Source organism: Natrinema zhouii (assembly GCF_013456555.2).
GTDB lineage: Archaea > Halobacteriota > Halobacteria > Halobacteriales > Natrialbaceae > Natrinema > Natrinema zhouii.
On the sequence record NZ_CP059154.1, the window covers coordinates 1074484 to 1184867 of the forward strand.

General features: G+C 63.5%; 119 protein-coding genes, 2 tRNA genes and 1 pseudogene (2 of these 122 only partly in view). 74 read left to right on the forward strand and 48 right to left on the reverse strand.

The window, feature by feature from the left end:
- The 10 genes from HYG81_RS23980 to HYG81_RS24025 all read right to left on the reverse strand — a co-directional run.
- Positions 1-16, reverse strand: partial view of a DUF8009 family protein gene (locus HYG81_RS23980; RefSeq protein ID WP_180842183.1) — the 5' portion only. Its footprint begins 464 nt before the window's first position; the window shows 16 of its 480 coding nt (coding positions 1-16); its start codon is at positions 14-16; its stop codon lies off the left edge, out of view.
- Positions 17-384: 368 nt separating this feature from the next.
- Positions 385-1188 (reverse strand): adenosylcobinamide amidohydrolase, encoded by an 804-nt coding sequence (locus HYG81_RS23985; RefSeq protein ID WP_180842184.1) that lies wholly within the window; start codon positions 1186-1188, stop codon positions 385-387.
- Positions 1188-2243, reverse strand: a complete 1056-nt coding sequence (cobD, locus tag HYG81_RS23990) for a threonine-phosphate decarboxylase CobD (RefSeq protein WP_180842185.1) — start codon at positions 2241-2243, stop codon at positions 1188-1190. Before cobD ends, HYG81_RS23985 begins: the two co-directional genes overlap by 1 nt.
- Positions 2233-3291 (reverse strand): nicotinate mononucleotide-dependent phosphoribosyltransferase CobT, encoded by a 1059-nt coding sequence (gene cobT / locus HYG81_RS23995; protein ID WP_180842186.1) that lies wholly within the window; start codon positions 3289-3291, stop codon positions 2233-2235. Before cobT ends, cobD begins: the two co-directional genes overlap by 11 nt.
- Positions 3292-3293: 2 nt before the next feature.
- A complete protein-coding gene (locus HYG81_RS24000) occupies positions 3294-3881 on the reverse strand; it encodes an NTP transferase domain-containing protein (RefSeq protein ID WP_180842187.1) in 588 nt (195 codons plus the stop codon).
- On the reverse strand, positions 3881-4645 hold the full coding sequence (gene cobS, locus HYG81_RS24005) for an adenosylcobinamide-GDP ribazoletransferase (RefSeq protein WP_180842188.1): 765 nt from the start codon (positions 4643-4645) through the stop codon (positions 3881-3883). Before cobS ends, HYG81_RS24000 begins: the two co-directional genes overlap by 1 nt.
- On the reverse strand, positions 4636-5673 hold the full coding sequence (gene cbiB, locus HYG81_RS24010) for an adenosylcobinamide-phosphate synthase CbiB (protein WP_180842189.1): 1038 nt from the start codon (positions 5671-5673) through the stop codon (positions 4636-4638). The genes cobS and cbiB overlap by 10 nt, the downstream gene beginning before the upstream one ends.
- 36 nt (positions 5674-5709) lie before the next feature.
- Positions 5710-6351: an HAD family hydrolase gene (locus tag HYG81_RS24015; RefSeq protein WP_180842190.1), complete on the reverse strand. Its 642-nt coding sequence runs from the start codon at positions 6349-6351 to the stop codon at positions 5710-5712.
- Positions 6352-6459: 108 nt separating this feature from the next.
- Entirely contained in the window at positions 6460-7071 is a 612-nt protein-coding gene (locus HYG81_RS24020) for a translation initiation factor IF-2 subunit beta (RefSeq protein WP_180842191.1), read from the reverse strand.
- Positions 7072-7207: 136 nt separating this feature from the next.
- Entirely contained in the window at positions 7208-7594 is a 387-nt protein-coding gene (locus HYG81_RS24025) for a DUF5789 family protein (protein ID WP_180842192.1), read from the reverse strand.
- Between the two features lie 234 nt (positions 7595-7828).
- Between HYG81_RS24025 and HYG81_RS24030 the strand changes: the two genes are divergently transcribed.
- From HYG81_RS24030 to HYG81_RS24050, 5 genes are all read left to right on the forward strand, one after another.
- A complete protein-coding gene (locus HYG81_RS24030) occupies positions 7829-8023 on the forward strand; it encodes a hypothetical protein (protein WP_180842193.1) in 195 nt (64 codons plus the stop codon).
- A 239-nt stretch (positions 8024-8262) separates the two neighbouring features.
- Complete coding sequence (locus tag HYG81_RS24035) at positions 8263-9222, forward strand: PGF-CTERM sorting domain-containing protein (protein WP_180842194.1); 960 nt, start codon at positions 8263-8265, stop codon at positions 9220-9222.
- 449 nt (positions 9223-9671) lie between these two features.
- Positions 9672-9899 carry a DUF8149 family protein gene (locus HYG81_RS24040; RefSeq protein WP_180842195.1) on the forward strand — a complete coding sequence of 76 codons (228 nt, stop codon included), beginning with the start codon at positions 9672-9674 and terminating at the stop codon, positions 9897-9899.
- Between the two features lie 98 nt (positions 9900-9997).
- Positions 9998-10426, forward strand: a complete 429-nt coding sequence (locus tag HYG81_RS24045) for a hypothetical protein (RefSeq protein WP_180842196.1) — start codon at positions 9998-10000, stop codon at positions 10424-10426.
- Between the two features lie 158 nt (positions 10427-10584).
- Positions 10585-10977: a hypothetical protein gene (locus HYG81_RS24050; protein ID WP_180842197.1), complete on the forward strand. Its 393-nt coding sequence runs from the start codon at positions 10585-10587 to the stop codon at positions 10975-10977.
- 63 nt (positions 10978-11040) lie between these two features.
- On the opposite strand, the gene HYG81_RS24055 is transcribed toward HYG81_RS24050, so the two are convergent.
- The 3 genes from HYG81_RS24055 to HYG81_RS24065 form a co-directional block, all read right to left on the reverse strand.
- Positions 11041-13617: a DEAD/DEAH box helicase gene (locus tag HYG81_RS24055; protein WP_180842198.1), complete on the reverse strand. Its 2577-nt coding sequence runs from the start codon at positions 13615-13617 to the stop codon at positions 11041-11043.
- 2 nt (positions 13618-13619) lie between these two features.
- Complete coding sequence (locus tag HYG81_RS24060; protein WP_180842199.1) at positions 13620-15143, reverse strand: ribonuclease H-like domain-containing protein; 1524 nt, start codon at positions 15141-15143, stop codon at positions 13620-13622.
- Between the two features lie 97 nt (positions 15144-15240).
- A complete protein-coding gene (locus HYG81_RS24065; RefSeq protein ID WP_180842200.1) occupies positions 15241-15591 on the reverse strand; it encodes a thioredoxin family protein in 351 nt (116 codons plus the stop codon).
- Positions 15592-15800: 209 nt separating this feature from the next.
- Here HYG81_RS24065 and HYG81_RS24070 point away from each other — a divergent pair, with 209 nt between their 5' ends.
- Together HYG81_RS24070 and glnA are read left to right on the forward strand one after the other, a co-directional pair.
- Positions 15801-16181, forward strand: a complete 381-nt coding sequence (locus HYG81_RS24070; RefSeq protein ID WP_180842201.1) for a DUF8106 domain-containing protein — start codon at positions 15801-15803, stop codon at positions 16179-16181.
- Positions 16182-16405: 224 nt separating this feature from the next.
- On the forward strand, positions 16406-17758 hold the full coding sequence (glnA, locus tag HYG81_RS24075; protein WP_180842202.1) for a type I glutamate--ammonia ligase: 1353 nt from the start codon (positions 16406-16408) through the stop codon (positions 17756-17758).
- 131 nt (positions 17759-17889) lie between these two features.
- Here glnA and HYG81_RS24080 read toward each other — a convergent pair whose 3' ends face one another.
- Positions 17890-18123: a helix-turn-helix domain-containing protein gene (locus tag HYG81_RS24080; protein WP_180842972.1), complete on the reverse strand. Its 234-nt coding sequence runs from the start codon at positions 18121-18123 to the stop codon at positions 17890-17892.
- A 168-nt stretch (positions 18124-18291) separates the two neighbouring features.
- Here HYG81_RS24080 and HYG81_RS24085 point away from each other — a divergent pair, with 168 nt between their 5' ends.
- Both HYG81_RS24085 and HYG81_RS24090 read left to right on the forward strand, forming a co-directional pair.
- Positions 18292-18603, forward strand: a complete 312-nt coding sequence (locus HYG81_RS24085) for a hypothetical protein (protein WP_180842203.1) — start codon at positions 18292-18294, stop codon at positions 18601-18603.
- Between the two features lie 105 nt (positions 18604-18708).
- Positions 18709-19794, forward strand: a complete 1086-nt coding sequence (locus HYG81_RS24090; RefSeq protein ID WP_180842204.1) for a YihY/virulence factor BrkB family protein — start codon at positions 18709-18711, stop codon at positions 19792-19794.
- Between the two features lie 41 nt (positions 19795-19835).
- Here the strand turns inward: HYG81_RS24090 and HYG81_RS24095 are convergent, their stop codons facing one another.
- The 5 genes from HYG81_RS24095 to HYG81_RS24115 all read right to left on the reverse strand — a co-directional run bounded on the left by HYG81_RS24095 (position 19836) and on the right by HYG81_RS24115 (position 26000).
- The gene (locus HYG81_RS24095) at positions 19836-20657 is read right to left on the reverse strand and encodes a hypothetical protein (RefSeq protein ID WP_180842205.1); all 822 of its coding nucleotides are present in this window, start codon (positions 20655-20657) and stop codon (positions 19836-19838) included.
- Positions 20658-20777: 120 nt separating this feature from the next.
- Positions 20778-21617 carry a metallophosphoesterase gene (locus tag HYG81_RS24100; protein ID WP_180842206.1) on the reverse strand — a complete coding sequence of 280 codons (840 nt, stop codon included), beginning with the start codon at positions 21615-21617 and terminating at the stop codon, positions 20778-20780.
- A 9-nt stretch (positions 21618-21626) separates the two neighbouring features.
- The gene (locus HYG81_RS24105; RefSeq protein WP_180842207.1) at positions 21627-23399 is read right to left on the reverse strand and encodes a hypothetical protein; all 1773 of its coding nucleotides are present in this window, start codon (positions 23397-23399) and stop codon (positions 21627-21629) included.
- Positions 23396-24670, reverse strand: a complete 1275-nt coding sequence (locus HYG81_RS24110; protein WP_180842208.1) for a Single-stranded DNA binding protein — start codon at positions 24668-24670, stop codon at positions 23396-23398. Before HYG81_RS24110 ends, HYG81_RS24105 begins: the two co-directional genes overlap by 4 nt.
- A gap of 334 nt (positions 24671-25004) precedes the next feature.
- Complete coding sequence (locus HYG81_RS24115) at positions 25005-26000, reverse strand: phosphate signaling complex PhoU family protein (RefSeq protein ID WP_180842209.1); 996 nt, start codon at positions 25998-26000, stop codon at positions 25005-25007.
- A 276-nt stretch (positions 26001-26276) separates the two neighbouring features.
- Here HYG81_RS24115 and HYG81_RS24120 point away from each other — a divergent pair, with 276 nt between their 5' ends.
- A complete protein-coding gene (locus HYG81_RS24120; RefSeq protein WP_180842210.1) occupies positions 26277-26639 on the forward strand; it encodes a hypothetical protein in 363 nt (120 codons plus the stop codon).
- A 165-nt stretch (positions 26640-26804) separates the two neighbouring features.
- Entirely contained in the window at positions 26805-27887 is a 1083-nt protein-coding gene (locus tag HYG81_RS24125; RefSeq protein ID WP_180842211.1) for a hypothetical protein, read from the forward strand.
- 32 nt (positions 27888-27919) lie between these two features.
- On the opposite strand, the gene HYG81_RS24130 is transcribed toward HYG81_RS24125, so the two are convergent.
- The gene (locus tag HYG81_RS24130; RefSeq protein WP_180842212.1) at positions 27920-28603 is read right to left on the reverse strand and encodes an HAD-IIB family hydrolase; all 684 of its coding nucleotides are present in this window, start codon (positions 28601-28603) and stop codon (positions 27920-27922) included.
- A gap of 277 nt (positions 28604-28880) precedes the next feature.
- Between HYG81_RS24130 and HYG81_RS24135 the strand changes: the two genes are divergently transcribed.
- Complete coding sequence (locus HYG81_RS24135) at positions 28881-29321, forward strand: response regulator (protein ID WP_180842213.1); 441 nt, start codon at positions 28881-28883, stop codon at positions 29319-29321.
- Between the two features lie 145 nt (positions 29322-29466).
- Here HYG81_RS24135 and HYG81_RS24140 read toward each other — a convergent pair whose 3' ends face one another.
- Complete coding sequence (locus HYG81_RS24140; RefSeq protein ID WP_180842214.1) at positions 29467-30540, reverse strand: DUF7973 family transport facilitator; 1074 nt, start codon at positions 30538-30540, stop codon at positions 29467-29469.
- Between the two features lie 3 nt (positions 30541-30543).
- Positions 30544-32085 carry a glycerol kinase GlpK gene (glpK, locus tag HYG81_RS24145; protein WP_180842215.1) on the reverse strand — a complete coding sequence of 514 codons (1542 nt, stop codon included), beginning with the start codon at positions 32083-32085 and terminating at the stop codon, positions 30544-30546.
- Positions 32086-32392: 307 nt separating this feature from the next.
- On the opposite strand from glpK, the gene glpA reads away from it, so the two are divergent.
- From glpA to HYG81_RS24175, 6 genes and pseudogenes are all read left to right on the forward strand, one after another.
- Positions 32393-34075: an anaerobic glycerol-3-phosphate dehydrogenase subunit GlpA gene (glpA, locus tag HYG81_RS24150; protein WP_180842973.1), complete on the forward strand. Its 1683-nt coding sequence runs from the start codon at positions 32393-32395 to the stop codon at positions 34073-34075.
- Entirely contained in the window at positions 34076-35383 is a 1308-nt protein-coding gene (glpB, locus tag HYG81_RS24155; protein WP_180842216.1) for a glycerol-3-phosphate dehydrogenase subunit GlpB, read from the forward strand.
- Positions 35383-35538: a hypothetical protein gene (locus HYG81_RS24160; protein ID WP_180842217.1), complete on the forward strand. Its 156-nt coding sequence runs from the start codon at positions 35383-35385 to the stop codon at positions 35536-35538. The genes glpB and HYG81_RS24160 overlap by 1 nt, the downstream gene beginning before the upstream one ends.
- Positions 35535-36923, forward strand: a complete 1389-nt coding sequence (locus HYG81_RS24165) for an anaerobic glycerol-3-phosphate dehydrogenase subunit C (protein ID WP_180842218.1) — start codon at positions 35535-35537, stop codon at positions 36921-36923. The genes HYG81_RS24160 and HYG81_RS24165 overlap by 4 nt, the downstream gene beginning before the upstream one ends.
- Complete coding sequence (locus HYG81_RS24170) at positions 36923-38092, forward strand: Cdc6/Cdc18 family protein (protein ID WP_180842219.1); 1170 nt, start codon at positions 36923-36925, stop codon at positions 38090-38092. Before HYG81_RS24165 ends, HYG81_RS24170 begins: the two co-directional genes overlap by 1 nt.
- Positions 38093-38154: 62 nt before the next feature.
- Positions 38155-40229 (forward strand): annotated as a pseudogene (locus HYG81_RS24175) (hypothetical protein).
- Between the two features lie 98 nt (positions 40230-40327).
- Here HYG81_RS24175 and HYG81_RS45360 read toward each other — a convergent pair.
- Together HYG81_RS45360 and HYG81_RS24180 are read right to left on the reverse strand one after the other, a co-directional pair.
- Positions 40328-40462: a DUF7503 family protein gene (locus HYG81_RS45360; RefSeq protein WP_255647673.1), complete on the reverse strand. Its 135-nt coding sequence runs from the start codon at positions 40460-40462 to the stop codon at positions 40328-40330.
- A gap of 476 nt (positions 40463-40938) precedes the next feature.
- Positions 40939-43869, reverse strand: coding sequence for an oligosaccharyl transferase, archaeosortase A system-associated (locus HYG81_RS24180; protein WP_180842220.1), 2931 nt, complete (start codon positions 43867-43869; stop codon positions 40939-40941).
- A gap of 112 nt (positions 43870-43981) precedes the next feature.
- Between HYG81_RS24180 and aglG the strand changes: the two genes are divergently transcribed.
- The 8 genes from aglG to aglF all read left to right on the forward strand — a co-directional run bounded on the left by aglG (position 43982) and on the right by aglF (position 53979).
- Complete coding sequence (aglG, locus tag HYG81_RS24185) at positions 43982-44902, forward strand: glucosyl-dolichyl phosphate glucuronosyltransferase (RefSeq protein WP_180842221.1); 921 nt, start codon at positions 43982-43984, stop codon at positions 44900-44902.
- Positions 44899-45891, forward strand: coding sequence for a glycosyltransferase (locus HYG81_RS24190; protein WP_180842222.1), 993 nt, complete (start codon positions 44899-44901; stop codon positions 45889-45891). The genes aglG and HYG81_RS24190 overlap by 4 nt, the downstream gene beginning before the upstream one ends.
- A gap of 21 nt (positions 45892-45912) precedes the next feature.
- Positions 45913-47271, forward strand: a complete 1359-nt coding sequence (locus tag HYG81_RS24195; RefSeq protein WP_180842223.1) for a sulfatase family protein — start codon at positions 45913-45915, stop codon at positions 47269-47271.
- 1 nt (position 47272) lies between these two features.
- Positions 47273-48229 carry a glycosyltransferase family 2 protein gene (locus tag HYG81_RS24200; protein WP_180842224.1) on the forward strand — a complete coding sequence of 319 codons (957 nt, stop codon included), beginning with the start codon at positions 47273-47275 and terminating at the stop codon, positions 48227-48229.
- Between the two features lie 278 nt (positions 48230-48507).
- Entirely contained in the window at positions 48508-49572 is a 1065-nt protein-coding gene (locus tag HYG81_RS24205; protein WP_180842225.1) for a PLP-dependent cysteine synthase family protein, read from the forward strand.
- A gap of 92 nt (positions 49573-49664) precedes the next feature.
- Complete coding sequence (locus tag HYG81_RS24210) at positions 49665-51530, forward strand: asparagine synthase-related protein (protein ID WP_226376036.1); 1866 nt, start codon at positions 49665-49667, stop codon at positions 51528-51530.
- 160 nt (positions 51531-51690) lie between these two features.
- Positions 51691-53106, forward strand: a complete 1416-nt coding sequence (locus tag HYG81_RS24215) for an oligosaccharide flippase family protein (protein WP_180842227.1) — start codon at positions 51691-51693, stop codon at positions 53104-53106.
- Positions 53107-53247: 141 nt separating this feature from the next.
- Entirely contained in the window at positions 53248-53979 is a 732-nt protein-coding gene (aglF, locus tag HYG81_RS24220) for a UTP--glucose-1-phosphate uridylyltransferase AglF (protein WP_180842228.1), read from the forward strand.
- 64 nt (positions 53980-54043) lie between these two features.
- Here the strand turns inward: aglF and HYG81_RS24225 are convergent, their stop codons facing one another.
- The 4 genes from HYG81_RS24225 to HYG81_RS24240 form a co-directional block, all read right to left on the reverse strand.
- Positions 54044-54901, reverse strand: a complete 858-nt coding sequence (locus tag HYG81_RS24225) for a TrmB family transcriptional regulator (protein WP_180842229.1) — start codon at positions 54899-54901, stop codon at positions 54044-54046.
- A gap of 129 nt (positions 54902-55030) precedes the next feature.
- The gene (locus HYG81_RS24230; protein WP_180842230.1) at positions 55031-56020 is read right to left on the reverse strand and encodes an NAD-dependent epimerase/dehydratase family protein; all 990 of its coding nucleotides are present in this window, start codon (positions 56018-56020) and stop codon (positions 55031-55033) included.
- A complete protein-coding gene (locus HYG81_RS24235; protein WP_180842974.1) occupies positions 56017-56970 on the reverse strand; it encodes an NAD-dependent epimerase/dehydratase family protein in 954 nt (317 codons plus the stop codon). Before HYG81_RS24235 ends, HYG81_RS24230 begins: the two co-directional genes overlap by 4 nt.
- A 1-nt stretch (position 56971) precedes the next feature.
- A complete protein-coding gene (locus tag HYG81_RS24240; protein WP_180842231.1) occupies positions 56972-58225 on the reverse strand; it encodes an NAD-dependent epimerase/dehydratase family protein in 1254 nt (417 codons plus the stop codon).
- A 349-nt stretch (positions 58226-58574) separates the two neighbouring features.
- Between HYG81_RS24240 and HYG81_RS45365 the strand changes: the two genes are divergently transcribed.
- Positions 58575-58703: a hypothetical protein gene (locus HYG81_RS45365; RefSeq protein WP_255647674.1), complete on the forward strand. Its 129-nt coding sequence runs from the start codon at positions 58575-58577 to the stop codon at positions 58701-58703.
- A 10-nt stretch (positions 58704-58713) separates the two neighbouring features.
- Here the strand turns inward: HYG81_RS45365 and glmS are convergent, their stop codons facing one another.
- A complete protein-coding gene (gene glmS / locus HYG81_RS24245; RefSeq protein WP_180842232.1) occupies positions 58714-60519 on the reverse strand; it encodes a glutamine--fructose-6-phosphate transaminase (isomerizing) in 1806 nt (601 codons plus the stop codon).
- A gap of 1 nt (position 60520) precedes the next feature.
- Complete coding sequence (locus tag HYG81_RS24250) at positions 60521-61687, reverse strand: sugar phosphate nucleotidyltransferase (protein ID WP_180842233.1); 1167 nt, start codon at positions 61685-61687, stop codon at positions 60521-60523.
- Between the two features lie 307 nt (positions 61688-61994).
- Between HYG81_RS24250 and HYG81_RS24255 the strand changes: the two genes are divergently transcribed.
- Positions 61995-64007, forward strand: coding sequence for a hypothetical protein (locus tag HYG81_RS24255; RefSeq protein WP_180842234.1), 2013 nt, complete (start codon positions 61995-61997; stop codon positions 64005-64007).
- A gap of 48 nt (positions 64008-64055) precedes the next feature.
- Here HYG81_RS24255 and HYG81_RS24260 read toward each other — a convergent pair whose 3' ends face one another.
- Positions 64056-64589 (reverse strand): metal-dependent hydrolase, encoded by a 534-nt coding sequence (locus tag HYG81_RS24260; protein ID WP_180842975.1) that lies wholly within the window; start codon positions 64587-64589, stop codon positions 64056-64058.
- On the reverse strand, positions 64573-65136 hold the full coding sequence (locus tag HYG81_RS24265) for an OB-like fold-containing membrane protein (protein WP_180842235.1): 564 nt from the start codon (positions 65134-65136) through the stop codon (positions 64573-64575). Before HYG81_RS24265 ends, HYG81_RS24260 begins: the two co-directional genes overlap by 17 nt.
- 187 nt (positions 65137-65323) lie before the next feature.
- On the opposite strand from HYG81_RS24265, the gene aglM reads away from it, so the two are divergent.
- Both aglM and aglJ read left to right on the forward strand, forming a co-directional pair.
- On the forward strand, positions 65324-66613 hold the full coding sequence (gene aglM, locus HYG81_RS24270; RefSeq protein ID WP_180842236.1) for a UDP-glucose 6-dehydrogenase AglM: 1290 nt from the start codon (positions 65324-65326) through the stop codon (positions 66611-66613).
- A 93-nt stretch (positions 66614-66706) separates the two neighbouring features.
- The gene (aglJ, locus tag HYG81_RS24275) at positions 66707-67714 is read left to right on the forward strand and encodes an S-layer glycoprotein N-glycosyltransferase AglJ (RefSeq protein WP_180842237.1); all 1008 of its coding nucleotides are present in this window, start codon (positions 66707-66709) and stop codon (positions 67712-67714) included.
- Between the two features lie 298 nt (positions 67715-68012).
- On the opposite strand, the gene HYG81_RS24280 is transcribed toward aglJ, so the two are convergent.
- A complete protein-coding gene (locus HYG81_RS24280) occupies positions 68013-68342 on the reverse strand; it encodes a DUF5789 family protein (protein WP_180842238.1) in 330 nt (109 codons plus the stop codon).
- Between the two features lie 238 nt (positions 68343-68580).
- Here HYG81_RS24280 and HYG81_RS24285 point away from each other — a divergent pair, with 238 nt between their 5' ends.
- Both HYG81_RS24285 and HYG81_RS45370 read left to right on the forward strand, forming a co-directional pair.
- Positions 68581-68790: a ribbon-helix-helix domain-containing protein gene (locus tag HYG81_RS24285; protein ID WP_006179895.1), complete on the forward strand. Its 210-nt coding sequence runs from the start codon at positions 68581-68583 to the stop codon at positions 68788-68790.
- A gap of 158 nt (positions 68791-68948) precedes the next feature.
- Positions 68949-69071 carry a hypothetical protein gene (locus HYG81_RS45370; RefSeq protein WP_255647675.1) on the forward strand — a complete coding sequence of 41 codons (123 nt, stop codon included), beginning with the start codon at positions 68949-68951 and terminating at the stop codon, positions 69069-69071.
- A gap of 121 nt (positions 69072-69192) precedes the next feature.
- On the opposite strand, the gene HYG81_RS24290 is transcribed toward HYG81_RS45370, so the two are convergent.
- Entirely contained in the window at positions 69193-69615 is a 423-nt protein-coding gene (locus HYG81_RS24290; RefSeq protein ID WP_180842239.1) for a JAB/MPN domain protein-containing protein, read from the reverse strand.
- A 75-nt stretch (positions 69616-69690) separates the two neighbouring features.
- On the reverse strand, positions 69691-70374 hold the full coding sequence (locus HYG81_RS24295; RefSeq protein ID WP_180842240.1) for a hypothetical protein: 684 nt from the start codon (positions 70372-70374) through the stop codon (positions 69691-69693).
- Positions 70375-70574: 200 nt separating this feature from the next.
- Between HYG81_RS24295 and HYG81_RS24300 the strand changes: the two genes are divergently transcribed.
- From HYG81_RS24300 to HYG81_RS24315, 4 genes are all read left to right on the forward strand, one after another.
- The gene (locus HYG81_RS24300; RefSeq protein ID WP_180842241.1) at positions 70575-71261 is read left to right on the forward strand and encodes a VOC family protein; all 687 of its coding nucleotides are present in this window, start codon (positions 70575-70577) and stop codon (positions 71259-71261) included.
- Positions 71262-71630: 369 nt separating this feature from the next.
- Positions 71631-72383 carry a pyrroline-5-carboxylate reductase gene (proC, locus tag HYG81_RS24305; protein ID WP_233289917.1) on the forward strand — a complete coding sequence of 251 codons (753 nt, stop codon included), beginning with the start codon at positions 71631-71633 and terminating at the stop codon, positions 72381-72383.
- Positions 72376-73209, forward strand: a complete 834-nt coding sequence (proB, locus tag HYG81_RS24310; RefSeq protein ID WP_180842243.1) for a glutamate 5-kinase — start codon at positions 72376-72378, stop codon at positions 73207-73209. Before proC ends, proB begins: the two co-directional genes overlap by 8 nt.
- Positions 73202-74539 (forward strand): glutamate-5-semialdehyde dehydrogenase, encoded by a 1338-nt coding sequence (locus HYG81_RS24315; protein WP_180842244.1) that lies wholly within the window; start codon positions 73202-73204, stop codon positions 74537-74539. Before proB ends, HYG81_RS24315 begins: the two co-directional genes overlap by 8 nt.
- Positions 74540-74573: 34 nt before the next feature.
- On the opposite strand, the gene HYG81_RS24320 is transcribed toward HYG81_RS24315, so the two are convergent.
- The 4 genes from HYG81_RS24320 to HYG81_RS24335 form a co-directional block, all read right to left on the reverse strand.
- Positions 74574-75113, reverse strand: a complete 540-nt coding sequence (locus HYG81_RS24320) for a double winged helix-containing putative transcriptional regulator (RefSeq protein ID WP_180842245.1) — start codon at positions 75111-75113, stop codon at positions 74574-74576.
- Positions 75114-75115: 2 nt separating this feature from the next.
- Positions 75116-76048 carry a methenyltetrahydromethanopterin cyclohydrolase gene (gene mch / locus HYG81_RS24325; RefSeq protein WP_180842246.1) on the reverse strand — a complete coding sequence of 311 codons (933 nt, stop codon included), beginning with the start codon at positions 76046-76048 and terminating at the stop codon, positions 75116-75118.
- A 114-nt stretch (positions 76049-76162) separates the two neighbouring features.
- On the reverse strand, positions 76163-76477 hold the full coding sequence (locus HYG81_RS24330) for an MTH1187 family thiamine-binding protein (RefSeq protein WP_180842247.1): 315 nt from the start codon (positions 76475-76477) through the stop codon (positions 76163-76165).
- A gap of 173 nt (positions 76478-76650) precedes the next feature.
- Complete coding sequence (locus tag HYG81_RS24335) at positions 76651-77004, reverse strand: HalOD1 output domain-containing protein (RefSeq protein WP_180842248.1); 354 nt, start codon at positions 77002-77004, stop codon at positions 76651-76653.
- 417 nt (positions 77005-77421) lie between these two features.
- Here HYG81_RS24335 and HYG81_RS24340 point away from each other — a divergent pair, with 417 nt between their 5' ends.
- Positions 77422-77868: a DUF4112 domain-containing protein gene (locus tag HYG81_RS24340; protein ID WP_180842249.1), complete on the forward strand. Its 447-nt coding sequence runs from the start codon at positions 77422-77424 to the stop codon at positions 77866-77868.
- 293 nt (positions 77869-78161) lie between these two features.
- Here the strand turns inward: HYG81_RS24340 and HYG81_RS24345 are convergent.
- Positions 78162-78232, reverse strand: a tRNA-Gly gene (locus tag HYG81_RS24345).
- A 304-nt stretch (positions 78233-78536) separates the two neighbouring features.
- Between HYG81_RS24345 and HYG81_RS24350 the strand changes: the two genes are divergently transcribed.
- The 26 genes from HYG81_RS24350 (at position 78537) to HYG81_RS24475 (ending at position 93688) form a co-directional block, all read left to right on the forward strand.
- A complete protein-coding gene (locus HYG81_RS24350; protein ID WP_180842250.1) occupies positions 78537-79412 on the forward strand; it encodes a putative RNA uridine N3 methyltransferase in 876 nt (291 codons plus the stop codon).
- 4 nt (positions 79413-79416) lie between these two features.
- Complete coding sequence (locus tag HYG81_RS24355) at positions 79417-80436, forward strand: 50S ribosomal protein L3 (RefSeq protein WP_180842251.1); 1020 nt, start codon at positions 79417-79419, stop codon at positions 80434-80436.
- A gap of 3 nt (positions 80437-80439) precedes the next feature.
- A complete protein-coding gene (rpl4p, locus tag HYG81_RS24360) occupies positions 80440-81192 on the forward strand; it encodes a 50S ribosomal protein L4 (protein ID WP_180842252.1) in 753 nt (250 codons plus the stop codon).
- Positions 81189-81443 (forward strand): 50S ribosomal protein L23, encoded by a 255-nt coding sequence (locus HYG81_RS24365; RefSeq protein WP_180842253.1) that lies wholly within the window; start codon positions 81189-81191, stop codon positions 81441-81443. The genes rpl4p and HYG81_RS24365 overlap by 4 nt, the downstream gene beginning before the upstream one ends.
- A 2-nt stretch (positions 81444-81445) precedes the next feature.
- A complete protein-coding gene (locus tag HYG81_RS24370) occupies positions 81446-82168 on the forward strand; it encodes a 50S ribosomal protein L2 (RefSeq protein WP_180842254.1) in 723 nt (240 codons plus the stop codon).
- Positions 82165-82587, forward strand: coding sequence for a 30S ribosomal protein S19 (locus HYG81_RS24375; RefSeq protein ID WP_180842255.1), 423 nt, complete (start codon positions 82165-82167; stop codon positions 82585-82587). Before HYG81_RS24370 ends, HYG81_RS24375 begins: the two co-directional genes overlap by 4 nt.
- A 7-nt stretch (positions 82588-82594) precedes the next feature.
- Positions 82595-83071, forward strand: a complete 477-nt coding sequence (locus HYG81_RS24380; protein WP_180842256.1) for a 50S ribosomal protein L22 — start codon at positions 82595-82597, stop codon at positions 83069-83071.
- A complete protein-coding gene (locus tag HYG81_RS24385; protein ID WP_180842257.1) occupies positions 83071-84033 on the forward strand; it encodes a 30S ribosomal protein S3 in 963 nt (320 codons plus the stop codon). Before HYG81_RS24380 ends, HYG81_RS24385 begins: the two co-directional genes overlap by 1 nt.
- Positions 84033-84263: a 50S ribosomal protein L29 gene (gene rpmC, locus HYG81_RS24390; RefSeq protein ID WP_180842258.1), complete on the forward strand. Its 231-nt coding sequence runs from the start codon at positions 84033-84035 to the stop codon at positions 84261-84263. The genes HYG81_RS24385 and rpmC overlap by 1 nt, the downstream gene beginning before the upstream one ends.
- Positions 84264-84273: 10 nt before the next feature.
- Positions 84274-84687, forward strand: a complete 414-nt coding sequence (locus HYG81_RS24395; RefSeq protein WP_180842259.1) for a ribonuclease P protein component 1 — start codon at positions 84274-84276, stop codon at positions 84685-84687.
- On the forward strand, positions 84678-85115 hold the full coding sequence (locus HYG81_RS24400; RefSeq protein WP_180842260.1) for a 30S ribosomal protein S17: 438 nt from the start codon (positions 84678-84680) through the stop codon (positions 85113-85115). The genes HYG81_RS24395 and HYG81_RS24400 overlap by 10 nt, the downstream gene beginning before the upstream one ends.
- Entirely contained in the window at positions 85115-85513 is a 399-nt protein-coding gene (locus HYG81_RS24405; RefSeq protein WP_006180012.1) for a 50S ribosomal protein L14, read from the forward strand. Before HYG81_RS24400 ends, HYG81_RS24405 begins: the two co-directional genes overlap by 1 nt.
- A 2-nt stretch (positions 85514-85515) precedes the next feature.
- Positions 85516-85872 carry a 50S ribosomal protein L24 gene (gene rplX / locus HYG81_RS24410; RefSeq protein WP_180842261.1) on the forward strand — a complete coding sequence of 119 codons (357 nt, stop codon included), beginning with the start codon at positions 85516-85518 and terminating at the stop codon, positions 85870-85872.
- Complete coding sequence (locus HYG81_RS24415) at positions 85869-86597, forward strand: 30S ribosomal protein S4e (protein ID WP_180842262.1); 729 nt, start codon at positions 85869-85871, stop codon at positions 86595-86597. The genes rplX and HYG81_RS24415 overlap by 4 nt, the downstream gene beginning before the upstream one ends.
- Positions 86594-87133, forward strand: a complete 540-nt coding sequence (locus tag HYG81_RS24420; protein ID WP_180842263.1) for a 50S ribosomal protein L5 — start codon at positions 86594-86596, stop codon at positions 87131-87133. The genes HYG81_RS24415 and HYG81_RS24420 overlap by 4 nt, the downstream gene beginning before the upstream one ends.
- Positions 87126-87308: a 30S ribosomal protein S14 gene (locus HYG81_RS24425; protein ID WP_098725837.1), complete on the forward strand. Its 183-nt coding sequence runs from the start codon at positions 87126-87128 to the stop codon at positions 87306-87308. Before HYG81_RS24420 ends, HYG81_RS24425 begins: the two co-directional genes overlap by 8 nt.
- A gap of 1 nt (position 87309) precedes the next feature.
- Entirely contained in the window at positions 87310-87702 is a 393-nt protein-coding gene (locus tag HYG81_RS24430) for a 30S ribosomal protein S8 (RefSeq protein WP_180842264.1), read from the forward strand.
- Positions 87703-87704: 2 nt separating this feature from the next.
- Positions 87705-88238 (forward strand): 50S ribosomal protein L6, encoded by a 534-nt coding sequence (locus tag HYG81_RS24435; protein WP_180842265.1) that lies wholly within the window; start codon positions 87705-87707, stop codon positions 88236-88238.
- Between the two features lie 3 nt (positions 88239-88241).
- Complete coding sequence (locus HYG81_RS24440; RefSeq protein WP_180842266.1) at positions 88242-88979, forward strand: 50S ribosomal protein L32e; 738 nt, start codon at positions 88242-88244, stop codon at positions 88977-88979.
- Positions 88972-89421 carry a 50S ribosomal protein L19e gene (locus tag HYG81_RS24445; protein WP_180842267.1) on the forward strand — a complete coding sequence of 150 codons (450 nt, stop codon included), beginning with the start codon at positions 88972-88974 and terminating at the stop codon, positions 89419-89421. The genes HYG81_RS24440 and HYG81_RS24445 overlap by 8 nt, the downstream gene beginning before the upstream one ends.
- Positions 89421-89969, forward strand: a complete 549-nt coding sequence (locus tag HYG81_RS24450; protein ID WP_180842268.1) for a 50S ribosomal protein L18 — start codon at positions 89421-89423, stop codon at positions 89967-89969. Before HYG81_RS24445 ends, HYG81_RS24450 begins: the two co-directional genes overlap by 1 nt.
- Positions 89966-90619 carry a 30S ribosomal protein S5 gene (locus HYG81_RS24455; protein ID WP_180842269.1) on the forward strand — a complete coding sequence of 218 codons (654 nt, stop codon included), beginning with the start codon at positions 89966-89968 and terminating at the stop codon, positions 90617-90619. Before HYG81_RS24450 ends, HYG81_RS24455 begins: the two co-directional genes overlap by 4 nt.
- The gene (locus HYG81_RS24460) at positions 90616-91083 is read left to right on the forward strand and encodes a 50S ribosomal protein L30 (protein WP_180842270.1); all 468 of its coding nucleotides are present in this window, start codon (positions 90616-90618) and stop codon (positions 91081-91083) included. The genes HYG81_RS24455 and HYG81_RS24460 overlap by 4 nt, the downstream gene beginning before the upstream one ends.
- A gap of 2 nt (positions 91084-91085) precedes the next feature.
- Positions 91086-91586, forward strand: a complete 501-nt coding sequence (locus tag HYG81_RS24465) for an uL15m family ribosomal protein (protein ID WP_180842271.1) — start codon at positions 91086-91088, stop codon at positions 91584-91586.
- Between the two features lie 2 nt (positions 91587-91588).
- Complete coding sequence (gene secY / locus HYG81_RS24470) at positions 91589-93049, forward strand: preprotein translocase subunit SecY (protein WP_180842272.1); 1461 nt, start codon at positions 91589-91591, stop codon at positions 93047-93049.
- Between the two features lie 123 nt (positions 93050-93172).
- Positions 93173-93688, forward strand: coding sequence for a hypothetical protein (locus HYG81_RS24475; protein WP_180842273.1), 516 nt, complete (start codon positions 93173-93175; stop codon positions 93686-93688).
- Positions 93689-93810: 122 nt separating this feature from the next.
- On the opposite strand, the gene HYG81_RS24480 is transcribed toward HYG81_RS24475, so the two are convergent.
- On the reverse strand, positions 93811-93972 hold the full coding sequence (locus tag HYG81_RS24480; protein ID WP_180842274.1) for a hypothetical protein: 162 nt from the start codon (positions 93970-93972) through the stop codon (positions 93811-93813).
- 99 nt (positions 93973-94071) lie between these two features.
- Between HYG81_RS24480 and HYG81_RS24485 the strand changes: the two genes are divergently transcribed.
- The 3 genes from HYG81_RS24485 (at position 94072) to HYG81_RS24495 (ending at position 95233) form a co-directional block, all read left to right on the forward strand.
- Positions 94072-94227, forward strand: coding sequence for a hypothetical protein (locus tag HYG81_RS24485; RefSeq protein WP_226777524.1), 156 nt, complete (start codon positions 94072-94074; stop codon positions 94225-94227).
- A gap of 48 nt (positions 94228-94275) precedes the next feature.
- On the forward strand, positions 94276-94836 hold the full coding sequence (locus HYG81_RS24490; RefSeq protein ID WP_180842275.1) for a uracil-DNA glycosylase: 561 nt from the start codon (positions 94276-94278) through the stop codon (positions 94834-94836).
- 67 nt (positions 94837-94903) lie between these two features.
- The gene (locus HYG81_RS24495) at positions 94904-95233 is read left to right on the forward strand and encodes a hypothetical protein (RefSeq protein WP_180842276.1); all 330 of its coding nucleotides are present in this window, start codon (positions 94904-94906) and stop codon (positions 95231-95233) included.
- A gap of 339 nt (positions 95234-95572) precedes the next feature.
- Here HYG81_RS24495 and HYG81_RS24500 read toward each other — a convergent pair whose 3' ends face one another.
- Positions 95573-95839: a cytochrome C oxidase subunit IV family protein gene (locus tag HYG81_RS24500; protein ID WP_098725852.1), complete on the reverse strand. Its 267-nt coding sequence runs from the start codon at positions 95837-95839 to the stop codon at positions 95573-95575.
- A gap of 171 nt (positions 95840-96010) precedes the next feature.
- Here HYG81_RS24500 and HYG81_RS24505 point away from each other — a divergent pair, with 171 nt between their 5' ends.
- Together HYG81_RS24505 and HYG81_RS24510 are read left to right on the forward strand one after the other, a co-directional pair.
- The gene (locus HYG81_RS24505) at positions 96011-97414 is read left to right on the forward strand and encodes a hypothetical protein (protein WP_180842277.1); all 1404 of its coding nucleotides are present in this window, start codon (positions 96011-96013) and stop codon (positions 97412-97414) included.
- Positions 97415-97549: 135 nt separating this feature from the next.
- Positions 97550-97837: a DUF7410 domain-containing protein gene (locus HYG81_RS24510; RefSeq protein ID WP_180842278.1), complete on the forward strand. Its 288-nt coding sequence runs from the start codon at positions 97550-97552 to the stop codon at positions 97835-97837.
- A gap of 342 nt (positions 97838-98179) precedes the next feature.
- Here the strand turns inward: HYG81_RS24510 and HYG81_RS24515 are convergent, their stop codons facing one another.
- From HYG81_RS24515 to HYG81_RS24530, 4 genes are all read right to left on the reverse strand, one after another.
- Complete coding sequence (locus tag HYG81_RS24515) at positions 98180-100675, reverse strand: cbb3-type cytochrome c oxidase subunit I (protein ID WP_180842279.1); 2496 nt, start codon at positions 100673-100675, stop codon at positions 98180-98182.
- On the reverse strand, positions 100675-101706 hold the full coding sequence (gene coxB, locus HYG81_RS24520) for a cytochrome c oxidase subunit II (RefSeq protein ID WP_180842280.1): 1032 nt from the start codon (positions 101704-101706) through the stop codon (positions 100675-100677). Before coxB ends, HYG81_RS24515 begins: the two co-directional genes overlap by 1 nt.
- Positions 101707-102013: 307 nt before the next feature.
- Entirely contained in the window at positions 102014-103057 is a 1044-nt protein-coding gene (locus tag HYG81_RS24525; protein WP_180842281.1) for a universal stress protein, read from the reverse strand.
- 223 nt (positions 103058-103280) lie between these two features.
- Positions 103281-103745 carry a DUF7975 family protein gene (locus HYG81_RS24530; RefSeq protein ID WP_180842282.1) on the reverse strand — a complete coding sequence of 155 codons (465 nt, stop codon included), beginning with the start codon at positions 103743-103745 and terminating at the stop codon, positions 103281-103283.
- 59 nt (positions 103746-103804) lie between these two features.
- On the opposite strand from HYG81_RS24530, the gene HYG81_RS24535 reads away from it, so the two are divergent.
- Positions 103805-104440, forward strand: a complete 636-nt coding sequence (locus HYG81_RS24535; protein ID WP_180842283.1) for an adenylate kinase — start codon at positions 103805-103807, stop codon at positions 104438-104440.
- Between the two features lie 57 nt (positions 104441-104497).
- Here the strand turns inward: HYG81_RS24535 and HYG81_RS24540 are convergent, their stop codons facing one another.
- Positions 104498-106012, reverse strand: coding sequence for a DUF7289 family protein (locus tag HYG81_RS24540; RefSeq protein WP_180842284.1), 1515 nt, complete (start codon positions 106010-106012; stop codon positions 104498-104500).
- Positions 106013-106281: 269 nt separating this feature from the next.
- On the opposite strand from HYG81_RS24540, the gene HYG81_RS24545 reads away from it, so the two are divergent.
- The 4 genes from HYG81_RS24545 (at position 106282) to HYG81_RS24560 (ending at position 108988) form a co-directional block, all read left to right on the forward strand.
- Complete coding sequence (locus tag HYG81_RS24545; RefSeq protein ID WP_180842285.1) at positions 106282-107238, forward strand: DUF106 domain-containing protein; 957 nt, start codon at positions 106282-106284, stop codon at positions 107236-107238.
- 107 nt (positions 107239-107345) lie between these two features.
- Positions 107346-107921, forward strand: coding sequence for a (d)CMP kinase (gene cmk / locus HYG81_RS24550; RefSeq protein WP_180842286.1), 576 nt, complete (start codon positions 107346-107348; stop codon positions 107919-107921).
- The gene (locus HYG81_RS24555) at positions 107921-108829 is read left to right on the forward strand and encodes an RNA-guided pseudouridylation complex pseudouridine synthase subunit Cbf5 (RefSeq protein ID WP_180842287.1); all 909 of its coding nucleotides are present in this window, start codon (positions 107921-107923) and stop codon (positions 108827-108829) included. Before cmk ends, HYG81_RS24555 begins: the two co-directional genes overlap by 1 nt.
- Positions 108830-108917: 88 nt before the next feature.
- Positions 108918-108988: transfer RNA gene (locus HYG81_RS24560), tRNA-Pro, on the forward strand.
- An 853-nt stretch (positions 108989-109841) separates the two neighbouring features.
- Here the strand turns inward: HYG81_RS24560 and HYG81_RS24565 are convergent.
- Positions 109842-110228, reverse strand: a complete 387-nt coding sequence (locus HYG81_RS24565) for a PD-(D/E)XK family putative nuclease (RefSeq protein ID WP_180842976.1) — start codon at positions 110226-110228, stop codon at positions 109842-109844.
- A 132-nt stretch (positions 110229-110360) separates the two neighbouring features.
- Between HYG81_RS24565 and ddfA the strand changes: the two genes are divergently transcribed.
- Positions 110361-110384, forward strand: the start of a protein-coding gene (gene ddfA, locus HYG81_RS24570; protein ID WP_180842288.1) for a DdfA family disk-determining factor. It continues 222 nt past the right edge of the window; 24 of the gene's 246 nt are visible here — the first part of the coding sequence; the start codon lies at positions 110361-110363; its stop codon lies off the right edge, out of view.

Sequence of the window (110384 nt, forward strand, 5' to 3'; positions counted from 1 at the left end):
CGTCATCCTCCACCATTGGCCGAGGATTGCACGCGCGGCCGGTTAACTGCCGGGATTCGAACGTGTTCGACGTCCGTGAATGGAACAGTGGGTTACTGATGGGATCGTGGGAGACGAGGCGTCCTGCTATCGTGGTAACAGGGAATCACCACGCCCTCCCCAGCCGATTCGTTCGCGCCTCGCGGCGCTCACTCATCCCTCGCGCAATGTCATCGACCGTCCTCACTCTCGTTCGGCCGGCCGACAGCGCGCGCCACCGCACGCCGGTTGGCTGGTCTGGAGTGATACAGAGGACCCCGCTCTCGATCATTGGATCTCGAGCATCCGTGGTGACTCGTACGGAACTCGTTCGATGGAAGCCGTCAGTTCGAGGCGGGCCTCGAGTCACTCCGTCGCAACGCGATCGTCGTCGGCTCCCGGCTCGAGTTCCGGTCGAAAGACCTCGGCGCGATCGTCCGTGGAAACGCCGTACGCCGCGTCCGCGAGCGATTCCGGGAGGGTGACGTCGCTGTCCGTGTAGTGGACGCGCAGCGATGCTTGAATCGCGTCGCGGACGCATGCACGGGTCGCCGCGCCGACCTCGGTGCCGCTGCCCGAAAACGCCGCCGGCGACCCCGACGGATCGTGGCCGACGATGATCGCGTCCGTCGTCGTGCCCGGAAACCCGGTTTCGGCGAGCAGCGTCGCCGCCTTCGCCTCCGCGGCGACCGCGATCAGATTCGCCAACGCGCCCGGCGCGAGGGCCCGCGTCGTCCCGACGATGACGTTGACGGTCCCTCGGCCCTGCTCGAGCGCCGATTCGTCCGCCGCTGGCCCGTCGAAATCAGCCGCTTCGGCGGGCTCGGGATCCATCGGCAGCGCGGCAGGATTCGAAATCCCCGCGGTCGCGTAGGCCGTCACCGGACCCAGACGAGCGCCGCGAGCGTCCGCGATGTCGACGCCGGTTAGCAGGGCCGGTCCGGCCGTGTCCGCGGCAGTCGGCTCGAACCCCGCCCGCTCGAGGCGTTCGTCGACGTACGTCCCGAGATCGGTCCGCTCCCAGCCCTCGGGAACCGAGACGTTGTACGCGCAGTCTGCCGTACAGCGGCCACCGCTCCAGCCGGTCGAGAGCCACTCGGTCTCCGGTCGAGTGACTCGGAGGACGCCGTCCCGTCGGATCGCATCGTAGTCCATGTTCGGTTCAGTCATCAGTCGATTTCGCGGTCGTCGGCCTCACGATTGTCAACGCCGAGCGCCGCGAGCAGCCGGTCGTTCGCCGCGCGGTCCTTGACCGCAACCCGGATATGAGAATCGAGTCCGCGGAACGTCGTCGCGTCACGAATCGCGACACCGTCCGCTCGTGCGTCGTCGATCACAGTGGAGACGTCGCGATCACCGACGTCACATAGGAGATAGGGGGCGTCCGATTCGTGGACGTCGAATCGCCGCTCGAGCGCCTCGCGCATCCGTTCGCGCTCGCTGGCGACGCGTTCGCGCGTGTCGCGAACGAACTCGTCTCGCCGCAGGCAGTGCGCCCCGACTCGAGCGGCCGGCGTCCCGAGCGACCACGTCCGACGGGCGGTCGCGAGCGCGTCCCGCTGCTCGCCGCTCGCGACGGCGAAGCCGGCGCGCAGCCCCGGCAGGCCGAACAGTTTGGTGAGCGAGCGGGCGACAATAACGTTCTCCCGCTCGAGTTCGGCCGCCGACGAGCGGTCGGTGAAACCGAGGAAGGCCTCGTCGACGAAGAGCGTCGTGCCGGCGTCCGCACAGCGGGCCGCAAACGCCGCGAGCGCGTCCGAATCGATCGCGTCCCCCGTCGGATTGTTCGGCGTACAGATCACCGCGAGCGCGGACGCCTCGAGCACGGTCGGTCCGATCTCGCATAGCTCGTCGTAGCGAACGAACCGCGGTGTCGCTCCCTGCAGCTCGATTTCGCGGGCGTACTCGCCGAAGCTCGGATAGGGGAGTAGCGCCTCGTCGCCCGGCTTGAGCGTGACTTCCATCGCCAACCGAATCGCGGCGAGTCCGCCCGGAGTGGGGATCACCCGGGCCGGTTCACAGCCGACGAACGCCGCCGCGGCGGCCCGGTAGTCCGGGTAGTCGTCGTCCGGATAGCGGCGGGACTCCTCGAGTGCGTTAGCGTACACGTCTGCGACGCCCTCGGGAGTGCGCGGGTTGGTGTTGGCCGAGAAGTCCAGCAGGTCGCGATCGGTCTCGCCGCCGTGGGGGACCCGCTCTGCGGTCCGGATCGAATCAGGGTCCACGGCTCCCCTCTGCAGGCTCGCTCCCGGTTTCGTCGTTTTCGGCACCCGGTTCACCGGCGTCCTCGCTCTCGATACCCAGTCGGGCACAGACCGCCTCGAGACGATCCCTCACCTCGCCCATCCGCCCCTCGGGGACCAGTGAGAGCGCGCCGCCCATCGCGACGCCCTCCTTGGCCTCGCCGGCGCAGTAGCGCGCCATCGCGACGTGATCGCGCTCGTCGAAGCCGGGATCGGTGACGGTGAGCTCGCAGTCGAAGCGCTCGCAGGCGTCCGCGAGTTGACTCCCCTGCTCGTCGGCTACGAAGGAGGTGGTCGCGATCGACAGCGGCGCGTCGATCCCGGCGTGACGTAACAGGGCCGCGACGGCGATCATCTGGGTCCCACCAGCCAGCGTTACCTCGGTCCCCGACTCGAGCGCGCCGGCCGCGATCCCGGTCACCGTCGGCTGGACGGGATCGCCGACGGCTTCGATCGCCTCGAGCGGCGCGTTCTCGCAGTCGCCCGGCTCAAGGTCGCTCGCGGCGAGCGCCTCGTCGACCACTCGGCGCTTGCGCTCGATCGGGTTCTCGGGCAGCGAGGAGGAGACGCCGGCGGGCTCGCCGAGCGCGGTGAGGACCCCGAGTGCGGTCGTCGTCCCGCCGGGGACCGTCTCGCCGATCACGAGCCGGTCGTCCGGCAGGCTCGCGCCGTAGTCGTACGCGCGGTCGAAGGTCGCTTTCGCGTCCGGCACGGCCACCGATTCGCGGATGTCGCCGCCGGGCCCCGCGTCGAGGTCGACCGTCGGCGCGGCCGTCGACTGGGTGAGTCCCGCGTCGATCACCGACGCGTCGAAGCCGACGACCTCCCGAACCGCACGGGTCACGGCGGCGGGCGTCGGACAGCCGTTCGGACTCACTGGCGTCACCGGCGACATAACTGGTTCCCCGTACTCGAGGATCTCAACGTCCGCCGAGGGCGTGTGTTCCATCAGCTCCGGGGCGGCCCCGGCAGCGCTGATACCGTCGATCAGCGCCGTCTCGGTCGTTCCAGCGGGGAGGAGGAGCCGCATCGTTACCGTCCCTCCGCGGATCGGCGCTGCAGTCGGTCGGCCGCGACGCGGGCGCCTTCGAGTCGGTTCACGTTCACCGCGAGTCGTGGATCGTAGCGTACGTCTGTCATGGTCGTAGAATCGTCCGTTTTGCCGACGACGTTGACCCCGGTCGGCGCGAGGTGGTCTGCGGGCTCGAGTCGCGCGTCGATGCTAACGCCGAGGCGCCGTTTGAGGGCCGCGGGAACGCAGACGGTCCGCGATGCGGCGCTGTCGCCGTGAGCCGCGAGTATTCGGTCGACGACCGGCCCCTCGAGCAGCGGCAGGTCCGCGGCGACGGTCAGAATCGGCGGCGCGAGTTCGGGCCGCTCGAGGAGGGCCATCAGATCGGCCACGTAGCCGTCGCCGGTCGTCTCGATCGTCGTCGCAGCATCGGCTCGCTCGAGATGCGCCTGCGTCGCCGGCGCGTTCGGCGAGACGGCGGCGTAGATCGTCTCGATTTCGCTCTCCCGGAGTCCGGCCAGCACGCGATCGACCATCGCCGTCCCCTCGATCGGGTGCAGCGGCTTTTCGTGGGGACTCTCGAGGCGGGTGCCTTCCCCACCACACATCACAACAGCGTCCACGCGATCACCCCCAGATGAACGCCGGCGACGCGGCCGATCTCGTTGACCGCGCCGAAGATATCGCCGTTGATCCCCCCGAGGTAGCGGTTCGCCCAGTACCAGGGGAGTCCGATTCCGGAAACGGCACCACAGAGGGCCACCGCGCCGGGGTGTGGCCAGACGACCGCGGCTGCGGCGAGGGCGAGAGCTGCGGGAACGAGAAACGAGCCTGCAGTGGCCCCGTCGGTGAACCGTTTGCCCATCCCGTCGGACGCGGCGCGGCCGAAGCAGGCCATCGCGGCCATCCCGAGTTTCGTTCCGACTTCGGCGCCGATCGCGACGCCGACCGCCGCGCGGACGGGAAGGCTCGCTAGTCCGAGCCCACCGAGCGCCAGTGCGGCGACGGTGATCGCGACCGCCAGTAGCGCACCGACGCCGGTCGTCGTGTCCTTCAGTACTTCGCGTCGTCGCTCCGCGTCGCCGTGGACGACCAGCGCGTCGCCCAGGTCGGCGATGCCGTCGAGGTGGTGGATCCCCGTCACGGCGTACACCGACAGCAGGTATCCCAGCGCGACGGTCGGCGCTGCGAGCGTCCCCGCGGCGAGTAGCGGGATCGCCGCCAGCGCACCCGCCACGAGTCCGACGATCGGAAACGCCGCCGGCGTCGCTCGGAAGGCGTCCCAGTCCCCGTCGCGGTGGCCGATCGGGAGCCGCGTCAGGAACCCGAGCGCGCCGCGAACGGCACCGATCCAGCGATCGGTCACCGCCATTTCGCGCTCACCTCCGCGGTCCGTCGCAGGACCGAGACGCTCTCCGACCCGCCGATCACCGCGAGTACGAGCTCGCCGACTGCTCCGCGGGCGGACTCGAGCCCGGGGAATTCCGAAACGATCACCGCGAGCACGACCGCGGCGACGACCGAGACGACGGCCGCCCGCCCGACGACTGAGACGGCTCGCTCGCCGTCCGCCAGCGTCGGGAGGGCAGCGTCGGGATTGAGCACGTAGACGCCCGGCTTCTCGAGCCGAACCGAGAGCGCGCAAGCGAGCGTCGCCATCGGCCAGCCGGAGTTGGGCGACGGTGGAACGCGCGCCCACTGTCGGGCGCGACCGAGCGCGAGCGGGTCGGCCGCGGCGACGGCGATCGCACCGGCCGCGATCCGAGCGGGCAGGTACATGACGAGATCATCGAGCCGCGCGCTCCCGGTACCGACCGCCTTCGAGGGGTAGCCGAGCATCGAGTCCATCGTGTTGACGCCCTTGACCCATGCGGCGACCGCCGCGGCGGCCGGCAACGATACCGGTGCGAGTACCGCGAACGGAAGTAAGGTCGCGACGAGTCCGTCAGCGAGGTTCTCGGCCGCGCTCTCGACGGCCGCACTGCGAAGTTCGCCGGCCGAGAGTGTCGACGTGTCCCGGCCGACCAGTCCGCGGACCCGTTCGCGAGCCGTCTCGAGGTCGGTATCGGTGGCTGCGACGACGTCCGCGGTGAGCTCGAGCAACGAGCGCAGGCTGGTCGTCAGGAAGAGTATCAGCGCGGCGGCGATCCCGCCAGCTAGCGGATGAGCCGTCGTCGCTGCGAGGACGGCACCGCCGGCGATACCGGCGGGAACGAGGGGGGCGAAAACGGCGAGCGCGACGCCGGCTACCCGCTGGCCGCGCTCGGTCCCGCTCCACTTCCGGTCGAGGGCGTCGACGAGCCGGCCGAACCACGCCACCGGATGGGCGGCGGTCGGCGGTTCGCCAATCAGGAGGTCGAGGCTGACCGCGAGCCCGATGACCGAAAGCGTCGTCAGCACCGCGTCGCCTCCATGCCGTCGGCAGAAATTCGCTGCTCAGTCATGACTGCGGCGTTCGGCCAGCGCGGCCAGCCGTTTCGGGACGTCCCCGAGTGACAGGTCCTCGAGCACCAGCGCCGTTCCGCCCACGGCTTCGATTCCGCCGTCGGCCTGCGGATCGTCGCCGACGTGGACTAGATCCTCGGTGGTGACCCCGAGTTCCTCGGCCGTCAGTTCGAAGATTTCAGGAGCGGGCTTGCGCCAGCCACAGCCGACGCTCGTCACGATCACGTCGAAATCGGCGCGCTCGAAGTCGGATCTGACGAGCGTTCGACCGACCAGCTCCGGGACGCTGCAGTTCGAACAGATCGCGACCGGGCCGCGTTCTCGAGCGGCGTCGACCGCCTCGAGCGCGCCGGCTCTCGTCTCGACGGCCGGATCGAACGCCGCGACAACGGCCCGTCGGGCGGCGTTGTGCTCGTAGTCGACGCCGCGACTCGCCAGTGCACGGGAGACGTGGGCCGGCAGCGGAACCTCCGCACCGTCGGGCGCATCGACGTGTGGCTCCGCGTAGGCGTCGCCCCAGTCGTCGGGTACCGTCACGTCCCGCTCGGCGAGTTCGGTCGCCACGGCCGCGGCCGGATCGTCCGGCCGGTCGGCGGTCACGAGCGTTCCGAAAAGATCGAACGATACGGCCATGGAACTGTGATTAGAACAAGCTGACTTTAATTCCTCGGTCCGACAGTGTGGGTCGGTACGTCGCGCAGTAGACCGCTCGAGCGAAACGAGCGCGGACTCGAATCCGTCTCAGTCGAGTCGGGCGAACGCGAGGTTCCCCGAGATGTTCTTGATATAGATCTCCACGACGTCGCCCTCCTCGGCACCGGGGACGAAGATCGTGTAGCTGCCTTTCTCCGCGACACCGTCGCCCTTGCGGCCGGTGCCGGTGATTTCGACCGTGTAGGTCTGGCCTTCCTCGACGGCGTCTTGCTGTTGTTGCTGCTGGCTGCTGGTCGAGCGCTTGGTGACGGGCCGGAACGCACCGCAGGCGTCACAGCGCAACATCGGCGTTCGGTCCTCGCGGACGAGGCGGGTGTCCGGCAGGCCACACTCCGAACAGAGGACGTACTCGTCGACGTAGGCGTCGATTGCCGCGCTGAGGTCCGTCTGGGAGAAGGTCCCGTTGTACCGGCCGCGGCCGTTCTCGAGTTTGCCGCTGGTCCCCAGTTCGCGCTGGATGAACCGGTGGAGGTGCTCCGTGTCTCGGGAGAGCACGTCGGCGATCTCGTCGAGGTTCGTTACGCGCGTAAACGCGCCGTCCTTCTGGGGCTGTGGGTCGGGAATCTGTAACCGCTCTTCGTCGCCCCCGATATCGGGGACGTCCTCCATCGCTCGGTCGAGACTCGCTTCGTAATCCATACGCGAGAACAGGTGATGAGCACGTAAATCCGTTCTGCTATCACAATATACCCGGCGGCGAAGCGATAGCGGGGCAGCGAGCGATTCGGTGACGGCGATACTGGGGAAGCGGTCGATACCGCGATATCCCGCCGACTCAGTACGTGCTTCCCCCGCTCTCGCCGAGCGATCCCTGTTTCTCCTCGTCCAGTTCGTCGAGATCGCGTTCGGCGTTCGCCTCGTTGGGGCTCCCGGCCTCGCCGGTAATCTCACCGTAGGCGGCCTCGCGGACTGCCTCCGGGGAGTCGTACTCCTCGTCCGCCAGCCGATCGAAGACGCTGCCCAGCGACTCCGTCTCGTTGGGCATGTCGATCGGCTGATCGGCGTACTCCGAGGCGAGTTCCTCGCTGGTCACCGGGTACTCCATCTCGCCGAGGTGGCGTTCGATGTCCTCGAGGATCGATTCGGTGCGATCGGCCCGCTCGGATTTGCGCTGTTCGGCGCGATCCTGCACGCGGTCGTGGTCGGGGCCATCGTTGCTCATAGATGGTGGTATCGCGACCCGGCGGAAAAGCGGCTGGCCGGCGCTCGCGGGGGCCCGTGGCGAACGGCTGTCAATTGCGGCTGCTCCCGACGCGATTCGATGCCACCAACTCCGGGACGACCATCCCGATCGAGCTCGCTGGCGGTGTTGTTTCGATCGAAGTGACACCGACGATGTCACTCGATTCCTCACAGCGGATACTTGTGATCCGTTTTCCGAGGTAACAGTGACAAGATGGACGAAAGTGACGAGAATCGACGAACGATCGCCGCGTGCGAAGAGTGCGGGTCGCTCTACGCGGCGCTCGAGCTGTCCGAAGACAAGCTTCGCCCGATCGGTCGCAGGGACGGGTGTCGGTGTGGTGGAACGGATTTCTCGGCAGTCGATGGATCGCTCTCGGATCCGTCCCTCGACGAGACAGACGAATAACCGCTTCGAACGAGACGATCCACGGCTGCCCAGTAGCAGGCGTTCGGTGACCGATTCAAGGCCCAAACGGCTGCCTACTATACGTAGCAACTCGTTACTCCAGGAGTACGCGGCTCATATATAGAACGGGGAACCCGGTATCCACGTTCGATGACCAGTACACTTCGACGACAGTCATCGTCGTGGAACAGTCGAACGATCGGTATCTCGGCAGTCGAACTCGGGGACGTGAAGTAACCATGTCGGGACAACAAGGGCCGCAAGGGCCGTTCCCGGGTGGACGTCGCGGTCTCCTCACCATCGGGCTGGGCCTGGTCGTGATCGCCAGTCTCGTCGCGACGGGTGCAGCGGGCACGTCCGCAGGCGTTGTCGGCCCGGATTCGAACGAGAACGTCTCGGAGGAAGCGTACGTCGAACCCGCACCGGAGCCGGGCGATCCCTACTTCGAGGCGGCGGCGAACGACGGTAGCTGGGTCAGTTACGAGAACCCGCGTGACGAGTACCGCAGTCCGTACCTCGGAGACGGCTCCGGGAAAGTCTGTGTCACGCTGGTCAACGAAAACGGCGACCCGGTCGTCGGCGAGTCGGTTCCGAACACGTCCGTAACGATCCCCACGAACGACGTGACGCGCTGGCACTCCGATGCCGACCCGATGACCGTCGACTTCCCCATGACGGACAACTACGAACGGCCGCTCGACGCCGACCAGTTCGGAACCAACCCGGACATCGCGCAGGGTGACGGCTACATGGACTCCCACTGCATCGAGCTGCACGGCCTCCCGGAAGACGCGACCGTCGAATACGGCGAAGCGAAGCTCTCCGGCGAGCACGCCGACCGGATCGACGTGGCCGGCTACATTCAACAGGTACCCGAAGGGAACGGCTGGGACACGGACATCGACCCGGTCGCGGCCGCGGAGCCGTACGCGGACGCCGGCGGCGGCTGGACCTACGAAACCGAAGCCTCCCACGGACAGGTCGTCGTCGTCCTGCAACTCGACGCACCGGCCGACGAGCGACTCGAGCCCGGCGGATCGAACGTGACCGAGCCGGCGAAGAACGACTCGAACGACTCCCAGCAGGGAGCCGACACGCAGTCCGACGGGGACGGAGGAGACGACGAGATGCCCGGGTTCGGCGTACTCGCGGCCGTCGTCGCGCTGTCAGTCGCCGCCCTCGCTCGACACTGGGGGTGAGGCTGTATCGACGCCACGTCTGAATCAGTCAGAGTCCACTCCCGACACGTTCACCGCGGAGAGTGACCGCGGATAGCCCTCCTTCTCACTCACAGAAACGATGGCTCGGAGAAAGACAGGGAACGGCTACGGGTGTAGCCGGGAACCATGGAGTTCCTCGCACGTCGTGACGGGGTGACCAAATCGAGCGGAATGACCCACTGACAGACTGTCGTACCCCCGTCTATCAGAGCGTTCGACCCAACCACTATAATACTGCTGGCCGACGGCACCGGGAAGCGACGAAAACGAACCGATAGACCGGGTCAGCCGTGATGTTTGTGTTGGTATACCATACCAGAAGAGCTCCTGTCGACGAGCTATCAACGCCGGATGAGCCGATACACGACTGCGTCGGACGGGAGTCCAAACCAATTAGGTTTTGACGATCGCCGCGAGATACACGACAAATGACGAACACAAACGAGTCGGACGAGGGCGCCCCACGCGTCCCGGTCGTCTGTCCTGACTGTGAAACGACCTCTCGCGTCCCCCTGTCGGAGCTCGCCGACGCCATCGACCGACATAACGAACAGCTCCACGACGGCGACGACGTCGCTGCGGTCGATCCCGACATCGCCGACCGAATCGCGGACCTCGCCGCTACCGATCTCGGACTCCTCGAGGGCGATCAGTAAATTCCGTCGAAATCCGACCTGTGAGCTTATATTTCACCGGTTCTTACCGTTAGTTCAGTGAGAAGGTTTATACTGGTATACTCGACTCTGTCCACCATATGGAACGTGAGAACGCAACGGGAGACGCCGACGATAGCCGTGTCGGCGCGGAATCCCCAGACCAGGACAGCACAGCGATTCCCATCGAAACGCCGGCGACAGCGACGATCGCGGCGACGGGACCGATGTCGAACGCTGCCGATGCGAACGGCGACCGGCCGAACGCGCTGACGATAATTGGACAGGGAACGCCCTCGAGTTTCGAACTCACCGTCGACGGTGAGATCGAACTGGCCGACGAAGATGGGGAAGCGAACGTGACCATTCTCTCGGGGACTACTGTCGAGGGGACGATCGAGACCGGAACGGTGACGTTCCGATTTACCGGCGATCTGACCGACGTCACGTTCGTCGATCGCGGAATCACGGGCCATAAACCGGCGACGACCCCGAACGTTCACGTCGATTACGCCGCGCCGGAACGATAACAGTCGACACCGGGCCCCGCCGGTCACTCTCGATCTCGTCCTGTGGCCGCTCGAAAGGACGGTATGGGGTTTCGGCTCGAAGACAAGGGGCCCATCGGATTGACGCGGCCTCGAGCGATTGGGAAACACATTCCTCCGAGGAGGCAGTTCCTTTCAGTATGGACGATTCGACGACCGACGATCCGGCGGAGCCAGCGGCCGGAACCGACGACCCCGAAACCGGTGCCGACGAATCCGAGAGCGAAACGGACGCGGATGCGGAAACGGACGCAGACGCGACCGAGGAAACGGAAGCGGAAACGGACGCCGAGTGGATGGAACCCGCGGATAAGCCGATCCTCGAGTTCCTCCAGTCCGAAGACGCCTTCGAGCCGACCCAGATCGACGACGAGGGACTCGCTCCGGCCAAGTACGCGGCCTATCGATGCCGCGAACTGACCAAGTACGGGCTCCTGACCAAACACATGCCCGGCGTCTACGAGGTGTCCGATTTGGGGGAACGCTACCTCGCGGACGAGCTCGATCCGAGCGAGCTCGAGGCCGACAAGTAGGAGTAGGATCGACGCGCCCGTATCGAATCCGTTCTCGGTCGCATTTTCCGCCGCCCGTCACGGCTACGAAATCGATGCGGGTGGCCGACGCTCGGTGCCGTCGTCGGGATCGGTTTCCGACTTTGAGAGCAACGCGGCCGGATCGCACTCGCCGAGCAGCGCGTCGATCACGTCCGTCGCCGCGGGCGCGTACAGCGGCCGGTTGTCGTTGCCACAGCGGTCGTCCATGAGACAGGCGGGACAGCCCTCGTCGCGCCCGCACGGGCAGTCGGTCATCAGATCCCGCGCCCGGCGGGCAACTGCCTCGTACTCCTCGTAGATGCGCCGAGAGAAGCCCAGTCCGCCCTCGACCCCGTCGTAGATGAACCAGCCGCTCGCGTCGGTCCCGTCGGGGAGCCGGTTGGTCGCGAGTCCGCCGAGATCCGCAGCGTCCACCGTCAGCTCGAGGGGCGCGACGGCGATCATCGCGTGCTCGATGGCGTGGATGCCGCCGAGGTAGCCGTGGAGTCGCGGCGGCAGCTCCTCGCACTCGTCGTTGTGATAGTCGCTGTGGGCGGACGTCACCGCCCGTTCGACATCGTCGGGCACTTCGGCCCAGCAGAGCTGGGTCCGCATCTCCAGGGGCGGGACGCCCGTCTCGAGCCCTACTGCGAGAACGTCGCCGGTCCCGATCTCCCGTTTCATGAAGGTGTCGTGGTGGACCGTGACGGTGCCGTACCCCCAGTTGAGCCGGAACGGGCCGACGTCGCGGGACTCGCGGACCTCGGTGTCGTAGATCGTCGTCCGGCGCTGGGACTGGGTGTAGTAGTCGACATCGACCGGCTCGAGCGTGACGAACGGCTGGGGGCGGTCCTCCCGCAGTTCGACGATCTCGTACTGATCGCCCTGATACAGGACCGTCGCGCCCTCGTGGTAGTCCCGGTACGCACGCGCTTTGCCGATGGGCTGGTGGCCGATGGTCTCTTCGCCAGCCAGTCGGACCTCGAAGGCGTTCCCGCCGGAGGCGTAGAGATTGAGCTCGCTCTGTGGTCGGTCGCGGTGGGCGTACGTGACACCGCCCTCGAGCGAGCCCTCGAAATCCCCCGTCCGTCGGCCGTACTCGACGGCTTGTTCCAGTCTCTCGATCCCGCCGAACCGGTCCGCGTCCTCGCGGCGCAACGGCAGTTCCTGGGCGGCACAGCGCAGGTGCTGGAGGTAGACCGGGTTGTTCGCGAGGTCGACGACCGCGCTTTCGGGCTCCTCCTCGAGGAGGTACTCCGGATGGCGCAGGATATACTGATCCAGCGTCGAGTGACTGGGAACGAACACCGAGAGCGCCTCGCGCTCGTCGCGTCCCGAGCGGCCGAGGCGCTGCCAGAACGACTGCCGGGAGCCGGGATACCCCATGAGGATCGTGCCGTCGATCCCGCCGACGTCGATGCCGACCTCGAGCGCGCTGGTCGTCGCGACGCCGTCGAGCCCTCCGTTCTTGAGCCGGTTCTCGGTACTCCGCCGCGATCGCTTCCCGTGGCCCGCGTTGTACGCCGCGAGGTCGGCGGTTCCCCGGTAGGGTAAGGTGGGGTTCTCGAGGTGCTCCCGTGCGCGCCCGACGGCCAGTTCCGTTTGCTTGCGCGAATCACAGAACAGCAGCGAGGGAACGCCGTGATAGCAGCAGTGTGCCCAGACCTCGGGAGCCTCGACGGTGGCGGGGCGTTTGCTCGGCGACCACCCAGTATCACTATCACCGCTGTCACCGTTACCGTCGCTGTCTCCCTCACCGTCACCGCCATCACTCCCACCTTCGTACTCGCCCCCACCGCCGTCCGTCGGCGGATCCCAGAACGCGAGGTGTCGACGACCGCTGGGCGAGCCGTCCTCGTCGATCACCGTCGCCGGCTCGCCGGTCAGCGCTCGAGCGTGTTCGGCCGGATTGCCGATCGTTGCCGTGGTCAGCACGTACTGCGGGTTACCGCCGTACCAGTCGATCAGCCGCCGGGCGCGCCGGAGGATCCGAGCGGCGTGCATCCCGCTGATTCCCGTCCACGAGTGCGCCTCGTCGATCACGATCAGTTCGCAGTTCGCGTGGAACCCGGCCCAGCGGTGGTGGCCCTCGAGGTACTGGTTCAGTCCAGCAAAGTTCGTGATGACGACGTTCGCTTCCTCGCGGATGCGGGACTTCTCCTCGCGTTTCGTGTCGCCGTCGTAGACGCCGACGGCGACGTCCACCCCGAGCGAATCGAAGAGGTCGTTGAGTTCCCGCTCCTGATCGCGGCTGAGCGCCTTCGTCGGATAGACGAGCAACGCGCGCACGTCTAAATTCTCCTGAAAGCGTCGCGCGATCTGCAGTCCGTACACGTAGGTCTTCCCGGAGGACGTCGAGGTCGCGACGCAGACGTTCTCGCCGTCGGACAGCGCCTCGAGCGCTTCGGCCTGGTGGCTCCAGAGGTCGACCTCGATTGTCGCCGCGAGGTCGGCGGGCAACACCTCGCGGGCCGGAACGTGGCTGGCCGGCTCGGCCGGCAGCGTGAACTGTTCGTGGAGCTGTCCGTGGTAGCGACGCGACGGATACGTATCGCGTAGCTCCGCGCCGGTCAGCGCGAGGCCGTCCGCTCCGGTGCTGTCCTCCCCGTCGGTCAGCGTCTCGATATCGTCAGTTGGCATAGTCAAAAGTCGGCGATCCCGGTCTGCGTCGTCGAGTCGTCGGTCGATCGCTCCTGTCCTTCCGCCGTCTGCGCTCCGCCCGTCTCGAGCGGGGCTGCCGCGATCGCGTCGGCGACCGCGGCCAGTTCCCTGACGTCCGCCTCGCAGTACTGCCGGGCGGCCGCCCAGTCGATATCCGGTCCCGTCGCGGCCCGAGTCGGGGCTGCGCCGTCGTCAGATCCAGAAACCGATGGACGCTCGCTCTCGAGCAACCGCCGGATCCGCTCCGCGAGGCTCTTCCCGTCGAGGGCCGCCGCGGCTCCCGAACGGTCACAGCCCAGCGCCTCGGCCACGTCCTCGAGCCGGTTCGTTCGACCCGGCAGCACGGCGTGTTCGCGCCGCACCGCCCAGTCGTAGAGGTCGTACGTGAAGACGTTCTCCTGCCAGTAGTCGCGGAACTCGGGCACGTCGCGGGCGATGAAGCGCTCGAGGTGTTTGTAGTCGAACGCGTGGCCGTTCCACGCGACGAGCGACGGTGCGTCGTACTCGGCGGCCAGCCACGAGACGAACTCGCGGGTTACCGCGCCCGGGTCGTCGCGGGACGGATCGGTGTCGACGAAGTCGACGTACGCGTCGCGTTCGGGATCGTAGACCCCGATCAGCCAGATAATTGTCGGCTGTAGCCCGTCGGTTTCGATGTCGACGAACAGCGGCGTCGCGGTCTCGGCCGCCGGCGGAACCGGCTCGTCGGTGCGACGGACGACATGTGACTCCGCGAGCGAGCGTGCGCTGTGGCGAATTGCTCGAGCCGTCGACGCGCCGACGCCGTCGATCGCGCGGAGGTCCGTCTCGGTGGCCTCGGCGACGGCCGCGCGCGTCTCGTACCCGTTCGTTCGGAGCCGCGCTGCCGTGGTCGGCCCGACGCTGGACAGCGCCAGAAGTCCGAACCGGTCAGCCGGGGCCGACGAGACCGCCACCGAACCGCGTCGGTCACAGGTGAGACAGGCGAGTTCGGCCGCGCCGGAGCGGCGCAACGGTGCGACTCCCCGAACCGGTATCTCGATCCGCTCGCCGTCGACGGTCGGCTCCCAGACGTGATCGTAACTCGCCTCGAGCGCGCCGGTCAGCACGCTCGCGGTCCCGCTCGCTCGCGACTGGTAGCGGGCGATCGACTCGCGGCCGGCGAGGGTCGCCTCCAGCATGACGGCGTCGGTCGTCGGCTCGATATCGTCGCAGACGACGTACTCCGCGGTCGGCGTCTCCTCGTCTTCGGGAAGGTCCTCGAGCAGTGCCACTGAACCCGCGAAGACGAACGTGATACCGGCGACCGTCTCCGTCCGAACGTCGGCGGGGCCACCGGCGGAGACGACCGGCCCGTCGAACGCGCGCCGGAGACGGCTCACGACGCGGACGTCCGACGACTCGCGAACGACGTAGACGAGATCTGGATCGAAGTAGCTGAGTGCGTCACGCAGCGCTGTGTCATCCAGATCGGCGACGGCGTCACAGCGGAGTGCCAGCAGGTCGGCACCGTCCTCGGCGGACATAGAAAGGGAATACGAGCGAGCGATGATAAGCGTTCGCGGACTCGAGCGAGGGCGATCGCGAAATGGGGCGGCGTGCTACAGTAGCGCACCGGCTGCGTCAATTCGCGTCGACGGCGCTCGGAACGTGCTCGGCCAGGAACTCGGTGACGGCGTCGCCGCCCTGGAACCCCTCCGCCAGCCGCGCGGTTTCCTGCCCGTCCTCGAAGAGGATCAGCGTCGGCACCGACCGGATATCGAACCGGTCGACGAGTTCGATGTCGTCGCCGGGGTTGACCATCCCGATCGTGATGTCCGTGGCGCGGGCGACGTTTCCCAGCACCGGTTCCATGGCCTGGCACAGCGCACAGCCGCTGGTGTAGAACTCCACGAGCGCCACGTCGTGGGCGTCCACGAAGTCGTCGAGTTCGTCGCCGGTCTCGAGTCGGCTCGGTTTGCTGGTCGTGGCCATGATCACGCTACGGGTCGTCCGCGGAAACCCCTGACGGACGCTGAGATGCATCGGGGCTGCCAGTCGCAGACGGAGTGGGTCGTGACACGTGGACGGACGCCATTGCTCGGATCGGTTGACGGTCTCGCAGGAAAGATTCATCGGGCAGTTTCTTTGTGTGAATTGCTACCGGAGTGTGACTTTATAGCTGGGGACCGTAGCGATGCTCGATGACCCAGCCCGCATCCACTCACGAGAACGGTGCGCCGACACAGCGGAAAGCGACGCTGTTCTGCTGGGAGTGTGACCACACGAGCCCGGCCGAGGGCGACTGGTTGCTGGAGTCGGAGGACCAGTACGTCGCGTACGTCTGCCCCGACTGCGAGACCACGCTCACGAAACGGCCGCGGTCGAACGAACCGGCTCGCGAACGAACGGTAGCCGGCCCGCTCACGCTGTGGCAGCGAGCCGTCCGCACCTCGATGACCGTCTGGCGGGCGAGCCTCGACATGGGGTTCTCGAGCCTCAACGCAGTGATCGGCGTCCGACCGCTGGCGTCCGAGAGCTCAGACGCGCATACGACGAACCAAGTCACCCGTCACTCGGGGTGACGATCGGTCGTCACGAGAGCGACGGTAATTGACCAGTGAATCGGCTGCTCGAGCCATCCCTAAACGAATATCCAATTTCCCGTCCTGTTTTCGGCCGATCTCATCCCTTCTCCGAATATGCCATATTATAAACTACAAACGGTCAATTTCTAACCTATTTGCGTATATTCGCCCACAACAGTAGAATTTTAATAGTAGAATCCATTTGCTTAGGCGAGCAGAAGATGACGAACGGAAACCTGACCGCTGCGGAAGAAGACGTACTGGACGAAATCGAGGAGGAAGACATCGACTTCCTTCGGCTACAGTTTACTGACATTCTGGGGACGGTCAAGAACGTCTCCGTGCCGGCCCGACAGGCCGAGAAGGCGTTCACCGAGGGAATCTACTTCGACGGCTCCTCGATCGAAGGGTTCGTGCGCATTCAGGAATCGGACATGCGACTGAAGCCCGATCCCGACACGTTCGCGGTCCTCCCGTGGCAAAACCGTGAGGACGGCGCATCGGCCCGGATGATCTGCGACGTCATCGATACGTCCACCGGCGAACCGTTCGAGGGCGACCCGCGCCGCGTTCTCAAGAACGCCCTCGAGCGCGCCGACGACCTCGGATACACGGTCAACGCCGCGCCCGAACCCGAGTTCTTCCTCTTCGAGGAGGACGAAGAGGGTCGCGCAACGACGAAGACGGGCGACCACGGCGGCTACTTCGACCTCGCGCCGAAAGACCTCGCGAGCGACGTCCGCCGCGACATCATCTACGGTCTCGAGGACATGGGCTTCGAGGTGGAAGCGAGCCACCACGAGGTCGCCAAGGGACAACACGAGATCAACTTCGAGTACGACGACGCCCTGACGACGGCCGACAACGTCGGCACTTTCCGCACCGTCGTCCGCGCGATCGCCGCACAGCACGACCTGCACGCGACGTTCATGCCCAAACCGATCCCACGCATCAACGGGTCGGGGATGCACACGCACCTCTCGCTGTTCGAGGACGGTGAGAACGCGTTCCACGACGGCGACGACGAGTTCGACCTCTCGGAGACCGCTCACTCCTTCATCGCGGGCATCCTCGAGCACGCGCCGGCGATCACGGCGATCTCGAACCCCACGGTCAACAGCTACAAGCGACTGGTGCCCGGCTACGAGGCACCCGTCTACGTCGCCTGGTCCGATCGCAACCGCTCGGCGCTGATCCGCAAACCGGCGGCCCGCGTCCCGGCCGCCTCGCGCGTCGAGGCCCGCTTCCCCGACCCCTCGTGTAATCCCTACCTCGCGCTGGCCGCGCTCATCCACGCGGGGCTCGACGGGATCAAACGCGATCTCGACTGCCCCGACCCGGTTCGCGAGAACATCTACGAGTTCGACGAAGCGAAGCGCGAGGAGTACGGTATCGAGACGCTGCCGACGAACCTCGGCGAGGCCGTCGAGGCCCTCGAGGAGGACGAGGTCATCTACAGCGCGCTCGGCGAGCACGTCGGACCGAAGTTCGTCGAGGCCAAAGAACAGGAGTTCGAGGACTACCTCGTCGATGTCTCCGAGTGGGAACTCGATCGCTACCTCGAGACGTTCTAACCGACTGACGACGGCTCTCTCGACGACCACCATACCGTGCGAACGGCGATTCGTCTCATCGAGACACGATTTTTACCGTACTTTCGCGGGAACAACAACTCGGCTGTCGGCTCCGACGCTCCGTTCGACGATCAGTTCGCGACGACGTACGCCGACCCAGCCTGTTCGACGTAGCCGGCGCTCGAAAGCGAGTTCAGCACGCTCAGGACGTTGATTTTCTTCATCGACAGGCTCTCCCCCAGCTCGTCGGTCGTCGCGCCACCGGTCGCCTCGAGATAGACGTAGACGAGTTTCGCCTGTGCCGACTCGAGATCGTCGGGAACCGGATCGATACGCGCTTCGTGGAGGGGTTCTTGTGCTTGCATTGTCATCAAAACGGACCTCGTTCTGGTATATAAATCTACACGTGGATGGAGTACTGATGGATACTAGGACTCAATACAAGCCGCGTCAGCACGTCACAAAGCGCAATTGGCGAGCCGATCTCGAGCGGAAAACGACGTTTTACGGTCGCCCCGTCCCCATCGACGGATATGACCGCGGACGAACGGCCGACGGCGCCGCCGGAGCTGAATCGGATGGAGCGCGACGCGCTCCGCGAACTCGCCGACCGAGACGCGGCGACGCTCCGTGCGGTGAGCGCCTATCTCGAGGAGCTGGCAGCGTGGAAAACACAGCAGGGCGACAGTGAGAAGGGGGGAACATCGGGCGACGATTCCGACACGTATCCCGACGGCGTCCCGGCGGACGCGAGCGTCTCGGTGACGGAAATCGACGGAGCCGAGTACTACTACTACCAGTGGCGCGACGGTGACGAAATCAGGTCGGAAACCGTACAGCGGTAGGAGACGGCGGAAACTGCTGTGTCCGATCGGCCGAGATCGAATCGTCGGACCTGAAAGCGGCGGGAAGTCCGATCCTTTTTCGGACTGAGTGAATTTCAGTAACTAATGAGCCAGCGCACGGACCGAACAGTGACGGTTCTCCGGGCGATTCTCCACGAGATCCGGGTCGAGCGGATCACGTTCATGGCGGGCAGTATCGCCTACCACGCGTTCGTCTCGCTGCTCCCGCTGTTGTTAGTCTTGCTGGCCGCAGTCTCGGCAGTGGGCGGCCAGCAACTCGAGGAGGCGTTGCTGTCAGTGACGCAGGCAGCCTTCACCCCGGGCGCAGCCGAGGTACTCGTGAGCGAACTCGACAACGCCTCGGTCGAGGCGTCGGCGCTCGGAATCGCCGTCCTCGTCTGGGGCGCGTTGCGGATCTTCCGGAGCCTCGATGCGGCCTTCTCTGACATCTACGAAACGGAGTCCGAGAACACGGTTACGAACCAGTTCGTCGACGCCATCCTCGTCTTCGTCTCTATCGCGGCCGTTGTGGTCGCCGTCATCGCGATCGAATCGGTGCTGTCGCCGTCGACTGCAACGACGTTCGGATGGATCGCCCAGCGCATCGGACTCGTCGTCGCTATCGCGGCCGCGTTGGCTCCGATGTACTATCTCTTCCCGGACGAGCCGGATATGACGGTTCGGGAGGTAGTCCCCGGTGTGGCCGTGACCGCCGTCGGCCTCGTCGTCTTCGAGTCGCTGTTCCGGTTCTACCTCGAGTACAGCAGCACGGCCGCCGAGGGACAGTTCCTCTCGAGTATCCTCGTCTTCCTGACGTGGCTGTACTTCAGCAGCCTCCTGCTCCTCGTCGGCGTCGCGGTCAACGCCGTCCTCTCGAACCGGAGCCGCGACGTAAACATCGAGCCGGTTATCGGCGGCGTCCCGCTCGAGGAGTCACCGCCGGACGCCGGCGAGGAGGCGACCGTGGATCCCGCGGTCGCGCTTGAGCGACTCGAGCGCCAGCTGTCGACGGCCAGTACGATGACGTTCGTCGTCGACGGCGAATCGGTCACGGTCCCGGTACCGGACAGGGTCGAGGTGACCGCCGGTAGTTCGGTGCTCCCGGCGATTGATGGCGGGACGGGAATCGAACTCAGGTGGTCGACGGCGGACGGCGAGTTCGTCGTTGGCGATGCGGATTCGGAATCGTAAGTGAGAGAGGATCTCGTACTCAGGTGAACGTTTGCGAACGGTCAGTTGCGGTCGTCCACCGGCGTGGACGTGAGTACCCGTGTGAGTTCGTCCGCGACCCACCTCGGTCGTCTGATCGTTGTGGTGGCACATCGAATCGGAAACGGCCACGGGAACCCGCGTCGGATCGCGAGCCGATCGTCCGTGAGGTCGACCGACCGTAACTGCCCCTGAGGAACGAACTGGTAATTGATCGTGCCCGGTCGGTGGACGCACAGCCCGCTTTCGAAAAGCACGTATTCACGAGGTCGACCGGCGAGAAACGCTTGGACCAGCAATACACCGCCAATGCCGGGAAATGGATTGACGATCAGATCGACGACGAAACCGAGGACCAAACACCCGCAACCGATACCGACACTGATCGCTCGAACGAGTCGACAATATCGGGCGTCCGGCTCCGCGACCCAGTCAACCACCACCGAGTCCCGTTCGTAGCGGATTGCGACGTGACGATTTATCGAAACGAAATAAAAAACGAGACCTGCAACGGTGATCACGAGCAGTTCGGGGAGCCACGTCGTCAGCCAGCTCTCGTACTTCGGAAGATCAACTAGGGGGAGCAGTGTCCCGCCGAAAATCAGGACGAACGGGACTCCGGCCAGCAGATGCGGCAGGCGCATCCGGACGAGTCTCGGCGCGAGGTTAGCGCGGGTATAACTGCCGGCAGCCGCGAGGAGGTCGACACACGCGCCGACCGTCAGGGGCCACAGCGTGACGTATCCGACGCCCAGCGCGAGGCCTGTTATTCCGAGGGCGAGCAAACCGACGTACCAACCGGTAGCGACCGCAAAGAACAGCGCCGACGGACGCCGAAACGACATACGCACGACTATCACTTCGGCAATTAAGTATTTTCTGAATGATACGTTGGCGTTCGATGTTCGAGTCTCCCCAAGGCTGTATCATTGCGGGCAGTCGTCCACCGAATCCGATCCGTTCCGTCACACCGACTCGTAGGGACCGAGTCGCGTGCCGTCCAGCAGGTACGCCTCTGCCCCGGCCAGCCCCGTCGGCAGGAACGGCGAGAGAAACGACTGCCCGGCCACGTTGATCCACGTTCCGCCGACGAGGTCGTTGAACGCCGGCACGACGACCACGCGCGGCGGGGTTTCGTCCGCATCCTCGAGCCACGATACCCCCTCGTACTCGGGCCGGTCGCGGAACGGCTCGGGATCGAGCCGGCCGCGCAGCCACGCGCGCTCGACGCGACTCCCACCGATTTCGTCCTCGAGTCGCACGCAGGGGTGTTCGTGACCCAGACAGACCATCTCGCTCTCGAGGACCGCTCGGGAGGGCCAGGTGTGCCCGTGACAGACGCCGATATCGCCGAGCGCGATTCCCTCGCCGGGGACCACGGTGATCGTCGCCCCGATATCGTCGCTGTCCGCCAGCCAGGTTTCGATCCGACCGTCGTGGTTTCCCTTGACGACGGTGACCTCGAGATCGCCTGCAAAAGACTCGAACAGCACCTCGAGTTCGCCGCGTTCGGCCCCGCCCGGATCGCCGATCGAGTGCATGAGGTCGCCGAGGACGACCAGCCGATCGGGACCGGTGCGCTCGAGCAGCGCCAGCAGCCGCTCGCGGCGATCGGGCGCGCGGCTGGGAACGTCGACGCCGCGCTCGTACCGCAGGCCGGCCTCGTAGCCGGCGTGGTAGTCAGTGAGCAGTAACGCGTGGTCGCCCTCGATCGTGGCGGTCGCGGCCGGTTCGCCGGGGACGGGGTCGACGGCGGCGGGCGTCGACCCGGTTCCGGGTTCGGAACGGCGGGATTCGTCTCGCATCGCCGTCGATCAGATCGCTTTCAGCGTCTCGTCGTCGGGCTCGTAACACTGGCCGCCCATCAGCGCGTCCTGGATGGCGCTCTCCACGTCATCGGCGGACGCGCCGGTGTCGGCGGCGACCGTCTCGATCAGTTCCGTCCGGTCGGCACCGTCGCCGTCGTCGAGTTCGTCCATCGTCTCGACGACGTAGGCCTCGAGGTCGACGTCGTCGGCCGCTTCGTCGTCCTCGACGGTCCCATCGTCAGATTCGGTACCGTCGGCCTCGGCTTCCTCGTCGGCCGCGGATTCCGAGACGGCGGTTTCGTCCGGCTCATCCGATTCGTCCGATTCCGCTGCCTCGAGTCCGGATTCAGGCGGTGTGCCGATATCGTCGTCAGACTCGTCGGATTCCGAACCAGCGGTCTCGCCATCGTCCGACTCGTCCTCGGGTTCGGAAACGTCGATCCCCGCTTCGCCGGGCTCGTCGACTTCGGAGCCAGCGGTAAACTCCGTGCCGAACTCCTCCTCGAGCTCTTCGCGTTCCGACTCGTCCATCTCGTACATGCCGTCGTCTACGTCGCCGGCGTCGAAATCGCCGAGTTCGTCGTCGGCTTCGTCATCCGTTTCGTCGGATGCAGCCGCTGCGACGTCGGTAGTCTCGTCGTCGACCTCGCTCGCCGCCTCGTCACTGCTTGCCGTCTCGGCACCGTCCTCGGCCTCGAGGGCGTCGGCTGCCGTCTCGCCTGCATCGGCCTCGGCATCCGGTTCGTCAGTGTCGTCCGATTCGACGTCCGGTTCGTCGGCACCGTCGAATTCGTCGGTATCGTCCACCTCGGCATCGGGTTCTGCCTCGGCGTCCTCGGTCTCGAGATCCGCATCGATGTCGGTACTCTCGTGCCCCTCACTCGTCGCCGTTCCCGCCGCGGAGCCGGAATGGGCGTCGTCGGGGTCGGCTGCAGCCGTACCGCTCCCGTCGGTTGTCGCCGCGACCGGTTCCGTCGCCTCGGGATCGGCTTCGGATTCGAGGCTGGCCTCGAGCACGTCGATATCGACGCCGTCGAGGTCGGCGAGCGAGGCGAACGACGCGTCGAACTCGGGGCTCGTCGCGCCGGGTGCGAGAGCGAGTCCGCTCACCTGATCGCGCTCGCCCGCGACGACTTCGACCGCCTCGAGCGCGCACGCTCGCAGCGCCGCGAGGTACGACGGCGTCGTCCCGTAGTGCTCCTGCGCGAGCGGAATCCCCGCCGCGAGGCCGGATTCGACGCCGGCCTCGAGCAGCGCGTCGGTCAGTGCTTCGCCGTCCAGTTCGAGATCGGCGGCCCCAGCGTAGGTGCCGATGCGATCGAGGGTCTGCTCGGCCGCGCTGACAACCCAGCGGTCCCGGGTGTCGGCGTCGACCGTCGCGATGCTCTCCGGCCGGATCGAGGTGTAGACCTGGTCCGAATCGTCGGGCTGGAAGGTCCGGGCCTTCCCAGTCACCGCGACGAAAGCGGGGGGTTCGGCCTGTTCGAGGAACGCCAGTTCATCGGGCTGGTACTGGCCGGCGTAGACGACGAACGCGCCGGTCGGGTCGACGACGCGGGCGCGAACCATCTCGTCGTTGACCGACGTGACCTCGGTGAGCGTTCCGACTGCGAAGACGCGGTTGAGTCGCGCGCCGGTCGGCGTGATCACGTAGTTCGGCGCGCGTTCCTCGTCGCTCTCCGCGTAGGAGAACGAGGCGTCGTCGTACTCGGCCGCGAAGAGCCGGTAGGCGAGTTCTCGCCCCGGAATCTCGTCGTCGCCGTTGCCATTCGCGCTCATGCGTCCACCTCCTCGAGGAAGGTCGTCGCACGGGCGGCCGGATCGTCGTCGCTCTCCTCGAAGAGTTCGGCGTCCAGATTCGCGCCGTACTCGTCGACCGAGAGGTGTCCCCGGACGCAGTACTCGCGGCCGACGATGCGCTCGCGGATCCGATCCGCGACGACCTCCTGGTCCATCGCTTCGCGGGCCTGCTCGAGGGCGTCATCGAGAGTGCCGTCGTAGACTCGCTCGGTGAGTTCGTCGTCGAGGACGACGGTGACGGTACCGGTACCGTCGTCGAGGATCGCCTTGACGCGCAGGTCGTCGATCCCGTCGACGTCGCCGTGGGTTCTGCACTGCCCTTTCTGGATAACCCGATAACACTCCGGACAGCGCTGAATGAGTCCGGAGCCGTCACGGACCGCGAGCAGGTTCCCCACGACTTCGACGTCGTAGATGCCGCCGGTGCCGACGGCGTCGCCGACGTCCATCGTCGACGTGTTGGTTCCGACATCGACCTCGCGGTCGAGTTCGGTGACTCGCGAGAACTCGGAGACGTTGATCTCGGGAACCCCGCGGAACTCCTGTACGTAGGCGTTCTCGATGCGGACCGTTCCGCCGTCTTCGATTTCGGGGGCCGGATCCCAGTTCGTAAAGGGGAGCCGGCCGCTCTCGTCGCCGAAGACGCCGCTCAGGATGTCGGTCTCGCCGTCGCGGCCGTCGATCGTCTTTCGTTCACACTCGAGGACGCTGACCTCGATGGTGACCGCGCGGTCACCGGTCCGCAGTTCGGCTAGTTGCGCGTCGCCGCCGATCTCGTAGGGTACCTCAAGGGATTCCTCCTCGAAAGAGAGCGAGGTGCTCTCGCCGAGGTTGAGTTCGGGTTCGCCGTCCCACTCGCGGACGCCCGCGTTGCCCGCGGTGATCGTGTCGCCGGGCTCGAGGCCGAAGTCCTCCCACGCGGTGTAGTCGATGACGCCGGTGTCGTCGGCCAGTCGGCCTTCGACGATGACGTGATCGGAGCCCTGATAGCGGATCGACCGCTCGCCCGCGGTCAGGACGACGCCGGTGACGGTGACGTTGCCGTCGTCGGGCGTTATTTCGGCGATATCCTTGGCTGACGGTGTCCCGCTACCGCCGCTGGACCCGCCGCCGTACTTTCGCCGGAGGCTCTGTTTCGCCTCGTCGACCGGGACGCTGTACTCCACCAGGTTCTGCAGGTCGTCTATGACCTCCTCTTTGTCAACACCGAGGTCGGAGGCGAGATCCTCGGCATGATCGTCGAGTTCCATCACTTGCCTTTCGAGTCGGGGCGTAAAAAGCGTTCCCGGAGGAGGGTGAAAGTGAATCCGCCGGATAACAGATCAGACTATTGGTCATCAATAGCGAAGTCATCCACCCGGCATGCGGTGGCGCGCGCTGTGCCGCGGTGAATGCCAATGAACCGCGGCGCGAAGCTGTGCGAGGGATGAGCGAGGGAAGCATGACCGAGCGAATCGGTTGGGGAGGGCGTGGCGATCCCCTGTTGCCACGGTAGCAGGACACTTCTCTTCTCATGTATCCCATCAGAATCCACTGCTTCATTCACCGTTCACTGAGATGATTGTACGCAGTGTGATCGTCTTCTCAGGGTCTCGGTGCGGCCTTCTGCAGCGCCGTCTCGGCGATATTGCCGCCGTAATCGGCGCTCCGTGACAGCGAGTCGACGATCAACCCCAGCGACTGGGCCTGGACCGGGTCGAGATCCCGGAGCATATCGTCGATCTGGCGGGTGTGCTCGTCGATCTCGAGGACGGCCTCACGGGCGTCGTGGCCGAGTCGGTTCGCCTCCTCCGTTTCGTCGGCGAACAGCGCGTCCATCGACTTCTCGAGGACGGTGGAAGCGTCCGTGTGCAGTTCCCCGAGCGCCTCGGCGACCGGGTCGGGGATCTCGCCAAGTTTGAGCGCGATGTTACTGATTTTGGCGGCGTGGTCAGCGACGCGCTCGAGCTGGCGGGCGCTCGAGTGAAAGTCGAAACAGTCCTCGCGCGGGACGCCGAGTTCCTCGGCCGCCCGCGGGGAGCGAAGCGTCGCGCGGAAGATCCGCGAGACGACGAGCCAGAGCCGGTCGACGTCGTCGTCGCGCTCGATCACGTCGTGGGCGATGTCGTCGTCGTCCTCGATCAGCGCTCGGACGGCATCCTCGAGCATCGATTGGGCGATCAGGCGCATCCGCGTGACGGCGTTGACGATCGACAGCTCCGAGGAATCGAGGAGGTCCTGAATGACCACGCTATCGTTCGTTTCCTCGAGCACTTCGACACCGACCAGCCCCTGCGTGGCGCTGCGGATCGCGCGACGCTGGTCAGTCGTAATGCGCCCCGCCTCGAGCCTGATGATATCGAAGCCGCTGACGTACATCGTCATGACAGCGCGGGTCAGGCGCTCGCCTTCGATGTTCGAGATGTCGAGGGTCCCCTCCTGGCGCTCCGTTTCGCTCTGGGGCGTCAGCAACAGCGCGCTGTCTTCGGGATAGAATTCGACGGTCGTGCCGGCGCTGACGCCGTTCTCGGTCGCCCACGTTTTCGGCAGCGAGACGGTGTACGTCGACCCGCCCGTCACCTGGACCTTGCGCGTCTCCATGTCCCCGGATTCAGACCGCCCGAATATAAATATGGGCAAATCTATAGAGAACCGTCGGCGTACCAGCAATACCTGACACGGCCGGCTGTTATCACGGTCCTGCCCGAGGTATTTGCCGAATAGAACGATGACAGTTGGTGAGACTCGACATCTATATAGGCGCTCTCGAGTCGGACTCCGTGTTGCGCCGTTGGTCTCACCGATGATCCCTGACGACGATCAGCGCTTCCGTACGAAAGCCTCGCCCTCTTCCGCGTTCCAGCGCAATCTTCGTTCATGATTGGCGCCTACACGATCGGCAAGAAAGCGGTCACGTTCGGCTACAAACGCTACGGCGTTCCGGGAGCGATCGCCTCCGGCGGCGCGGCACTGGCGGGCTATCTGATCGTCCGACGAGCGCTGAAATCGTCGACGAACGGCGGGAACGTTGACTCGGCGATCGACGCCGGAGAGATCAAGTCCGCGGTCGAAGAGAAGGGCTTGAGCGCGGTGACCGATACGGGGACCCTCGAGCAAGCGATCAACGAGGAGGAAGTCGGCTCCACCTTCGACATGGACGACGTGCAGTCGTCGGCCGAGGAAGAGACCGACGAGTTCGCCGATAGCACGGGAGACGGTGACTCGAGCGCCGAGAGCTGAATCGGGAACTCGCTCACTCGTCACGAGACGGGTGTCAGCCACCAACCACCAGCAGCCAGCCACCAACCACCAGCAGCCACCACCGACCAGACACGTTTCCTACCGTCACCGCGTTCTCACTACTCGATAGATCGCCTGCGACGGATCGAAACAGCCAACTCGAACATGAGCAAGCGAGATCCCACCACCGAAACCGGCGACAGTTCCACGACCGAATCCGAGCACAGCGAATCGAAATTCAGCCGCGAGTCCGTCTCGAGGGCGCTCCAGTCCGTCCGAGGGGGCATCGAATCGGGCCTCCCGGCGGGTATCGGCGGCGGGGTGAGTCTCCTCCGGGGCGTCCGAGCGCTCCGCCGGGGCGAGCGCGAGCACGGCGTCGGCCAACTCGTCCTGAGTGGCGTGCTCCTCGCGGTCGCGATCGCCCAGCGACGGTCGGACGAGAGACGCGGCGCGCGGAGCGACATCGATCAGACGGACGTCGTCAGCACCGGACCCGAGATCGACGACCTCGAGGAACGAGACGCCGGCGGCGGCCGGCACACCGGAGACGAGGCCCAGCGCGTCGCCGGGACTTCCATCGATATCGAGGACGTCGACTCGAGTCCCGACCCCGAGAGCGACGTGGACGCGGCCGAGATCGACCAGACGGACGTCGTCGAGACCGGCACCGACGAGGAGCGACTCGCCGACGTGGCGACCGAGTCCGCTGAGTCCGACAGCGAGACTGGTGATCTCGAGAGCGAGTCCGACGGTCCCGAAAGCGAGTCCGCTACCGCTGAGAGCGAATCGGAGAGTCCCGATAGCGCCGAGAGCGAATCCGACAGGTCCGTCAGCGCCGAAATCGAGTCAACCGAATCGTACGAGCGCCTTGGTGCAGCGGCGTTCGACGAACACAGCAGCGAACTTCCGGTCCCACAGCGCGCGTTCGATCAGAATATTCTATCGCTCAGTTCCGAAGCGTTCTGGGGGATTCGCGAGGACGACGCCGTCTTCGTCTCACAGGAGTTCGATCCGATTCAGGACGCTGACGGGATCCGCTACGTCGCGAGCACCGAGATCGACGGCGAGCGAACCCTGACGATCCCCGACACCGTACTGAATCACTGGGATTCCGTCGCGGGCGGGGGGATGGCCGTCGCCGGTGGCGACGAGATCGTGTTCGTCACCGCGGACTCGCTACAGGCTGACAGTCAGATACGCGTCGTCCCCGAGCAGTGGGTCGACGATGTGCTCGAGGACAACGAGTAGCGACGGGCGAGGGAACGACGGAACGAACTGATTTATTTCTCGTTTCGGACGCGCTCGAGCACCGCGAGCGTCCCGTCCGCGTGCAGGCCGTCGAGCACCTCGTCGGCGGCCGCCTTCGCCATCTCATCGGCGTTGCTGACGGCGAAGCTCCGGCCGACCGCCTCGAACGTCGAGACGTCGTTGATCGAGTCGCCGACGGCGACGCAGTCCGCGAGGTCGATACCGACGTGATCGGCGATCCGCTCGAGTCCCTCGCCCTTGTTCGGATCGGTGTCCTTGACGTGGTAGGCGTAGCCGGTGTCGATCACCTCGAGTCCGTGTTTCGCGGCGATCTCGCGCAAGGGTTCGATCGGCTGCTCTAAGTTGACGGCGATCTCGGTTTCCCGCCAGCGGTTGACGGTGTCTTCCGTACCCCAGCCGAGGTCGTAGCCGGCGGCCCGGTACTCCTCGGCGACGGCCCGGGCGGCCTCGCGGTCGGCGGTGAAGTAAACGTCGTCGCCGGTGTAGACGACGCCGCCGTTTTCGGCGACGACGAGCTCGGGGATGCCGACGAAGTGACAGAGCGCGACGGGGTAGGGGAAGGCCTTCCCGGTCGCGATCACGACGGGCGCGTCCCACTCGCGGAGCGGATCGAAGACGCGCGGATCGATCCCCCAGCCTTCGGGACGGGTCAGGGTGCCGTCGATGTCGAGGACGAGCGGCGGATCGGCGGTCATGTGCGTCACTCGAGGGCTGCGCGCCCTAAAAGAGTCGGTTCGGGCGTGCTCGAGACTGACGGACCATCAGTGACGCCCTCGGCCACCCGATTGGGAATTCGTTCTGCAGGCCCTGCCGAAATCCGTTTCTACGGACTGTTTCTTCGCGGAACACGCGTTCACTACACGGACGTACTGACCGATAACAGGAATCGATAGTCGATAGTGAAGGTCTGGAATCCCGTCCAGTAGCTACCTCACCGAATCTCTTATATCGAGTTACCCAATTCATCACACCATGGGAAGTGGGTCATCAGAGGCAGTGATACTCCTGGTAGAAGACAATCCCGGGGACGTTCGTCTCATTGAAGAAGCCTTCTCGGACGGCAACATCGAAAACACGCTCAACGCCGTCACTGATGGCCAGTCAGCACTCGACTTCATCTATCAACGTGGAGAGTACGAGGACGCTCCCCGACCGGACATCGTATTACTCGATCTAAATCTGCCGAAAGTGGACGGTGAAGACGTTCTACACGAAATCAAACACCACCCCGAGTTGGATCACGTCCCGGTGGTCATCCTGACTGGAATGAAAGAAGACCTGATCGAGTCCCGTGACCTCGATCACGATGCGGACGAAGACGCAGTCCTCAAAAAGCCAGTTGACCCCGGCGAGTTCGTTGAGGTAATCCGGTCGTTCGAGAAGTTCCGATTAGCAGTTATGCGAGAAGAGTGATTGAGACAGCTTTCACGATAACTCCTTTCCCTATACTTGCCGCTCAGGGGACAATCGTCGCTCTCGTTGCGTTTCAAGAGTGCCGTAAACCGAAATCTCCACCAGTCGATCGGAGAGACGGAGCGCAGTTGGAGTCCGAATTCCGTTAGAGCCCGAGGTAGCCCGCGTTGGGGAGCACCCCGAGCAGATAGAGAATTCCCAAGACGAACATGAACGCCGCGATCGCCATCGCCGGCGGGTCGACGTGCGTCCCGGAGTGCGAGTAGAACACCCGCTGGCTCACCTCACCGATGAGGCCGGAGATCGCGCCGAACGCACCGGCGACGAGCAGCACTATCGGGTCGCTCCCGACGGTCGACGCTGCAATCACCGCACCCGTCGAACCCAACAGCGTGATGTGGTGGGTGACGGGGATCTTCTCGACGCCGAGATTGAGAAACAGCAGACTCATCGCGGAAATCGCATACCCGAGGAAGATGCTCCCGGTCTCGAGCCAGATGAAGCCGCCGAGGATCCCGCCGACGATGCCGATGGCGGTGACGCCCGCCCACTCGTACTGGTGTGGCAGCCAGGGTTCGGTCGCCAGCCGATTGGCCTCAGTGCCGCCGTCGGCTGCCACGCGTTTCTCCTCGCGCTCGAAGGGGGACATGTCGAGAATGCCCGAGCCGCCGACCCTGCCGACGAGCGGGTAGCCGAAGGCGAGCCGCGCCAGGAACGCCGTCGCCACGACCGAGAGCGCGATGTTGTCCGTCGGGAAGCCGAGCCCGTTCATCACCTGCGTGATGAACATCCCGAGGACGCCGAAGATCGCACCGACCGCGAGGATGTCGGGCTTGGTCCCGAACGCGTACAGAATGTTCTTCCCGAAGTGGTAGTCCCAGTCGTCGGGCTCCATCTCGGGGTACTTCCGGCCGGCGTACGCCGTCGCGGCCACACCGCCGGCGAAGGCGATGTGGGGACCGGTGACCGCGCCAAAGCCGATCGTCCCGGTGATGCCGGTCGCGATGTCGCCGGCGCCGACGGCCTCGAGTCCGCCGAACTCACCCTCGAGGACGGCCAGCCCCTCGCCGAGGAAGACGACGAACCCCGTGAAGACAAACGAGGGAAGCGCTCCGAGCGCCGCGCCGAACGCGCCGCCGGCGAGGGCGGCGATAAGCAAGACGGCGAACGCCTCGAACTCCATCCCGATGACGGGGACCTGCAGAAGTACCTGAAACATGGATTACTCCTCCGCGTCCCGCGCCCAGTCGCGCGATCTGTCAACGGCGTCCGACCAGCGGTCGTACTGCCGATCGGCGACCGCTCGATCCATCTCGGGTTCGAACTCCGCGTCGACCTGCCAGTTGCTCCGCAACTCATTGGGATCGCTCCAGTAGTCGACCGCGAGCCCGGCCGCGTAGGCCGACCCCAGCGCCGTGGTCTCGTCGACGACCGGGCGAACGATTTCCGAGCCGATGATGTCCGACTGGAGCTGACAGAGGAAGTTGTTCTTGACCGCGCCCCCGTCGACCTTCAGCGAGCGCATTTCGATGCCCGAGTCCGCCTCCATCGCCTCCGCGACGTCACGCGTCTGGTAGGCGATCGACTCGAGGGTCGCGCGAACGACGTGTTCCTTCCGCGTTCCCCGGGTCATCCCGACGATGGTCCCGCGGGCGCGCTGGTCCCAGTGAGGCGCTCCCAGTCCCGTAAAGGCGGGAACGACGTAGACGCCGTCGGTCGTGTCGACGCTGCGGGCGAGTTCGGCCGTCTCGGCGGGATCGTCGATCAGCGTCATGTCCTCGAGCCACTCGATCGCCGCGCCGGTGATGAAGATCGATCCCTCGAGCGCGTACTGTACATCCTCGCCCGAGCGCTGGAAGCCGATCGTCGTCAGCAGGCCGTGATCGGATGCGACCGCCTCGTTACCGGTGTTCATCAGGAAGAACGAGCCCGTTCCGTAGGTGTTCTTCGCGTCGCCGGCGTCGAAACAGGTCTGCCCGAACAGGGCCGCTTGCTGGTCGCCCAGCGCCCCCGCGACCGGAATTTCGGCCTCGAGGAAGCCGTCCGGATCGGTCGACCCGTAGGTGGCGTCGTCGCTCGAGGGCCGAACCTCGGGCAACATCGCCTCGGGAATCGAGAACTCCGCGAGGAGGTCGTCGTCCCACGCGAGGTCGTGGATGTTGTACAGCATCGTCCGCGAGGCGTTCGTGACCTCCGTAATGTGCTCGCCCGTGAGGTTGTAGATCAACCACGAGTCGATGGTGCCGAACAGGACCTCGCCCTCCTCCGCGCGGTCGCGGATATCCTGGGGACGAGAGCGCTCGAGTTTGATCGGATCGGCGTTGTCGAGCAGCCACTCGGCTTTCGTCGCCGAGAAGTAGGCGTCGGCCTCGAGGCCGGTCTTGTCGCGGATGGTCTCGACCATCCCGTCGTCCTCGAGCCGTTCGACGCGGTCGGTCGTTCGGCGGTCCTGCCAGACGATCGCGTTGTGGACCGGCCTCCCGGAGTCTGCGTCCCACAGCAGCGTCGTCTCCCGCTGGTTGGTCACCCCGATGGCCTCGAGTCGGTCGGGACCGATGTCCGCTTGCCCAAGCGCCTGTCGGATGACGTCTTTGGTGTTCTCCCAGATTTCCATCGGGTCGTGTTCGACCCAGCCGGGCTCCGGATAGATCTGTTCGTGTTTCTCGTAGGCGTTCGCGACGACCTGCCCTTCGTGATCGAAGACGATGAAGCGGGTCCCGGTCGTCCCCTGGTCGACCGCACCGACGTACGTGGTTTCTGTCACTCGTATTCACCCGGTGTTGTGTCGCCACGCGACAATTTACTGATGGTCGCGCGATATCGGTAAACAATTTTGACGATCATTATAAATGTTTCTGAACGTGTCACAACATGACATAGGGTTACCAGTACAACGATGAACAGACGTCAGAACGGTCCAGATGCGGGAATACAACGGACCCGAAGTCATCGGATTGGTCGTATAACTGCGTTGCCCCGCCGTGGACGAACCGGCCCGCACAGGAATTTACGGCCGTTCGACCACCACCGATAAAATAATGGGAGGGGTGATCGTAGATGCGGACGAAGGGATGGCAACCGATACGGAGGTCCTCGTTCTCGGCGGCGGCTCGACCGGCTGCGGTATCGCCCGCGATCTGGCGCTCCGCGGCCTCGAGGTGACGCTCGTCGAGCGAGGAACCCTCACAGACGGGACGACCGGCCGGATGCACGGCCTGTTGCACAGCGGCGGGCGGTACGCGGTGTCCGACCGGGCCAGTGCGCGTGAATGTATCGAGGAAAACGAGGTGCTCCGGGAGATTGCGGGCCACTGCGTCGAGGAGACCGGCGGCCTGTTCGTCCAGCGGCCCGAGGACCCGGACGACTACTTCCGCGAGAAACTCGAGGGCTGTCGTGAGTGCGGGATCCCCGCTCGCGTGCTCTCGGGGCGGGAAGCCCGCGAGGTCGAACCGCACCTCGCGACGGACGTGAAGCGAGCGATCGAGGTCCCCGACGGCGCGGTCGACCCGTTCCGGCTCTGCGTCGCGAACGCGATCGACGCCGAAAACCACGGCGCGCGGATCGAAACCCACGCCGAGGTGGTAGACCTCTTGCGCGCCGGCGACAGCATCTACGGGGTCGAGGTGCGCCACGAATCGGGGCCCGGAAAGCGCACGCACGCGACGCCCGGCACGACCGAGGAAATCACCGCCGACTACGTCGTCAACGCGACCGGCGCGTGGGCCGGCCAGATCGGTTCGATGGCCGACCTCGAGATCGAGGTCCGTCCCTCCAAGGGCGTGATGACGATCATGAACGTCCGGCAGGTCGACACGGTGATCAACCGCTGCCGGCCGAAGGGCGACGCCGACATCGTGGTTCCCCACGAGACGACGGCCATCCTCGGGACGACCGACGAGGAGGTCTCGGATCCGGACGACTATCCGGAAGCGGGGTGGGAGGTCGACCAGCTGATCGACACCCTCTCGGAACTCGTCCCGATCCTCGAGGAGGCCCGAACCGTCCGCTCGTTCTGGGGCGTCCGACCGCTGTACGAGCCGCCGGGAACCGGCACCGAGGACCCGACCGACATCACGCGGGACTTCTTCCTGCTCGACCACGCCGACCGCGACGGCGTCTCGGGGATGTCAAGCATCGTTGGCGGCAAGTTCACTACCTACCGGGCGATGGCCGAGGAGATTTCGGATCACGTCTGCGAGAAACTCGGCGTGACCGCCGCCTGTGCGACCGCCGAGGAACCCCTGCCCGGTAGCGAGAACATCGAGACGCTCGAGGCCGGCATGGACGACTTCGGGCTGCGCTCGCCGGTGGCCCGCCGGAGCAAGCAACGGCTGGGAAGCCGGGCGCGTGACGTGCTCGAGACGGACGAGCCGAACCCGGTGATCTGCCAGTGTGAGGGGGTAACGCGCGCGGAGATCCGGGACGCGATCACGCAGTCGGGCTCGGATCTGAACGCGGTTCGGATCCGGACGCGCGCCTCGATGGGGAACTGTCAGGGCGGCTTCTGCTGTCAGAACATGGCGAACGAACTCCACCCCGAGTACGACGAGGAGACGGTCCGCGAGGCGCTGGACGAACTCTTTCAGGAGCGCTGGAAGGGGGAACGCCACGCGCTGTGGGGCGAACAGCTCTCACAGGCGATGCTCAACTACGCGCTGCACGCGACGACGATGAACCGGGATCGCGATCCCGCGAGCGCGGACGCGGACACGGCGGCCGTCGATTTCGCGGCCTTCGACGGAGGAGGTCGATAAATGGCGATCGAGGACGACGTCCTCGTCATCGGCGGCGGACTCGCCGGTGCGACCGCCGCGCTCGCCGCGGCGGATCGGGGGAGACAGGTGCGTCTCGTTTCGTACAAGCAGAGCACGCTCCGCCACGCCAGTGGACTGATCGACGTACTGGGATACGCGCCGGCGGGCGACGGCCCGCTGGTAGATCCGTTCGACGCGCTCGCCGACCTTCCGGAGGGCCATCCCTACGAGCGCGTCGGGAGCGAGGCGGTCCGCGATGCTCTTGCCTTTTTCGACGATATCGCGGGCGAGGCCTACGCGGGGTCACACACCGACGCGAACGCGCTCGTCCCGACCCACGGCGGAACGGTCAAGCCGACCGCCCGATATCCGGTCTCGACCGCCGCCGGGCTCGCGAGCGACGACCGCGACGCCCTGCTCGTCGGCTTCGACACGCTGCCGGATTTCGAAGCGCCGCTGGCAGCGTCCCACCTCGAGGCGGCAGGCGTTCCCTTCGAGGCCCGCGGCGTCACGGTTCGGTTCCCCGGTATCACTCGAGACGACGCGAAGATCACGCGGTACGCGCACCTGCTCGATCACGACGAGTCCGTGGAGACGGCAGCCGGTGAGACGACCGCTCGTGACGCCCTTACCGAGACCATTCGCTCTCACCTCGAGGGCGAGTCCCGCGTCGGCTTCCCCGCGATCCTCGGCGACGAGCGCGCCGACGCGGTCAGGGCCGACCTCGCGGACCGACTCGGCGTCGACGTCTTCGAGGTCCCGATGGGGCCGCCGAGCCTGCCCGGGATGCGACTCGAGGACCGCCTGTACGACGCGCTCGAGGAGCGGGGCGTCCGAGTGACGACGGGGGTTCCGGTCGTCGATTATGAGACCGGCGCGGGCGAGACGGGCCCGAACGGCCCCGAACGAATCGATCACGTCGTCGTCGACCGAAACGGGAGCGAGATTCCCCACCGTGCAGACCAGTACGTGCTCGCGACGGGCGGGCTGGTCGGAAAGGGCGTGCGATCGGAGCGCGAACGGGTGTTCGAACCGATCTTCGACTGCCACGTCCCGCACGCAGCGGACCGCTACGACTGGTTCGTCGACGACGTCTTCGGTGACCAGCCCTACGCGCGGTTCGGGCTTCCGGTCGACCGCGACCTCCGCCCGCTCGACGCCGCCGACGAGCCCGAGTTCTCGAACCTCCGGGCGGCGGGAGCGGTGCTGGGCGGCTACGACTTCGCGGCGGAGAAGTCGGGCGCCGGCGTCTCGCTCGCGACTGGCTACGTCGCGGGCCGACGCGCTGCCTCGGAGGGCGAACGGTGATGGACGACGTGTGCGCCTCGAGCGGCGGAATCGACCGACGCCACGTGCGCGATTTGATTCGCCCGATCGACATGAGCAGCACGGGCGATACGAGCGGCACAGACGATACGAACGGCATGGACGGCGACAACCGACTGATTCAGGTGATTCAATGAGCGACGCAGAACGACCGACCGACGACCCAGCGGGCGACGACGAGTTCGAGCCGATTCAGGTCTTCCCCGAGGCCGAGGAGATGGACCTCCGGCCGGGCGCGGACGACTGCTACAAGTGCTCGACCTGCGACACGAACTGTCCCGTCGCCGAGGTCGACGACGAGTTCCCCGGGCCGAAGTTCCAGGGCCCCGAGCAGTGGCGGCTCAAGCGCCAGGACGACCACGACGTCGACGACTCGGTGATGAAGTGCTCGAACTGCATGCGCTGTGACAGCGCCTGCCCCTCCGACGTCCCCCTCTCCCAGATGCACAACACCGCTCGAGGGGAGTACGTCGAGGAGCAGATGGACAAGTTTTCGCGGGAGTACGTTCGGAATCGCATCCTCGCGAACTACCGCCGACTCGCTCCGCTCGGGTCGATGTTCCCGCGGACGGCGAATTTCGTGATGGGGCTCTCCGCGACGCAGTGGCTCGGTGAGAAACTCCTCGGAATCTCCGGCGAGCGGGAATTGCCGGAGTTCGCGACGGAGACGTTTCGCGAGTGGTGGACGAAGCGAGGTGGCAACGCCACCTCGAAAAAGCGAGCGCAGAAGGCGCGAGCGAAGCGAGGCGGTACGCAGGTTCAGAGCGACGAAAAGCGCATCGCCTACTTCCACGGCTGCTATGCGAACTACAACACCCCCGAAGTGGCCAAGGCCCTCGTGCGTGTCTACGAACACTTCGGCTACGAGATCATGGTCCCCGACCAGCACTGTTCGGGGACGCCGATGTTCGCCAACGGAATGCTCGAGGACGCGCGCCGATCGGCCGAGACGAACGTCCGGGAGCTCGCCGCGGCGCTCGAAGACGGCGCGGATATCGTCGCCTCCTGCAGTTCGTGTTCGATGTCGATCCGGCAGGAGTACCCCGAACTGTTCGACTTCGAGGGAACCAAGAACGTCGCCGGAAACACCTGGGACGCCGTCGAGTACCTCCGGGTCCACGAGGACCTCGAGGGCGAACTCGAGGGGACGTCGATCGACGGGGCGCTCGCGGATTCGAACTTCGCCTACCACGCGCCGTGTCACGCGCGGAACCAGGGCCTCGACGGGCAGACGATGGAAGTGCTGGCGGCGATCGACGGCGTCGACGCCCACGACGTCGGCGACTCCTGTTCGGGGATTTCGGGCACCTACGGCTGGAAGGCCGAGCATTACGAAACATCCATGAAAATCGGGTCGGAAATGTTCGACCATATGGAAGACGCGGACGCGAAGACGGGACTCACGGAGTGTCCGACCTGCTCGATGCAGATGGAACACGGGACCGGCTACGAGATCACCCACACGCTCGAGGTGCTCGAGGCAGCACTCGTCGGAACCGCGAGGGAGGCAGGCGCGCAGTAATGGACCTTCAGGAGCGAATCGCGCGACGACGGTCGGCGCGGCAGGGGCGACGCATCGTGGTCGATCGCGATCAGCTCAGCCCGATCGTCCACCGGCCGGAACCGGTCGGTCGGGGCCCCGTGCTGGAGCAACTGCTCGACGCGCTCGAGCCGGTCTTCGACGGGGGGTTGCCGCCGCCGGTCGCGATCGTTGGGCCACCGGGGTCGGGCACGTCAGCGGTCGTAACCGCGATGTTCGACGCATTGAACGAGCAGTTCGGTCGCTCGAGCCGCGCGATCGCGACGACGACGAGGGGCGGACACACCGACCCGGTGACGTGGTTCGTCGCCGTCGACGGCCGTCGGGTCGAGAGCCCCTTCGCCTTCTACCGAGCGGTGCTGTCGGGGCTCTCGTCGGAACGGGTGCCCGAGAGCGGCGTCGGTACCGACGACCTCCGCGAGCGCCTCCGCGACAGGCTGTCCCGTCCGGATCGACGCGCCGTCGTGGCGATCGACCACCACGACGAACCCGAAACGCTCGCGATCGATCGCGTTCGCGACCTGCTAGCACCGGTCAAGGACCGCGTCGCCGTGGTCACGGTCGGACGGACCGAACCCGATGATCACCGGGGCGAAACGGTCACCGTTCCGGCGTACCGCGATCACGAACTCGTCGATGTCGTCACCGACCGCGCCTCGACGGGGCTCGCGGCGGGCGCACTCGATCACGACGACGTTCGCGAACTGGCCGCCTGGGCCGACGGGAACGCCCACGACGCGCTCGCGGCCCTGTTCGGTGCCGCCGTCCTCGCGAGCGAGGACGAGGCCGAGCGGATCGAACCGCGCCACCTCGAGACGGCGCGGACCGACGTGCCCGACGACGGCGTCCACGTCGGTCAGGTACTCGCGCTCTCGGCGACCCGCCAGCGGGTGCTGCTGGCGCTCGACGAGATCGATTCGACGGACCTCCCCATTCGCGAGATAGCGACCGCTATCGCCGCTCGGTCGTCACTAACCGCCGGGACGGTCACGCGGTTCCTCTACGAACTCGCGGACCGAGGCGTCATCGAACGGATGCAGCTGTCGGCAACCGGTCACGACGGCGGTCGGCAGCCGAGCACGGTCGAACCGCGGTTCCCGACGATTGCGTTCCGGTCGCTAACGACGGTATCGCTCGACGAGACCCCGTGACCGACGGCTGATACAATCCTTTTTGCCGGTGCGGCGTATGAGTAGGATGATAGCGAGAACAGATGACGATAGAGATCGCGGAAACGGCCGATCCGGCCGGACTCGAGGTATACGACTCCATCGAGCAACGGCGCCTGCAGATCGAAACGCCGGGGTCAGTGTCGGTCGACGCCGTCGAGCCGGAGCGGTTCTGTTTCCCGATCGACGAGACGTGTCGGCTCGAGACCGACTCGCTCACGTTCAATCAGCTCTACTCCGTCACCGTTCACGACGAGACCGGCCGCACGGAGGCGAGTTTCGACGCCAGCGAAACGGTTCGACTCGAAGAACGAACCCAGTTCGTCGGGTTGAGCGGCCCGATCAAGCTCTACTGTCGCATCGACGCACCGGGTACGATCGACATCGGGCTAACGTCGGTCCGAGTTTCGACCGATCGGGAAACGACGATCGAACTCGGTGTCCGGTCGCTCCACGAGCAGCCGCGGGGAACGATTACCACGCCGCCCGACATCGAATCGATGATGGAAGCCGTTTCCGCGCTCCCGTCCGCCCTCAAAACGACCTCGCCCGAGCGGACGTGGCCGACGCTACGCGGCCATCCGCCGTTGATCGAACTCGGCGACCGGCTCGAGATTCCCGACACGATCGATCGACCGGACGGCAGTATCTCCCTCACCGTCCCACGAGAGTACTCGGCGGTGTATCAGGCCGCCCCGCTCGCGTTCTTTCTGGGAGCGACGATCCGGCCCGGGACCGAGCCGACGCTCGAGACGCCGCGATTCGAGCACTCGCTCTCGACGTCCCGCTCGTTCGAAGACGAGATGGCCCACCTCCTGAAACGATTCTTCTTTCTCGACGCGATCGTCCGCATGGACGGCATGTTCCGGTACGAACTGCTGGAACGGGCCTCGCTCGAGGACGAGCTATCGTTCGATTTCGCGGAAACGTACGACCTGTCGCTTTCTCACCGACTGGAACGATACCTCGACGTTCCCTTCGAGACGATCGAACCACACGTTTCGCGGTGGCCGCTGACCGCTCATGTGCCGTCTGATCCGGAAAGCGCCTCGTTACTCCCGTTCGTCGTCAACGAACTCGGAATCGTCCGCGAGACGCAGGGCAGATGCCCGGGTCGATCCCGACCGCGGAACCGACGAGCTCGCAACTCGTTCGGTCGTCGACGATCTCTCGCTCCCCCTCGCAGCTCCGAGAGGGGTCGGGGTTCGTCGTCCCGACGGTTACGAATGAATCGGTCGAACACGCCTGGTTCGGGGATGGGGTTCCCCAGCAGGCCTCGAAAGCGACGCTCGAAGCGTACCGAAACCAACTGAACCACAGGGAACGAGTGGAGTCGATCGAGCTCTTGCTCGTCTGTAACGACGCCCGGATGATGGACGAACACGACCTGCTCGACGGCAGCTACGGCAACCGGGAGGACCTCCCCTTCGAGATCGACTCGGAGTTCGGCGTCAACTCCGACCGACTGGCCACGCTGCTGACCGACGGGGGCTACGACTTCTTCCACTACATCGGACACGCGACCGAAGACGGGCTCTGCTGTCCAGACGACGATCTCGACGTCCGAACCCTCGAGTCGGTCGATCTCGGCGTCTTCTTCCTCAACGCCTGCCGGTCCTACGAACAGGGTCTCGCGCTCACCCGCCGCGGCGCATTCGGCGGCGTCAGTACGTACGCGGACGTCATCAACGAAGACGCCGTCACGGCCGGCGAGACCATCGCCAGACTGCTCAACCGAGGGTTCCCGCTTCGGGGGGCGCTCGAGATCGCTCGAGAGAACGCGATGCTCGGCGACCAGTATCTCATCGTCGGTGACGGCTCGACGGATATCGCCCAGTCGGACGGCGGTGCCCCGATGCTCGTTGAGATCGAGACCCGCGACGGAGACGGGTTCGATTTCTCGGTCACGTCGTACTCGACGAAAGAGTTCAAACTGGGGACCACGACGGCATCACCGATCGATTCGGTGTCTGACTGTCACCTCACGCCGGGACACACCCCGCGATTGCCGATCGAGACGACGGAGCTTCAGGAATACCTGACCTGGACGGAACTCCCGGTCGTCGTCGACGGTGAGTTCCACTGGAACGACGGCATCGGGACGTCGGTACTAGAATGAGAACGGCCCTTCAACGCGACTAGTGACTCAATACGGTTTAGCTGCTGCTCGCGACGTGTTTCCGTTCACGACAAAAACCTCGAATCGTGCGTCCCGATTCAGGGGCCAACCTGGGACATACTTCCTGCCGCGACCGACCCTGCCTGACTGAGCAGGACGAACAGGGTGAACAGCGCGCCGATCATTCGAGGATGCGTTGCGAGGTAGTCTTTCATGCTGTCTTTTGCGGACATTGCAATCCAATGGTTGCCGCCAATGGAAATAAATTTACCGTATAGAAACATATACGAGATATTATGATACAACGAACATCCGGCATGAAACGGGAGACGGCGGTAGAACGCCGATTCGGTGCCCGTGTCAGGTCACTCTGTGCTCGATACTGATTGTCAGTCTGGGTGATACCACTTCCGTTCCGAAGCCGACGGCCGCGACGATCGTCCCACCGCTGGACAGCCAGACGATCTATCCTCGAGAGTCGTCACTGGCCTCGTGAGCACAGCCGACGCAATCCGATGATCACGCGCACGGCAAACGCGATCGTCGCTCTCGAGACGCCGGGAACGACGTCGACCGATCCAGTCGGGATCCCCTCGAAAGGCGGCAGGAAAGTCGTCCGTATCGCTCGCGTTCTATCTCGAGGCCGATCGAAATCGGTCCCGCGTTTCGCACTGATCGAGAGTCAGACGCTGCCGAGCGCACCGATCACTTACGGTGCGCGCGCTGTTGCAACGGAGTTCGCGGTCCCGTTATCGGCTGTTCCGTCGTCCGACGAATTGGAGTTATCCGCATCCGTACTTCCGTCGTCGGTTTCGTTGCCGGCCGTTTCGTTCCCTGCTGTCTCATTGCCCGCCGTCTCGTTCCCGGACGGGTTCTCGACTTCCTCGAGGTCGCCGACGCTGACGGTCTCGCCCTGAATCACTGCGGGCTCGGGAACGGTCGTCTCTCCGCTGAACTGCTGCAGTCCCTGTTCGCCGGACGCGAAGGCGGTGACCGTGTAGTTACCGGTCGCCTCGACGCTGCTGTCGGTGTAGCCGTCCTCGACACCGAGTTCGTCGTTCGTCGCGTACGGGACGGACAGCTCGAAGGTTCCGTCGTCCGCTACGTCCGTTCGCTGGGTGTAGTTGAACGTGCGATCCGAGTTGGTCTCGAGTTCGACCCTGGCTGAGACCGTCGCGTTCTCGGTATCGGACACGCCGTCGACGCTGCCCGTGATTGTTGCGCCGTCGACGCGTTCGAACGTCTTCACGGCGGCCGCGCTCTTGGCATCGAAGACCTGCACGTTCGGATGGTTCTGGAGCTGTGGCAGCTGTGATCGGGGGATTTGCCGGTTGACGACCACTGCAGGTCGTCCCTGACCGGGGGATACCTGTTCACCGTTCCCGTCGACGTGGATGACCTGTCCGCTATTGTCGACCTGTGCGTAACTGACGAAGACCGCCGTTCCCGCGCTGGCGTCCTCGTGGACGAGCCGGTAGTGCTCCATGCCGTTGGTGTCGTCGAAGTACAACTGCGACAGCATCGTGTCGTCGTACGGCAGGTCACCGTAGACCTGCCCGAGTTCGGTCGCATTGATCGGCTGACCGTTGTAGTTCTCTGGCGTCACGTAATGGGAGTAGTCCGGCCCGGAGAACTGGGTGATCGCGCCGAACTTCGAGCTGGCCATCTGGTAATCGGCCATCACGTACCGGATCGGCTCTTCGGAGTCGCTCTGGGCGGCAGCCTGACGGAGTTCCTCGTTGGACTGATCGGCGACCGGTTCGCCTGCGGCGATCGCGTCGAGAACCAGCTCACCGCGCTCCTCGGACTCGGCGGTCAGGAACGCCGACGACGACCGCGCGTTCTGCTGGAACGGATTCGAGTGTGGAATCCGCTCGGCCTGGGTGGTTATCAGGTGGCCGTAGTCCCACCACGACATGACGCCGTAGGCCCCCGCCGGATACTCGTAGTCGTCGTTCGCGGGATTGTACGTCCCGTAGTAGTCGAGTTGGTCCGCGTTCGATGCGTTCCCGTAATTCCCCGGGGCAGGCGTGTTCTCCTGCATCCACTCGTTCGATCCTTCCCACATCGTGGAAGACGAATGTGGACCGGTCTGTTCGGCATTGTCCCACGCTGTTGCCTGAGCGAGCGGCGGGAGTAACGGTGCAAACAAGAGCAAGAAAACGAGTGCGATGACGATGACCTGATAGGTCTCGATCTGGCGAAGCGACTCGCGACTGCCCGCGAGATCGAGATCGAAGAGCTGTACGAGCTCCGCGACGAAGGCGGCGTTGACGACAGCGACTGCGAGCAGGAGGTAATACGAGAAGCGAACCTGTGTCGCGGCCATGCTGATCAGGAACAGCGACCAGACGATGACGAGCGTGTGTTCGGCGCGGAACCGGCGGCCGAAGAACGGCCGGATCGCGAGGAAGGCGAGGCCGGCGAGCATCGTGTAGAACGCGGTTCCGAATTCGGTAAAGACGTGATTGAAGAAGTCGTCCGGCGGCTGGACTTCCTGGACAGTGAGCGCAGAGTCAGATGCGCCGAGGGGAAGCAGCCGTCCCGTCAGGTTTCCGATCAGGGTACTGTAGAGATTCGGTAGCGCGAGCCACATGACGAGCAACGCAGCAGTTATGATACCGACGATGGCGACCGGGTAGTACCGACGCTCGATCTTCCGGTTGTTCCACTCGCGGGCGAGCCAGGCCATGAAGAGACAGCCGACTGCGACCGAGATGGCGAGGAGCGGTTGGAGGTAACTGAACGCTGTGGTCTCCAGACCGGGCTGCTCGATAAGCAGTGTCGTCACGATCGTCGTCACGCCGAGACTCACCGCACCGACGAACGCAACGTGATCCGGGGAGACTCCCCGGACGTAATCGAGACAAAGCTGAATGGCGAAGAAGACGCCGAAGATACCGATCAGTACGATACCTGCCGGCCAGACCCAGATGTACAGTGCGAGTGCGAACCCAGCGAGGGCGCTGTAGAGGGCGGGCGTCCGGAGGGCCGACCAGTCCCTGTCTGCGACCAGTTCGTAGATCGGTTTCTCGCGTTCACCGACGGTGAGCGCAACCATCATCGCGAGCACCGCAATGGCCATGAACAGCGCCTCACCGGTGTGGTGATCGAGTTGGCCGACCGTGGATCGAGACAGAAACTGTCCCTTCGCGAGTGCGAGAATGACGATCGAAGCGATGCCGCCCAGCGTCCCGCCGAGGCGCCGACCCATGTAGAAGACGGGGATCGCAATGAGGGCGGCCATGACGGGGATGGAGAGCAGGGCGACCGCGTACAACGTTTGGCTCGACGGATCGCCGAGACCGACGATCATCGCCGCCGTGACGATGAGCTGATCGAACAGCGTCCCGAACTGACCGACGTAGTGACCGGTCGGGAACCCCGTCCAGACCTCGTACGGCATCGTATGCGGATAATTCTCCGCCGTCCACTGGATCGACCGCCAGTGATACCACGAGTCGATTCCGGCCAGGGCGGGCGTCCCGTCGTCCGTGACGAACCGGTCGTATGACTGGGTTCGCAGCCACAGCATGAACAGCATCACGACCCCGAGTACGGGGAGGTGATACCAGTTTCGCCACGCCTCGAGGATGGAAGTTTCGGTCCCCTCGTCAACGTGTTCGGTGTCGGTGCTCATTAGGTTCCACCAGACCCAAGTCAAGAATAAGCCTTGTCATATACCTGCGTAGTTTTCCCATTTGAGGAACTGTCCGACACACTGACGGGGGTCGGTCGAGAACGTAGCTCCAATGGACGTTTCGGTCATCCTCTGCACCTATGCCCTCGATACGTACGATGACTTCTGTGAGGCCGCAACGAGCGTCCTCGAGCAGACGTACGATGGAATCGAGCTCGTGATCGTGGTCGACGGCGTCGAGGCCGTCTACGACCGCGTTCGCGAGGACTTCGGTGGTCGTGACGATATCGTTATTCACTGTAACGACGAGAACCGCGGACTGCTTGCGAGCCGAAACCACGGCGTCGAACTCGCGAGTGGCGATATAGTCGCGTTTCTTGATGACGACGCTGTCGCCGACAAGGCGTGGATCGAGTCGCTCGTTGAGGCGTACGACGAAGAGAACGCGATCGCGGTCGGCGGGAAGATGACGCCGCGCTGGGTCGCCGGAAAACCGGCGTTTCTCCCCGAAGAGTTCTACTGGCTGATCGGCGTTACCCATCGCGGCTTCGCCGACGGTGCGAGCGAAGTTCGAAACACGTTCGGTTCGAACATCTCCTTTCGTCGCGACGTGTTCCTGAACCTCGACGGCTTCGATACGGATATCGGCGGCCGGAAAGGTGACAAAAACCTGCAGGGAGGGGAGACGGAATTGTGCGCGCGGATGCAACAAGAGTACGGTCGCGGTGTCCGGTACGTTCCCGACGCGACGGTCGAGCACAAGGTCTTCGAGTATCGAATTGATCCGACATGGCTCCTCGAGCGGGCCTTCTGGCAGGGGTACTCGAAACGAGCGATGGAGACGCTCGTTCCGAACTCGAGCGACGAAGAGAGCGCGTTCCTCGGCAAACTCCTCTTCGATTTCGTCCCCGACCGAGTGCATCGCCTCGCGACCGACCCGAGTATCGAACGGGCGACCAGGCTACTCGCACTGTTCGTCTTCACCGCGGTCGTCGGGTTCGGATATCTGTACGGTATCACGCAGTACCGATGACTGTCATGACCGCCACACCAGCAGTACTCTGGCTCACTCCCGACAAACCCGCCGATATCAGCGTCGGCCGACAGCGTATCGCCGATCACCTCTCGAGCGACGGGATCGCAGTGACGCTCCGCGGCACCACACCGAAGACGGTACTCGGATCGCTTCGGGAAGCCAACCGCTACGACGTGATCGTCGGAACCACGCGGGCGGGTGCCATCGCTGGGACAGTAATAAAACTCGCGACCGGGACGCCGCTGGTCGTCGATCACGTCGATCCCATCCGTCAGTTCGAGGAGAACAGTTCGCGCTGGCTCGCGGCGATCGTCCGCCGACTCGAGAACGCGGCGTTTCGCATTGCAGACCACGCGCTGTACGTCTACGACGAAGAGAAAACCCGAATCGAGCGGTTCGGATCCGCGACGAAGACGGAGCTCGGCGTCGAGTACGACCGATTTGCGAACCCGCCGATGGAGACGGTCTCACGGGCGAGATCGGCGCTTGACGTTCCTGATACGGAGAACGTCGCGATATACGTCGGTGGACTCGAATCGATCTACCAGATCCGAGAACTGCTCGCTGCAGCGACGGTCCTCGAGGATTGGACACTCGTCGTTCTCGGTGCGGGATCGCTCGGTAGTCTCGTCGAGCAAACAGCGGAAACACACGAAAACGTGATCTTCCCCGGGACTGTGGCACACGATCTCGTTCCGGGCTACCTTCGGGCCGCAGATGTCGGCATCTGCCTCGTCGACGACCCGCACACCCTGAAGGTGCTCGAGTACGGTGCCGCAGGGTTGCCGACCGTTCAAGTTCGCGGTCGTGCCGAGGCCCGATTCGATGGCCTCGTTGAGTTTTGTGAGCCGACACCTGACAGTATCGCTCGTGCTATAGAGCACGCCGCGGCGACCGATCCGACGCCGTTGCAGTCGTTCACTCGAGACTTCGATTGGTCGGAGATCGCTGAAACGTATAAACAAGTCATCAAAATCGTAAAATAACGGGAGAATGCAGTTACCGGCATGGACGATATCCTTCTCGTTACTGTCGACTCCCTCCGCGCAGATCACGTCGGCTGGCAGGGATACGAGCGGGAGACGACGCCGAATCTGGATGCTCTCGCGGATAACGGACACACCTGCACCAACGCGTTCGCGCACGCATGCAGTACTCGGCCGTCGTTTCCGTCGATTCTCACGTCGTCGTACGCACTCATGTACGGCGGGTACGAGCGGATCTCCGAGGAACGAACCCTTCTCTCGGAAGTGTTCAACAGCGCTGGCTATCGGACGGCCGGGTTTCACTCGAACCTCTATCTGAGCGCGGATTTCGGGTACGGTCGCGGATTCGACGAGTTCTACGATTCCAAGACGGATCCGTCGGCGACCGCACGAGTTCGCCAGTTCGTGAAAGACCAGTTGGACTCTGACGGACTGCTCTACCAGACGCTCGCACAAGCATTCGAGACCGCAGAACGGACCGCCGGTGCGAACGTGGGATCAGCGTACGTGAGCGCGGACGAGATAACTGACCACGCGCTCGAGTGGGCGGAATCGGTCGCGAACGACGGCCCGCGATTTCTCTGGGTCCACTACATGGACGTACACCATCCGTATGTCCCGCCAGAGCGTCACCAGCGGGCGTTCCGCGATGAGCCGATCAGCGATCGACGAGCGATAAAGCTCCGACGCAAGATGATCGAATCCCCCGACGAGGTCACTCAGGGAGAACTCGACGACATTATCGACCTCTACGACGCGGAAATCCGCTTTACTGACGAACAGATCGGGCGGTTGGTCGAAACGGTTCGAGAATCGTGGGACGGTGCTACCACGCTCGTCACGGCCGACCACGGCGAGGAGTTCCTCGATCACGGCCAGTTCAGCCATTATGCGACCTTCTATGACGAGGTGCTCCACGTTCCTCTGTTGTACGACGATGAAACCGGATCCGGTGGCAGCCACGACGAACTCGTCGGCCTGCTCGATATCGCGCCGACGCTCGTCGAGCGCGCGGGACTCGAGCCGCCGTCGAACTTCTGCGGGGAGAATTTACGCTCTCTGTTCGACGGTGACGGGTGGTCCCGGGAACACCTCATCGGCGATTGGGCCAACACGAATACGGGCGAGCGTCGCTTCTCCTACCGCGACCACGAGTGGAAGTACATTCGGACCGGCGATGGCGAGGAACTCTATGACCTGACGACCGATCCCGAGGAACGGGAGAGCATCGTCGACACCGAACCAGAGATCCTCGAGCACGCACGGGACGTGATAGACGATCACGAACGGGCTATCGAGGAAACAGCGACCGATCTCGGTGAGGTGGAGATGGAAGAGGCGGTCAAAGACCGATTACGCGACCTCGGCTACAAAGAGTAAAATGAGCGATCGAACGCCGCTGGTGAGTGTTATCGTCCCGACGTACAATAGACCCGAACGGTTGGTGCGGTCCCTCGAGAGCGTCGCCGACCAGACCTACGAGCACCTCGAGGTCATCGTCGTCGACGACGGATCGGAGACACCTGCCACGGACGTCGTCGCGCCAGTTCGCGAGGAACTCCCGTACGAAGTCACCGTCATCAGACACGACGACAATCGCGGCGCGAACGCAGCCCGTAATACGGGTATCCGTGAAGCATCGGGCGAATTCCTCGCGTTTCTCGACGACGATGACGAGTGGTGTCCGTCGAAGGTAACCCGGCAGGTAGATGCCTTTCAGCGGGCGTCTACTGATCTCGGACTGGTATACACCGCGCTTCGACTTGTCGATGACGACGGAACGGTCCTCCGAACAACCGACGCGTCGGTCGCCGGTGACGTGACGCGACAGCTCCTGTGTCGGAACGCTATCGGCTCGTTCTCCTGCGTGATGGTTCGGTCCGCAGCGGCCGCCGACGCCGGCCCCCTCGACGAGGCGTTTCCGAGCTGGCAGGATCTGGACTGGTACATCCGTATTTCGGAGGACTGGACCGTCCAACCGATTTCCGACCCGCTCGTCACGAACTACGCGGGAACGCACGACCGAATCACCGACGACCTCGAGTCGCTTATCGAGGAGACCTATCCTCGATTCCTCTGGAAACACCGCCCTCGAGCGGCGGCGTACGGTGGACTGTTCGAACGCAAAATGCTCGCCTGGGCCGCGTTCCGGATCGGCGCATGGTACGCGCTCCCGGCCGGTCAGTACGCGACGGCGCGCCAGTTCCTCCTGCGCGCGATCACACTGTATCCCTTCGATCCGCGGTTCTTCCTCTACGCCGCGATCGCCGTCGGTGGCGACCCAGCAAGAATCGCCTTCGATCGAGCGAAACGGTTGCTCTCTTCCATGCAAGGTTGACTTAGAGCACGTTGCACCACTTTCCGGCTCGAGTTCATCCTTCGACGGTTCACACCGCACATTAAATATATATCACAGGTCAAGTTCTCGTCAAATTAGTTAAACCGCCTGCAGTCATAAATACGGTAAATGCGACAGACAGAAACAGCTTTTACGAGCTGGAAGTGTCTCATGCTCGAGTACACGACGTCGCTCAGATTTCACGCCAAGTATGTCGCTGCATCACTTCCAAGAGGCGTGACAGAGAGCAACTCGCTTGGGATCTCAGAGGGATATTTATGACTGAGAATGAAGGAGATACATCTGGTGGCTACGCTTCCAGTAACGGAGGTTGTGTGAAAAACCAGGAAGGGGCGGCTAAGAGACGTAGTTCCCCCTATCCAACTGACGATCCGATATTAGCCCGTATCGGGAGAACACCGCTCATCGAGTACCCCGAACCGACGAACGGTGCGGATATCCTTCTCAAACTGGAGTCCGACAACCCGACCGGTTCAATGAAGGATCGTATCGCCCTTGGCATCATTCGCGAGTTAGAAGACGACGGAGAACTGGCAGATGTTGATATTATTGTCGAAGCCTCGTCAGGGAATACTGCCGGTGCCGTGTCGTTAGTTACGAATCGGTTGGGCTACGATAGCGTACTGACAACCCCTGCTGGAACGAGTTCGCAGAAAATCGGCTATGTTCGATCGTTCGGCAGTGAAATCGTTGAGTGTCCGAACGTCGATTCCGACCACGAACAGCACTATCGGAAGACGGCAAAACGCATCGCAGAAGAACGGGACGGTATTTGGTTAGACCAGTATTCGAATCAGCTAAACCCGACAGTTCACTCCAAGTGGACCGGTCCAGAACTGTGGGATCAGACGGGAGGTGATCTGACACACATTGTCTGTCCGATGGGGACCGGCGGTACGCTATCCGGTATAGGAAAATACGTAACAGAGCAGGATTCGGACGTACGCATTATCGGCGTTGACGCCGAGCAATCGAATATTTCCGCTTCATTTTACGGAACCGATTCTGGGACGTATGATACTGATGTCGAGGGACTCGGGAAGGGTCACGAGCTACCGACTATGTGGTTCGAGTACGTGGACGAGGTGCAGAGTGTCAGTGACGAACGAGCATTCGTTCAGGCTCGACGTGCTGCCGCTGATTGCGGGATACTCGTCGGTGGGTCGTCCGGAGCGGCATTAGCTGTCGCTCGTGATATTACAACCGAGCAGCCGAATGCGTGCATCGCGGTGATCGGCTGCGATGGAGGAGAGCAGTACTTTGACACGATATTCGACGACACGTGGATGCAGGAGCACGGCTATTCAACGGAGTATCGGTGAACAGAAAGTCGAGTTCGGATACCGGCGCAGTTCGATCCCTCTCGCTCGAATAGTCGGTATTCTTTTCTCTCCGTTCAAGTAACGATGTGAACATGGTCGGCCTCTGTGGGATACTGGGTGATCCTCAACACAATATCGACGCAGTCAGTCACACCATCGAATGGTCCGAGGACGAGAACGGGGCCATTTTCCGAGACGATACCGCCCAGATATTCCACTCGGTCCATCGTGAATCCGACGCACATCAACCAGAACCGACTGGCGGAGAGCAGTTGCTGTGGATCTGGGGAGATGTCATCGGGTTCGAGGATTCGACGGGCTACACGCCGCGGGGTAACCAAGAGACATCGGATGCGACGTATTGTGCATCCTTGCTAGAGTCGCACGGGCCGTCGTTCATCGAGGGTCTGAACAGCGAATTTGCGGGAGTGATTCTCGACCAAGATCGAACGAAGGCAACACTGTTCACAGACCGACTCGGTGCGCGACCGATCTACGTCACCGATGAACTCGACGACTCTGTCCTCTTTTCGACCCACCTAAATAGTATCCTGGCACATCCTGCTTTCGAGCCGTCAGTCGACGACGAACTCCTGTCGGAATTTCTCAAACTCGAGCGAACGTTCGGCATCTATACGCCGTTTGAGGGCGTACATCAACTCCATCCGGGCTCGACGCTTACAGTCGATCTCGAGGACGGATCGACCTCGCTCGAGCGGTACTGGGTGCCGCAGTATCGACCCACGGATCGACCGTACAATGAGCTCGTTCAGGAATTCTCCTCGATCATCCAACGGAGCGTAGAAGAGCGGAGCGATCCGTCGGCGGACGAAGGCCTCTTCGTCAGCGGCGGGAGCGACTCGAGACTGCTCCTGTCCCTGTTGGCCGACGACGTCACGGGATATCATCTGAACGATTCGATAAACACTGAGGCCGAAATTGCACGGGAAGCATGTGAAACGGCGGGCGTCGATTTCAGATTCCTGCAGCGAGAACCGGACTATCTAACGGATGTGCTCGAGCGGGTCGCGGACTTTCAGCTCTTCCAGTCGTTCTTCGACCAGGCGCACTTTGCGGGGTTCGAAGACGAACTCACCAACGAGGTCGACGCCGTGTTTTCCGGCCACACAGCGGACACGATACTGGAGGGGTTTTATTTACCGACGCGAGAGGTCCCCGTCCCTCACCTGGGATGGACAATTCCGTTACCGATTCTCGAACCCGTCGAGAGCGTTGGCTCGTACGCCGAGTACATCGTCAACGATTATCAGTATAATCGAGGGCCGTCGACGAATACGCAACCGGAGTACGTGACGCTCGACAAATCTCCCGAGGCGGTGTTACGTGAGTACATGACCGAATCGGATGATGGCGTCGTTCACCACGGCGTGAAATATCCGTCGATCGATGCGTTAGCGCACGCTGGTGGATTTTATCCGATAACCAATAATAAGGCGTACTTCACGTATTACACGGCGAATCAGATGTTGCCAACGCACTATCCGTTTCTGGACAATCGGGTGATCGACTTCTCGCTATCCGTTCCGCACCGGCACCACGCCCGACGCAGTATCGTCAACCGCACCCTCACAAACCGGAATCGTCCCCTTGCAGAGATTCCGAAAGCGGGGATCGGACTTCCGTTAACGTACCCGCGAACGGTGTACAGCGTCGCAGAGCTGTGGCGGAGCTTCAAGAATAATATCGTTCCCGGTTCCGGATCTGGCGGCGGCTCGTGGAGCGACAACGCCGCGGTACTCAGGGAGACAGATATAGCCGAGTCGTACCTGTTGAACGGTGAGTGTTCCGAACAGTATCCGGCTATTATCGACAGGGAGAAGATCGAAACGCTGTATCAACGCCACCTCGAAGGGGAGAATAACTACTTCGACCTATATGCGTTGCTCTCACTCTGTAACTCGTATCCCGTGAAAAACGATCGCATGACATTTCAGTAATCGCGACTATTGATGACACTATCTCGTCTAGTCACTCGATTCGACCATCAGTCGTCAGTAGGCTGGCACGCTCGAGGAGAACGCATCGAACTCACGTTCGATAACGTTTTTTCACGAGCGTCCATTGGTGAGATAGACGATCACGACGATAGATGATAGTATGAAGCTAGGTCAAATCTCGTTCATTAATTTCGCGTCCCAGATCGCATCCTCGGTATTCGGTTTCATCGCGACGATTTATCTCGCTCGCACGCTGGGTGCGGGCGTGTTGGGGACGTATTTTCTCGTCGTCGCGATCGTGATCTGGGCGAAAGTCGTCATGTTCGGCGGCGTCCAGTCGGCACTCACGAAACGTCTGAGCGAGGGCGAGGAACCCGGAGCATACCTTGCTGCCGGGACAGGACTTTTTCTCGGCCTCTATGCGGTCCTTCTCGTCGGGCTGTTTCTCGGGCGCGATCTCGTCAACGCCTACATCGGGCGAGCCGTAGCGCTTCCGATCGCCGTCGTGCTCCTCGCGACAGTACTGTTCATGTTCGTCTCGGGAGCGCTGCAAGGGCAGCATCGAGTTCATATCTCCGGCGCGCTCCAACCCGTGGACACGTTCTCGCGGAGCGCACTGCAGATCACCGCCGTTTTGCTCGGCTTCGGACTGATCGGTCTCCTGACCAGCTACGCGCTCGCGAGCGTGATCGCGGGGGTCGTCGGTGCGGTGTTCGTCACTTGGAAGTGGGACCGCCCCGCGCGCCGCCACGTTTGGAGCCTGTTCGACTACGCCCGATACTCGTGGCTCGGGAGATTGAGTTCGCGTACGTTCTCGTCGATGGACACGCTCGTACTCGGCGTGTTCGTCGCTCCCGATCTCATTGGGGTCTACGAAATTTCATGGAATCTCGCGTCGCTGCTCGCGATTTTCAGCCTCGCGATCCAGCAGACGCTATTTCCCGAAATCAGTAGCGTTGCGAACGACGACCGCGACCGAGTCGTCAGCTTGCTCGACGACGCGTTCGCGTACGCCGGTCTGTTTCTCATTCCCGGCTTGATCGGGAGCGTCCTCATCGGCGATTTCGTCCTCCGGATCTACGGCTCCGAGTTCAGCGTCGGACACACCGTGCTCGTGATACTCGTCGCGTCGCGGCTCGCCTATGCGTACGGCGAACAGTTCCTGAACGCGCTCAACGGTCTCGACAGGCCCGATCTCGCGTTCCGTATAAACGCGGTCTTTTTCGTAACGAACATCTCGCTCAACTTCGCGCTCGTGTCCGTGTACGGCTGGGTCGGTGCTGCGGTCGCGACGGCGGTTTCCGCGCTGGTAACGGTCGCGATCGGATACCGGGTGCTCACTCGCTTCATCACCGTCTCGTTCCCGATCCGAGAAGTCTCGATACAGGTCCTCGCTGCGGGCCCGATGGCTGTCATGGTCGGGAGCGGACGGCTGTTTCTCGAGCCGAGCGAAGTGACGGCTGTGATTCTGGTTGCTGTCGGGGCGGTCACGTACTTTGCATCGCTGTTCCTCCTTTCCGGGCGCTTCCGGACGACGGTGGTTCGCAACTTGCCGATAGAGTACGGCGGCTCGTAGTTCGCTCGAAACGAACGTGTCTGACCCCTAACCGGCGTCCGCCGTATGTGGTCCCTACTAGACGGGAGGACACCAGGTCAGGATGAATGGACTCCCTGACACCCCGGTCATTCATTAGCGGACGGGCGAATAGACGAGGATATGCAAGCCGTCGTTCTCGCCGCGGGTGAAGGAACTCGTCTCCGTCCCCTCACCGAAGAGAAACCGAAGGTGCTCGTCGAGGTCGACGGGACGCCGCTCATCGAAGACGTCTTCGATAACCTGATCGAAATCGGTGCGACGGAGTTCATCGTCGTCGTCGGCTATCGCAAGGAGAAGATCATCGAACGGTACGACGACGAGTATCGGAACGTTCCGATTATGTACGCACACCAACGCGAGCAACTCGGGCTCGCCCACGCGATCCTGCAGGCGGAGCCCCACATTGACGACGACTTTATGCTCATGCTCGGGGACAACATCTTTCGCGCCAATCTCGGCGACGTCGTCAACCGGCAGCGCGAGGACCGTGCGGACGCAGCGTTCCTCGTCGAAGAAGTCCCGTACGAGGAAGCCTCGAGGTACGGCGTTCTCGACACGAATGAGTACGGTGAGATCGTCGAGGTAATGGAGAAACCCGACGACCCACCGTCGAACCTCGTGATGACCGGATTTTACACGTTCACGCCCGCGATATTCCACGCGTGTCACCTCGTCCAGCCGAGCGACCGTGGTGAGTACGAACTGCCGGACGCAATCGATCTACTCATCCAGTCCGGGCGGACTATCGACGCGATCCGCATGGACGGCTGGCGCGTCGACGTTGGCTACCCGGAGGACCGCGATAGGGCCGAAGATCGGCTGGTCGCAGAAACGGAATCGGATCGAGACTAACTGACACGGATCGCTGCAAACGACGAAACGCGATCCCGGACGGCGAGACGGCGCGTCGCGTCGCTCAGATCGAGGGCCGCGTTTCGAGGCTCTCGTACTCCCAGATCAAGTCGAAGTACCGTTTCATCCCGGCGACGAACGACCCGTTCTCCGTAATTGCGGCCTGCCGCCGGTGGTTGGGAACGTCGGTCTCCTCGACCAGAAAAATCGCCTTGCCCGAATCGTAGTCCATACTCGGATCGATGAAGGTACCGCGCCAGGGCAGCACCGTTTCGCTAAACCGGTAGTCGACGGACGGATAGTCGGTCGCGATCCGGTCGACGATGTCCGCCTGCACTGCCGCCTTCTCGGCCGGGAGATTCCGCGGGTCGAGAAACAGGACCGAAATATCGATCCCCCGCTCGAGTGCGTCCGAGACGGCTGGCTCGACGTCGTCGAAGTACGCGAAACTGTTCGTGATGACGGAGACCGTCTCCGACGCGTTTTGATAGAGCGCTCTGGTCTCAGTCTCGCTCGGGCCGCCGACGTCGACGACCGAAAACAGCTCCGACATCGGCGTCACCTCCTCGTCCGCCTGCTCGTATAGCGGACCGAACTCCTCCAGGAACTCGTCCTGTAACTCCTCGACCTCGTTGCAGTAGTCCTCGTACTGTTGTCGTCGGTTCTCCTTCGCCCGCTCGAGGATCTCCTCGGGGGATTTCGGCTGGTACTGCTTCGGTCGGCCGGGAATTACCTTGATGAATCCGTAATCGGCCAACGAATCGAGGACGCCGTAGACCCGCGCTTTGGGGATGCCGGTCGCTTCGGAGACGTTCGGCGCGGTCGTCCGGCCGGCGCTCAGGAGGTGGGCGAGCGCCGTCGCCTCGTACTCCTTCAGGTCCAATTGCTGAAGTAGGTCCGTCGAACCGGTTCGGGTACCCATCGCCCGCAGATTGGCAGCGGAACACCGTAAACCCAAGTGGTCGCAGCGCCCGCAGCGTCTGGCGCTCGGCATCTCAGCGCTCGTACCGTCTGCGTGCGTGGGGAGCGCTCTCCGACGGGTACGGCGGATCTACGCGTTCCGTCGTAGCAGTTCGCGAACCGACTCCGCAACCGTGTGACGCGCCTCCCATCCGAGTACCTCGTTCGCTTTCGAGGTGTCGACCGCGAAGTCTTCAACCAGCGTCTCGGCGCTTCGGGGGTTCTCGACGAGTTCGACGTCGATAGAGACGCCGAGTTCGTCGCGGGCGAGTTCCTGAACCGTCTCCGCGACCGACATCACGGACGGATCTTCGGTACCCGCGATCTCGTACGTCTCGGTGCCCGTTTCGCCGTCGGCCAGTTGCTCGAGCAGTCGTTCCGTGCTCCGAACGTAGGATCTGGCTACGTCTTTGACGTGAACGAAGTTTCTGGACTGGGTTCCGGGTTCGTAGACCGTCAGCGCCTCGCCGGACGTCGCTCGATCGACGAAGAAGTTGATCACGGTCGGCTTGGAGACGACCGTTTCGCCGACGACGTGGTCGCCGTAGAGGTTCGACTTCAGTAACAGGTGGGCGGGAAACGAGCCGTCGGCGAACGATTCGATCGCCCGTTCGCCGAGGAGCTTCGTCCGGCCGTACCAGTTGAACGGGTCCCGGGGGAGGTCCGCGGTGATCGGGAACGTCTCGGGATCGCCGAGGACGGCCATACTGAACGGGAACGTGAGCGCCGCTCCGTTCTTCCGACAGAACCAGGCGACGTTGTTCGTCCCCGTGACGTTGACCTCGTAGGCCAGCTCGGCATTTTCGTCGCAGTCGTCGACCCCGCTGATCGCCGCCAGGTGCAGCACGACGTCCGCTCCCTCGAGGCAGTCCTCGAGCCGTTGCCTGTTTCGGATGTCGACGTGGGCGATGTCCGTCTCGCCGACCGACTCGACCTGTCCGCGGTACTGGTTGTCGAGTGCGATCAGGTCCCACTCGGGATGTTCCGTCTGGAGTCGGTGGACGACGCGACTGCCGATATACCCGGCAGCGCCGGTGATTGCGATCGTCGGTGCGTCGCGAGCGGTCTCCGATCCGGTCACGCTTCGAGCACCTCCGTTCGAGTTCGCTGCAATCGATCCGCGAGTTGGCGGACGCCGCGCCGGAGCGTCCACTCGGGTTCGAATCCCGTCTCGCCCAGCCGATCGAAGTTCACGTGGTACGACGGGCCGGGATGTTCGTCTTCGAGGTACGTGATCTCGAGTTCGCGGTCGAGTTCGTCGCGGACGATTTCGGCGATTTCGGCGATTCGATAGTTCTCGTCGTTCGACCCCACGTTGTAGACCGTTTGCGGCCACGACTCGGGCACGAGCGCGGCGTCTGCGTACGCCCGTGCCGCATCCTCGACGTGGATGAACGGCCGCCAGTTGTTGCCGTCGCCGTACACCGTCAGCGGGCGGTCGGTCAGGCCGCGGAAGACGAAGTGATTCACGACCAGATTGAACCGGACGCCCGGCGCCCAGCCGTAATTCGTACTCATGCGCAGCGCGGTTCCGTCGAAGTCGTAGTCGTCCATCGCGTCGGTGAGCAGCCCTTCGGACTCGACCTTCGATTCCGCGTACGGGTTGAGCGGGTCCGGTTCGGTCTCCTCGTCGATATTCGTACTGGCCGCCCGGCCGTAGTTGTTACACGACGACGCGAACACGACGGAATCGACGTCGAGCTTACCGGCGGCGGTAAGCACGTTCTCCGTCCCGCCGCGGTTGATCGCGAACGTCTCGTCGCGGCGGTCGTGCGTCGACCCCGCACCGGTGATCGCCGCCAGGTGGATCACGCTGTCGACGCCGCGCATCGCGCTCTCGACGTCGCCGTACTCGCGAACGTCGCCGCGGCGGAATCGCAGCGTTTCGTCGAGACACCCGCGGAGGTTCGCGGGAGAGCCGGACGCGAGCGAATCGAGGACGACGATCTCGTCGACTCGCTCGTCCTCGAGCAACAGCGGAACGAGTTCGCTCCCGATGTACCCGCAGCCGCCCGTCACGAGGATGCGCATGTCACTCATCCTCTGGAGTCGCAGAGGAGTGGGCCGCTTCGGACGAATCGTCGTCGTCGAATTCGACGACCGTGTCGTCGTTTTCGTCGTCGACCAACACGCCGGGAAGGAACCGATCTTCGTGCGCTTCGACCGTCTCTCGATAGTCGACCAGCGTGCCGAGAACTTCCCTGACTCCCTCCTCGAACGTGGTCGACTGCCCGCCGATCAGGTCGGCGTACCGGTCGTTCTCGATCTCCATCTTGTGCGTTTCGTCCTCTTCACGGGGGTTCTCGAAGTGTTTGACGTCGACGTCGAGATCGAACTCGTCGGCGACGTCGGCGATCGTTTCCGCGATTTCGACGATACTGATCGATCGCGTCACCTGATTGTAGACGGTGTGATCGTCGGGCCTCGTCTCGGGATCGGCGAGGGCCAGCTGCGCCAGTCCTTCGACCGCGTCCTCGAGCGCGACGAATGGTTTGCGCTGCTCGCCTCGCCCGTAGACGGTCATCGGGTAGCCGGCGACGGCCTGCGCGCAGAAGCGGTGAGCGACGACGCCGAAGTAGTAATCGAAGTCGAAGCGGGTCGCCAGACGCGGATCTGCGGCCGTCTCCTCGGTTTCGGTCCCGTACGCGATTGCCGTCCGAACGTCCGAAATCGGAATGCCGAACTGTTTGTGTGCGAGCCGCATGTTGGCCGCGTCGTGGGACTTCGTCAGGTGGTACCAGCTCCCGGCCATTGCGGGGAACGGGACCTCGTCGCGCTCGCCCTGATTCTCCATCGTCGCTCCGCCTTCGGGGATCGGGAACTCCGGCGCGCCGTAGACGCCGGTCGTCGTCGTCTCGATGAAGTGGGTGTCGGTCAGGTCGTGTTCCTCGAGCCCCCACAGCAGGTTGCGCGTCGCCTGGAGGTTGTTGTGCTGGGTGTAGTTCGCTCGCTCCCCGTTGATCTGGGAATAGGGCGCTGACGGCTGTGCGGCGGTGTGGATGATCGTCTCCGGTTCGTGGATCGACAGCAGACGGTCGACGGTCTCCTTGTCTGTCAGGTCACCCTCGACGAACGAGAGGTTGGTGAGGCCGTGAACTTCTTCGGCGGCGGCGATTCGCTCGTCAATATCGGTGACCGGAACGGCGCTAGTCGAGCCGACCGACTCGACCCATTCACGCCTGGCAAAATTATCGACGAGGAGGACTCGGTCGTTCGTCTGCGTTGCGATTCGCAGCGCCGTTGGCCAGCCGATGTAGCCGTCCGCTCCCGTTACGAATACGGTCATGGTTACTCAGATACTGAGTAAGTAGAGATAAAAGTTTTGTCGTTGATAATTGGTTATTTTTCATTTCGAATGCAAAGGGAGGAAACAATCCGAGTTTTCACCCGAGATTTGACGCGCCGAAACACCCCAGACGGCCAGAGTTCCATTTGTGAGTCCGTAGAAAATGACGATGAAACGGATGCTCGACAGCTATTTGATACAATTCGGACCGTTCAGCGGCAGAAAGGAGAGAGTTACGCCAATTACAGTCCCGTAACGACTGCTTTTGCACGGCACTCGCTGATCGACCCACCGGAATAGCCGAAGAACTTAATTAGCTGGTTGGAGTTACTCAGAAAGTGAGTCCCCTATGAACACCGAGAGAGACGTGCCGGACGACGAGGAAGACCGGGATCGAGACCACCTTTCGGCCGTCGACGACGGATGCGGCTGTACCGAGATCTGGGAACACCTCGCCGATCAACGATCGGACGAGTAACTAGTGGTACTCATTCGACGGTCACGCTCTTCGCCAGGTTCCGCGGTTTGTCGATAGATCGCCCCTGAAGGTCTGCGATGTGGTACGCGAACAGCTGGAAGTAGATGTTCGCGACGAGCGGCGTCATGTGGCCGATCTCCGACACCTCAAGCGCCAGATCGAGCGAGTCCGTCTCGACGGTCCCGTCGGTAACCCCGATCGCCGGCGCCGCTCGCGTCTGTGCCTCCGTGACGTTGTTCAGCGTTTCTCCCGGACGTGCGCCCTCGGTCAACACCGATAGGACCGGCGTTTCGCCGGTGACCAGCGCCAGCGGTCCGTGTTTCAGTTCTCCCGCGGCGAATCCCTCGGCGTGATCGTACGCGATCTCTTTCAATTTCAGTGCCCCTTCGAGCGCGACTGGATAGCCGAACTGTCGGCCGACGAAGAAGAAGGCGTCCGCGTCGACGAACCGTTCGGCGCCCTCGAGGACGCGCGCTTCCTCGTCGAGTACTTGCTGGACCGCTCCCGGCAGCTCCCGGAGGTTCTCGAGCACCGCTCGAGCGTCGGTGGCCGCGAGCGTCCCCCGTTTGCGGCCGATTTCGACCGCTAACAGCGCGAGCGTCGTCACCTGCGAAGCGAACGTCTTGGTCGCCGCGACGCCGATCTCCGGACCAGCACGGATGAACAGCGAATCCTCGGTTTCGCGCGTCACCGAACTCCCGAGCGTGTTCGTCACCGCGAGAGTTCGAGCGCCCGCTCCGCCGGCGCGACGAATCGCACCGAGCGTGTCCGCCGTCTCGCCGCTCTGCGTCACGGCGATGACGAGCGTTCGCCAGGGATCTCGGCCGCCGTCGAAGGTGTACTCGCTCGCGATTTCCACGGTCGTCCGAACGTCGGCGAACTGCTCGAGCAACCGCGCCGCGTACAGGCTCGCGTAGTAGGACGTCCCGCAGGCGACGAGCTGGATCTCCTCGAGCGACTCGAGATACCCCTGTGGGAACGAGACGTCGAGGTCGGCGTCGCCGCGTTCGATGTCAATCCGTCCCGAGAGCGTCTGCCGGAGCGCGACGGGCTGTTCGTGGATCTCCTTTCGCATGTAGTGTTCGTACCCGCCTTTTTCCGCCGCATCGGCGTCCCACTCGACGGTCTCGACGTCGTGATCGACGACGTCGCCGTCCCGATACACCGTTACGGTGCCCGCCTCGAGCGACGCGATATCGCCGTCCTCGAGGTAGGTCACGTCGCGAGTCCGATCGAGGAACGCCGTGACGTCGCTCGCGAGGAACGACGCGTCGTCGCCGTGGCCGACGACCAGCGGGCTCTCGTGGCGCGTCGCGACGATCCGATCGCTCCCTGCACGCACTGCAGCGATCGCGTAGCTCCCCTCTATCGCGTCGACGACGCGCTCGAGCCCGGAGAGCAGGTCGTGGCCGCTCTCGAGTTCCCGCTCCAGGAGGTGCGGGATGACTTCCGTGTCCGTGTCGCTCGAGAATTCGTGACCGGCGTCGGCCAACTCCGCCTTGATGGACTCGTAATTCTCGACGATTCCGTTGTGGACCACCGCAACGTCACCGGCCTGTCCCGTGTGCGGATGTGCGTTCTCGTCGGTCGGCGGACCGTGCGTCGACCAACGGGTGTGACCGATCCCGCAGGTGGCACCCGGCACGTCGGGAACGTCCAGTTCGCTCACTTCGCCTGTGCGCTTCGCGATGGTGAGTTCCTGTTCCACGAGCGCGATTCCGGCGGAGTCGTAGCCGCGATAGTCGAGATTCTCGAGGCCGCTGTAGACGATCGGGCCGGCGGGTTCACCGCCGACGTACCCGACGATTCCACACATGTTATCCCCTCCTGACGATCGCGTCCGGTTCGATTCGGCCGCCGACGCTCACGCCGTGGTCGACGGTCGCGCCGTCGCCCACCACGGTCCCGGGCGCGACGGTGACGCCGCTTCCGAGGATCGCATTGTCGCCGACGACGCCGCCCAGATCGACGTCGTTGTGGACCTCGCCGTCAACGACGACCGTCGTCGATCCGCCCGCGATCGTCGCGTTGGCACCGACCCTTCCGTTTTCGGCGATAATCGCGTCGCGAACGACGGCACCGGCTTCGATGACTGCATCCGAGAAGACGACCGCGTTCGAGAGAACGGCGTTCGCTTCGATCGTCACGTTGTCCCCGATCGCGGTCCCACCGCCGATAGTCGCGTTCCGGCCGAGCGTCACACCGGTCCCGATCGCAGTGTCGTCGGCGACGGCACCGTCGAGCGGTTCCGATTCGCGCTCGTCGACGTTGGCGATCACGGCGGCATTGATCTCGAGCAAGTCCCAGAGATGCGAGACGTCCTGCCAGAGGCCGCGATAACGGACGGTTCGAATCGGTCGGTCCGCGGCGATTCGTTCGAGCGTCGTCGTGATCGCCAGTTCGCCGCGCTCGGTCGGCGTCTCTCGAATCGCGTCGAAGATCGATTCGTCGAATCCGTACACGCCGGCATTGATCACTTCGGCGGTGACCGGTCCACCCGGCTTCTCGGTGATTCCGGTGACGCGACCGCCGTCCAACGAGACGACCCCGTAGTCGCTCGCGCGGTCGGTTCGCGTGACTGCCATCACCGGCCCAGCACCGCTCTCGATTTCGCTCCGGACTCGCTCGACGAGCGACGACTCGACGAGCCGATCGCCGTTCAGCACGAGGAACGACCCCGTAACCGCCGACTCGGCCTGTAAAATGGCGTGGGCGGTTCCGAGCTGATTCTCCTGGACGACGTACTCGATCTCGATCCCCCAATCGTCACCGTCGCCGAAGTAGTTCCTGATCCGCTCCTGTTGATAGCCGACGACCAGCACGACCCGCTCGACGCCCGCGTCCGCGATCGCCGAGACGACGTAGTCGAGTATCGGGCGGTTCGAAACGGGAACCATTGGCTTCGGCCGCCGATTGGTCAGCGGCTCGAGCCGCCGTCCCTCGCCGGCCGCGAGGACGACGGCTGACGCGTTCTCGTCTTTCATACCTCATCTGTGGAACCCGAACGCTTGAATAGGTGCCGATAAACAGGATATTTGACCTAGAAACGACGCTCCGAAACAGCTCGAAAACGATTCCACCCATCTCTCAGTCAGCCTTTTCCATCCGATCGAACGTCACAGTTCGGTGGGTCAATCGCCTGCTTCGCTCGCGCCGCGCTGCCGGCTCGAGTTCGAGCATCGCCGACCGGTGTGGCCACTGCTGGCCGAACCATCAAGCGGGGAGACATCGATAGGTCCGGCTACGGAAATCGGAGTTCCGATCCACCGACGGGCTCACAGACACGAAACTATGGTTGACAATTCGCCAAACGAAACCGCGTTCGATAGGTCTCGCCTCTCCCGTCGCGGCTACCTCGCTACCGCCGGCGTCCTCGGAGCCGGGTTGGCGGGCGGATACGTCGGTCTCGACCGGTTCCGAGATCAGCAGTCGACCGGTGGCGAGTCACCGCCCGGTGACCCACCGATGTCCGGCGAGGACTTCCTCTGGCTTAACAGCGGCCTCTGGGAGGACGAGGCGGTTCGGGAGAACCTGTTCGCGTTCGCGCGCCGCCACGACCTCGCGGTGATCCTCGTCGAAAGTAACTCGAGCGAGGACTCGCTCGAAGAGACCTTCAGACCAGCGTTGACTACCGCGAGCGAGTTCAATCTCGACGTCTGGCTCAATGTCGGGCTGCTGAACGACATCTCTGTGCCCGCGTTCGTGACCGACGACGATGCCCGCGAAGAGTCCCTCCGACGGCTCCGGGAGGTGGTGTCGATGCACGGCGAACTGTTCGATACCGGTCGAGTCATCCTCTGGCAGGAAGCACCGGTCATGGGCCAGTGGGTCGAGGGTGGTGACTGGAACGAGGCGGCGGTCGACAACCTCGTCGAGTTCGGCCCCGAGATATTCGACGCCCAGAAGCGGGCCGTCGAAGCGGTGAACGACGCGCTCGAGGTCGGTCTCTTCGTCCACTTTCCGTACATCGTCGACTCGAAGCGACCCGAGGTGTTCGACTCGCTGGCGCAGGGCCTCCGGCGGCGAAACGTCATGCCCGACTTCAGTTTCGTCGACTTCTATCGGGGCTGGTACGAGAAGGACGTCGGACCGGAACCGACCAACGCAGCCGTCCGCAGCCTCATCTCGAACGCGCGGACTGCCCTCGGAGACCGCCCCGTCTTTTACCTCGGACAGAGCCACACCATCAACCCGAACCACACCCCGAGCAAGCAGGCCATGCGGATGAATCTGCGCGCCTCGATCGAGGCCGGGGCGGCTGGCCTCGGCTGGTACATTCGGAGCGGGTACGTGCCGACCGAGAGCGGGTTCGATCCGTTCGTTCCGAACGTCAACGGCGCGGAGGTCGACGGCGACTCGATCAACACGCTGACGATTGCTCGTGACCGCTTCCTGTATCCGTCGATGGCGACGCTCGATGCCGGAGACGGGTTCGAGGCGGACGACGCATTCGATCTCTGGATGATCGGAAACGAATTCGGGTTCTACGACCATCGGTTGTCGCTACGAACGACTGATGGAACGTGGGAGTATATTGGCGACTTCGGTGGCTACGCGGACGGCGACTACCCCGATGGGAGCGAGGCCACCCACTGGGCGACCGTCTTTCGTGCGCTGGATCGCGACCGGTTCCTCGAGGGAGACTCGCTCGAATGCCGCATCGAGACGGCCGACGAAAGTTCCAGCGCCGACCTGCGGTCGGCGTCCGTCATGCCCTGCGAGCCGGATTCCTACGTGAGCGAGCGGGAAGCCGCAGCGTTGGCTCGCGGGGACGCGCCGCTCGAGGAGTTCAGTCTCGGACGAACGACCGAGGGAACCGCGTTAGTTCCGAATGAACGGCGACGAGTCACGATCCCCGTTTCCGAGACGGACGGCTCGTCACTCGAGCGATTACGCCACCCCGATCACGTTCAGCTGATCGACCGACTCGCGTCGTTCGAGGAGCGGGAGGACGTTGATCCGTCTGCCCGCTTCGACCTCTGGGTGAGCGGCTCGGGACTGGCGGAGTCGTCCGCCGTCCCGTCGATTCTCGATCGAGACGGCACCGCGCGAACCCTGGCGGATGTCGGCTTCGTCGCGTCGACGGACTCGCTCGCTATCTGCTACGGGCTCGAGCGGGATCGGTTCCTCGGTGAGGCCGGGCTCGAGTTGGCGGACGACGGAAATGTGTCCGTCGAGACGGCCTACGCGATGCCGTACGCTGGAAGTGCTACGTTCCATACCCCGTCTTACGCGGCCGAGCTACTGGACGAGCAACCCGGCGAAGCGAAGATATTCTCCCTCGAGTACTCGATATCGGAGTGACCGAGTCGGAACTCGAGTCGACCCGCAGTTTTGATGGAAAACACGGATTTACTGTTGCTCGAGCGACGCCGACTCCTCGCTTCGCCCCACACCGACCCGTCGCTTGGCTGCCCAGACGAGTACCGCACACAGTCCGGAAACGAGCGCCGGCCAGCGATCGGTACTCAGGTAGAGCCCGCCCGCCGGCGGTCGATACTCGGTCAACGGCCAGAACGCGGCGTAGGAGTACCCCGTCGACGTCATGAGGCCCAGATCGAGGACGTGGTGTGATGCCGCGCCGATCGCGACGAGCACGATTGCGTCCCGGCGGTACTCGGGTGCGAGCAGAAGCGAGCCGAAGAGGGTCACGACGATCGTCCCGCCGAGAACGTGTAACGGTGCCCACGAGAAGGGGATGCCGAGCAGATAGCTGACGAACTCGTCCGGGAAGAAGAGGTCGATCTTCGTGAAGTCGGGCGAGAGCGCACCGACCATTACGAGCGTCACGTGTGCTCGCCGCACCCGTTCGTACCGAATCGACAGGAGCGTCCCGATGACGTAGCCGGCGAGGACGTGGGTGAGGACATCAGGCACCGTGATCACCGCCACTCGTGTCTCCTCGAGTCCCAGGGATCACGTCTCGGAGCGAGAGCGGACCGTCCCGCCGGACGAACGCGAGTCGGTCGAGATCGAATCGCCAGTCGCGGACGAACCGACTGATAACCCAGAGTCCGCTGAGGAACGAGACGAGCAGCATGTACGCTGTCCCGGCCGTGTCGCCGACCGTCGTGCGGTCGACGACGAGAGTCGACTCGTTCTCGAGGGTTCCGAACGCGCTCACGCGATCGCCCTGCTCGAGGGACACGTCCGAGTTCTGGAGTCCTTCTTCTGCGTTTACGAGGGTGAATCTGCCATAGCCGTTGGCGCGAGTCGCGATGACGACGGGGTCCGTATCGACGATTCGACCGCCGAGGACGACCTGCTCGCCCACGTAGGCCTCGCGGTTCGGTGTCACCTCGACTTCGTCCGGATAGCCGCTCGTCATCAGGTCGGAGGGAACCGCACCCGCCCATAGCACGAGTACGGCCAGAACGGCGAGGAGGACGACGCCCGCGGCGACACGGCCGCGTTGGCCGAAAGGTTCCTGCATGCCTCTCTAGGGTGGTCCCGGACTGCACGAATAGGTTTCGTGTTCGTGACGGTCACCGATCGGATTCAGTTGGTATGTTCAATCGCGCGAAATCGACGGCTGGGACGAGGCGAGTCGACGAACTGAGCCGAGTACGGGTCCGCTCGAACCCAAAAACGTCTAACGTCCACCGCTCGTCTCACATCCTATGAACGTCTCCATCGTCGGCAGCGGCTACGTCGGCACTACGATCGCCGCCTGTCTCGCGGATATCGGCCACGACGTGGTCAACATCGAGATCGACGAGTCCATCGTTGAGACGATAAACGCCGGCGAGGCCCCGATCCACGAGTCGGGCCTCGAGGAACGAATCGCCGACCACGCGGGCACGACCCTCCGCGCGACGACGGACTACGACGCGGTCCGCGACACGGACGTTACATTTCTCTGTCTGCCCACGCCCCAGTCCGAGGACGGCAGTCTCGATCTCGCGATCATGCAGGCCGGTGCGGAATCGCTCGGCCGCGCGCTCGCCGATAAGGACGACGAGCACCTCGTGGTCGTCAAGAGCACGGTCCTGCCCGGCACAACTGAAGACGTCGTCGGGCCGGTCCTCGAGGCCGAATCCGGAACGGAAATCGGCGACGGCCTCGAGCTCGCGATGAACCCCGAGTTCCTCCGGATGAGTACCGCGGTCGAGGACTTCCTCGAGCCGGACAAGGTCGTCTTCGGGACTGCGAGCGAGGGGGCCGCTGCGACCCTCCGAGAGCTGTACGCGCCCGTCCTGGAGCGCGATGAGACGGACCTCGTCGAGACCGACGTCCGCGAGGCCGAGCTCATCAAGTACGCGAACAACGCCTTCCTCGCGTCGAAGGTCTCGCTGGTCAACGAACTCGGCAATATCGCCAGGGAGTACGGCGCGGACGCCTACGAGGTGCTCGAGGCGGTCGGACTCGACGACCGAATCTCCGAGCGGTTCATGCGCTCGGGGCTCGGCTGGGGCGGCTCCTGTTTCCCCAAGGACGTCAACGCGCTGCGCGCCGGCGCTCGCGAGCAGGGGTACGACCCCGAACTGCTCGACGCGGTCGTCACGGTCAACGATGCACAGCCGCGTCGACTCGTGGATCTGCTCGAGAATCACGTCGCTCTCGAGGGGGCTCGCATCGCGGTCCTCGGACTCTCGTTCAAGCCCGGGACCGACGACGTGCGCAAGTCCCGCGCGCTGGACGTGATCGAGCACCTCCGGGATCGCGGCGCGGCTGTCGTCGCCTACGATCCGGTCGCGATCGAGAACGTTCGGCCCGACTACCCCGAGATCGAGTACGCCGATTCGGCCGACAGCGCGCTCGAGGGGGCCGACGGAGCCGTCGTCGCGACCGACTGGCCCGAGTTTGACGACCGCTCCTTCGAGGGAATGGCCCGCACCGTGGTTGTCGACGGACGGCGGATCGATATCGACACGGATGCGCTCGAGGTCTACGAGGGACTGACCTGGTAACGAGTCGATAACCGCGGCATAGCGCGCATCTGAGGGAAACTCGGCAGTAATCAATCAGTAGCCTTTTGCAGTTCGGTGGGGGAGTACTGTCAAATGGAAGACGACGCGGTTCGGACGGGCACGAGCCCCCTCTCGGACGGCGGCGAGACCGTCGCCGTAACCGAGGAAACCCGCGAGGTCTCACCCGACGACGTCTGCGTTCTCATCCCGACGCTCGACGAAGCGGCCACGATCGGCGACGTGATCGAGGGCTTCTACGAGCAGGGGTACACGAAGGTCGTCGTCGTCGACGGCAACTCTACTGACGACACTCGCGAAATCGCTCGAGACCACGGTGCCGAGGTATTGGTCCAGTCGGGTGACGGAAAGGGCCAGGCCGTCCGCGAGGCCCTCGAGTACATCACCGTTCCGTACGTGTTGATGGTCGACGGCGACGGGACCTACGATCCGGCCGACGCCGACAAAATGGTCGAACCGCTCTCGCGGGGGTACGAGCACGTGATCGGCAACCGCTTCGCCGAGATGGACGACGACGCGATGCGTGCGTTGAACGGCTTCGGCAACCGAATGATCAACCGCGCGTTCGGCTTCGTCCACGGCGCCAACTACGAGGACATTCTCTCGGGCTACCGCGCGTTCACCGTCGACTCCTTCGAGCGGCTCTCGCTCGACTCCGACGGGTTCACGATCGAAACGGAACTCGCCGTCGAGTGCGTCAAACACGGGGTCGAGACGACGGTCGTCCCGGTCGGTTACAGCGCCCGGCCCGACGAGTCCGAGACCAACCTCCACCCGGTCAAAGACGGCGGGACGATTCTCCTGACGCTGTACTCGCTGGCCAAGACCAACAACCCGCTGTTCTACTTCGGCAGTCTCGGGGTCGCCGGTATCCTCTCGGGCAGTCTCATTGCAGTCTACGTCCTCTGGGAGTGGGTCCAGTACAACCAGAGCCACGAAGTCATCGCCCTCGTCTCGGCGGCCGCCATCCTCCTGGGCGTCCAACTGCTGATGTTCGGCGTCCTCTCGGACATGCTCGTGACCCTCCACCGCGAGCAGCGGCGGCGACTCGAGCGGATCGCTCGAGAGTCGAACGACGAGTGACGGCCGGAGTCGTGAACAGGCCAAAGAGCGTCGCGGTCTACTCAGCCAACCCCGGAGATCCATTTATCACCTTCAACCGATCAACCGCTATGCGGTGGCACGCTGTCGGCCGTCCGAGCGACAGTGAGGATGGCCGTCGATGCCGTGCGAGGGATGAGCGAGGGAAGAATGACCGAGCGAATCGGTTGGGGAGGGCGTGGCGATTCCCTGCTGCCACGATAGCAGGACGCTCGTCATCGTCGTTTCTACATCGAGTCTGAATCTACCGGGGACAGCTGAAAGGATCGCAATATAGAACTCAGAAGGGCAATAGCGAGCGGAACTGAGCGACGACCCCGTTCGAGTTGTTTCGACGGTACTCCTCGAAGGGCTGGTGGAGCGCGTTCAACAGCTCCTGGCGCGAGTCGAACTGTTGTGCCGGGACTCTCTCGAGCATCTCGCTCAGCGGCACGTCGTTCCCGTGAACGTCGTAGGGGATGCGCTCCTGGCCGATCGCTTCCCTGACGTCGTCTTTCGTAGCCGGAAAGGAGAGGTCAGCACTCCTGAGATGAGCGTCGACGGCCGCGATGCCGAACTCGATACTGTCGGGTTCCTCGTCGTCTCCGCTCGATGGTGGCCTGACTCCCATACCTATACCTCTCGCTACGGAGCCGGGTATAAAAATGGCTGTGGATGTGGAGACGAAACTGGAGTGTCACCGGTCAGTGAGTATTACTCGAGAGCCACTACCAACTGAGAGCCGCTACCAACCGAGAGCCCCCAGACCGATAGCCGCGAACAACTGTCCGCGGCCAGTAGCTACGGAACCCCCGTCTCAACCAACGACCTGTCGACACGCATTTGGGGCCCGCGACGGAGTATGGCGTATGACCGAATATACCACGGTATCGATCCCGAAGGATCTCGCGGACCGCGTCGAGGACACCATCGAGGGAACGAGTTTCCAGAGCACGAGCGACCTCGTCCGATTCCTGCTGCGAAGCATCGTCATCCAGCACCAGAAAGAGGGCGAACTCACCGAAGCCGAGTTCGAAGAGATCACCGAACAGCTCCGCGGACTGGGCTATCTCGAGTAAGCCATCCGAATCGAGTGAACTGCCCGGTCCTGAGCGACCCAGACAATCCGGGACGCCCCGCTTCGAGCGTCCCCTGTCGGACCGCAGCCGACCACCGCTCGAGGGGTCGGGGTAGCGTTTTTCCGCCTCGAGACGGCTAGTTGCTCACGGGGAGAGACATGCCTCACATCCCGGATTTCCCAGCCAACGACAGTGACGACGATGGACGCGATCGGAACCCCGGCCGCATCATCGACCGAATCATCGGTGACGGAGAGGTGCCGGTGTCGGCCGGAGAGTGACACCACAGGTTCGCTTTTTTCGGGCCCGCGATACGGCAAGACTGGACGGGAGTTACTGCACTGACAACGCGTTACGACGGCTGCGCGGCCGATGTGTTCTCCTCGCGTCCGACGATATCGCTCAGTCCGTTAGTGACTGCCCCGGCGGCGAGGCGTCGATGATCTCGAGGGTGTGGCGCTCGCCGCTCCGATCGAACGCGCCGAACGACCGGTCGTCGACGTTCCACGGTGGGACGGCGACGAAGACGACTTCGGCGAGGTCGTCTCGCTGGGTCACCTCGAGTTCGCCGACGGGGTGGGAGACGAACCGGCCCTGCGCCTGTCGGGCGGGCGTGGAGAGATCGACCCCGAAGACGGCGGTGACGGGATTGCCGGGATTCGGGAGGAAGAAGTCGGTGAAGACCGGCGTCTCGGGCGGGAGCCCGTCGGCACCCTCGAGTTCGCTCGCAGGCGTGACCGAAACGCCGGTCGTCACGTCGTCGGGGTCGGCGTCGCTCGCCAGATCCAGCAGGACGTCGACGAGGGCGCGAGTTACGTAGACCACAAGGCACCTTTGGGTGGCTGGAAGTTTAGATCTATGCCCAACGAGCGAACCCCGTTTCGCTCCGTTTCCGACATATTAGACGGGAAGCAGTTCCCAGACCGTCGTGGCGTACAGCCGTGGCGCACCCTTTCGGGAGTTGGCGAGTGCGGTCTCGAGGACGCGCGCGGCGTCCGCCATTACGCCAGCGCCGTGGCCGACGAGCACGCGCTCGGGTGCGACGCCGCGGAGGGCCGTCCGCGGTGGGTTCAGTCGCAACATCGGATGGACGCCGAGTTCCTCGTCGCCGGCCCGGAAGAACGCGACCGTCCCGACGGTTTCGGGGACGACGAGCGTCCCGTCGGCCGGGTTGTAGAGCGCGACTTCCTGCCAGAAGCGGTTGTCGACCACCGTGATGGCGCGGATCCCGGTATCGGAGAGTTCGTCGTCGAAGCGGGCGACCGCGGCGTCGATCTCGTCGGTGACGCCGTCGAAGAATTCGGGCAGGTAGACGGGGACGTCGTGGCGGTTCGCGACCGCGGCCGCGTCGCGCTTGTGCCGGTCGAGCGTGACGACGACGCCGGTCACGTCGCCGAACTCGGCGAACAGCTCGTCGATCCCCTCGGCGTCGACCGGGTCGATCACCCAGACGTCGCCGTCGACCGCGAGGGCGTGGCTGGCGCGTTGCATCCGTTCGTCGGGGTGGGCGATCCAGCCGATGCCGTCCTCGAAGCGATCGATCTCGCGGAACTCGGTCGCACGCTCGTCGGCGCGTGAAGTCATACCGCCATCCTACGAGTCGTCGGTCTATAAACCTCGGCGACCGAGGCCCGCACTCGAGCGTTCGTCCGTGCTCCAGTGTCCGTCCACGCTCGAGTGCGCCCGTCTACAGGTAAGCGACTGTCCGAGACAGTCGGCAACGCTCCGCCGCGAGCGCCCGCAGCGAGCCCACATATATGCCTCTCCCGCGCGTACGGCCACGTATGCTAACCGGGCTCGCCTGGCTCGCCCTCGAGGCCAAGTACCTCGAGGACGCGGGGACGTTCTACGAGGAGACGCTGGGATTGTCGGTCCGCGAGCGCAGAGCGAACGAACTCGTCTTCGCGGCCGGCGACACCGATCTCGTGCTCCGGCGACCCCGAACGCTCCCGCGCGGCGGGCTCCATACGCACTTCGCGTTCTCGATTCCCGCGGCCGAGTACGACGACTGGTGGGACCGCCTCGGCGACGATTACGACCTCGAGGAGGTCCAGTTCGGCACCTCCCGATCGCTGTACCTGTACGATCCCGACGGCAACTGCGTCGAACTGGGCCAGCAGGACGTCGCCGGACCCGGAATCGACGGCATCTTCGAGGTCGTCCTCGAGGTCGCGGATCTCGACCGCGCGCAGGCTTTCTACGAGGTTCTCGGGTTCGAAACGGTCGACGAAGGCGACGACCGCAAGCGCGTCCGACTCCACGGGCCGATGGCCCTCGAGCTCTGGGAGCCCCATCTCGGGATCGCCGACGCCCGCGGCGGCGTCCACGTCGATCTGGGGTTCGAGACGAGCGATCCGGGGGCGGCGCTCGAGGCGGTCCGTGATCGGATTGGGTCGCTCGAGCGGCGGTCAGATGAGAAGATCGTCGTTCGCGATCCGGACGACCACTTCCTGACGTTTACAACGGCATAAGTACGCCTACATTCCGGAACGGGAAATACGAATAGTGTGCGGGACTGCCGATCTCGTAGACCATCTGAATGAGCTGAAAGCCTGCGAACAGACGGCGGCTCCGCCGCCGTGAGCAGACGGCGCTTCGCGCCCGTGAGGAGAAATACGGCTGGGGAAGGCGTGGAAATTCATTTCCGCCGCGATAGCAGGACGCGTCGTCTCAGTAATTCCATCAGCATACACTGTTCCATTCACACTGCTCACTGAGCGCCGGGCTCGATCCAGATAACTGCTCGTCCGGGCGGCCGATCGAAACCAAAGTTGGTATGTCCGCCTCGGTTCCTTCACTGAGATAAGATGGTACAGACGAGCGTTATCGGTTGTGGCAACATGGGGAGTGCCCTGATCAAGGGACTCTGGCGAGACGGGAACCATACGGTGACCGCGTGCGATCTCGATCCCGACGCACTCGAGTCGGTCGCCGACTACGTCGATCACACGACGTCGGACATTTCGGAAGCGGCCGACGCCGACGTCGTGATCGTCGCGGTCAAACCGGACATCGTCGGCGCGGTGCTGGATGATCTCGATCTCTCGCCCGAGCAGACCCTCATCTCTATCGCTGCGGGCGTCTCCACCGACTACGTCGAAGCGCGGACCGACGCGAACGTCGTTCGGATCATGCCGAACCTCGCGGCCGAAACCGGGGACATGGCCGCTGCCGTGACCACCGAGGGCGTCACCGACGAGGTGCGAGAACTGCTCGACGACGTCGGCGAATTCGCCGAGATCGACGAGGCGAAGATGGATATCGCGACCGCCGTCAACGGGAGCGGACCGGCCTTCGTCTTCTATCTCATCCAGGCGATGGCGGACGCGGGCGTCGAGGGCGGCCTCGAGGCCGACGACGCCGAGACGCTGGCCGCCCAGACGTTCAAGGGGGCCGCCGAGACCGTCCTCCGGTCGGACCGGAGCGTCGAGGAACTGATCGACGCCGTCTGTTCGCCCAACGGGACGACGATCGAAGGGATGGAAGTCCTCTGGGACAGCGACGCCAAAGCCGACGTCGCCGCGGCGGTGACGGCGGCCGAAGAACGCTCGGCGGAGCTTGCACGCGAATTTAACAGTGAGGACGATGAGTAAGGGACTCGAGGAAGGGGCCGTCGCGGCGGCGCGACAGCTGGCGGCCGACGCGGACCGCGTGATCGTCAAGGCGGGGACGAACTCCCTGACCGACGAGGATTCGAACCTCGACGACGAGAAGCTCGACAAGCTCGTCGACGACCTCGAGGATCTCCTCTCCCGGGACAAGGAGGTCATCCTCGTCTCGTCGGGTGCGATCGGCGCTGGCACGGGCCGGATCGGGGAGTCGACCGGAACCGTCGAGGAGTCCCAGGCGCTGTCGACCGTCGGCCAGAGCCACCTGATGCACCGCTACACCGAGAGCTTCGCCCGATACGACCGAAAGGTCGCCCAGCTCCTCTTGACCCAGCACGACCTCGAGAACCCGGAGCGGTTCACGAACCTCCGGAACACGATCGAGACGCTGTTGGACTGGGGCGTCGTTCCGATCATCAACGAGAACGACGCGGTCGCGACCGAGGAGATCCGGATCGGCGACAACGACATGCTCTCGGCGGCGACGACGATCGGTATCGACGCGGACCTGCTGGTCACGCTGACCGACGTCGGCGGCGTCTACACCGGCAATCCGAAGCACGATCCCGACGCCGAACGCATCGAAGCGGTCGGCACCAACTACGACACGGTCCAGGAGATCATCACCGAGAGCACGTCCGACGGATTCGGCGGCATCCAGACGAAAGTCGAGGGCGCACGCGACGTCAGCGAGCACGGCATCCCGGCGTTTATTGCGAAGTCCACCGAGCCCGACGTGCTCGAGAAAATCGCTACTGCCAAGCCCGTGGGAACCATATTCCTCCCTATCAACGGTGTGAGCGATGACTGAGACAGATATCGAACGAGACGTCGACGAAGCACAGACCGCGGCCCTCGAGCTCGCGAAACTGTCCGACGAAGAGCGGAGGCGGGCGCTCCACGGAATCGCCGATGCGATCGAAGCCCGGACCGACGAGATCCTCGCGGAAAACGAGCGAGACGTCCAGGAGGGTGAGCGGCTGCTCGAGGAGGGCGAGTACACGCAAGTCCTCGTCGACCGACTGAAGCTCTCCGAGTCGAAGATCGAGAGCATCGCTGAGATGGTCCGCAGCGTCGCCGGGCAGGACGACCCGCTGGGCAAGACGCTCTCAGCCAGAGAACTCGACGAGGACCTCGAACTCTACAAGGTCGCCACCCCAATCGGCGTCGTCGGGACGGTCTTCGAGTCCCGGCCCGACGCGCTCGTCCAGATCGCCGCGCTCGCCCTCAAATCGGGGAACGCGGTGATCCTCAAGGGCGGCAGCGAGGCGCTGCACTCCAACCGAATTCTCTTCGAGATCATCGAGGACGCCGCAGCCGACGCCGAGATACCGGATGGGTGGGCCCAGCACATCGAGGCCCGCGAGGACGTCGACGCCCTGCTCGAGATGGACGACGCGATCGACCTCCTCATGCCTCGGGGGAGCTCCGCGTTCGTGAGCTACATCCAGGACAACACGAGCATCCCCGTCCTCGGCCACACGGAGGGGATCTGTCACGTCTACGTCGACGACGAGGCGGACCTCTCGATGGCCGAAGACATCGCGTACGACGCCAAGGTCCAGTATCCCGCGGTCTGCAACGCCGTCGAGACCCTGCTGGTCCACGAGGACGTCGCCGCTGAGTTCCTGCCGGCGATCGCGGATCGCTACGAGACCGCCGACGTCGAAATTCGGGGCGACGAGGCAACCTGCGAAATCGTCGACGTCGAGACCGCAACCGACGCCGACTGGGACACCGAGTACGGCGATCTCATCGTCTCGATCCGGATCGTCGACTCGCTCGAGACCGCGATCGATCACGTCACCACCCACGGCTCGAAGCACACCGAATCGATCGTGACCGAGGACGCCGACCGCGCGAGCACCTTCATGCGGAGTCTCGACTCCGCGAGCGTCTTCCACAACGCCTCGACCCGGTTCGCCGACGGCTACCGGTTCGGCCTCGGCGCGGAGGTCGGCATCAGCACGGGCAAGATCCACGCCCGCGGCCCCGTCGGCCTCGAGGGGCTGACGACCTACAAGTACCACCTCGAGGGCGACGGCCAGCTCGTCGCCACCTACGCCGGCGAGGACGCGAAACCGTTCATCCACGAGGAGTTCGACGGCGAGTGGTCTCCCGGTCGTCTCTCTGACGACTAATCTCTCGATTTCGAAACTCCCTCCTCTTTAGCACCTACCCGCGCGTAGGCACTGACCGATAGCCGCCTCCCGTTTTCGTCGCGAGTTCGAGCAGGACGGCCCACTCGAGGAGTCGCTCGGTTCGCTCACGCTGCGCTTCTTCGACACGGCTCGGACGCCGTCCGCGTTCGCCGGATCGCTGTCGCTCTTCGCGGATCGCCGTAGCGATCTCACCAGCGGTCAACGGGCCGTCGACCTGCTCGAGCACTGAAATCACTGCGTCGGCTCCATCCACCCGCTCTCGAAACGCTCGACGGAGCCGGTCGAGTTCGAGCGCCGGCGGAGTGTCCGGATCGATCTCCCCACTCGAGTCCGGATCGCGGCGGCGAAAACCCGCCGGCTCCTCGGTCGCGAGCTCGAGCGCGCGCAGAAAGGTGAGCCACGTCGCCGCTTCGTCGCGCGTCTCGAGGGGCGTCTCGTCGATGAGACGCTGACAGCAGTCGTCGACGTCGCCGGCGGTCGCGGGGAGGGCTCGCTGGACCGTCGCGAGGACCTCGGGATCCGCGGGCGGCTCCGGAACCGGCTTGAATCGCACGGCTACAGGCCGAAGGAGTCGACGAGGATTTCCTCGTCCGTTTCGCCGTGGACGTACGTCGGACCGCCGATCACGTCGATCGTCACCGTCGCGGGCGCGAAGAGGTCCGACGAGACCTCCGAGAAGTCCCACTCGAGTTCGTCGAAGACCTCGCCGAACGGCCGGCCGTGATCTTCGGCGGCGGTCGACGGCACCGAGTCGAAGACGTCGGCGTCCTCTCGGACGGTGAGGTGCGCGCGCCCGCCGTAGGCGATCGCGTCGTTCGTCCGCGCGATGGCCGTTCGCTCGTCGCCCGCGACGGGCGCGACCGGCGCGCGGCCGGTCGCCGAGACGATGTCGAGGGGATCGTAGCCGAGTTCCGAGAGCCGGAACGTCGCGAGTTCGGCGGTGCGGGCGGCGTTGGTGATACTACCGGCGAGGCTCGCGGTCGAATACGCCAGCAGGAAGACGCTGCTCGTCTCGACCTCGGCGCGCTCGGCGACGTGTTCGGCCACGGACTCGGTCGGATCCGCCTCCGTCTCGATAGCCAGCGCCGTCAGGTCGAACGCGTCGGTGTAGCCGATGCGGCGGAACTCGTCCTCTTCGGCTACCAGCGCTCGAGCGGGACCGCTGCCGAGACCCTCGAAGTCCTCGGTCAGCACCTCCCAGCCAGCCTTCTGGGAACACAGCAGCGAGAGCGCCGGCTGATCCGTCGACAGCTCGACGAAGGGGATCGACGCGTCGCCGACTTCGCCGAGTTCGTAGCTCGGCGTCGCCATCCCCGCCGTCTGGATCTCGGTCAGTAGCAGTGCAGCCTCGATCCCGCCGTCGAACTCGAGGCCGAAGTCGAGTACCGTCGCGTCGTTCTCGAGGTCGTAACCCCCGATATTCAGCTCTTCGGCGTAGTCGAGGGCCTCGTCGACCAGCTCGATTGCCATCCGATTGAGACTTTCCATGGCACCGAATTCACCCTCCGTAGTAAAACCGTTTGTCAGTTCGTGTCTGACTGACGTCTGACAGGTTTGCCCTGATCCGCGCCTCACGTTGCGATTCCCACAGATGGCCGCGTTTCACCCCTCGCGATTTCGGGCTGGTCGCCCGAGCTGTTCTTCGACGGCTGAGACCTTCTCTGCGGCGTCGACGTCTCGGGTCCGTTTGTCGTCGATCTTCAGAACCGTGCTGACTCGGTCCGCGTCGACGGCGTCGTGAGCCGCCTGCGCGGCCGCGAAGAGTTCGTCCGTCGTCTCGGCTTCGATCACCGTTCCCATCGGGTTCGTCTCGTAGGTGACGTCGTACTCCTCGAGCGCGTCGACGGCTTTCGCGACTTCGCCGGCCATACTGTCCTCGATCACTGGTGCGACGCTCAGTAGTGCGACTACCGTCATACGGATCACTGATACTCGGCAGGAACCTAAATCCGTTCCCGACGGATCGTCTCACCGGGGTTGTCGTCAGCTGCTCGTGAGCGCCGAACGGATGCGGTGCTCACGGTCAGTCGACAATGTGAGCGTGGAAAAACGATCAGTGTGACTGGATCGGGACAGTGACCGATGGACGGTCAGTTCGTGGTCGGCGTCTGGGGCGTCTCCGCGGGCGGGTAGATAATGACGTCGCCGTTCGCGTAGACGTACACCTCGTGCTCGAGGGCGGTGAACGCGACGTGGCCGCCCGTCCGGTCGGAGCCGTCGGCCTTCTGGCTGAAGATGCGGTCGAGTGCGTCCGGGTCGACGCTGTCGTACAGGGAGAACTCTCCCTGCGAGACGTCGGTGTCCGCGATCGATGCGAGCGCGTGGACGATCGTCGTGGTGATAGTGGCGGTGCCGTCGATATCGTGGTTGAAGACGTAGCGGTCGTTGGGCTGGTCGTACTGGAGGTCGTCCGTGCCGTCTGCGGGTGAGAGTTCAGTTTGCATTGCTATATCTGATCGTTCAATCGTGTATTAGACAGTAGTTACTCGCAGTATAAAAGCCACTCGTCGCCGACAATAGTAGTCATATGTGAGATACACACCTCTATTAGTAAAATACGTAAACTACCGTTTGGAGCGGCTGATTAGCCGATTTTCCACCAGCGTCACGACGAGGCTACACGCGACAATATCTGCTTTTGCGACGGAAATCAGTTGTTTCTGATCAGATCAACCTCGCAACCGTTTGTGCCGTCCCCATCGCGAAGCTCGCGCCTCTTCGAGCCTCCATGGGAGGGAGTCAGTCGTCGCACTCGTCGGTGAACGAAGAGCCCAACGGGGCTATGATTCGGCCGTTCGGTCCGCGAACCGCTTGCCACGGCCGCCCGCGGGCTTATCCACACTGGCGTCCAATCGGTCCGTATGACTACCGGTTCAGCAGACGATTTCAGTTCGGAACTCGAGGAACTCATTGAAGACCTCCCCGCTGCCGTCGACGAGGCGGCGATCAAACGTATGCGCGTCGTCGCGCACGCCCTCGACGAGGGGGTACCGATTCCGGGAACGAACTTCAGAGTCGGACTCGACCCAATCGTCGGGATCCTCCCGGGGGCTGGCGACGCCGCGGCCGCGGGCGTCTCGCTGTACCTCGTCGTCGAAGCCGCCCGCATGGACGTCTCCCAGTCGACGCTGCTTCGCATGCTCGCGAACATCGGCGTCGACACTGTCATCGGCTCCGTCCCCGTCCTCGGCGTCATTTTCGACGCCTTCTGGAAAGCCAACAAGTGGAATCTGAAACTGGTCCTCGAGGACCTCGCCGAGACCGACGGCCAGTCCGACGGCGGACCGGAAGTCGTGACTATCGATTAGCGCAGTCGCTCGAGGTCGTTGCGTCCGGTCATCGGTCTTGTTTCTTTTTGGCTGTGATCTCGAGGTCACACTCACGAGTGGTGGTCGCGATATGCACCGACTCAGAGAAACCGATGGCAAATGGTGAGTTCGGAGACCGGGCTGGCTGGGATTTGAACAACGCGAAGACGGTCCTGCTCGCTCACTCCGTTCGCTCGCAGGCTGCGACTTCCCTCGTTCAAATCCAGAACGATTTCTCTGAACACGAATACTCGCGTTGCTACGCAACGCTCGCGATGTTGTGTTCAGAGAAATGCGCTGGCTGGGATTTGAACCCAGGTTGTGACCATGGCAAGGTCACGTGATACCACTACACTACCAGCGCCCTGCTGCACTCATACCTACTGCCGGACGGATGTATAAGGGTTGCGAATCAAATCGCCTGCGGCATGCCGCAGCATGCCGATTCTCGAGTAATCGTACTGCCAATTTCCGCACATTCTCGGCAGTATTCCCCGGATCTTCTCGTCTGTCGAATGCAACTGGTTGCCGAGGAAGAATGTGTGTCCGTTCACCACGAATTCGGGGGTGTGAGGCGGTGACAGCCGGAATCGAATCCGCTATTCTTTTAAGACCCTCTCCGCAATACATCGCTACAGTCTAGTGACGCGGCGCCGAAGCGTTTCGGTATGACTGTCAGCGTACTCGTGCCGTCGTCAATCAGCCGGGAAGCCGAGGACAAACGCGAGGCAACTCGCAAACTTGGATACGTCGCCCGCGCGGCGACGATCTTCCGGGCCGATCGCCTGGTCGTCTATCCCGATCGGGATGGAGAAACCGGGCGATTTGACGGCGGGTTCGTAAGCACAGTGTTGCGGTACGCCGCAACCCCCCCATACCTCCGCAACGAGGCGTGGGGGATGCGGGACGAACTGGAGTACGCGGGCATCTTGCCGCCGCTCCGCGCCATGTCACAGACCGGCTCCGAATCTACCGGTTCGGGGTCGTCAAGACAAGGAATCGTGACCGAGGTCGGACCTGAAGGGCGCGTCCGGGTCAATTGCGGACTGCAACACCCGATCTCCCTCAACGTACCGCCGAAAATGGCGGTCGAGGAGGGGGAGCGCGTGACCGTCAGGATCTATTCGCGACGACCGGTCCGGGCGAAGCTCGTCGACGATCCCCTCCCGGGGCTTTCGATCGAGCAGACGGACCTGCAGGCAGCACTCGGCCGTGAGGACGCCGGCGTTCGCATCGCGGCCTCCCGATTCGGTGAGCATCTCACCGTCGGGCGGCTCGAGACGCTGGCCGGACGCGTCCAGCGCGACGGGATGACCGTCGCCTTCGGCGCGCCCGAGAGAGGGCTGCCGGCTATCCTCGGAATCGAGGAATCGGCCATCGAAGCGTCGTCCGGACATGGCGACGCGGCCGATAACGGAGTCGAACCCACTGCCGATCCGGGGTTCGACCTCTGGCTAAACACGGTTCCGGATCAGGGAAGCGAGGTCGTGCGAACGGAGGAGGCTCTGTTCGCTACCCTCGCACCCCTCTCACTGAGAGAGTGATAGAATGCCACAAGCAAATACACCACGCAAAGGCTCACTCGGGTTCGGTCCACGACAGCGGGCGACCAGCGAGGTCCCGCGCTTTAACTCGTGGCCGGACGACGACGGACAGCCGACGCTCCAGGGCTTCGCGGGCTACAAGGCCGGCATGACCCACGTCGTCATGGTCGACGATAAAGCGAACTCGCCGACCGAGGGGATGGAAGAGACCGTCCCCGTGACGATCGTGGAGACGCCGCCGATGCGCGCCGTCGCTCTGCGAGCATATGAAGACACGCCGTACGGTATGAAGCCGATAACTGAGGTCTGGACCGACGAGTTCGTTCCCGAACTCGATCGCGTTCTCGACCTTCCCGGTGACGAGAACGACAACGGCGCGACCACGGACGAGCTCCGTTCCCTCCACGAGGAGGGTCGCGTCGATGACGTTCGCGTCATCACCCACACGGTTCCGGGGGACCTGCCCTCGATGCCGAAGAAGAAACCGGACGTGATGGAAACGCGCGTCGGCGGCGGCTCCGTCGACGACCGCATCGACTTCGCCCTCGAGACGATCGAGAACGGTGGCGAGCACGTCATGAACGATGTGTTCCGCGCCGGCGAGTACGTCGACGCGAGCGGCGTCACGAAAGGGAAAGGGACCCAGGGTCCCGTCAAGCGATGGGGCGTCCAGAAACGAAAGGGCAAGCACGCCCGGCAGGGATGGCGCCGCCGCATCGGTAACCTCGGCCCCTGGAACCCGTCCCGCGTTCGGTCGACGGTTCCCCAGCAGGGGCAGACCGGCTACCACCAGCGGACGGAACTGAACAAGCGCCTCGTCGACATCGGCGACGGCGCAGACGCGACGGTCGACGGCGGCTTCGTCAACTACGGCGAAGTCGATGGACCGCACGCGCTGATCAAGGGCTCGCTCCCCGGGCCGCAACAGCGTCTCGTACGCTTCCGCCCGGCGATCCGACCCGGAGACCAGCCGCGCCTCGATCCCGAGGTTCGCTACGTCTCCACCGCATCCAACCAGGGATAACACATGGACGCAACAGTACGAAACCTGGACGGCGACGACGCGGACACGATCGAGCTCCCGGCGGTCTTCGAGACCACGTACCGCCCGGACTTGATCGGCCGCGCCGTACGCGCCGCACAGGCAAACCGAAAACAGGACTACGGTGCCGACGAGTTCGCCGGCCTTCGAACGCCGGCCGAATCGTTCGGTAGCGGCCGCGGTATGGCCCACGTCCCACGGCAGGAGGGTCGCGCTCGCCGCGTCCCCCAGGCCGTCAAGGGACGCAAGGCACACCCGCCGAAGGCCGAGAAGGACCAGTCCGAATCGATCAACACGAAAGCAAAGAAACTGGCCGTTCGCAGCGCGATCGCTGCGACGACCGACGCCGAACTCGTCGCCGAGCGCGGCCACGAGTTCGACGAGGAGTGCGAGCTTCCCGTCGTCGTCGACGACGAGTTCGAGGACCTCCAGAAGACTCGAGCGGTCGTCGACTTCCTCGAGGCACTCGGCCTCGAAGACGACATCGAACGCGCCGACGAGGGTCGCAACGTCCGCTCCGGTCAGGGGAAAGCCCGTGGCCGCAAGTACAAGACGCCGACGTCGATCCTCTTCGTCACGTCCAGCGAGACCGGCCCGTCCCGTGCGGCCCGGAACCTCGCGGGTGCCGACGTGACGACGGCCGCCGAGGTCAACGCGGAGGATCTCGCCCCCGGCGCACAGCCGGGACGACTCACCGTCTGGACCGAAAGTGCACTCGAGGAGGTGGCCGACCGATGAGTTCGGCCATCGAACACCCGCTCGTCACCGAGAAGGCGATGAACGACATGGACTTCGAGAACAAGCTCCAGTTCGTCGTCAACCCGGACGCGACCAAACCCGAGATTCGGGACGAGGTCGAAGAGCGCTTCGAGATTTCGGTCGAGAACGTCAACACGCAGGTAACGATGAAGGGTAAAAAGAAAGCGATCGTCCGCCTCTCCGAGGAGGACGACGCACAGGAAGTCGCTTCGCGCATCGGGGTGTTCTGAGAATGGGACGACGCATTCAAGGACAACGACGCGGCCGCGGGACCTCCACGTTCCGTGCCCCGTCGCACCGATACAAAGCGGAGCTCGAGCACAAGAAAGAGGAAGACGACGATATCGTCCGCGGGACGGTCGTCGACATCGAACACGACCCGGCTCGGTCCGCACCGATCGCGGCCGTCGAGTTCGACGATGGCGATCAGCGCCTCATCCTCGCACCCGAAGGCATCACCGTGGGCGAGGAGCTCGCAGTCGGTGTCACGGCGGAGATCAAGCCCGGCAACACGCTCCCGCTCGCGGAGATTCCCGAGGGAGTGCCGGTCTGTAACGTCGAAGCGAACCCGGGCGACGGCGGTCGATTCGCTCGCGCCTCGGGGACCAACGCCGACCTGATCACCCACGACCGCAACGCGGCGGTCATTCAGCTTCCCAGCGGCGAGGTCAAGCGCCTCGATCCGCAGTGTCGAGCCACCATCGGCGTCGTCGCCGGCGGCGGCCGCACGGAGAAGCCCTTCGTCAAGGCCGGCAACAAGTATCACAAGATGAAGTCCCGGGGCACCAAGTGGCCCCGCGTCCGCGGTGTCGCGATGAACGCCGTCGACCACCCGTTCGGTGGCGGCGGCCGACAGCACCCCGGCAAACCCAAGTCCGTCTCGCGGGACGCCCCGCCGGGACGGAAGGTCGGTGACATCGCGTCCCGAAGCACCGGTCGAGGTGGAAAGAAATGAGTCAGGAGTACCGAACCGGCCGTGAAGGTGAGTTCACCTACCGCGGCCACACGCTCGAGGAGCTGCAGTCGATGGAGCTCGACGAGGTTGTGGAACTGCTCCCCGCACGACAGCGGCGAAGTATCAAACGCGGCCTCTCCGTCGAGAAGGAGAAGCTTCGCGAGGAGGCCAGCGAGAAGGGCGACGAAGAAACGGCGAACGACCCGATTCGAACGCACCTGCGGGATATGCCGATCCTGCCGGAGTTCGTTGGACTGACCTTCGAGGTCTACAACGGGCAGGCGTTCGAACGCGTTCGTGTCGAACCCGAAATGATCGGCCACTATCTCGGCGAGTTCCAGCTCACACGGACCTCCGTCGAGCACGGACAGGCCGGCATCGGCGCGACCCGATCGTCGAAGTTCGTCCCACTGAAGTGATCCACGTATGGGAATCAACTACTCTGTCGACGCGGATCCCGACGCCACGGCGAAAGCCATGCTTCGGGAGCGTCATATGAGCAACAAGCACAGCAAGGAAGTCGCACGCCAACTCAAGGGCCGGACCGTCGGTGAGGCCCGGGCGTACCTTCAGGACGTAATCGACAAAGAGCAGTCGGTGCCGTTCAAGTCCCACAACGCCGGCGCGGGTCACCGCTCCGACATCGAGGGCTGGGACGCCGGCAAGTACCCCGAGAAGGTCTCGGGGGAGTTCCTCGACCTGCTCGAGAACGTCGAAGCCAACGCGGATCATCAGGGCTTCGACGGCGAGTCGATGGAAATCGTCCACGTCGCCGCCCACAAGGTCGGCGAGTCCGTGGGCCGCAAGCCCCGCGCGATGGGGCGTGCGTCGGCGTGGAACACGCCGCAGGTCGACGTCGAGATCGTCGTCGAAGAAGTCGAAGACGAGGAGGACGATAGCTAATGGCTGACGAACACCAATTCATCGAAAACGGCCTGCAGCGGTCCCAGATCGACGAGTTCTTCCAGGAAGAGCTCGGCCGCGCGGGCTACGGTGGCATGGACGTCGCCAAGACGCCGATGGGAACCCAGATCGTCCTCAAGGCCGAGAAGCCCGGGATGGTCATCGGCAAAGGCGGCGAGAACATCCGGAAGGTCACGACGGCCCTCGAGGAGAAGTTCAACCTCGAGGACCCCCAGATCGACGTGCAGGAGGTCGACGAACCCGACCTCAACGCACGGATCGTCGCGGACCGACTGGCCAACGCGCTCGAGCGCGGCTGGTACTTCCGGAAGGCCGGTCACACAACGATCGACCGGATCATGGACGCCGGCGCGCTCGGCGCGGAGATCGTCCTGTCGGGGAAGGTCACCGGCGCACGATCGCGCGTCGAGAAGTTCAACCGCGGCTACATCAAGCACAACGGCGAGCCCGCCGAGACGGTCGTCGACCACGGCCAGGGCGTCGCGGTGATGAAACTCGGCACCATCGGTGTCGACGTCAAGATCATCCCGCCGGGAGCCGAGCTCCCCGACGACTTCCAGGTCAACGAGGACATGGATCCGGAAGAGGTCGTCCCGGACGCCGTCGAAGTCAACGCGGAAGGCGGCGTCGAGGAACTCCTCGAGGGCGAACCCGAGGAGGCCGAGGCCGCCGAGAGCGGTGCCGAGGCTGCGGCTGACGAAGCCGTCGAAACCGACGAAGCCGACCTCGACGAAGACGTCGTCGAGGAAGTCATCGAAGAGGAGGTCGAGGCCGACGCCGACGAGGAGTTCGACGAAGTCGAAGTCCCCGACGACGAAGACGTCGACGAAGAGCTCGAAGAGCTCGAGGAAGACGTCGAAGCGGAAGCCGAAGAGCTCGTCGAGGAGATGGACGAGGAGGCGGACGACGAGGCAGACGCGGACGAGGGAGGTGACGCCTGATGGCGATCCTCCACGTCGAAGAGATCCGCGACATGACTCCCGCCGAGCGGGAGGAAGAACTCGAGGAACTCGAGACCGAACTGCTGAACCAGAAGTCCGTCCTCGCCGCCGGTGGTGCCCCGGAGAATCCGGGTCGCATCGGCGAACTCGGTCGCACCGTCGCTCGGATCAAGACGATCCAGAACGAGGAAGGCGATCTCGAGGACGAAGCGGACACAGACGCGGAATAACGACACACCAATGGCACTGACACCCGAGACCCTGCCGCGACACGAACTCAACGGGCTCCCCGTGCGAGTCGTCGAGAGCGACGACTCCTCGCGGGTCGGCCTCGAGGGACGGGTCGTCATCGAGACGACCAAAACTCTCTCAATAGAAGTCCGTGACGACGGCGAGTCTCGGGTCGTGATGGTGCCGAAATCGGGCTCGACGTTCGAGTTCGCGATCACAGATGAAGCCGCCGACTCCGCGAAGGAGTCGGGGACTGCGTCCAAACTGGCCGACACTGAACCCGCCGGGGGATCCGAGGAACGAACCTCACCCGCTGCGGACTGCGCTGGCGAGGATGTAGCCTACGTTACGGTCGATGGATCGCGGCTGCTCTCACGACCCGCCCGACGCACGGAAACGAATGGTGACTCACCATGGCAATAGGACTAGACGTTGAAACCCCTCCGGAACCGAACAATCCGGAGGAATACGACTACGAGAAGTGTCCGTTCTACGGCGACCTCTCCGTTCGAGGACAGATCCTCGAGGGGACGGTCGTCTCGACGGACATGGACAAGACCGTAGTCGTCGAGCGAGAGTACGATGTGGCGGTCCCGAAGTACGACCGACACATGAAACGACGCTCGCGCATCCCGGCACACGTACCGGGCGTGCTCGAGCCGCTCTCGGTCGGTGACACGGTCAAGATCGCAGAGACCCGACCACTGTCGAAGACGAAATCGCACGTGGTCGTCGAAGTAACCCAGAAAGCGACAGCGGAGGACCTCGCCGAACTCACGAGCCAGGCCGAGCCTGAGCCGGAGCTTTCGGACGAGGACTTCGCGACCGACGAAGACGAGGGTGACGAGTGATGGAGGCGATGAAAGCCGACGTCACGCAGGGACTCAAGAAGGGATCCCTGGTCACGTGTGCCGACAACACCGGCGCGCGTGAGCTGAAAGTCATCAGCGTCGCGGGCTACCACGGCACCAAGAACCGCCAGCCGAAGGCGGGGATCGGTGACAAAGTGACCGTCTCGGTCACCAAGGGTACCCCGGAGATGCGCCGACAGGTCCTCGAGGCCGTCGTCGTCCGCCAGCGGAAGTCGATCCGCCGGCCCGATGGCACGCGGCTCAAGTTCGAGGACAACGCGGCGGTCATCATCGACGAGAACGAGGAGCCCCGCGGCACGGAGATCAAGGGGCCGATCGCCCGCGAAGTCGCAGAGCGCTTCGGAGCAATCGCCAGCACGGCGACGATGATCGTATAGATATGACCACGCAACCAGACAAACAGCGAACGAAGACGAGAAACGCGCCGCTGCACCAGCGAGGAAAGCAGCTGCACGCGACGCTGTCCGACGACCTCCGCGAGGAGTACGACACCCGTCGAACCCGCGTCAACGCGGGCGACACGGTCGAGGTCATGCGCGGCGACTTCGCCGGCGAGGAAGGCGAGGTCATGCGCGCGATTCTCGAGGATGGAACCATCCACGTCGAGGACGTGACGGTCGAGACGGCCGACGGCGAAGAAGTGCCGCGGCCGCTGGACCCGTCGAACGTCCGTCTCACGGAGCTCGACCTCGAGGACGAGCGTCGCGAGTCGCGTCTCGAAGGTGATACCGAATGACGAAACACCAGAAGCGACTGTCAGTTCCGAAGTCCTGGCCGGTCGAGCGGAAGACCGAGACCTTCACGGTGAAGGCCGGTGCCGGCCCGCACGGCGAGGACGGCGTGCCGCTCGTCGTCCTCCTGCGGGACGTGCTCGGCTACGTGGACTCGCGGAAGGAAGCGCGCTACGCCCTCTCGGAGGACTCGATCCTCATCAACGGGGACGCGATCAACGACGAACAGCGCCCGATCGGCATGTTCGACATCGTTGCGTTCCCTGGTCGCGAGGAGTACTACCGCGTCTTCCCCGACGAGGGCGGTCGGCTCGCGCTGACCGAAATCGACGAGGACGCCGCAGGGAGCCGCCTCGGCAAGATCGAGGGCAAACAGCAGGTTCCGGGTGGCGAGACGCAGCTGACCCTCCACGACGGGACGAACGTCCTCACCGATTCCGACGAGTACCGCCCGAAGGACTCGATCGTCGTCGACAACGACGACAAATCCGTCGTCGCACACTTCCCCTACGAGGAAGGTGCGCTCGTGACGGCCGTCCGTGGCAACCACGGCGGCAAGGTCGGCGAGATCGACGCGATCGACATCACGCCGGGCAGCGGCTCGAACAGCGTCGGTGTCTCCATGGACGACGGCGGCTTCGAAACCGTCGAAGAGTACGTCGTCGTCATCGACGAGAACTTCACTGGCGACGCGGACGAGGAATCCGCGAACACAGGTGATGACGAATGAGCGAAGCCAGCAACGCTGACTTCCACGAAATGCGCGAGCCCCGCGTCGAGAAGGTCGTCGTCCACATGGGCGTCGGTCAGGGTGGTCGCGAACTCGGCAAGGCCGAGGACATCATCGAAACGGTCACCGGCCAGGAGAGCGTCCGCACGCAGGCCAAGCGGACCGAACCTGACTTCGGCATTCGACAGGGCGATCCGATCGGCGCGAAGGTCACCCTTCGCGACCAGGACGCACACGACTTCCTCGAGACAGCGCTCCCGCTGTCGAACATCTCGTCGTCGCAGTTCGACGACACGGGGAACTTCAGCTTCGGTGTCGCGGAACACACCGACTTCCCCAGCCAGGAGTACGACCCGAACGTCGGGATCTACGGGCTGGACGTCACCGTCAACCTGGTGCGTCCGGGCTACCGCATCGCCAAACGCGATAAGGCGACCCGATCGATCCCCTCGAGCCACCGATTGACCCCTGAGGACGCCATCGCGTTCCTCGAGGGGAACTTCGACGTGACCGTAGAGGGCACAGACGATGAGTGAAAGCGAAACAGAAAACGACCGCACGGGCGAGCACGCAGCAAAGCGGACGGGACAGATCGAGTCTTGTCAGCGCTGTGGCCGCGAGCAGGGACTTGTCGGGAAGTACGACATCAACCTCTGCCGACAGTGCTTCCGCGAGATCGCCCGCGACATGGGATTCAGGAAGTACAGATAACATGACCGGAAACGATCCACTCAGCAACGCGCTCTCGGGAATCGATAACGCCGAGAGTGTGGGTCATCTCACCCACGAGGTAACGCCCGCCTCGAACGAAATCGGCAGCGTACTCGAGGTCTTCTACGACCGCGGGTACATCGACGGCTTCGAGTACGTCGACGACGGTAAAGCCGGTCAGTTCGAGGTCGAATTGAAAGGAGCGATCAACCAGTGCGGCCCCATCAAGCCCCGCTACGCCGTCGGCTCCGAGGGCTTCGAGAAGTGGGAGAAGCGCTATCTCCCCGCTCGAGACTTCGGTGCCCTCGTCGTCACGACGAGCAGTGGCATTATGAGCCACTACGAGGCTCGCGAACAGGGTATTGGGGGCCAGGTGATCGCATACGTCTACTGACCATGCGAGTAGAACTGGAAATCCCCGAGAACGTAACCGTCGAGGTCGATCGGTTCGACGTGACCGTCGAAGGGCCGGAAGGCAGCGTGACGCGCCGCCTCTGGTACCCCGACGTGACCGTCGAGACCGACGACGATCAGGTGGTCATCGAAAGCAGTGCCGAGGACGCGAAGACGAATTCGACCGTCGGCACCTTCGAGAGCCACATCCGAAACGCAGTCCACGGCGTGACCGAGGGCTGGGAGTACGAGATGGAAGTCTTCTACTCTCACTTCCCGATGCAGGTCCGTGTGGAAGGCGAGGAGATCGTCATCGAGAACTTCCTCGGCGAAAAGGCACCGCGACGAACGACTATCCACGGTGAGACCGACGTTACCGTCGACGACGAGCAGCTCGTCCTGTCCGGCCCCAACAAGGAGCACGTCGGACAGACGGCGGCCGACATCGAGCAGCTGACGAAGGTCAGCGGCAAGGACACCCGCGTCTTCCAGGACGGGGTCTACATCACCACTAAACCCGCCAAAGGAGGTGTCTGATAGATGGCAGACGATCAATCGAACGACGAGCAAGACTCGGACGAGCCGCAGACGCTCGAGGACATCAGCGGCGTCGGCGAGAGCAAAGCGGACGCACTGCGCGATGCCGGTTTCGAGTCCATCGAGGACGTCAAGGATGCCGACCAGGACGACCTGGCCGATGCCGACGGCGTCGGGAACGCGCTCGCGGCCCGTATCAAAGCCGACGTCGGCGACCTCGAGGTCACCGACGAGACCGAGGCCGAGATCGAAGACGAGGGCGCCGAAGAAGAAGAACCCGACGAAGACGTCGAGACGGAACTGCAGCCACGCGGGCTGACCGAGAAGACGCCCGACCTGTCCGAGAACGAGGAGCGACTCCTCAACCGTCGACACGTCGAGGGGAAACCGCAGTTCAAGCGGCAGGACTACCACAAGAAAAAGCGGACGCCGGAGTCCTGGCGTCGACCCCGCGGCCAGCTGTCCAAGCAGCGCCGCGGCGTCAAGGGCAAAGGTCCGAAAGTCGAAGCCGGCTACCGAACGCCGACGGCCGTCCGGGGCAAACACCCCAGCGGCTTCGAGGAAGTCTACGTCGAGAATCTCGGCGACCTCGAGGGCGTCGACGGCGACAGCGAAGCGGTTCGGATCGCCTCTGCGGTCGGCGCGCGCAAGCGCGAACGGATCGAAGAGGAAGCGGAAGACCAGGGCGTGCGCGTCCTGAACCCGACCTACGAAGAAGTCGAGGTGGAAACAGATGACTGATCTGAGTGCACAGAAGCGACTGGCGGCCGACGTCATGGACGTCGGCAAGAACCGCGTCTGGTTCGACCCGGACGCGCAGGGAGACATCGCCGAAGCGATCACTCGTGACGAGATCCGCGATCTCGTCGACGAGGGTCGCATTCAGGCCGACGAACCCTCGGGCAACTCTCGCGGCCGCGCCCGTGAGCGCAACGCGAAACGCGCCTACGGCCATCAGAACGGCCAGGGCAAGCGCCGCGGCAAGAAAGGCGCCCGCCAGAACGAGAAAGAAGAGTGGCAGAAGAAGATCCGCGCACAGCGACGGAAGCTACGCGACCTCCGCGACAAGGGCGAACTGACGCCCACGCAGTACCGCACGCTCTACAAGAAGGCGGGCGGCGGGGAGTTCCGTAGCGTCCAGTACCTGTTGAACTATATCGACGACAACTTCGGTGACCAATAATGGCGACAGGACCACGATACAAAGTGCCGATGCGGCGTCGCCGTGAGGTCCGGACGGACTACCACCAGAGGTTGCGCCTGCTGAAATCGGGAAAGCCCCGCCTCGTTGCTCGCAAGAGTAACAAGCACACTACGGCGCAGCTGATCACTCCCGGACCTCAGGGAGACGAGACGCTTGCAAGCGCGCACTCGAGCGATCTGGCGGAGTACGGCTGGGACGCCCCCACAAGCAACATTTCCGCGGCGTATCTGACCGGCCTGCTGGCCGGCCAGCGAGCCGTCGACGCCGGTGTCGAGGAAGCGGTCCTCGACATCGGCCTCAACACGGCGACGCCCGGCAACAAGGTGTTCGCGGTACAGGAGGGCGCGATCGACGCCGGCCTCGAGATCCCGCACAACGATAGCGTACTCGCGGACTGGTCGCGAACGCGCGGCGAGCATATCGCCGAGTACGCCGAACAGCTCGACGAGCCGCTGTACAGCGGCGAGTTCGACGCAGCGGATCTCCCCGAACACTTCGACGAGGTACGAGAGGCGATTCTCGAATGAGCAACTACAACGATAGAGGATGGGAGCCCGTCACCCGTCTCGGTCGGAAGGTCCAGGAGGGCGAAATCGAGGACATGGAAACCGCCCTCAACTCGGGCCTCCCGCTGAAGGAACCCGAACTCGTCGACCAGCTCCTTCCCGGACTGGAAGACGAAGTGCTGGACATCAACATGGTCCAGCGGATGACTGACTCCGGACGACGCGTGAAGTTCCGCTGCGTCGTCGCCGTCGGCGACCGTAACGGTTTCGTCGGCTACGCCGAGGGTCGAGACGACCAGGTCGGCTCTGCCATCCAGAAGGCGATCGGTATCGCGAAGCTGAACATGATCAAGGTGCCCCGCGGCTCGGGCTCCTGGGAGGACCGCTCGGATCGGCCCCACTCGCTGACGCGGAAGACGACCGGCAAGGCCGGCTCCGTCGAGGTCGAGGTCATTCCGGCCCCCGAAGGGCTCGGACTGGCCGCCAGCGACACCGTCCGTCACGTCCTCGAACTGGCCGGCATCGAGAACGCCTGGACCAAGAGCCACGGCAACACTCGAACGACGGTCAATCTCGCGAAAGCGACGTACAACGCGCTCGAGAACGCCTCGCAGTCGCGACAGCCGCGACAACGAGGCGGCCGTGACGAAGCCGAGGTGGCTGACCAATGAAAGCGATCGTTCAGATCCGTGGCGAAGTGAACCGACAGGAAGACGTTCAGGACACCCTGTCGATGCTCAACATCCACAACGTCAACCACTGCACGCTCGTCCCCGAAACCGACCCGTACGAGGGGATGATCGCCAAGGTCAACGACTACGTCGCCGTCGGAGAGCCCGACGCCGACGTGCTCGAGACTCTGCTCGCGAAGCGAGCGGAGCCCCTCGAGGGCAAGCAGGCGGACGTCGACGAGGAGTGGCTGGCCGACAACACCGAGTACGACACCTTCGGTGAACTGGCCGACGCGCTGCTCGACGAGGAGACGACACTTCGTGACGAGGGACTGTCACCGACGCTTCGACTCCACCCACCGCGGGGGGGTCACGACGGTATCAAAAAGCCGACCGTCGAGGGCGGCCAACTCGGAAAACATACAACCGGGGAGATTAACGACCTCCTAGAATCGATGCGATAACTATGACGAGCAAAAAACGACGCCAGCGCGGATCGCGGACCCACAGCGGCGGTTCCCACAAGAACCGACGCGGTGCGGGCCACCGTGGTGGCCGCGGCCGTGCCGGGCGCAGCAAACACGAGTTCCACAACTACGAACCGAAGGGCAAACACGGCTTCAAGCGACCTCACGACATCCGCGAGACGGTCGCGGAGATCGACGTCCAGAAGCTAGACGAGGACGCGATCCTCTACGCCGCAGAGGACCTCGCTGAAGAGACCGACGACGGCTACGCACTCGACGCACGCGACGTCGTCGAGGACGGCCACGAGGTCGACGTCGTCAAGGTCCTCGGCTCCGGGCAGGTCCGCAACCAGCTGACGATCACTGCGGACGCCTTCTCCGAGACGGCAGCAGAGAAACTCGAGTCCGCCGGCGGTGAAGCGATCCTCTCCGAGCGCGGCGAGGAGCGAGCCGCCGAGGCCGAGGACGACGAAGCCGACACTGAACAGGACGAGGAATAACTATGGGATGGAAGGAAGCCGCTGAACCGGTCCTGACGAGGATGCCAACAGTACGCCGTCCGGAGGGGCACGTCCCCTTCAAGCGGAAGCTGATGTGGACGGTCGGCATCCTCATGTTGTACTTCTTCCTGACGAACATCTCGCTGCTCGGGTTCCAGTCCGGGGGAGCGGACGACCTCTTCGGACAGTTCCGTGCGATCCTCGCCGGGGCGCACGGATCGGTGCTACAGGTCGGTATCGGACCGATCGTCACCGCGAGCATCGTCTTGCAGTTGCTCGGCGGTGCGAACCTGCTCGGGCTCGATACGGACGATCCCCGTGACCAGGTCCTCTATCAGGGCCTCCAGAAGGTACTGGTCGTCATGATGGTCATCCTGACCGGGCTCCCGATGGTGTTCGCCGGCGGCTTCCTGCCAGCAGTGCCGCAGCTCCAGCTCGGCGGGCTCACCCTCGATCAGACACAGGTGCAGTTCCTGATGTTCGCCCAGATCGTCGTTGGCGGTATCCTCATCCTCTACATGGACGAGGTCGTCAGCAAGTGGGGCGTCGGCAGCGGGATCGGCCTGTTCATCATCGCTGGCGTGAGCCAGCGACTGGTCTCCGGGCTCATCAATCCCGTTCCGGGCGGGTTCTTCTACGACTGGTACCGCATCCTGACCGGACAGGTCGAAATCGGCTCGATCATCGGTGGCAGTGGCTTGCAGACGCTACTGATCGGCGATGGGCAGATCATCGCCTTGCTGACGACGCTGCTGATCTTCGGGATCGTCGTCTACGCGGAGTCAGTCCGCGTCGAGATCCCATTGAGTCACGCTCGAGTCAAGGGTGCCCGTGGTCGGTTCCCCGTGAAGCTCATTTACGCGAGCGTCCTGCCGATGATCCTCGTTCGCGCAGTGCAGGCGAACGTCCAGTTCATGGGGCAGATCCTCAACCGCCAGTGGGACGGGATGCCCGCCTGGCTCGGTAGTTACTCGAGTGGACAACCCGACGGCGGGTTCTTCTACTACGTATCTCCGATCTACTCGCCCCAAGACTGGATGTGGTGGTCCGCTAACTTCACCCAGGAGTGGTGGCAAGCGATGATCCGGATCGGTATCGACGTTACCTTCATGGTCGTCGGTGGTGCGATCTTCGCCATCTTCTGGGTCGAGACGACGGACATGGGGCCCGAATCGACGGCGAAGCAGATCCAGAACTCCGGGATGCAGATCCCCGGTTTCCGACAGAACGTGGGCGTCATCGAGAAGGTCATGGAACGGTACATTCCGCAAGTGACCGTCATCGGCGGCGCGCTGGTCGGCCTGCTGGCCGTCTGGGCCAACATGCTCGGTACCATCGGCGGTGTGAGTGGTACCGGGCTGCTGCTGGCGGTCTCCATCACGTACAAGCTGTACGAGGAGATCGCCGAGGAGCAGATGATGGAGATGCATCCGATGATGCGCGATATGTTCGGCGGCGAGTAACCCCGCTCTCGTTTCTCTTTCCGTTCTTCGGTCCGTGAGCGGCTGCTCTATTGCTCCATTTACCAGTCGGTACCACGCTGTACGCGGTGAGGGACATAACCCGCTGTGTGACGTACCCGACACATGGTCAACGCCTTCTGGCTCGATCGCGACCTCGAGCGAGCCGCGGCGTGGCTCGTCGATCGCCACGTTATGAGCAGCGTCTTCGAGTGTTCGATGGTGCTAACGACCGCGGTCCAGCAAAACGGCTACCCCGAATCAGACGCGCTGTACTTCACCCATCCGAATCACCCGCTGACGCGCTGGGCAGCGCGATCGGCCGCTAACTGGCGGTCCCTTCGAGACTACACCGAGGCGGCTCACGAGGAGTGGCGCTACCGCTGGGATCACGAATCGACGGACCGACACGGCTGCTGGGCGACCGTTCGCTCCCTCGACGTGGATCGCGTTCGCGGCCTCGAGTGGCCGGCCGAGGGCCGCGAGGATCCGCCGCAGGTGACGGGAGCGTGGACGGCTGACGACTACGTCGATGCCTACCGGTACTACTACGCGAACGAGAAACGGCACCTGTTCGAGTGGTCGAAAGACCGGTCGATGCCGCCCTGGATTTCGGCGTACACGGTCGACGAAACGGGGTGACGTCCGCTCCGCTCTCGCGTCACGATGGGGACGCGCAGTCTGCAAACGCCACGTGAGACGCGGGGGCGAGACCGATCGCTGTCGACGCGAGCGATCGGACCGCGTTTGACTGCCGGCGCTGCTCAGTCCGAGACCGGCTGCATCTCGACCTGGTCGTGGAGGGTAGCAAGATAGCGGGCGACTTCGTCGTGGGTGTGGGCCCCGACGAGGTGGTCCTCGAGCGTCCGATCGAGTTCCAGTACGTCACGGCAGATCGGACACTCGATCGGCGGTTTGAATGCCATCTGTTCTTCACCATCCGTCCGTTCGAGGGAAAGCGCTACAGCATGCATGTGCCCGCCCGCGATCCGTCTCGAGCGGGCCATCGACCGGCGTGGTCTCCGGTGGTCATCGACGGTTCCCGGCGAGAGGACCGCTCGCCGACCGGCACGGGACCGACGGATCGGTGGGCGACTACCTCGAGCGAGCGGTACCCCAGCCGTCGGCGTCGGATCTACCCGTCGAGCGACGGCCGCCGTTTCGACCGACCCGTCGGGTAGCGTGCGCAGCGAAAAGGTGTTTCCTCGACGCGGTCGGAGCCCCACTCGATGAGCGACCGAACCGCGACCGACTGGGAGTTCGACGCGGAGTTCGAAACGGTGCTCGAGGCGGTGCCCGACGACCAGTTCGATCCGGAACGGTTCGTCCCCGGGATCGGGCCGCTGTCGGCGGATGCCATGCTCGTTGGCGAGGCCCCGGGCAAGCAGGAAGTTACTCAGGGCGAACCCTTCGTCGGCCAGGCCGGCCAGCAGCTCGATCGAGCGCTCGAGGCGATCGGCTCCGACCGCCGCGACCTCTATATCACCAATCTCGTCAAGGTACGGCCGCCGGAGAACCGCGATCCCCACGTCGACGAGATCGAGGCCTGGTGGCCGGTGCTCGAGGCGGAGATCGAACGCGTCGATCCGAACGTGCTCGTCCCGTTGGGAAGTTTCGCGACGACCGAGCTTCTCGACACCGACGAGACGATCACCGACCTCCACGGGCGCGAATTCGAGCGCGAGGGCCGCTCCGTCGTGCCGGCGTTCCATCCCGCGGCGGCGCTGTACGACCGCAGCAAAGTCGACGCCATAGAGTCGGATCTGCAGACAGCTCTCGAGTTGGCGTGAGCAGAATCTGGGTCGTCGGACCGTGCAGGCAGAAGGGCTTCTTGGGAGCGGTGGTATGGCCCACGTGATGGATTCGTCCCTCACTGACGACGATGTCGGCAAGCCCGTCGAGAGCGCGGACGGCGAGACGCTCGGTACCGTCGCCACTGTCGACGCGGCGACCGCACACGTCGATCCGGAACCGGAAATGACGGAATCGATCAAGGCCGTACTCGACTGGGAGCCCTCGTCCGGCGATATCGTCCCGCTCGAGGACGACGCCATCGACGAGGTCACCGACGATGCGGTCCAGCTTAGGGCCGAGTTTTCGGCGGAAAGCGTCGCATCGGACGAGGACCCCGAACTCGAGGCGGACGATGGTCGTTCGGACGGCCGCGACGACGAGTTCGAACGGTAAGCGGCGGCGGGTCGACCTGTGGACCAGTGGCGTCCCAGTATTACTGACGATTCTCGAGCGACAGGGGTTTCTTTTCGATTACCTCGAGAAAATCCGGACCCGAATCGCTCGCCAGCGAACGGGGTCTCCCACCGGTAGCCGGCGTCCGTTCCGCCGGCGACATGGATCCGATCGAGGTCATCGCGAGCCTGTTCCGCCACGGATGTCGCTGTCGACCGGTCGAGTCACCTGCGTTGTAAGCAACGAGTCTGTTCCAACGAGAGATCGGAGTTGATATCGTCTGAAACGGCGAGAGAAGACACAATTTCGGTTTCCAGCCGACTGCCGTCGAGAGCCGCGTTACTGAATCGAGTACCCTGCTGCGAGAGTGAGCAGGACCACCATGAACACCGCGGTGAGCATCAGGTAGGTGATCGACCGCGGCTCGTCTTTCAGGTGCTGGAAGTAGCCAGCGATCAGGGATACCTTGATGACTGCCAGAATCATCGTGCCACCCACTGCGAGCTCGTAGGTGAATATTTCCGGGAAGTGGAAGAAGACGAACTTCCCCGTCGCCAGCAGTATCAGTGCCACGTAAATCAATGCGTAGTTCCGAATACTCGCCATTGGTGTGGAATGCGGCTGACGGATACTTATACCTTCCTCATACGATCGCTCGCCGGGCTGGCCGGCATATACGCGACCGCTGGAGGTGCGTGTCAGACCGACACCCAGCGGGGTCAACGGTGGCCACACGGAAGCGACACGTAGATGGGCCGCGGGCGCGAATCGCCGGCAATGAGTGGACGTTCGGCTCTCGTTCGCCGGACCGGTATCGCGTTCGCGTTCGCCCTCGCGGTCCTCGCCGCGAGCACCGGCCTCGCCGCCGCGAGCAACGTCGCCGCCGGCCTCTCCGGTGGCGGTGGCGACGTGTCCGTCCCGACGTGGCTCTACCTCGCGACCGGCGGCGGTGCCATCGGCGCCTCGGCGCTGTTGACCATGCTCGTCACCGATCGCGACGTGATCGGAACCTACCACGACCGGGCGCTCGAGACCACGACGGATCGGCTCCTGACTGCGGGCTCGCTCCTGTTCGGCGTCCTCGGTCTCCTGGGACTCGCGATTATTCTCGTCGCCGGGATCAGCGGTCCGAATATCGGACTCGTCAGCGCGACCGTTCTGCTGACGTTCGTCGGCGGGCGGGCGTTACTGACGATCGCCGCGTACGCCATCGGAAACCCGTGGCCGGCGCTCAACCCCTGGCGACGGATCGCCGCGGCGCTGCCGAACGGCTACGAATCGTACCCATCGGCCTTCGGCTCCTGGCCCGCCGTCGTGGCGCTGTTGACGTTCGTCTGGCTCGAGGTCGTCGCCCCGCTGACCTTGTCGGCGCGAGCGCTGGTATCTGTCCTCGTCATGTACTCGCTGTTTACGATCTCGAGTGCGGTAATCTTCTCCCCCGAGACGTGGTTCCGTCGCGGCGATCCGCTCTCGCTGTGGTTTCGACTCTACGGGGCCGTCGCGCCGATCCAGCGCACGGACGACGGGTTCGAACTGCGGTTTCCCGGCTCACGGCTGAGCGACGACGACCTGATACCCGACACCTCCGTCGTGGCGTTCGTGCTCGCGCTCGTCTGGGAGCTTACCTACAGTGGGTTTATCGTCACTCCGGTCGGCGTTCGGACCGTCGAAACGCTGGTTGGGCTCGGCCTCCCGCCGGTGATCGTCTACCTGCTCTTGCTCGTCGGTGGCTTCGGCCTGTTCTGGAAGGTGTACTGGATCGCGATCGACCGGACCCGCGATCGGGCCGAGACGTATCTCTCCAGTCGATATCTCGGGCTCCGCTTTGCCGCGCCGCTGCTCGCGATTGCGGCCGGCTACCACTTCGCACACTATATCGGCTTCGCGATCTCGCTGTGGCCGTCGTTGTTCGACGCGCTGGCGATGCCGCTGAATCCGCCGCCGAACCCAACCCGGTACACGCTCCCGGGCTGGTTCGGCTACGTCGAGATCGCTGGTATCCTGCTCGGGCACGTTCTCGCGGTGTGGATCTCCCACACCGTCTCCTTCGATCTCTTCCCCGGCAAACTTCAGGCGATCAGGAGCCAGTATCCGCTCATCGTCGTGATGGTATTTTTCACGATGGTAAGCCTCTATCTTGTCTCGCAGGGATCGATGAGTCCACCGTACGTTCCAGGGTAATCTCCCGCAATCAGCTCCTCGGCATTGTTCCCGCTTCGGCCCTCTAATCGTCCAAATTACTGATTTGTCCCCTACTGACCGCTCGGACTACTGAACCGGCAAACACTTCCTCTCGCTCTCGCAATTGTCGATCGAATGGCGACCAATCGGCCACTCGAGCGGGAGTACGAGGTACCACCGGAGGAAACGCCCGGCGAGACCTGTCCGTACTGCGGACGGCCGTTTCAATCCGAACGATACGCCACGTTCCATATCGGTGTCGACCACGCCGAGGAGTGTTCCGAGGACGAATACGAGGCGTTCGAAGCCGAACGCGACGACGAGGAGTACGACCTCTTCACGTTTCACTTCAAGGCGGCCATCTCCGTGTTTCTGGTCTACTTCCTGTTTACGTTCATCTATGCGCTGGTCTGGGCCGGCTAACGCCCGGACTCGAGTCGTGCTCGTCACTCGGCTGTCGATGCCGCACTCTCCTCGTCCGATCGTCGCTCCGTCTCGCACGTCATTGTCGAAATGTGTGGCCGATTTCGTTTACCGGTTTTATGCTATCTCGCCGCCTTCTCGAGTTGGTTCAATCGTCAGGATCCGGTGGAGCTGTCGCCTCTCGAGTAGCGGGGAATCAAACGACTGAGCGGGACACAGTTTCGGTACCGACGAGTGTCGTCGGCGAACGCGATGTCGAGAACTCGCACTCTCGTCTTCGTCCTCGTCAGAACAAACGAAACTGCAACCGAGCGCAGAACGAACCCGTGTAGCGGCGGACCGCTACATCAGGTAGAACAGTGGGAACAGGAAGACCCACACGATGTCGACGAAGTGCCAGTAGAGACCGAAGTACTCCACTGGCATATGATCCTCGAGGTAGGCGTCGATCGAGACGACGCGGTAGATCATGAACCCGGCGATCAACAGTCCGAGGATGACGTGGAGCGCGTGCAGGCCGGTCGTCACGAAGTACAGCGAGTACTCGATTCCGCTGAACCAGTAATGATTGTCAGCGAACTTGCTGCTGTACTCGAAGGCCTTGACGCCCATGAACACGAACCCAAGCAGGACCGTCGCGCTGAGCGCGCCGAGCAGCCCCTTCTTGTTTCCGCGTTCGGCCATCACGTGTGCGAGGATGACCGTGAAACTCGAGGTGAGCAGGACGTACGTGTTGAACAGCCCCGCCATGGTGATCGACTCGAGGTGCCAGTTACCCCAGCCGCTGTGGATGCGCATGAAGATGTACGCACCGATCGCGGCCCCGAAGACCACGACGTCAGAGGCCAGGAAGACCCAGACGCCCATCTTTTCGTTGCTGATGCCGCCGAACGGCCAGCGTTCAGCGATGGCCATCTCGGGAGCGTCGAACTGCTCGCGGCCGAACTGGAACAGCGTGACCCCCATCAGGCCGAGTCCGAGCGCGGTCAGTATCGGGTAGACGATACTCTGGTTGGGTGCCGAGGCCAGGCTCACGAAGTCGCCGACATCACTCGCGATGTTGGACTCGACGAACGAGAAGACGTACGGCGTGATCCCGCTGAGCCCGAGGAAGAAAACGAAGGTCCCGGCACCGATGCCGAGCGGCCAGATGCTGGCGTGATCGGCGTGTTCCTCCTCGTGGCTCTCGGCCGTCGTGGTCGCTCCGTGGGCGACGCCGCCGTCAGTCGCCGTGGGTGCGTCGTCGACGAACTCGAGGCGACCGCTCGCGTAGCTGGGTCGGTTCGGCCAGTTCTCGAGCGGCGGGGGCGAGGGAATCGCCCACTCGGCGGTTCGCGAGAACGTCCACGGGTTGTCTGGCGCGTCGGGGCCGGACAGGAAGCTCTTCCCGAGCGTGATGAACACGAGCAGTACTCCCGCACCGAGGACGAACGCCCCGACGGTCGCCATCTGGTGGTAGATCTGTGCGCTCTCGGCGTAGTGGAAGACGCGCCGCGGCGTCTCCCACGCGAGGAACATCGGGAAGTACAGCAGGTTGAAGCCGAGGAAGTAGACGGCGAAACTGAGCTTGCCGAGCCGTTCGTCGTACATCTTCCCGCTGATCTTGGGCCACCAGTAGTAGAGGCCACCGAACAGCGCGGTGACACCGGAGACCATTACGTAGTGGAAGTGAGCGACGACCCAGTAGGTGCCCCGGAACTCGTAGTCGAGGACGACTGCACCGAGGAAGACGCCGGTGATCCCACCGAGGATGAACAACACGAGCGCACCCAGCGAGAACAGGAACGGCGTCGTAAAGCGCACGCGACCCTTGACCATCGTGTAGATCAGCGCGAAGACCATCAGGTCGAAGGGCAGCGAGATACCGATCGTCGTCGCCATGAACAGCGTCTTGATCGGGAGGTTGATCGTCGACAGGAACATGTGGTGCATCCAGACCAGGAAGGACTGGACGGCCACCAGGACCATCGCGATGATGACCCACTTCCGGCCGACGAGTCGTCGACCACAGAAGGTCTGGAACGTCTCGAACATGATTCCCAGCGCCGGGAAGAAGACGATGTACACCTCCGGATGGCCGAAGAACCAGAAGAGGTGGGCCCACAACAGGCTCGAGCCCTGGTCCGTAGCAAAGTACTGTGTGAGGAACAGGCGGTCGACTGACAGCAACAGGAGCGCTGCCAGCAGTGCCGCGAACGCGAACAGCATCATCCAGATGGTCAGCAGCCACGACCACGAGAACATCGGGATGTTCCAGAGGCCGAGCCCCTCGGCTCGAGACCGGTGCATCGTCACGAGGAAGTTTACCGACCCGATCGTGATCGACACGACGAACAGAGTCAGTGCGAGAATCGTCGCGTTACTGCCAGCAGTCGCGCCTATCGCTGGTGTATACGTCGGAACGTTCAATGGGGCGTACATCGTCCAGCCGCCGGCGAACGTGCCTCCCTGGAAGAACGAGATTCCCATGAGGATGCCCGAGAACAGGTAGAACCAGTAACTCAGGGCGTTCAGTCGTGGGAACGCGAGGTCTTTCGCGCCGATCTGCAGGGGAACGAAGTAGTTCGCAAAGCCGCTCGCGATCGGCGAGAGGAACCAGAAGACCATTATCAGCCCGTGCGCAGAGACCGACTGATAGTACTGATCGTTCGACAGCAGCGTGCTTCCGCCGAACTGCATCCCGCCCGACTCCCAGAGGTGGGCACGGAACAGCAGGGCGAGGACACCACCGAAGATGAGGAAGAACAGTGATGTCGTGATGTAGAGGATCCCGACGTCCTTGTGGTTCGTCGTCACCAACCACCGCTTGACCGAATTCATCGGCGGGAGATCACTCATCAGGCCTCACCTCCGTCGTTCGTGTCGCTTTCATTGGTTTCACTTTCCGTCGCGTTCAGCTCGAGCGTGAAGGACTCGTCGACCGGACCGGTCATGTCGAACTGCTCCTCGACCGGTTCGAACTGCTGGCCGTCGTCGGTCGGCGTGATCGTCACGTTGTAGACGCCGCCTCGCTCGATGTCGCTGACGTTACTGACCTCGATCGTCCCGTTGTTGAACTGGTCGTCCGTGTACGTCTCTTCGAACTCCCACTCCTGACTCTCGAGGGTCATCTCGTATCCGACATCCCCGTATCCGGTTTCTTCGGAGACGGGAGTCTCGTTCCCGTCTTGAACCGTAATCGACATCGTTAGCTGCTCGTTCATCCAGTCTTCGAACGCATCGGGCTCCATGACCTGCACCTCTCCGGTCATCGTGGTGTGGAACTCGCCACAGAGCTCGAAACACTTGATCTCCTGTGTCTGGTCGGCCTCATCGGCCTCGAACCACGTTTCGTCGTACTCGCCCGGGATCGCGTCGGCTTTCACCCGTTGATCGGGGATACCGAACGCGTGCCAGACGTCGCCAGACGTCACCTGAAGCCAGACTCGTTCGTCCGCGGGGACCCGAAGTGTAGTCGTCGATTCGATCCCGTTGTCGTACTCGAAGTACCACGCGAAGCTATCACCGGTCACTTCGACTGGTCCCTCGAGCGCCTTCTCCTGCTCGGTCGTGTCGGGGTCCTCGACGTACAGGAGCATCGTGTACGTCCAGATCACCAGTGAAATGACGATGACGGCGCTGATGCCGAACGAGAGGAACAATTTTTTCCCGCCCTTTCCGCCTGTCGGTAACTCCCCAACGGATGGCAGATCCTCGTCTTCGTCGGTCTCGCCGGTATCGCGATATTTGTACGCGTTGTACAACATGTACGCGACAACGATGATACCGACGAGCGTCCCGAGTCCGAGGAATACCACGAAGATATTCTCGAACACGTCGACGCGGGTCCGCTGCATCGGGGCAATGAGTGCGCTATAGATTGTATTCATCTCTTTTGTCGGCCAGTTATATGTCGGACGATGGTTGCTGGGGGCACTTATCTATTTGGAAACCGCCCGGATGAGCCCGGTTTTCGAGTCAGATTCTGGTTCGAAGTCCGATCGGTGGTCCACTCGACTCCGTCAGGTTTCCACATCACGTGGTCGTTGGTGCCGATGACCTTTTGTTTATCGTTGTTCCGTTCGGATCGGTCCGTTCAGCAACGGATTACTGGTGATTCTGGCGAACACGTTCGTGTCAGTGAAAACCAAAATGGGAGGTGCCGTACTTGGCCGGCTGTCGATTCGACGAGAGCTTTTACGCCCGCCAGCCGAAGAGGCGTTCACGGAGCGATCGGGCGTGGCGGCGCTGGGCGAGCACCACCGAGCAGTCGACGGTTTCGGCGACGTCGTCGATCAACGAGTTCCTCAGGAGTCGGGTGAGGAGGCCCCGTTCGGTCGCACCGACGATCACCAGCGTCCGGTCTCGAGCGGCCCGCTGGATAGCAGTTCCAGGATCTCCGGCTTCGATGAGCAGCGTTGCATCTGCGAGCTCGTGATCGGTCGCCCAGTCCTCGAGGAAGGCTTCGGCGTCGGCGGTCGACTCGTCGTCGTCGCGAATGTACAGCAACGAGACGTCGCTGTCGTACTCGTCGGCGAGCAACTTGGCGACGGTCGCACCGAGTTCGGAGTCGGGTCCGCCGGCGGTCGGCACGAGGATGCGCGACGCGTCGAACCCGCGATTCTTGTAGACGAGGAAGTCACACGGGAGCTCACCGACGAGCTCGTTTCGACGCTGTTCCGCACGCCCGTGTGCGCGAGGCCCCCATCCCATCACGACGAGGTCAGCATCGGTCGTCTGTGCAGCGTCGAACACCTCGTCGAACGACCGATGTGAGAGGATCGTTCTCGTTTCGACATCGACCCCGAACGGTTCGGCGTCCCGTCGAGCCTGTTCGAGGAGCTGTTTGGATTCGGCGTCGAACTCGGCCACGTGGTCGGCACCCTTCTCGAGGGGCGTCTGATCGGGGACCTGGACGATGTGGATCGCGACGACGGTACCTCCTCTCTGTTTAGCGATCGTGCTGGCGAGCGTGATCAGGTCCGTCTCGTGATCCGGGTTCGCGACGGGGACCATCACGCGGTAGCGTCCGCCGTCGGGTTTGACGCTCGTGGCGGCGGTGACGGCGGGTTTGGGCATTTCGTCGGTCTGGTTGCGAATGAACTCAGTGAGGGCGTCCTGTTCTTCGGTCGTATCGCGGGTATCGAACAGATGCCAGAGCGCGGCGACGATCGCCGTCCCGACGCCGATCGTCAGCATGGCCAGCGGACCGAGATCCGTCGCTAACTCTTCGTCAGTCATTGTAAGAGCGGTGACCGTCGGTCACTGGTCGTCGAACGGTCGTCGATGGCGGACCCCAGTCCGGACATCGACCGCCGTAACTGAATTGGGGATAGCTCCGTTTCTCGAGGGGTCGGTCGGGCCGTCGTGCGAAGTCCATATCGACTCTTGTACTGTTTCGTCTTGTAGTTCCCCGAGACCGTTCATCCCGGCATCACGGCCTCGATCGAGGATTCGTGGCCGTTCACACCTCGACGGCCCAGACGCGAAACTCCGAGGGCAGGTCGTACACCTCGAGGAAGACGTCGTCGACGAACTGGGCGATCCGATTCGAGTCCGCCTTCGCGCTGATCCGAGCGTTGACCCCCGCTGCCTCCTCGGGCCGGAGAAGTTCGTCGATCTTGAACGCCGGAAACTCCCCGAGGACGGTCTTCAACGTCTCCAGTTCCGCGTCCGTACAGTCGAGGTTGACCGTTCCGTCACCGAACTGGACCCATGGAACGCCCAGCTCGGCAGCGGACGCGTCGTCCGATTCGCCCTCGGTCTCGAGCGCTGTCTTTGCCTCGTCGCCAGCATCTGTCTCCGCCTCAGGGATAGCGTCGTCGGCCTCGAGTGTCAGAAAGGCGCTTCCACGTTCGCGATGGGCAGCGATGGCATCGACGTACAGTTTCCGACGCTCGGCGGGCTCGGCCGCATCGAAGCGAGTCATAGTCGGAGGGTCGTGCCCGATTCTTTAAGTCTTTATGTGGTGCCCATGAACGGTGGCGTATGGCTCAGCCACGAATCCTGATCCTGGGCGCGCCCGGGGCCGGGAAAGGGACCCAGAGTGCAAAGATCACCGAGGAGTTCGACGTCGATCACATCACTACCGGCGACGCGCTCCGGAACAACAAGGAGATGGATATCTCCGACATGGACACTGAGTACGACACGCCGGGCGAGTACATGGATCAGGGCGAACTCGTCCCCGACGAGGTCGTCAACGCCATCGTCGACGAGGCCCTTTCCCAGGCCGACGGCTTCGTCCTCGACGGCTATCCGCGGAACTTAGAGCAGGCCGAGGAACTCGAGGACATGACCGACCTCGACGTCGTCCTCTCCCTCGAGGTCGGCGAGGAGGAACTCGTCCACCGGCTGACGGGCCGACGCATGGACCCCGAAACGGGCGACATCTACCACGTCGAGTACAACCCGGCCGAGGATCGTGAGGTCGAGGAACGACTCGTTCAGCGCGACGACGACACCGAGGAGACAGTTCGGGAGCGACTGTCTGTATTCCACGAGAACACCGAGCCCGTTATCGAGTATTACGAGGAGGAAGGCGTGCTCGAGCGGATCGATGGCGAGCAGGCTCCAGATGAGGTCTGGGAAGACGTGAAGGAAACGATCGAAGACGCCGCGTAGAACGATCAGACACGTTCTATACTGAAACATCGATTTCGATACTGCGCCACGTTTTAGTCACTTGTTTTTCACTTCGATCCTATGTTCAGCGATGTTGAGATACGACAGTTTTGGTGGGAAGACATATCCCTCTGGCGACACTTCCGGGCTGAATGACCTGAGCGATTCGTCGTACACTCCCTCCGGCGCCTTACTGTGGATGTGGGCGGACGAGACGACGATCGACCCATCCATGTTGCCGTTGGATTGCAATGCGAACTGTCCATCTAAGTTAGTGATGTAATTGTTCGATCCCTCAAATGACCCATCGCCCGGTGCGTATATCATTCCCTCGAAATATGACTTCCCTTTCCCGATCGCGATATGAGTTTCTGACGTCCCATATACTTGAAGGTACTTCGAGTCTACGCTGGTTGATGAACAGGGATCGACACACATCTCGCTATTTCCACCATCGACGTGTAGCCCTTTCTTTACGTAGATCTGTAGAGTATGGTTCTCACCAGGCTGGTTCCAGTTCGTAACGTGGAGATTGCCGCCGCTAACGATAAGTTCATCTTCGACGATGAGCGTCGCGTCCCCGTCGGAAAGATTGAAAGTCAACTCATCATTGATCGTGGCGCTATCCGTATAGTACGTGCCGCTCGTTGCCGTCTCTTCGACCTCGCTTAGATCCGTGACGCTGTCATTATCTCTCATATCCGACACCATCTGTTCGATCATGGGATCTAGCGGCGGGAGAGTCTCGTTTGTTTTGCTGATATCGACATCCTCCGTATGTACGTCACGTCCGGACACATTCCCAGCGACGATCCCGTCTTCGAATGTACCTTCGGGAATGTCCATCCGTCCTAGTTCGACTCGGAGGGTGTTTTCTTCCCCTTCACTACATGCTTCCTGAATCGCTCGTCCATCCGCTTTCTCCATTTCCTCCTCAAAATAGGTCTGCCATCCGACACAGTACTCGCTCGTAATGTTGACCTTGATCGTACTCCCTTCGACGTACGATGTGTTGCGATGTGCAGTACTATCCACATAGTCGAACGTCACGTCACCCGAGGTGAGTTCTGTGTCCTCCTCGAGTTTCAGGACAGGGAACGAAAATGTACTCGTCTCTGTATCGTATTCGAGCGGGGGTTTCGAGACGACCCGAGTTTCACTTCCCGTTTCGCGGAACACGCCGCCCGCCTGAAACGCGATCCTAGTGCCGTCATCGCCCTGATACTCGATTGCACCGACCTGAATCGATGTAGTACGGTTATCACCGGAGATATTGATGTAGGCCGTGTTCGTCTTCACGATCGCTCCGCTATCGCCGGCATCAAACGCCATTGACCGCGGCGTGTCGCGGCTGATCGAAACGGTCGACATCTGCTGGCTCAGTTCAACGAACGATTGTTCGATACGCTCGTTTTCCGACTGTTGTTCCGCACTACTCATGGCGTCTCCCGCGACGAGCAGAATACCAACGCTGATGGCGGCGACCATCCCAATCAGCAACACGAGACCGAGCAGTGTAGACTGTCCGCGTATCGACGGAATCACAACTCCGCCATCGCTTCGTGAACCCATTATACGCCTTCCACATTCGCGAATCCTTATGATAAAAGGTTCGACTGATCAAACAGTTTATATCGGTTATGGAACAGAGATGATTATGATTTCAATCAGTTGTCTCTTGCCATTTACTGCTCATTATGGTTACCTACTATTCACAACAATACAGTCATCAAGTGCGAACTACGTGTGATCAACGAAATCAGCTTTTGTTCGCTTCGCAGACTGGCTGGGGCCACCGAAGAAAAACACTTGTATATCGGACCCACCCTAGCACAAACCAGATGACGCGTACAGCCGAGAAGATCGACGCCCTCGTCCGCGAGGATTCCTCGATGGCGGCCGCCCTCGAGTCGATCCGCGAGGAAGCCGACAGGAACGGCGGCGAGGTCCAGTGGGCCGACGTCAACGACGAGTTGACGAGCGGCCAGTGGGGGCGCCTGATCGAGAAAGGAGTGTTAGTCGACGGCGACGAGGGGTTCGAAATCGCCGATCGTGAGGCCTACGACCGGGCCCTCGACGGTGATGGCGACGGCGGCAGCGGTGCCGCGGCCGACATCGATATCGACGAGGACGAATCGAGCTGGTCGCAGTGGGACAAGCTGGCGGGTCTCGGTGCGGTCCTGTTGATGCCCGGCTACTGGTTCGATTCGATTCAGAACGTCGTCGGGAACGCGGTCAACACGGTTCTCGGGCCGCTCGATGCGGCGTTGCCGTTCTACGCCGTAATCCTCTCCGTTGCACTGATTACCGGCCTCTACTCGTCGCTGCTCCAGGCGAACCTGATGAACACGGAGGTCATGGGCAAGTATCAAGAGCGGATGAAGTCCGTCCAAAACGAACAGAAGGAACTCCGCGAGAAAAAGAAAGACGCCGAGGAACGCGGCGCGAGCGAGGCCGAAATCGAACGCATCGAGAACGAGATCGAGAAGGCCCGCGAGGAGCAGATGGAGGCCATGGCGGACAATCTGGGCATGTTCAAAGAGCAGTTCCGCCCGATGGTCTGGATCATGCTGTTGACGATTCCGCTGTTCCTCTGGATGTACTGGACGATCCGGACGGGCGCCATCGGAACTGCAGAGGAGACCGTCGTGATGCCCCTCGTCGGCGAGATCGAGTGGCAGGAGGGAGTGCTCGGACCGATGCAGGCATGGATTGTCTGGTACTTCCTGTGCTCGATGGGGTTCTCCCAGCTGATTCGGAAGTCACTGAACATCGATATGTCGCCGTCGAACACCTGAGCTGATCCGTCAGCTCCCGACGCTCGTCTCTTCTCATTCGTTTCGTGCTGGGCCGATGCGCCTCGCGCATTCAAAACCCATTTCACCTGCCCCCTCGCAGATCGACTATGTTACTCACCGTCTCCGGCCCGCCGGGAAGCGGGAAGAGCACGACCGCCGAGTTGCTCGCCGACGCCTTCGATCTCGACCACGTCAGCGGCGGTGACATCTTCCGGGAACTGGCCGACGAACGCGGCTACACCCCCCTCGAGTTCAACAAGCTCGCCGAGGAAAACGACGAGATCGACCGCGATCTCGATCGGCGGCTGCGCGAGATCGCCGTCGACGCGGACGATCTGGTGCTCGAGTCCAGGCTCGCGGGCTGGCTGGCCGGCGAGGAGGCGGACTTCCGCTTCTGGCTGGACGCACCGGCACGGGTCCGGGGCGAACGCATCGCCGAGCGCGAGGAGAAAGAGCCCGCTCGCGCGACCGAGGAAACGAAGGCCCGCGAGGCCAGCGAGGCCCAGCGCTACGAGGAGTACTACGGGATCGACATCCAGGATCTGACGATCTACGACCTCTCGGTGAACACGGCCCGCTGGGGGCCCGACGCCGTCCTCGATATGCTCGTTACCGCCGTCGAACGCTACGATGCCGCCGGCGACGAGGGGAAAGCACTCGTCGACCTCGAGACCGACTTTTGATGAGTCCCCGTGACCCACCGGGCGAGCGCTCGCCCGCCGAGTTGCTCACCTTCGGCGTCGTCAATCTCGACAAGCCGCCCGGCCCGTCGTCGCATCAGGTCAGCGGCTGGCTGCGCGACGCCGTCGACGAGACGCTGGCCGAGCGCGGCGTCGAGTCGCGGATCGGTCGCGCCGCCCACGCGGGAACGCTCGATCCGAAAGTGACCGGCTGTCTCCCGATGATGCTCGGCGACGCGACCCGGCTCGCACAGGTCTTTCTCGAGGGGGGCAAGGAGTACGTCGCCGTCCTCGAGTGTCACGCGCCGGTTCCGGCCGACGCCGAGTCGGTCGTCGCCGAGTTCGAGGGGCCGATCTACCAGAAGCCGCCGCGCAAGAGCGCGGTGGCCCGTCGCCTGCGCGTCCGGGAGATCTACGACCTCGAGGTGCTCGAGGCCGAGGACCGGCGGCTCCTCGTGCGGATGCGCTGTGAGAGCGGGACCTACGTCCGCAAGCTGTGTCACGACCTCGGACTGGCGCTGGGAACGGGCGCGCACATGGGGCACCTGCGCCGAACCGCGACGGATCCGTTCGACGACCGGACGCTTCATAGCGCCCACGACTTCCTCGACGCGCTGGGGTTCTGGCTCGAGGACGACGATCCGGAGCCGCTGTACGACGTCGTCGAGCCCGCCGAGCGCATGCTCGAGGGGATCCCGAGCGTCGTGATCGCCCGGAACGCGGCCCGCGAGGTGGCCGAAGGCGCGCCGGTCTACGCGCCGGGCGTGCTCGAGGCCGACGACGGGATCGATCGGGGAGCGCTCGTGGCCTGTTACACGCCCGACGGTGCGGCGGTGTGTCTCGGCGAACTGGCCGGGGATGTCGACGCTGACAGCGGTGTTGTGGTGGATCTCGAGCGCGTGCTGGTCTGAGCGGGCTCGATCGTTCGGAGACGAACCACGTGTTGTCGCGGTCACGAAACGACACGCTTAAGCAGCAGACGGGCATCGATTCAGGTACGGGACCGTGGGGTAGTGGTATCCTCTGCGGATGGGGTCCGTAGGACCCGAGTTCAATTCTCGGCGGTCCCATTTTCACGACGTAACGAGCGAGGGAGCGGAGCGACCGTTGCGACGTAAGGAGGGAAAATGGGAGCAGGGAGCAGCTCCGCTGCGACCGTGGTCCCACTCGAAAGGCGCTCGAGGACCGAGAGATTCGTGCTGACGGTGGACACTCATCAAGCGGTACTGATCAACCAAACCGACGAAAATCGGTACAGCCACAAGGGCATTCCTTCCCAGTTCCGATTGGGAGGAACACTCCATCTGGTAGTTCCCGCGAAGCTATTGGGTTCCCACAATCTTCGCAAATAGCGACAGTTGTCGGACGATCTTGCAGTGCAGTCATCGGTACAAGTGATAGATGGCTCAATTCTGGCTTAAATCGAACTAGGAGACACCATGTTGTCTCCACTCATCTATTGACCGCTATATTCCAGCGTCTGCATCGGACATTACAGTCGGGTACTGATCATGAGGACGGTCGTTCGAGATGAACCGCCTCGTTGAGTCGTTGATACTGACATCGCTGTCACTACTGATTGAATTCTCGGCTCGAGAAACGCTGGCTGAGAGCCAGCGTCGGACCCCCCACCCCCCATAGGTGGTGTGTCAAGTGGTGACTTTGAGATCGAATTTGACGAGTTGACTTTCAGGTCGGAACGATCTCAGGGGTCCGGCGAGGTTCTGTATGTCTCGAAATCGGACAGACTCTGTTGGGCAACAACTGAATCCTTTCCCCGCTACCTGTCTCTTTGAATTACACAGAGATAGTCTTGTTGGTAGTGTGATACCTATCGAAACAATCAATAGTGATATCCGGGAACAATTAATCGCCTCCGACCATCCTCTCCCCACCCGTTCGGAGGCATCCCCACCTGCCGTTCTATCGAAAAATGGTATTGGTCGCGATTTTCGCTTGCTCGGTTCCGCGGTGATCGTTGCTACCGTGCCACCGGAGTAACGGGAGATCGCTCGAGCGAACCATCTTCTCACAACGGATCGTGCAGCCCGATCGCCCATGTGGCCGGTAGACGACGAAACAGTACCAGCCGTCGTGCCGCCGGAGTTTCTCGAGGGACTCGCGGTAGCCCTTCCGGTTACCGGGCTGTCCATCGGAATGCTCGTGCATCGTCGACGTAATCTCGACAGGTGTTCCGGTGCCGAATCTCGCATCGTGCCAGCTCGCCCGCTCGAGATCGAAGCGACGCTTCTCGGCCATTCGTTTCTCGACGGCGGTCCCGAAGTGGTTCGCCCGTTTCGACCGATTCATCGAGTTCGTCCACGTGTGAACGGCCGGCGTCATCGACCGTTTGACGTGCGTCTGACGTGTATCTGCCGCGTGTCCGCTGTTCGTCCGCCTAGGATCGAGGGAATTATTTGGGGCCTCATTGCTAACGGTTGTATGTCAGCGCCATTGCCGACCAGT

Bases quoted from the DNA above. Each gene is read 5' to 3' on its own strand.
- HYG81_RS24415 (WP_180842262.1), top strand. From the start codon at position 85,869: ATGACGAAACACCAGAAGCGACTGTCAGTTCCGAAGTCCTGGCCGGTC.
- HYG81_RS24030 (WP_180842193.1), top strand. From the start codon at position 7,829: ATGGACGAAAGTGACGAGAATCGACGAACGATCGCCGCGTGCGAAGAG.
- HYG81_RS24215 (WP_180842227.1), top strand. From the start codon at position 51,691: ATGAAGCTAGGTCAAATCTCGTTCATTAATTTCGCGTCCCAGATCGCA.
- HYG81_RS24180 (WP_180842220.1), bottom strand. From the start codon at position 43,869: ATGAGCACCGACACCGAACACGTTGACGAGGGGACCGAAACTTCCATC.
- HYG81_RS24430 (WP_180842264.1), top strand. From the start codon at position 87,310: ATGACCGGAAACGATCCACTCAGCAACGCGCTCTCGGGAATCGATAAC.
- HYG81_RS24170 (WP_180842219.1), top strand. From the start codon at position 36,923: ATGGACCTTCAGGAGCGAATCGCGCGACGACGGTCGGCGCGGCAGGGG.
- HYG81_RS24125 (WP_180842211.1), top strand. From the start codon at position 26,805: ATGAGCAAGCGAGATCCCACCACCGAAACCGGCGACAGTTCCACGACC.
- HYG81_RS24095 (WP_180842205.1), bottom strand. From the start codon at position 20,657: ATGTCGTTTCGGCGTCCGTCGGCGCTGTTCTTTGCGGTCGCTACCGGT.
- HYG81_RS24315 (WP_180842244.1), top strand. From the start codon at position 73,202: ATGACTGAGACAGATATCGAACGAGACGTCGACGAAGCACAGACCGCG.
- HYG81_RS24455 (WP_180842269.1), top strand. From the start codon at position 89,966: ATGAGCAACTACAACGATAGAGGATGGGAGCCCGTCACCCGTCTCGGT.
- HYG81_RS24200 (WP_180842224.1), top strand. From the start codon at position 47,273: ATGAGCGATCGAACGCCGCTGGTGAGTGTTATCGTCCCGACGTACAAT.
- HYG81_RS24515 (WP_180842279.1), bottom strand. From the start codon at position 100,675: ATGAGTGATCTCCCGCCGATGAATTCGGTCAAGCGGTGGTTGGTGACG.
- rplX (WP_180842261.1), top strand. From the start codon at position 85,516: ATGACCACGCAACCAGACAAACAGCGAACGAAGACGAGAAACGCGCCG.
- HYG81_RS24385 (WP_180842257.1), top strand. From the start codon at position 83,071: ATGGCTGACGAACACCAATTCATCGAAAACGGCCTGCAGCGGTCCCAG.
- HYG81_RS24300 (WP_180842241.1), top strand. From the start codon at position 70,575: ATGCTAACCGGGCTCGCCTGGCTCGCCCTCGAGGCCAAGTACCTCGAG.
- HYG81_RS24330 (WP_180842247.1), bottom strand. From the start codon at position 76,477: ATGACGGTAGTCGCACTACTGAGCGTCGCACCAGTGATCGAGGACAGT.
- HYG81_RS24460 (WP_180842270.1), top strand. From the start codon at position 90,616: ATGAAAGCGATCGTTCAGATCCGTGGCGAAGTGAACCGACAGGAAGAC.
- HYG81_RS24140 (WP_180842214.1), bottom strand. From the start codon at position 30,540: ATGTTTCAGGTACTTCTGCAGGTCCCCGTCATCGGGATGGAGTTCGAG.
- HYG81_RS24425 (WP_098725837.1), top strand. From the start codon at position 87,126: ATGAGTGAAAGCGAAACAGAAAACGACCGCACGGGCGAGCACGCAGCA.
- HYG81_RS24490 (WP_180842275.1), top strand. From the start codon at position 94,276: ATGAGCGACCGAACCGCGACCGACTGGGAGTTCGACGCGGAGTTCGAA.
- proC (WP_233289917.1), top strand. From the start codon at position 71,631: ATGGGGAGTGCCCTGATCAAGGGACTCTGGCGAGACGGGAACCATACG.
- HYG81_RS24540 (WP_180842284.1), bottom strand. From the start codon at position 106,012: ATGGGTTCACGAAGCGATGGCGGAGTTGTGATTCCGTCGATACGCGGA.
- mch (WP_180842246.1), bottom strand. From the start codon at position 76,048: ATGGAAAGTCTCAATCGGATGGCAATCGAGCTGGTCGACGAGGCCCTC.
- HYG81_RS24055 (WP_180842198.1), bottom strand. From the start codon at position 13,617: ATGCCAACTGACGATATCGAGACGCTGACCGACGGGGAGGACAGCACC.
- HYG81_RS24370 (WP_180842254.1), top strand. From the start codon at position 81,446: ATGGGACGACGCATTCAAGGACAACGACGCGGCCGCGGGACCTCCACG.
- HYG81_RS24135 (WP_180842213.1), top strand. From the start codon at position 28,881: ATGGGAAGTGGGTCATCAGAGGCAGTGATACTCCTGGTAGAAGACAAT.
- coxB (WP_180842280.1), bottom strand. From the start codon at position 101,706: ATGAATACAATCTATAGCGCACTCATTGCCCCGATGCAGCGGACCCGC.
- HYG81_RS24480 (WP_180842274.1), bottom strand. From the start codon at position 93,972: ATGGCATTCAAACCGCCGATCGAGTGTCCGATCTGCCGTGACGTACTG.
- HYG81_RS24255 (WP_180842234.1), top strand. From the start codon at position 61,995: ATGGTTGACAATTCGCCAAACGAAACCGCGTTCGATAGGTCTCGCCTC.
- HYG81_RS24435 (WP_180842265.1), top strand. From the start codon at position 87,705: ATGCGAGTAGAACTGGAAATCCCCGAGAACGTAACCGTCGAGGTCGAT.
- HYG81_RS24475 (WP_180842273.1), top strand. From the start codon at position 93,173: ATGGTCAACGCCTTCTGGCTCGATCGCGACCTCGAGCGAGCCGCGGCG.
- HYG81_RS24205 (WP_180842225.1), top strand. From the start codon at position 48,508: ATGACTGAGAATGAAGGAGATACATCTGGTGGCTACGCTTCCAGTAAC.
- HYG81_RS24195 (WP_180842223.1), top strand. From the start codon at position 45,913: ATGGACGATATCCTTCTCGTTACTGTCGACTCCCTCCGCGCAGATCAC.
- HYG81_RS24340 (WP_180842249.1), top strand. From the start codon at position 77,422: ATGACTACCGGTTCAGCAGACGATTTCAGTTCGGAACTCGAGGAACTC.
- HYG81_RS24355 (WP_180842251.1), top strand. From the start codon at position 79,417: ATGCCACAAGCAAATACACCACGCAAAGGCTCACTCGGGTTCGGTCCA.
- HYG81_RS45365 (WP_255647674.1), top strand. From the start codon at position 58,575: ATGAACACCGAGAGAGACGTGCCGGACGACGAGGAAGACCGGGATCGA.
- HYG81_RS24085 (WP_180842203.1), top strand. From the start codon at position 18,292: ATGACCGCGGACGAACGGCCGACGGCGCCGCCGGAGCTGAATCGGATG.
- rpl4p (WP_180842252.1), top strand. From the start codon at position 80,440: ATGGACGCAACAGTACGAAACCTGGACGGCGACGACGCGGACACGATC.
- rpmC (WP_180842258.1), top strand. From the start codon at position 84,033: ATGGCGATCCTCCACGTCGAAGAGATCCGCGACATGACTCCCGCCGAG.
- HYG81_RS24465 (WP_180842271.1), top strand. From the start codon at position 91,086: ATGACGAGCAAAAAACGACGCCAGCGCGGATCGCGGACCCACAGCGGC.
- HYG81_RS24035 (WP_180842194.1), top strand. From the start codon at position 8,263: ATGTCGGGACAACAAGGGCCGCAAGGGCCGTTCCCGGGTGGACGTCGC.
- HYG81_RS24400 (WP_180842260.1), top strand. From the start codon at position 84,678: ATGGCAATAGGACTAGACGTTGAAACCCCTCCGGAACCGAACAATCCG.
- HYG81_RS24335 (WP_180842248.1), bottom strand. From the start codon at position 77,004: ATGCAAACTGAACTCTCACCCGCAGACGGCACGGACGACCTCCAGTAC.
- HYG81_RS24380 (WP_180842256.1), top strand. From the start codon at position 82,595: ATGGGAATCAACTACTCTGTCGACGCGGATCCCGACGCCACGGCGAAA.
- HYG81_RS24440 (WP_180842266.1), top strand. From the start codon at position 88,242: ATGGCAGACGATCAATCGAACGACGAGCAAGACTCGGACGAGCCGCAG.
- glpA (WP_180842973.1), top strand. From the start codon at position 32,393: ATGGCAACCGATACGGAGGTCCTCGTTCTCGGCGGCGGCTCGACCGGC.
- HYG81_RS24420 (WP_180842263.1), top strand. From the start codon at position 86,594: ATGAGCGAAGCCAGCAACGCTGACTTCCACGAAATGCGCGAGCCCCGC.
- HYG81_RS24265 (WP_180842235.1), bottom strand. From the start codon at position 65,136: ATGCAGGAACCTTTCGGCCAACGCGGCCGTGTCGCCGCGGGCGTCGTC.
- secY (WP_180842272.1), top strand. From the start codon at position 91,589: ATGGGATGGAAGGAAGCCGCTGAACCGGTCCTGACGAGGATGCCAACA.
- HYG81_RS24365 (WP_180842253.1), top strand. From the start codon at position 81,189: ATGAGTTCGGCCATCGAACACCCGCTCGTCACCGAGAAGGCGATGAAC.
- cobS (WP_180842188.1), bottom strand. From the start codon at position 4,645: ATGGCGGTGACCGATCGCTGGATCGGTGCCGTTCGCGGCGCGCTCGGG.
- proB (WP_180842243.1), top strand. From the start codon at position 72,376: ATGAGTAAGGGACTCGAGGAAGGGGCCGTCGCGGCGGCGCGACAGCTG.
- HYG81_RS24500 (WP_098725852.1), bottom strand. From the start codon at position 95,839: ATGGCGAGTATTCGGAACTACGCATTGATTTACGTGGCACTGATACTG.
- aglM (WP_180842236.1), top strand. From the start codon at position 65,324: ATGAACGTCTCCATCGTCGGCAGCGGCTACGTCGGCACTACGATCGCC.
- HYG81_RS24100 (WP_180842206.1), bottom strand. From the start codon at position 21,617: ATGCGAGACGAATCCCGCCGTTCCGAACCCGGAACCGGGTCGACGCCC.
- glmS (WP_180842232.1), bottom strand. From the start codon at position 60,519: ATGTGTGGAATCGTCGGGTACGTCGGCGGTGAACCCGCCGGCCCGATC.
- HYG81_RS24235 (WP_180842974.1), bottom strand. From the start codon at position 56,970: ATGCGCATCCTCGTGACGGGCGGCTGCGGGTACATCGGGAGCGAACTC.
- HYG81_RS24525 (WP_180842281.1), bottom strand. From the start codon at position 103,057: ATGACTGACGAAGAGTTAGCGACGGATCTCGGTCCGCTGGCCATGCTG.
- HYG81_RS24065 (WP_180842200.1), bottom strand. From the start codon at position 15,591: ATGGCCACGACCAGCAAACCGAGCCGACTCGAGACCGGCGACGAACTC.
- HYG81_RS24045 (WP_180842196.1), top strand. From the start codon at position 9,998: ATGGAACGTGAGAACGCAACGGGAGACGCCGACGATAGCCGTGTCGGC.
- cobT (WP_180842186.1), bottom strand. From the start codon at position 3,291: ATGCGGCTCCTCCTCCCCGCTGGAACGACCGAGACGGCGCTGATCGAC.
- HYG81_RS24080 (WP_180842972.1), bottom strand. From the start codon at position 18,123: ATGCAAGCACAAGAACCCCTCCACGAAGCGCGTATCGATCCGGTTCCC.
- HYG81_RS24240 (WP_180842231.1), bottom strand. From the start codon at position 58,225: ATGACCGTATTCGTAACGGGAGCGGACGGCTACATCGGCTGGCCAACG.
- HYG81_RS24040 (WP_180842195.1), top strand. From the start codon at position 9,672: ATGACGAACACAAACGAGTCGGACGAGGGCGCCCCACGCGTCCCGGTC.
- HYG81_RS24285 (WP_006179895.1), top strand. From the start codon at position 68,581: ATGACCGAATATACCACGGTATCGATCCCGAAGGATCTCGCGGACCGC.
- HYG81_RS24510 (WP_180842278.1), top strand. From the start codon at position 97,550: ATGGCGACCAATCGGCCACTCGAGCGGGAGTACGAGGTACCACCGGAG.
- HYG81_RS24545 (WP_180842285.1), top strand. From the start codon at position 106,282: ATGACGCGTACAGCCGAGAAGATCGACGCCCTCGTCCGCGAGGATTCC.
- HYG81_RS24105 (WP_180842207.1), bottom strand. From the start codon at position 23,399: ATGAGCGCGAATGGCAACGGCGACGACGAGATTCCGGGGCGAGAACTC.
- HYG81_RS24555 (WP_180842287.1), top strand. From the start codon at position 107,921: ATGAGTCCCCGTGACCCACCGGGCGAGCGCTCGCCCGCCGAGTTGCTC.
- HYG81_RS24350 (WP_180842250.1), top strand. From the start codon at position 78,537: ATGACTGTCAGCGTACTCGTGCCGTCGTCAATCAGCCGGGAAGCCGAG.
- HYG81_RS24530 (WP_180842282.1), bottom strand. From the start codon at position 103,745: ATGACTCGCTTCGATGCGGCCGAGCCCGCCGAGCGTCGGAAACTGTAC.
- HYG81_RS24395 (WP_180842259.1), top strand. From the start codon at position 84,274: ATGGCACTGACACCCGAGACCCTGCCGCGACACGAACTCAACGGGCTC.
- HYG81_RS24225 (WP_180842229.1), bottom strand. From the start codon at position 54,901: ATGGGTACCCGAACCGGTTCGACGGACCTACTTCAGCAATTGGACCTG.
- HYG81_RS24295 (WP_180842240.1), bottom strand. From the start codon at position 70,374: ATGACTTCACGCGCCGACGAGCGTGCGACCGAGTTCCGCGAGATCGAT.
- HYG81_RS24130 (WP_180842212.1), bottom strand. From the start codon at position 28,603: ATGACCGCCGATCCGCCGCTCGTCCTCGACATCGACGGCACCCTGACC.
- HYG81_RS23985 (WP_180842184.1), bottom strand. From the start codon at position 1,188: ATGACTGAACCGAACATGGACTACGATGCGATCCGACGGGACGGCGTC.
- cmk (WP_180842286.1), top strand. From the start codon at position 107,346: ATGTTACTCACCGTCTCCGGCCCGCCGGGAAGCGGGAAGAGCACGACC.
- aglJ (WP_180842237.1), top strand. From the start codon at position 66,707: ATGGAAGACGACGCGGTTCGGACGGGCACGAGCCCCCTCTCGGACGGC.
- HYG81_RS24535 (WP_180842283.1), top strand. From the start codon at position 103,805: ATGGCTCAGCCACGAATCCTGATCCTGGGCGCGCCCGGGGCCGGGAAA.
- HYG81_RS24025 (WP_180842192.1), bottom strand. From the start codon at position 7,594: ATGAGCAACGATGGCCCCGACCACGACCGCGTGCAGGATCGCGCCGAA.
- glpB (WP_180842216.1), top strand. From the start codon at position 34,076: ATGGCGATCGAGGACGACGTCCTCGTCATCGGCGGCGGACTCGCCGGT.
- HYG81_RS24110 (WP_180842208.1), bottom strand. From the start codon at position 24,670: ATGGAACTCGACGATCATGCCGAGGATCTCGCCTCCGACCTCGGTGTT.
- HYG81_RS24250 (WP_180842233.1), bottom strand. From the start codon at position 61,687: ATGAAAGACGAGAACGCGTCAGCCGTCGTCCTCGCGGCCGGCGAGGGA.
- HYG81_RS24165 (WP_180842218.1), top strand. From the start codon at position 35,535: ATGAGCGACGCAGAACGACCGACCGACGACCCAGCGGGCGACGACGAG.
- aglG (WP_180842221.1), top strand. From the start codon at position 43,982: ATGGACGTTTCGGTCATCCTCTGCACCTATGCCCTCGATACGTACGAT.
- HYG81_RS24495 (WP_180842276.1), top strand. From the start codon at position 94,904: ATGGATTCGTCCCTCACTGACGACGATGTCGGCAAGCCCGTCGAGAGC.
- HYG81_RS24020 (WP_180842191.1), bottom strand. From the start codon at position 7,071: ATGGATTACGAAGCGAGTCTCGACCGAGCGATGGAGGACGTCCCCGAT.
- HYG81_RS24050 (WP_180842197.1), top strand. From the start codon at position 10,585: ATGGACGATTCGACGACCGACGATCCGGCGGAGCCAGCGGCCGGAACC.
- HYG81_RS45360 (WP_255647673.1), bottom strand. From the start codon at position 40,462: ATGTCCGCAAAAGACAGCATGAAAGACTACCTCGCAACGCATCCTCGA.
- HYG81_RS24115 (WP_180842209.1), bottom strand. From the start codon at position 26,000: ATGGAGACGCGCAAGGTCCAGGTGACGGGCGGGTCGACGTACACCGTC.
- HYG81_RS24210 (WP_226376036.1), top strand. From the start codon at position 49,665: ATGGTCGGCCTCTGTGGGATACTGGGTGATCCTCAACACAATATCGAC.
- HYG81_RS24015 (WP_180842190.1), bottom strand. From the start codon at position 6,351: ATGGCCGTATCGTTCGATCTTTTCGGAACGCTCGTGACCGCCGACCGG.
- HYG81_RS24565 (WP_180842976.1), bottom strand. From the start codon at position 110,228: ATGAATCGGTCGAAACGGGCGAACCACTTCGGGACCGCCGTCGAGAAA.
- HYG81_RS24445 (WP_180842267.1), top strand. From the start codon at position 88,972: ATGACTGATCTGAGTGCACAGAAGCGACTGGCGGCCGACGTCATGGAC.
- HYG81_RS24190 (WP_180842222.1), top strand. From the start codon at position 44,899: ATGACTGTCATGACCGCCACACCAGCAGTACTCTGGCTCACTCCCGAC.
- HYG81_RS24090 (WP_180842204.1), top strand. From the start codon at position 18,709: ATGAGCCAGCGCACGGACCGAACAGTGACGGTTCTCCGGGCGATTCTC.
- HYG81_RS24120 (WP_180842210.1), top strand. From the start codon at position 26,277: ATGATTGGCGCCTACACGATCGGCAAGAAAGCGGTCACGTTCGGCTAC.
- aglF (WP_180842228.1), top strand. From the start codon at position 53,248: ATGCAAGCCGTCGTTCTCGCCGCGGGTGAAGGAACTCGTCTCCGTCCC.
- HYG81_RS24450 (WP_180842268.1), top strand. From the start codon at position 89,421: ATGGCGACAGGACCACGATACAAAGTGCCGATGCGGCGTCGCCGTGAG.
- HYG81_RS24505 (WP_180842277.1), top strand. From the start codon at position 96,011: ATGAGTGGACGTTCGGCTCTCGTTCGCCGGACCGGTATCGCGTTCGCG.
- HYG81_RS24280 (WP_180842238.1), bottom strand. From the start codon at position 68,342: ATGGGAGTCAGGCCACCATCGAGCGGAGACGACGAGGAACCCGACAGT.
- HYG81_RS24160 (WP_180842217.1), top strand. From the start codon at position 35,383: ATGGACGACGTGTGCGCCTCGAGCGGCGGAATCGACCGACGCCACGTG.
- HYG81_RS24060 (WP_180842199.1), bottom strand. From the start codon at position 15,143: ATGTCCGCCGAGGACGGTGCCGACCTGCTGGCACTCCGCTGTGACGCC.
- HYG81_RS24070 (WP_180842201.1), top strand. From the start codon at position 15,801: ATGACCCAGCCCGCATCCACTCACGAGAACGGTGCGCCGACACAGCGG.
- HYG81_RS24405 (WP_006180012.1), top strand. From the start codon at position 85,115: ATGGAGGCGATGAAAGCCGACGTCACGCAGGGACTCAAGAAGGGATCC.
- glnA (WP_180842202.1), top strand. From the start codon at position 16,406: ATGACGAACGGAAACCTGACCGCTGCGGAAGAAGACGTACTGGACGAA.
- HYG81_RS45370 (WP_255647675.1), top strand. From the start codon at position 68,949: ATGCCTCACATCCCGGATTTCCCAGCCAACGACAGTGACGACGATGGA.
- HYG81_RS24000 (WP_180842187.1), bottom strand. From the start codon at position 3,881: ATGTGTGGTGGGGAAGGCACCCGCCTCGAGAGTCCCCACGAAAAGCCG.
- HYG81_RS24375 (WP_180842255.1), top strand. From the start codon at position 82,165: ATGAGTCAGGAGTACCGAACCGGCCGTGAAGGTGAGTTCACCTACCGC.